This window comes from Actinomadura flavalba DSM 45200 (assembly GCF_000374305.1).
GTDB classification, from domain to species: Bacteria; Actinomycetota; Actinomycetes; order Streptosporangiales; family Streptosporangiaceae; genus Spirillospora; species Spirillospora flavalba.
Genome location: NZ_KB894094.1, coordinates 1 through 113,506, shown reverse-complemented (window position 1 = coordinate 113,506; position 113,506 = coordinate 1). Strand labels below are relative to the sequence as shown.

Below are 113,506 nucleotides of genomic sequence, written 5' to 3'. Positions count from 1 at the left end.
GCACGCCGTCCTGGCGCGCGACGCCCGCCCGGTCGTGATCGCGGGCGTCACCCGGCACCAGGCGCTCTTCGACGAGCTCGCCGGTCCCGGCGTGACGATCGCCGGGCGGATCGACGGCGGCTTCGAGGGCGCGTCCGCCGGGACGCTCGCCGAGCTGGCCCGGCCCGTGCTCCAGGCGTACGACGACCTGCGCGAGGTCGCCGTCCTCGCCGAGCTGGAGGCCGCGCGCGGCCTCCGCCGGTACGCGGCGGGGCTGCGGGACGTGCTGCCCGTCGTGGAGCGCGGCCAGGCCGAGCACCTCGTCGTGGAGCGCGGCTACTACGCGCCCGCCGTCCGGACGCCGCGCGAGGTCGTCCCGGTAGACGGCCCGGTCGGCGCGCTGCACGGCGCCGACGTCGTGGACGACGTGGTGGACGACCTCATCGAGACCACGCTGGAGTACGGCGGCGAGGTCACGTTCGTGTCCGACGGGTTCCTGGTCGACCACGACCGGATCGCGGTCGTCACCCGGTATTAGACCCGGTCAGGATCTCGACGCCGAGGTCCCCGAGCACCGACCGCATCGTCAGGATCACCACGCCGACCGTCAGCACCGGCGCGATGACCCACCGTTCGACCTTGCCGTCGGTCCTGGGGATCAGCGGCAGCCCGATCCGGGCGCGCAGCGGCCAGAACACGGGGCAGCCGCGCGGGGTGAGGCAGTCGCCCGCGATGTGCGCGAGGCAGCCGAGCGCGACGGCGTACCCGGCGAAGCTCATGTCGAGGTCGTGCATGAGGTAGACGGCGAGTCCGGCGAGGACGCAGTCGAGGATGGACGACTGCGGCTCCTTGCCCTCGAAGTCGAACCCGATGCCGCGCAGCCCGAACCCGATGATCACGAACAGCGCGGCCCACCAGCCGTAGATCGCGTAGGTGGCCAGCGCCCACATCGCGAAGCCCATCAGCACGGCGAAGAAGATCGAGTGCGTCGCCTGCCGGTGTCCGCCGGAGATCTTGCCGACGTACTTGCAGAACACCCGGGTGACCGGCCCGAACGTGTTGGCGATCCGCCCGTTGTGGTGGTCGATGTCGGGGAGCAGCGCGGCCCCGGCCGTCACGACGGCCCCGGCCAGCAACTGCTTGGGCGTCAGATTCACCGCCGCCTCGCCGAGCAGCCGCTCCTGCCCCAGCACCGGCGCCGCCGCGAGCCACACCAGCGCCCCGCTCAGCGCATGGTTCCCGCCCATCATCCCAAGATCACCCTTTCCACCCGAACCCGACCCGGCCGGACTCTAACCCCCCGAAGATCCCCATCTCCTCACGCCGCGCCGTGTTAGAACACACTGACGAATAAGGCGCATCCGGACCCCCGCCGGTTCCCGCGTCACGCCGCCGTCCGGGTGCCACTACATTCGACGCCCATGCAACGTCTCACCGGTGTGCTCGTCGGCGCCGTCTTCGGGTTCGTCTTCGTCCTTCTCAACACCGGCGCGCCGCTGGCCGCCCGGGCGGGCGTGGCGGCGCGCTGCGGGGCGGGGCTCGCCCTGGCCGTCGTCGCGGTCGCCTGGGTCCGGGCGGCCCGCTCCGCGCGGACGTCCGACGGCGGCTCGGCGCGGGGGCCGATGTTCGGGCGGGGTTACCTCGTGGTCGTCGGCGTCGAGGTGGTCGCGTTGTTCGGCGGGCTCGCCGTGCTCCGGACGGCGGGGGCGCCCGAGGAGTGCGGGGTCGCGTGGGTCGCGGTCGTCGTCGGGGCGCACTTCCTGGTGCTGGCGCGGGTGTGGCGCGAGGCGTCGGTGCTCGTGCCGGGTGCCGCGCTGACCGTTCTCGGCGTCCTCGGGCTGGTTCTGGCCGGTACGGCGGAACGCGCTTGGACGCCCGTCGTCTCGGGCGCGCTGTCCGGGGCGGTGCTGCTCGCCGGAGCGCTGTGGACGGTCGCGAGCGCCCGGACTCCCCGGTGACGGTGCGGCGGCGTCACCCCCGGCTCCCGCGCCGCCGCGCCATCGCCAGCAGGAGCGCCAGCGCGGCGTACGGCAGCGCGGCGAACGCGAACAGCGCGCCCGGACCCGCCCAGCGCGAGCCGAGCGCGTATCCGGCGAAGGCGAGGACGGCGACGACCTCCTCCCCGAACCCGGCCAGCGACGTGACGGTCGCCCGCGCGCCCGGCTCGATGCGGTCCTGCAACCGGGCGTCGGCCGCGGCGAGCGACCACTGGAACACGCCGAACGCGGCGCCGACCAGCACCATGCCCGCCGGATGCCCGCTCGCCGCCCCGGCCGCCAGGAACAGCGCGGCGGCGCCGAGCAGCGGCACGAACCACCGCGTCCCACGCCCGGCGCACCAGGCGCCCGCCGCGTCCCCGGCCGCCACGACGAACAGCAGCGCGGGCACGGCCGCGAGCGTCGGCACCATCGACGCGGCCAGCAGCGGCAAGTACTCGTCGAGCGCGGCGACGAACGTCAGCGCCGACAGCACCGCCAGCGCCGCGCCCACGCCGGGCACCGCCCGCACCTGCCGCAGCCCGTCCCGCAGCACGACGCGGAACCCGGGCTCGTCCTCGTCCGGATCGGCCCGCGCCGGACGGCCCTCGGGCAGCGCGCGGGCCACCAGGGCGCCGAGCACGCAGACACCGACGCTCGCGACGCCCACCGCCGTGTAGCCGCCCCAGGCGAGGACCGGGACGGCGAGCGCCGTCGCGACCAGGACGGCCGTCGTGTCGAGGGCGCGCACCCGGCCGATGACGCGGGCATAGGTATCGGCGGCCCCGGCGCGCTCCAGCTCCTCGTAGGCGAGCGCCTGCACGGTGCCCGAGCGCAGCGCCGAACCCGCGCCCCACAGGACGAACCCCGCCGCGAACGCCGGATACGACGGCGCGAACGTCCACAGCGCGTATCCGGCACCGGTCACCAGCGGCGCGCACGTCAGCAGCGTGCGGCGCGCCACCAGGTCGGCCAGCACGCCGGACGGCACCTCGAACACGAACGCCGTCGCGGACCAGAGCACGAACAGCGACGAGATCTGCGCCGGACCGAGCCCGGTGTCGGCGAACAGCAGCGCGTACACCGGGTACAGCAGGACGAGGTTCTCAAGGAACGCCGAAGCGTACAGCGCGGGTACGAGCCGCCCGCCCGGCGTCGTGAATCAATATCGTCGTCGCGTCATGCCCCGACTCTAGTTCCCGGCGGGCAGCAACCGCCAGTCCGGCGACGTCGCGCCCGGCCGGTACCGCGAGTCCAGCCGCTTGGCGACGATCGATGCCAGCCCCTGCCGCGCCGCCGCGTCCCGCACGGCCGCGCCGTCGCCGGGGAACCACGGCGTGACGGAGGCGAGCCCGAGGCCGTCGAGCCGGTCGCGGCGCTCCTCGTAGGGCGCGTCGAGCAGCGGATGCCCGTCCAGGTGCAGCACGTCGAAGACGAGATACGCGGCGCGGCCGTCGACCTCCGCGAACTCCCCGTCCAGCAGCGCGGGCCGCGCCCCCAGCGCCTCGCCCAGGACGGTCCCGAGCCGGGACGGCCCGGACGCGCCGAGGAACCGCGTCCGGCCGCCCTCGACGCGGGCCAGCGCCCGCCGCCCGCCGTAGGCGAACTCGAACGCCCACCGGGACGCGTCGCGCGGCAGCCGCTCGCGCCGCTCGGGCAGCATCGGCGCCCAGTCGTCCGGCGGGGGAGCGGCGGACGGGTCGGCGGGCGGGTCCATCCGGTGGATCATCCAGTTCTTCCCGCCGGTCTGGAACAGCACGTACCGTCCCGACACGCGTGTTCCGTGCAGGACGAACTTGACCTCCCGGTCCGTCCACTTCTCCGTCTCGTAGGTGCCGCGATCCCACAGGATCACCCGGCCGCCGCCGTACTCGCCCGCCGGGATGTCGCCCTCGAACGAGGCGTAGTCGAGGGGATGGTCCTCGGTGTGCACGGCGAGGTGGTTCGTCTTCGGCGACGGCGGAAGCCCTTTGGGCACCGCCCACGACACCAGCACGCCGTTCCGCTCCAGCCGCAGGTCCCAGTGGAGGCTCGTCGCGTGGTGCTCCTGGACGACGAACGTGTCGTCGCGGCCCGCCGGGAGCGGCCCGTCGCGCGGCACGGGCTCGGGCGTGCGCTCCGCGCTGCGCCGCCTCCGGTACTCCGCCAGCCGATCGCTCACCTACCGCCCGTACCCGCCCGGCTACCGGATGAAGACCGCGAAGTCCGCGACGTCCGGGGTGATCTCCGGCGGCAGCTCGGCCACGAGCGACATCTCCTCGGCCGACTGGAACCCGCCCGTCTCCGCGCGGACGGCGACGATCCGGTCCGCCAGCTCCCGCGTCACCCCCGGCAGGTGGACGAGCACGTCCACCGGGGCGTGGTTGACGTCGATGAGCCCGCCGTCCTGGTAGCGGCGCGGCAGGTCCGGCCGGCCGATGCGCAGCTCGCGCGCCAGGCCCGGGTCGGACGCGGCCAGCGTCCGCGCCCGCTCCCGCAGTAGCCGGTGCCGCCGCACCCGCTCCACCTCGGCGTCGTTGCCCAGCCCGGACAGGCCGTCGGGGTCGAACACGCGGCGGCGGATGAGGAACGCGTGCCCGCAGCCCACGACGGCCAGCACGAACATCAGCAGGCCCGCGACGGTGCGCCCGTCCTCGGACCCGGCCTGGGGCAGGTTCATCATCAGCAGCGTGAACACCGCGCCGTAGCCGAGCGTCGCCACCAGCAGGTGCGCCGACCGCCGCCACAGCAGCGCCGCCGCGAACGTGAACGGCGTCGCGTACCCCAGCGTGAGGAACGGCAGGGCCGCCCACGTCACCGACAGGGCCGCCCGGCCCGGGGGCATGTCGTCGGACGGCACGCGGGACTCGTACGGCGCCGGAACGTTCATGAGGGTCTCCCGGACGGTGGCGGGGGGCACTGGCGAGCGTTCCCGCCCGGGGTCAGGGCAGTGTCAGGATCTCGTGGCCGTCTTCGGTCACGAGGATCGTGTGCTCGAACTGCGCGGTGCGCCTGCGGTCCTTCGTGACGACCGTCCAGCCGTCGTCCCACATGTCGTAGTCGTGGGTGCCGAGCGTGAGCATCGGCTCGATCGTGAACGTCATCCCGGCCTGGATGACGGTGGTGGCGTTCGGGTCGTCGTAGTGCGGGACGACCAGGCCGGAGTGGAACGTCGTGCCGATGCCGTGCCCGGTGAAGTCGCGGACGACCCCGTACCCGAACCGCTTGGCGTACGACTCGATGACGCGCCCGACGACGTTCAGCGCCCGCCCCGGCCGGACGGCGCGGATGCCGCGCATCATGGCCTCGCGGGTGCGTTCCACCAGCAGCCGCGACTCCTCGTCGACGTCGCCGCACAGGAACGTGGCGTCGGTGTCGCCGTGCACCCCGTCGATGAACGCGGTGATGTCGACGTTGACGATGTCGCCGTCGCGCAGCGCGGTCGAGTCGGGGATGCCGTGGCAGATGACCTCGTTCACCGACGTGCACAGCGACTTGGGGTAGCCGCGGTAGCCGAGCGTCGACGGGTACGCGTCGTGCCGCAGCAGGAACTCGTGCCCGATGACGTCCAGCTCGTCGGTGGTGATACCGGGCCGGACGTGCCGGCCGACCTCCTCCAGCGCCTGCGCGGCGATCCGTCCCGCGACGCGCATCTTCGCGATCGTCTCGGGCGACTTGACGTCCGGCTCGCCGGTCTTGGGACGCTTCTTCCCGACGTACTCGGGACGCGGGATGTGCGCGGGGACCTTCCGCATGGGGGTGACCTGGCCGGGCCGGAGAAGGTGCGTCGTCATGGTCAGCGAGTGTAGTCAGCGATATCGGGGCACGAATGGGGTGCCCCGCGAGACGAAGGAGACGCCGATGGCGAACGCGAACGACGGTGACTGGTGGTTCTGCCTCAAGCACATGAAGGTGGAGCACGGGCCCGGCTGCCCCGACAAGGACCGCATGGGCCCGTATTCGTCCCAGGCCGACGCCGCGAGCGCCCTCACCACGGCGCGGCAGCGCAACGAGCGCTGGGACGAGGAGGACCGCGAGGCCCGCTAGTCGACGGTCGGGCCGCTGACGGCGTCCAGGAGCCGGGCCAGGCGGCGGCGCAGGCCCGGACGGGCGCCGGAGTCCTCCCCGGCGGCGGCGCTGACGAGGTGCTGCGCGCCGTCGAACGACAGCAGCGGATCGGCGGCCGGGACGGTCAGGGACGCGTGGGCGAGGCCCGTCAGCTCGCGGTCGCCGCCGTCCAGGGTGAGGATCGTGGCGCCGACGCGGCGCGCGTCGTCCACCCGCTCCAGCAGCGGCACCGGCGCCTCCTGCTCGGCGACGACGAACAGCGTCTCGCCGCGCCGCGCGTCCTCCAGCCGGTCCAGCCCGACGCGCAGGTGCGCGGGCGCGGACGGCGGCGGGCGCCACCGCACCAGCGTCGGCGCCAGGCCGGGCAGCGACGCCAGGCGGCTCTCGTCGTCCAGATGCGCGGCCAGGTGCCACGGATCGCCCGCCGGGGTGCCGACGAGCAGCAGGCCGCCCGGCGTGCGGGCATTGGTCCGCAGCGCCCGGCCCAGCTCCCGGGTGCGGTCGAGCCAGCCCGTCGCCGTGAGGACCTCACGCAGCATCATCACCTGGTCACCGTCCACGAGGTCATCGTGCCCCACCCCGCCCGTCCCGGCAGCCGTTTGACAGACTCGGCACCATGACTGAGCAGCAGCAGAAGACCCCCTCCGGAGCCGGAACCGATCTGCCGGACGTCTCCGGCCTCACGCTGGGCATCCTCGGCGGCACCGGCGACCAGGGCAAGGGACTGGCCCGCCGCTTCGGCCTGGCCGGGCACACCGTGGTCATCGGGTCGCGCAAGGCCGACCGGGCGCAGGAGGCCGCCGACGACCTCGGGATCGCGTCCGTGCGCGGCGCGGAGAACGCGGCGGCGGCGCGCGAGGCGGACGTCGTGATCGTCGCGGTGCCGTGGGACGGGCACCGGGCGACGCTGGAGTCCGTCCGGGACGAGCTGGCGGGCAAGATCGTCGTGGACTGCGTGAACCCGCTCGGCTTCGAGAAGGGCAAGGGCATGTACGCGCTGCCCGTCGAGGAGGGCAGCGCCGCGCAGCAGGCGGCGGCCGTCCTGCCGGACAGCACCGTCGTGGCCGCGTTCCACCACGTGTCGGCCAAGCTGCTGCTCGACCCGGCCGTCGACGGGATGGACCTGGACGTGCTCGTCCTCGGCGACGTGCGCGAGGCGACCGACACCGTCCAGGCGCTCGCGGGCCGCATCCCGGGCATGCGCGGCGTCTACGGCGGCAAGCTGCACAACGCCCACCAGGTCGAGGCGTTCACCGCGAACCTGATCTCGATCAACCGGCGGTACAAGGCGCACGCCGGGCTGCGCGTCACGGACGTCTAGACGGGCGGAGTGGCAGCGGCCCGAGCGCGCCGCGGGCACGGCACAATGGGCGGGTGGAAACGATGGCCGCCCGGCGCGCGCGTGTGCTGCTGCCCCACAGCCGGGTGGGGCCGCTGCGGGCGGTGCTGCAACGCGTACTGATCGCGTTCGGGCTGCTGCTGGCGGTCGTCGCGGCCGTCTACTTCGACCGGGACGGCTACCGCGACAACTCCGGCAGCCCGCTGTCCCTGCTCGACGCCTTCTACTACGCGACCGTCACCGTCTCCACGACCGGATACGGCGACATCACCCCCGTCAGCCCGGGGGCGCGGTTCGTCAACATCGTCTTCATCACGCCCGTCCGGGTGCTGTTCCTCATCGTGCTCGTGGGCACCACCCTCGAAGTGCTGGCCGAACGCACCCGCGACGACTGGCGCCGGACCCGCTGGAGGAACCGCGTGCGCGACCACATCGTGGTGGCCGGATACGGCACCAAGGGGCGCAGCGCCATCCGCACCCTCCTCAACAGCGGCGTCGACCACACGCAGATCGTCGTCGTCGACCCCGACCCGCGCGCCACCGCCGACGCGGCCGACGCCGGGTTCGTCGGCATCCTCGGCGACGCGACGCGCAGCTCCGTCCTCAAGCAGGCCGAGGTCGGCCGCGCCCGGGAGATCGTCATCGCCGCGCCGCGCGACGACTCGGCCGTCCTCATCACGCTCACCGCCCGGCAGCTCAACCCGCGCGCCGGCATCCAGGCGGCCGTCCGCGAGTCGGAGAACGCGCCGCTGCTGCGGCAGAGCGGCGCCGACCGGGTCATCACCTCCTCGGACGCGGCGGGGCGGCTGCTCGGCGTCTCCACCAGCCAGCCGCACGTCAGCCAGGTCATCGAGGACCTGCTCGAACAGGGCAGCGGCCTCGACCTGGTCGAGCGGCCGGTCGACCCGTCCGAGGTGGGGCTGAGCCTGCGCGACATCCACCAGCCGGGGCTGGCCGTCGTCCGCGACGGCACCGTCCTCGCCTACGACCACGACGCCTGCGGCGCGCTGCGCCCCACCGACCGGCTCATCGTCGCCCGCTCCACGCCCCGCAACCTCAACCCGGCGAGCCGCCCCGACGCCCGCATGGGCGAGGACCCGTCCCAGGAGGAGCCGTCGTCGGTCGCGTCGGCGGCGCGGCGGCGCGAGCAGGACGCCGTCGACGACGAATCCGAGCGGGACTGAGGTTCCGCTTCACCGCGCGGCGAGAATCTGGGAGCCTTTCGGCGTGTCCGTGCGTCTGAACCTGTGACGGCCGGTTCAGGACCGCGTGCCGCGAGGGAACAGGTGGACGATGAGCGACAGTCACTCGGCCGATCCGTGGAGCGCGTTCCTCGCGCCCCGACCCCACCGCGCGGCCGAGCGGCTGCGCGGCGGCACCGACCGGGAGCGGGCCAGGCCCGCCCGCCCGTCCGAGCCCGGGACGGCCGACGTCGCCTCGCGGGTGCTGGCGCGGCTGCGTGAGGCGCGCGCCCCGCAGACGTTCACGCAGCTCTGCCGCGGCACCGGCCTGGGCGTCCTGGAGGTCGCCGGGGCGGTCGAGACGCTGCGCGACGCCGGGCGCGTGACCGTCGAACGCGGCGGCGGCGCCCCCGGCGACGAGGGGGACGAGATCGTCCGGCTGCTCGACGCATGACCGGCTACGTCATCGCGGCGGCGCTGAGCTGCCTCGTCGGCGTCGCCGAGCTGGTCAGCCGCTACCGCGACCGGCCGATGACGCTGCTCCGCGTGCCGAGCACCTGGGCGTACGTGCTGATCAACGGGTCGGCGGGCGCGTCGTCGCTGTTCCTGCTGCGCACCTTCGACTGGAAGTTCGGCGTGCAGTCGCCGCAGATGGCCGCCGCCACGCAGGTGCTCGTGGCGAGCCTGGGGTCGATGATGGTGTTCCGCAGCGCCGTGTTCACGGTCCGCGTGGGCGACGAGGACGTCGCCGTCGGGCCGAGCACGCTGCTGACGTCGCTGCTGGCCGCCGCCGACCGCGGCGTCGACCGCAAGCAGGCCAGCAGCCGCGCCGCCGCGGCGGGCGACATCATGCACGGCGTCTCGTTCCGCCGCGCCCAGCTCGCCCTCCCCACCTACTGCCTCGGCCTGCTCCAGAACGTGTCCGCCGAAGATCAGGCCGCGCTCCGCACCGCCGTGGACGCGCTGGCGGGCAGCGACATGACCGACACCCAGAAGGCCCTCAACCTCGGCCTGCTGCTCATGAACGTCGCCGGGCCGGACGTCCTCAGCGCGGCCGTGAAGACCATGGAGGACGAGATCCGGCTTCCGGTGCCCGGACCGGCGCCCGAGCCCCAGAACGTGTGAGAGCGCCCTCCCGGTCCGGGAGGGCGCTCTCACGACGCGGGTCAGTGGTAGGTGTGCTCCGGCGCCGGGAAGGCGCCGCCGACGACCTCGGCGCCGAACTCCTCGGCCGCCGCGCGCAGCGCCGTGCCGACGTCGGCGTACTTCTTGACGAACTTGGCGGTCCGGGGCGTGAGGCCCGCCATGTCCTGCCAGACGAGCACCTGCGCGTCCGTCGCGGGACCGGCGCCGATGCCGATCGTCGGGATGCTCAGCGACCGGGTGACCTCGGCGGCCAGCTCGTCGGGGACGCACTCCAGGACGACCGCGAACGCCCCGGCGGCCTCCAGCGCCTTCGCGTCGGCCATGAGGTCGGAGCCGGCCTCGCCCCGGCCCTGGACGCGGTAGCCGCCGAGGACGTTCACCGACTGCGGCGTCAGGCCGAGGTGGCCCATGACGGGGATGCCGGCCGCGACCATCGTCTCGACCTGCGGCAGCACGCGGCGCCCGCCCTCCAGCTTGACGGCGTGCGCGTGGCCCTCCTTCATGAACCGGGCGGCGTTCGCCAGGCCCTCGGAGACGCCGCCCTGGTAGGAGCCGAACGGCAGGTCCGCGACGACGAGCGCCCGCCGCGAGCCCCGGACGACGGCCGCCGTCAGCGGCAGCAGGTCGTCCACGGTGACGGGGAGCGTGGAGTCGTAGCCGTAGACGACCATCGCGGCCGAGTCGCCGACGAGCAGCACCGGAATGCCGGCCTCGTCGAACACCCGCGCGGTGGAGGCGTCGTAGGCGGTGAGCATCGGCCACTTCTCGCCGCGCTCCTTGGCGGCGGCGAGGTCGCGGACGGTGACGCGCCGTCCCGAGGCGCCGCCGTACAGGGCGGTGGGCTGAGCGGTGGAAGAAGACATAGCTGATCCCTCCGGTCTTGAGGCGCCACGGTGGCGTACCCAGACCCCTCGATCGTGCCATTACAGGAACGTTTCGGATACCCCCGGGGATTCCCGGCGTCCCTGACCACCCGATTTTCACAAGGAGTCGTGATCTTCTCCCCTCGGGGGTCGTGATGCCTCATACTGGCGCGGGGGAGTGGTCCGACGACAGGCTGTGGGAGCGCGCCAGGTGAGATCCGTGATGGCCCCGCGGGGCGACGCGCCGACCAGCGACTCGGCTTCGCGCACACTCGTGCTCGGGGTCGGCGGCGACGGTCGCATCGTCCAGTGCGGGCCGAACGCCGCGTCGGTGCTGGGCCGTCCGTCGCAGGAGCTGATCGGCGAACCCGCCGCCGCGCTGCTGCACGGCCAGGCCAAGCCCGAGACGCGCGCCGACCTCGACACCCTGCTGGAGGCGCTGGCCGCCGGGCAGGAACGCACCAACGTGATCGCGGTGCGCCGGGACGACGGCTCCACCACCGACGCCGTCGTCACCGCGCAGCCGATGGTCGGCGCGAGCGCGGTCGGGCCCGCCGGGCTGCTGTTCGTCCGGGTCGCGCTGCCGCCGAGCGAGCGCTATCAAGACCCGGCCCTCATGCGCCGCGCCCTCATGGACGACCAGCTCACCCGCTTCGGCGCCTCGCTCGACCTCGACCAGAGCGCCAAGGGCCTCGTCGACGTGATCGTCCCGCACTACTGCAACGCGGCGTCGGTGCTGGTGCTGGAGAGCCTCGTCGCGGCCGACGAGGTGCACGCCGAGGCCGGGTCGGCGGTGCTGCGGCGCCTCGCCGTCACCTCCGACGACGGCGACCCCCGCTGGACGGCCACGTTCCCCGTCGGCGAGGTGCTGGTCTTCCCCGAGGGAACCCCGTACCGCGAGGTACTGGAGACGGCGCGGCCCGTCCACCTGCGGCACATCGAGAGCGAGCTGGCCGACGACATCGGCCGCCGCTGGCGGCGCGAACCCGCCAGCGAACTGCTCGACGGTGCGTCGATGGTGCTGCTGCCGCTCGTCGCCCGCGACACGCTGCTCGGCTTCATCGCCTGCACGCGCGTGTCCGGCTTCCGGCGGTTCGACGCCTACGACGTCGAGATCGGCATGGACTTCGCGGCGCGGGCCGCGATCGTCGTCGACAACGCGCGCCGGTTCAGCCGCGAGCGCGCCACCGCGCTCGCCCTCCAGCGCAGCCTGCTGCCGCACCGGCTCACCGCGCCGACCACCGTCGAGGTGCGGCACCGCTACCTGCCGGGCAGCAAGCTCGTCGAGGTCGGCGGCGACTGGTACGAGTCGATCGCGCTGCCGGGCGCCCGCGTCGCGCTGATCGTCGGGGACGTCGCGGGGCACGGCGTGAAGGCCGCCGTCACGATGGGACGGCTGCGCACGGCGCTGCACACGCTCGCCAACCTGGAGCTTCCGCCCGCCGACGCGCTGCACGTCATGCACGAGCTGATGATCGAGCTGGGCGAGCAGGAACCGCACTTCGCCACCTGCGTGTACGCGGTGTACGACGCGACGTCCGGCACGCTGGAGATCGCGTCGGCGGGGCACCTGCCGCCGCTGCTGGTGCGTCCCGGCGGGCCGGGGGAGTACCTGACGATCCCGCCCGCGCCGCCGCTCGGCGTGTCGGGCGGCGCGGCGATCGAGAGCCGCGAATTCTCCGTCGAGGACGGCAGCGTCTTCGTCATCTACACCGACGGCCTGGTGGAGAACCGGGGCCGCGACATCGACGACGGCCTCGCCGGGCTGAACGCGGTGTTCGGCCCCGACACCGCCACCCGGTCCATGGAGGACATGGCGAAGGCGACGCTGGCGGGCGTCTACGGCGACCACCACCGCGACGACATCGCCGTCCTCATCTCCCGCTTCCGCCGCCTCCCCGAGGGCCGCTGCGTCTCCTGGACGCTCCCGGCCGACCCGGCCGCCGTCCGCCGCGCACGCGGCCTGGTCCGCAGCCAGCTCCAGACGTGGGACCTGGACGACCTCACGTACACGACGGAGCTGCTCACCTCCGAGCTGATCACCAACGCGATGCGCTACGCCCAGTCCAAGGGCCCCATCGAACTCCGCCTCATCCTGGAGCGCTCGCTGATCTGCGAGGTCCGCGACGGCTCGGCCGCCCTGCCGCGCCTCCGCCACGCCACCGACGACGAGGAGGGCGGCCGCGGCCTCCTGGTCGTCAGCCAGCTCGCCGACCGCTGGGGCACCCGCCGCACCGCCACCGGCAAGGTCGTCTGGTGCGAACAGCTCGTCCCCGGCCTGGACCCCACCCCCACCGACCCCATCCCCGCCTGGCCCGGCGAACACCACCACCGAGTCGACTGATCGCGCGACCCGACCGGGAAGGGCCCGTCAGGTGTCGGAGGCGGGTTCGCGCCAGCGGTTGGTGATGGGGACCCGGCGGTCGCGGCCGAAGTTCTTCGGGGTGATCTTGGGGCCCGGGGGGTACTGGCGGCGTTTGTACTCGGCCAGGTCGACCATGCGGATGACGCGTTCGACCAGCGGGGCGTCGTGGCCGGCCTTGATGAGGGCGTCGTGGCCCAGGTCGTTCTCGACGTAGTCGATGAGCAGCGGGTCGAGGACGTCGTAGGACGGGAGGGTGTCGCGGTCCTTCTGGCCGGGGCGGAGTTCGGCCGACGGCTCCTTGACGATGATCGACTCGGGGATCGGCTCGCGGGCGAACGGGTGCAGGAAGGCGTGGTCGGCGCCGACGGCGGAGTTGCGCCAGCGCGCCAGCGCCCAGACCATCGTCTTGACCAGGTCCTTGATGGGGGCGAAGCCGCCCGCCGAGTCGCCGTAGAGGGTGGAGTAGCCGGTGGCCAGCTCGCTCTTGTTGCCGCCCGTCAGGACGAGGTGCCCGTCCTGGTTCGACAGGCCCATCCAGACGTTCGCGCGGATGCGCGCCTGAAGGTTCTCCTCGGCGAGGCCGTCGAGGTCCAGGACGGCCTCGAACGCGTCCACCATGCCGCCGATCGGCACGATCCGGGCGTGGATGCCCTGCCGGTCGACGAGATCCTCCGCGTCGCTCACCGAGTGCCCGGTCGAGTAGCGGGACGGCAGCAGCACCGCGTGCACGCGGTCGGGGCCGATCGCGTCGGACGCGATCGTCGCGACGAGCGCCGAGTCGATGCCGCCGGACAGGCCGAGGATCACCGACCGGAAGCCGTTCTTACGGACGTAGTCGCGGGTGCCGAGCACGAGCGCGCCGTACACCTCGGCCAGGCCGGGCAGCGGCTCGCTGACCTCCGGCGCCGCGGCGTCGTAGGCGGGCAGCGGCGCGTCCTGGAGGACGTACCGCTCCACGGTGATCGTCGTGCCGTCGAGCGCGTCGACGGGGGTGCGGGCGGGTTCGGCGGGGGCGACGGCGCCGGGCAGGTCGAGGTCGGTGACGAGCAGGTGCTCCTCGAACTGGGGTGCCCGCGCCAGCAGGGCGCCGTCCGCGCCGACGATCAGCGAGTCGCCGTCGAAGACCAGCTCGTCCTGCCCGCCGACCATGTTGACGTAGGCGAGCGCGCACCCGGCCTCGCGGGCGCGCTCGGCGCACAGGTCGAGGCGGGTGTCGTCCTTGTCGCGCTCGTACGGTGAGGCGTTGATCACCAGCAGCAGCCCGGCCCGCGCACTCCCGGTGACGCTGACGGGCCCGCCGTCCTGCCACAGGTCCTCGCAGACGGCGGTGGCGACGTCGACGCCGTGCACGCGGACGACGGGCAGCCGGTCGCCGCGCACGAAGATGCGGTACTCGTCGAACACGCCGTAGTTCGGCAGGTGGTGCTTGGCCGACCGCACCAGCACCTCGCCGCCGACGAGCCAGGCGGCGCCGTCCAGCGGCGATCCGGCGGGCTGCCCGGCGCGGACGAGCCCGACGGTGCGCCGGTCGAGGTGGCCGGTGACGACGGGCAGGTCGCCCAGGCCCTCGTCGGCGAGGCGCCGCGCGACGCGTTCGAGCGCGCGCCGGGAGGCGTCCACGAACGACGACCGCAGCGCGAGGTCCTCGACCGGGTAGCCGGTCAGCATCATCTCGGGGAACGCGACCAGGTGCGCGCCGGCGTCGGCGGCCCGGCGGGACCACTCCACGATGAGGTCGGCGTTGCCGTCGAGGTCACCGACGGTCGGGTCAACTTGCGCGAGCGCGATCCGGAGCTGTGCCACGCGATCAAGCCTAGACGACACCGCCCGAGTATCGTCAAACTGACGACAAGTGGCGCCGCCGGACGGCCGGACGCAGCGCGAGCTGCCCGGCCGCCGCGAGCAGCCCGAGCGCCAGGCACGTCAGCCACAGCACCGACGTGCCCCGCTCCAGCAGCCGGGTGCCGAGGATCGGCGCGAGCATGAAGCCGCCCGACCACGCCAGCCCGTAGACGGCGTTGTACCGGCCGCGCAGGTCCGGCGGCGCCAGGTCCGCGACGATCGCCTGGACGACGGTCGCGGCGACGATCTCACCCGCCGTCCACACCACCACCGCCACGGCGTATCCGGCGAACGAGTCGAACAGCGCGGTCAGCCCGTATCCGACGCCGACGAGCGCGCACCCGGCGGCCATCACGCGGGAGGAGTCCCGGCGGCTCAGCCACGCCGTCACCAGCGGCTGCACGAGCACGATGAGCACGCCGTTCGCGGCGACGACCAGGCCGTAGGCGCGCGCCGACAGCCCGTCCGCGCGCATCGCCAGCGGCATCGTCGTCATGCACTGCATGAGGACGAGCGTGAACACCAGCGTCAGCAGGCAGTAGACGACCATGACGCGGTCGCGCAGCACCGCGCGGAACCCGGGCCCGCCCGGCACGTACGGCGGCCGGGTCTCGGGCACGGCCCGCCAGACCAGCAGGCCGTAGGCGGCGCAGACGGCGGCGTTGATCCAGAACAGCCACAGGAAGCCGCGCTCGGCCAGCGTGCCGCCGGTGACCATCGCGACGGCGTAACCGAAGTTGATCGCCCAGAACAGCAGCCCGAACGCGCGCGGCCGGTCGGCGGCGGGGACGATGTCACCGACGACGGCCTGCGCGGCGGGCCGGTGCATGTCCATGAACAGGCCGAGGGCGAGCGCCGCCGCGAGCAGGAGCGGGAACGTCGCCGCGTAGCCGAGCGCGATCATGGCGGCGCCCGACGCGATGGTGGCGAGCGTCAGCGTGAACCGGCGTCCCACCCGGTCCGCGAGGACGCCGCCGAGCACCTGCCCGGCCAGCGTCCCGACGCCGAGGACGGCCATGACGACGCCGGACTGCCCGAGCGACAGGCCGCGCACGGTCACGAGGTAGAGCCCGAGGAACGGCGCGACCATGGCGCCGAGGCGGCTGAGGAACGTGCCGCCCCACAGCACCCAGAACACGCGCGGCAGGCCGCCGACGCGCGACCGCAGGAAGCCGGGGGGAGCGGGTTTCGTCAACGTCGTCACCCGCCCATCGTCGGGGCGCGCGGGCACCGCGTCGATTCCTTTAGCGTGGGCTTAAAGGACGTGGTCAGGGGAGAGTCGCCGGTGGTGGAGTTCGAGTTCGGAGCCGACGACGCGATGCGCGTGCGGTTCGCGTTCTCGCCGCTGTGGGAGGCGGTGCACAGCCTGCGGGTGCTGGCCGACCCGTCGGGCAGGGCGCTGCACCTGCCGTGGCTGCGCGCGGTCCGGCCGCGCCTGGCGGGCCTCGGGATCGGGGAGCTGCGGGCACTGGCCCCCGCGAACGGCTACATCCCGGACTTCCTGACGCCGCCGCCGGACGGCCCGCTGCCGGACGTCGCCGCCGAACTCGCCCTCGTCCGGGCGACGCCGCCGGAGACGGTCGCGGCCGAACTGGCGGTGCTGGACCGGCCGCTCGCCGTCCCCGATCCGGCCGCGTTCCGCGACACCGTCGCCGCCGCCCTGGAGCGCTACTGGCACGCGGCGCTGGCCCCGCACTGGACCCGCATGCGCGACCTGCTCGAAGGCGACGTGCTGCGCCGCGCCCGCGCCCTGACCACCCTCGGCGCCGAGGGCGTCTTCGCGGACCTGCACCCGGCGGTGACGTGGCGCGACGGCGTGCTGCGCGTCGAACGCCCCTGGTCGCGGCGGGCCGCGCTGCGCGGACGCGGGCTGCTGCTCGTGCCGAGCGTGTTCGTGTGGCCGCGCGTCTCGGTGATGGTGCCGCCGTACCAGCCGATGCTCAGCTACCCCCCGACCGGCGTCGCGACGCTGTGGGAGTCGTCGGCGCCCCCGGCGCCCGGCGCGCTCGCCGCCCTCGTCGGCCGCACCCGCGCGACGCTCCTGACGGCCCTCGCCCTGCCCGCCACGACGACCGACCTGGCCCGCCGCCTCTCCGTCACCCCCGCCGCCGTCAGCCAGCACCTCGCCGTCCTGCGCGCCAACGGCCTGGTCACCGCCCACCGCCTCGGCCGCCGCGTCCTCTACACCCGCACCCCCGCCGGCGACGCCCTCACCGCGCGGGTCAGCGCAGGGAGGCCAAGGCGTCCAGGCGGGACGGGGGGCGGGCGGCCGGGGCCGCGTAGCGGCCGGACTCGGTGAGCCATTCCAGGTGGGCGCGGGGGGCCGTGTGCAGCGCGTCGGCGACGGCCAGGACGCTCGCGCGCCCGGTCTCGTCCAGGCCCAGCCGGGTCGTCGCGGCGGGCAGCGTCCGGACGGACTCGGCCAGGTCCGCGCCGCGCAGCGCGACCCGGTCCGCGACCAGCTCCTCGGACTGCGCCGACGTGAAGCCGTACGCGACGTTCATCACCGTCACGTGGTCGTGGACGTCGCCGCGCGCCGTCTCCGCGACGTGCGAGGCCAGGTCGTTCGACCACGCCACCATGTCGGCCGACGCCTCCACCAGGTCCTTCCACAGCGGCGTCGCCAGCACCCGGAGCGGCAGTTCGACGCCCAGCACCGGCTCGACGAGATCCGCGAGGAACGGCCCGCACGCGCGCCGCCGCAGCGCCGGGAACTCCGCGAGCGTGGGCATCTCGCCCAGCCGGCGGTGCACGGCCTCCTGCGCGCAGCCCGTCCGGTGGTCCTCCATGTGGGCGAGGAACCGGCGCCGCCACTCCCGGCTCATCCCGGCGCCGGTCGCGTCCCACAGCTCCAGCAGGGCCGCCTCCAGCGGGCGCGCCCCGGGACGGGCCCGTCCCCGCCGCAGCGCCGCCAGCAGGTCGCCGTACAGGATGTGCACGGCGTTCGCGCTGCCGCCGAGCCCGTCGGCGTCCAGGACGTCGTCCAGCGCGAACGTCCAGGTGAGCCAGCGGCCGAACAGCTCGACGCGCCCGGGGTCGGCCGCCGGGAAGATGCGCGCGGCGAGCCGGCCGAACCGGGCCCGGCCGAGCGCGCAGGCGTCCGGGTCGCCGAGCAGCAGGCCCCGGCCGCGCGCCCAGCCGTCCACGCGCTCGCCGAGCGCCCGCACGTCGGCGTGCAGGCCGGACGCGGGGGCCTGCGCGGCCACCCGGTCGGTGAGGGAGTGCAGAAGTGTGACGTTCACGGCACCCACCACGCTAATGATCTTCCGGTGGAGGCTCGCGGGAACGCCACGTCAACTTTCGGGAAAGAGGGCAAGACGGGGGCGAGCCGGGCATGAAGACGGTCGACGTGGCACTCTTTGCTGATCTTCACTCTAAGGAGGACCCCCGTGTCCCGACGGACCACCCTTTCCGCGGTGCTCGGCACCCTGCTGGCGGCCACCCTCACCGCCTGCGGCGGTGGCGGCGACGAGAACGCCACCGTGCAGGGCGCCAAGCTGGTCAAGGCCGGCCAGATCACCACCTGCACCCACCTGCCGTACCCGCCGTTCCAGTCCGAGCAGGGTGGCAAGGTCGTCGGCTTCGACGTCGACCTCATCGACCTGGTCGCCAAGAAGCTCGGCGTCAAGCAGGAGATCATCGACACGCCGTTCGAGACGATCAAGACGGGGTCGGCGCTCAACGCGGGCAAGTGCGACGTCGCCGCCGCCGGCATGACGATCAAGCCGGACCGCGCCAAGTTCATCGACTTCTCCCAGCCGTACTTCGACGCCACCCAGGCCGTGATGGCGGCCAAGGGCAAGGAGTGGAAGACGATCGAGGACCTCAAGGCGTCCGGCGTCAAGGTCGGCACGCAGGCGTCCACGACGGGCGAGGAGTACGCGCGCGGCAAGGGCGTCGACTCGATCTCGTTCAAGGACTCGGCGGCGCTGCTCAACGGCCTGCGCACCAAGCGCGTCGAGGCCGTCATCCTGGACTACCCGGTCATCCAGGGCTGGCTGAAGTCGGCCGACAACGCCGCCTACGCGGTCGCCGGGCAGTTCGACACCGGCGAGCAGTACGGCTTCGCCGTCCGCAAGGCCCAGAACCCCGAGCTGCTGAAGACCATCAACGAGGTCGTCGGGCAGGCCCGCCAGGACGGCACCTACAAGACGATCTACGAGAAGTGGATCGGCCCGATGCCCGAGGACGGGTGACGTGACGGCGTCGTCCGAAACGGGCCAAGGCGCCCCCGCCGCCGGCGGGCTGACCCGCCGGCAGCGGCGCCGCCTCATCCTCGGCGGCGAGTACGCGCTGTTCCTCGGCGTCATCGTCGCCGTCGCGCTGCTCGCCGACTGGGAGTCGCTGCGGGTCAACTTCCTCAACCTCGACGTCGTCGGCGACCTGTTCCCCGAGATCATCACGGTCGGCCTGCGCAACACCGTGATCTACACGGTCACCGGGTTCGTGCTCGGCCTGGTGGCCGGGCTCGTGCTGGCGCTGATGCGGCTGTCGTCGGCGGGCCCCTACCGGTGGACCGCGATGATCTACATCGAGGTGTTCCGGGGGCTGCCCGCGCTGCTGATCTTCATCTTCGTGGGGGTCGGCGTCCCGCTGGCGTTCCCCGGCACGAACCTGCCGGGCGGCGTCTACGGGCAGGCGGCGCTGGCGCTCGCGCTCGTCTCGGCCGCGTACATGGCCGAGACGATCCGGGCGGGCATCGAGGCGGTGCCGCGCGGCCAGATGGAGGCGGCGCGGTCGCTCGGCATGTCCCGCGCCCGCGCCATGCGGACGATCATCATCCCGCAGGCGTTCCGGGTGGTGATCCCGCCGCTGACCAACGAACTGGTGCTGCTGTTCAAGGACTCGTCGCTGGCGCTGTTCATCGGCGTCTCGCTCAACGAGCGGGAGCTGGCGAAATTCGGGCAGGACCTGGCGAGCGAGAAGGGCAACACGACGCCGATCGTCGTCGCGGGCCTGTGCTACCTGCTGGTGACGATCCCGCTGGGCTACCTGGCCCGGCGGCTGGAGACGCGGCAGCGCAGGGGGCAGCGATGAGCGGGACGGCGATCGAGATCGAGGGGCTGCGCAAGGCGTTCGGCGCCGACGAGGTGCTGCGCGGCATCGACCTGACCGTCCGGTCCGGCGAGGTGGTGTGCGTCATCGGCCCGTCCGGGTCGGGCAAGTCGACGCTGCTGCGGTGCGTGAACCTGCTGGAGGAGCCCACCGGCGGGACGATCCGCGTCAACGGCGACGAGATCACCCATCCCGACGCGAACCTGGACGCGATCCGCATCGGGATCGGCATGGTGTTCCAGCAGTTCAACCTGTTCCCGCACCTCACCGCGCTCGGCAACGTCACCGTGGCCCAGCGCAAGGTGCTCAGACGGGACAAGGACGAGGCGGCGCGGATCGCCCGCGAGAACCTGGCCCGCGTCGGCCTGGCCGGACGCGAGGACGCCTACCCGGCCCGGCTGTCCGGCGGCCAGCAGCAGCGCGTCGCCATCGCGCGGGCGCTGGCGATGGACCCGTCGGTGATGCTGTTCGACGAGCCGACCTCCGCGCTGGACCCCGAGCTGGTCGGGGACGTCCTGGCCGTCATGCGGACGCTGGCCGAGGACGGCATGACGATGCTCGTCGTCACGCACGAGATGAGTTTCGCCCGCGAGGTCGCGGACCGCGTGATCTTCCTGGACGGCGGCGTCGTGGTCGAGGAGGGCCCCGCCGCGCAGGTGATCAGCGAGCCGCGGCAGGCCCGGACGCGCGAGTTCCTGGCCCGGGTCCTGGACCCGGCGTCGGCGGGCGCGCCCGCCGGGACCGTCGGGAAGGAGGCCCCGGAGTAAGGCATGAAGCGCGATCTCGCGGCTGTGAGCAGCGGCGATCGTATGGCAGAGTTTGTCCTGGTCGCTCCCAGGTGCTCCCGCGTTCACGGGGCGACTCCGGACCGTGGACCGGTCCGTAACGTCGCGGTAACAGCGACGGGGCATACTGCACACGAGGCGTACCTGCCGACCAGCGCGGACACGCCGGACGGACCCGGTTCCGTTACTCCCCGCCCACGGCGGGGAAGGGCCCGGAACGTCCGGTGTGCACGCGCCGGGCGGCGTCGCACCACCGAGGGAGAAGGCTTTGGACCGTCAGCAGGAGTTCGTGCTCCGCACGCTGGAGGAGCGCGACATCCGCTTCATCCGGCTGTGGTTCACCGACGTGCTCGGGTTCCTGAAGTCCGTCGCGGTCGCGCCCGCCGAACTGGAGGGCGCCTTCGGCGAGGGCATCGGCTTCGACGGCTCGGCCATCCAGGGCTTCGCGCGCGTCTACGAGGCCGACATGATCGCCAAGCCCGACCCCTCCACGTTCCAGGTGCTGCCGTGGCGGAGCGAGGCGCCCGGCGTCGGCCGCATGTTCTGCGACATCCTCATGCCGGACGGCACCCCCAGCTACGCCGACCCGCGCTTCGTGCTGAAGCGGGCGCTGTCGCGCGCCGCCGACCTCGGGTTCACGTTCTACACCCACCCCGAGATCGAGTTCTTCCTGCTGCGCGACCGCCCCGAGGACGGCCGGGAACCCACCCCCGTCGACTCCGGCGGCTACTTCGACCACACCCCGCACAGCGCGGCGCACGACTTCCGGCGCAACGCGATCATGATGCTGGAGGCCATGGGCATCTCGGTGGAGTTCAGCCACCACGAGGGCGCCCCCGGCCAGCAGGAGATCGACCTGCGCTACGCCGACGCGCTCACCACCGCCGACAACATCATGACGTTCCGTCTCGTCATGAAGGAGGTCGCGCTGGAGCAGGGCGTGTTCGCGTCGTTCATGCCCAAGCCGTTCACGCAGTACCCCGGCTCGGGCATGCACACCCACATGTCGCTGTTCGAGGGCGACCGCAACGCCTTCTACGAGCCCGGCTCGGAGTTCCAGCTCTCCAAGGTCGGCCGCGCGTTCATCGCGGGCCTGCTGCGGCACGCCGCCGAGATCTCCGCCGTCACCAACCAGTGGGTGAACTCCTACAAGCGGCTGTGGGGCGGCGTCGGGCACGCCGCCGGCGCGGGCGGCGAGGCGCCGTCCTACATCTGCTGGGGGCACAACAACCGGTCCGCGCTGGTGCGCGTTCCCATGTACAAGCCGCAGAAGGGCCACGCGACCCGCGTCGAGTACCGCGCGCTGGACACCGCCGCCAACCCGTACCTGGCGTTCGCCGCCATGCTCGGCGCCGGGCTGAAGGGCATCGAGGAGGGGTACGAACTGCCTCCCGGTGCGGAGGACGACGTCTGGGCGCTGACTCCGGCCGAACGTCGTGCGCTCGGGATCGAGCCGTTGCCGCAGTCGCTTGATGAGGCGATTCACGCCATGGAGCGCAGTGAGCTGATGGCCGACGTGCTCGGGGAGCATGTGTTCGACTTCTTCCTGCGCAACAAGCGGCAGGAGTGGGAGGACTACCGGGGGCAGGTCAGTGAGTACGAGCGGAAGCGGATGATCACTGTGCTGTGAGGCCGGGGCCGGGGTCTGCGGGGACGTGGCGCGGTTGTTCGGCGGGGCTGGTGGGTGCAGGGAGCTGTGTTTGCTTTGCCGCGACTTCGTCGCGGCGGGGTCAGGGCCCCTTTTGGCACCGCCGCAGAGGGCTTGATCATCCTCCCTTCGGTCCGGATGATCAAGCCCTCTGCGGCGGTGCGGGCCCTGACCCGTGACGGCTGGCGTTCGGGCGATGTTTTCTGGGCTTGGAGATTGAGACGCTTCCGTGCTCGCGTCCGGAGGGCGCGGGCGCGGGTGGCGGGTTACGGTAAAGGTCGTGAGCGAGTCGTGGACTTCTGAACGCAGACCCTCCCTGATCGGGCGCCTGGCGCGGCTCGGGTTCACCGATGCGGGGAACGCGGAGCGTTTGCTGACGGGGGCCGAGCAGGACGGCGGGCCCCTTCCCGACGACGAACTGCTCGCCGCGCTCGGCGGCACCGCCGATCCCGACCTCGCCCTCGCCGGGCTGCTGCGGCTCTTCGCCGCCGCCGCCGAGACGGACGTCGCGGACGAGCTGCGCGCCGCCCTCGGCAAGGAACCCGGGACGCGGGAACGGCTGCTGGCCGTCCTCGGCGTCAGCGGCGCCCTCGCCGACCACCTCGCCCGCCACCCCGGCCACTGGACGATGCTCCGCGACGACGCGATCGGGCGCCCGCTCGCCCCCGCGCCCGGACTGCCCGGTGACGACGACATCGAGCCGTCCCGGGAACTGCGCGCCGTCGAGCTGCGGACCGCGCTGCTGCGCGCCGTCGGCGCCGACCCGGAAGCGTCCGACCCGGTCGCGTCCGGGCACGGGCCCGGCACCCTCGTCGCGCTGCGCGCCGAGTACCGGCGGCAGCTCCTCGCGCTCGCCGGGCTCGACCTGACGGGCGCCGCCGACGTCGCCGAGGTCGCCGCCGAACTCGCGGACCTGGCCGCCGCCGCGCTGGAGGCGGGCCTGGCCGTCGCCCGCGCCGAGGTCGACGGCCACGACCGGTGCCGCCTCGCCGTCATCGGCATGGGCAAGGCGGGCGGCCGCGAACTCAACTACGTCAGCGACGTGGACGTCATCTTCGTGGCCGAGGCCCGCGACGGCACCGCCGAGGACGCCGCCCTGCGCACCGCGACCCGCCTCGCGTCCGCGATGATGCGGGCCTGCTCGGCCAGCACCGTCGAGGGGTCGCTGTGGGAGGTCGACGCCGCGCTGCGCCCCGAGGGCAAGGCCGGGCCGCTCGTCCGCACCCTCGCCAGCCACCGCGCCTACTACGAGCGGTGGGCCAAGACGTGGGAGTTCCAGGCGCTGCTGAAGGCGCGCCCGCTCGCGGGCGACCCCGGGCTCGGCGCCCGCTACCTGGAGACGATCACCCCGCTCGTCTGGGAGGCCGCCGACGGCGAGCAGTTCGTCGAGGACATCCAGGACATGCGGCGCCGTGTCGAGGCCGACCTGAACCAGCGCACCGCCGAGGCCGAACGGCAGCTCAAACTCGGCCCGGGCGGGCTGCGCGACGTCGAGTTCAGCGTCCAGCTCCTCCAGCTCGTGCACGGCCGCGGCGACACCGCGCTGCGCAGCCCCGCCACCCTCGACGCGCTGGAGACGCTGTCGCGCCGCGGCTACGTGGGCCGCGACGACGCCGCCGCGCTCGCGTCGGCGTACCGGTTCCTGCGCCGCGTCGAGCACCTGGTGCAGCTCCACCGGCTGCGCCGCACGCACCTGGTCCCCGACGAAGACGCCGGGCTGCGCCGTCTCGGCCGCGCCCTCGGCCTGCGCGCCGACCCCGTCAAGGAGTTCACCGCGCTGTGGCGGCGGCACGCCCGCGAGGTGCGGCGCATCCACGAGAAGCTGTTCTACCGGCCGCTGCTGCGCGCCGTCGCCGCCCTGCCCGGCGACGAGGCGCGGCTGACGCCCGACGCGGCGCGGACGCGGCTCGTCGCGCTCGGCTACCACGACCCGGCGGGCGCGCTACGGCACATCGAGGCGCTGACGACCGGGGTGTCGCGGCGCGCGTCGATCCAGCGGACGCTGCTGCCGGTCATGCTCGGCTGGTTCGCCGACACCCCCGACCCCGACGCCGGGCTGCTCGGCTTCCGCCGCGTCAGCGACGCGCTCGGCACCACCCCCTGGTACCTGCGGCTGCTGCGCGACGAGGTGACGGTCGCCGAGCGGATGGCGTGCGTCCTCGGCACCAGCCGCTACGCGACCGACCTGCTGCTGCGGGCGCCGGAGGCGGTGACGATGCTGACGAGCCGCGCCGAGCTGAGACCGCGTCCGCTGACGGCGCTGCGCGGCGAGGCGCTGGCGGCCGTCCGGCGGCACGCCGAGGGGAGCGGCGCCGTCCCCGCCGAGGACGCGGTCGCGGCCGTGCGGGGCGTCCGGCGCCGCGAGCTGCTGCGCATCGCCGTGTCCGACCTGCTCGACTACGCCGACGTCGAGACCGTCGGCACCGGCCTGACCGACATCGCGACGATGACGATCGAGGCCGCGCTGCGCGCCGCGAGCAACAAGATCGAGATGGAGGCGCGGACGCCGCTGCCGACCCGGCTGGCGATCGTCGCGATGGGCCGGTTCGGCGGCCACGAACTCGGCTACGGCAGCGACGCCGACGTCATGTTCGTGCACGACCCGCTGCCAGGCGCGTCCGAGGCCGACGCCGCCAAGGCCGCCAAGGCGGTCGCGGAGGAGATGCGGCGGCTGCTCGCGCTGCCCGCCGCCGACCCGCCGCTGGAGATCGACGCGAACCTGCGCCCGGAGGGCAGGCAGGGCCCGCTGGTGCGGACGCTGGCGTCCTACGCCGCCTACTACGCGCGCTGGTCCGAGCCGTGGGAGAGCCAGGCGCTGCTGCGCGCCGACCCGCTCATCGGCGACCCGGAGCTGTGCGAGAAGTTCCGGGCGCTGATCGACCCCGTCCGCTGGCCCGAGGACGGCATCGACGACGACGCCGTCCGCAAGATCCGGCAGCTCAAGGCGCGGATGGAGTCCGAGCGGCTGCCGCGCGGCGTCGAACGCCGCCTGCACACCAAGCTCGGTCCGGGCGGCCTGTCGGACGTGGAGTGGGTCGCGCAGCTCCTCCAGCTCCGGCACGCGGCGGAGGTCCCGGCGCTGCGCACCACGCGGACGCTCGCCGCGCTCGACGCGGCCGTCCAGGCCCGCCTGCTGGACGAGGGCGACGCCGCGGCGCTGACCGAGGCGTGGCGGCTCGCCACCCGCATCCGGGGCTCGATCATGCTGGTGCGGGGCCGCGCGTCCGACCTGCTGCCCACCGACCACCACCGCGAGCGCAGCGCGATCACCCAGCTCCTCGGCTACGGCTCGACCGGCGAACTCCTGGAGGACTACCGGCGCCGCGCCCGCCGCGCCCGCGCCGTCGTCGACCAGGTCTTCTACGGCGTGACCTGAACCAGCGGCGGCGGGGCCGCGGCGCGGCTGCGGCCGTAGAGCCACCAGGAGACGCCCAGCGCGGCGGCGACCAGCGCCCCGCCCGCGACGGCGTCGAGCACGTAGTGGTTGGCGGTCGCGAGGATGACGTAGATCGTCGTCAGCGGGTACAGCACGGCGAGCCAGCGGGCGCGGCGCCGCGTCGCGAGCCGGATCACGACGAAGCCGCACCACAGCGCCCAGCCGGCGTGCATCGACGGCATCGCCGCGTACTGGTTGGTGAGGGTGCCGGACGCCTCGCTCGCGTACAGGCCCATCGAGTGCAGCGCGACGACCGGGTCGACGAACCCCTCCTCGTGCAGGAAGCGCGGCGGCGCGAGGGGGTAGAGCCAGAAGCCGACCAGCGCCGCGCCCGTCGCGATCATCAGCGACGTGCGCAGCCACCGGTACTCGGCCGGGCGCCGCCGCCACACCCACACGACGAGGCCGAGCGTGACCGCGAAGTGCGCGACGGCGTAGAACATGTTGGCGGTGCGGGCCAGCCAGGGCACGGCGAGCAGGCCCTCGTTGAGACCGCGTTCGACGTCGAGGCCGAGGAACCGCTCCAGCGACAGGATCTGGTCGGCGTTGGCGAAGGCGGGGCCGGTGCCGTCCTGCACGAGGACGAGCCGGGTCAGCGTGTAGCCGGTGTAGAACAGCGCGATGAGCAGAAGCTCACGCCACACCGGCGGCGCCTTGACACCGCCGACGGGAGCGAGGGCGGCCCGGCCTCGGGGAGGAGCTGGGGCGATTGGGGCCATGCTCCTTATCTTTGCGCTTTGGTCAGCCCGCTGTGATCAGCGGGACGAACGGTCTTCATCTCAACCTGAAGTAGTAGAGCGGCGCTTGAACGTACGGACTTTCGGTGGAGTTAAACCCTTGACCCGGGGGTGAACGAGGGGAGTCCCGGTCAGGGGATGACCTGGGTCACCTCCATCGGCCGCTTGAGCGTGTTGCCGACCGTGCAGTACTGCTCGTAGACGCGCGCCGCGACCGCGCGCAGCACCTCGTCGGACTTCGCGGTGGACGCCGCGTCGCCCGGGGGCAGCTCCACGTCGTAGGTGATGGTGATCGGGCCCAGCTCGTTCGCCGCGATCTTGTCGGCGGTGACGGTCGTCGCGAGACGCACCATCCGGTGCCCCCGCTGGGACGTGAGCGGTTCGACGGAGAACAGCTCGCAGCCGCCGAGCGCCGCGAGCAGCAGTTCCACCGGGGAGAACACGCCTTCGGCGTCGGGGCCGCCGATCGCCACCCGGCCGCCGCGGTCGTTGGTGGCCTCGAAACCGTCGTCGGTGCGCTCGACGCGAACGTTGGGCATGGGAGCCTCCTGGGGCGGGTCGTCACTCTTCCGGGCGAACGTCCGGGAAGTTCTGAGTCTTCCCTATCCGAGGCGTTCCTGCTCCTCCGAAACGATCGTGGCGGCGAGCAACGCCTCGGAGATGTCGAGCGCGTCCGGCGTGGACTCGGCCAGGTCGCTGCGGCGCGCGTACTCGTCGAACAGGCCCTGCTTGAGCCGCAGGATCTCCAGCATCCGCTGGTCGACGCTGTCGGGCGTCAGCAGCCGGTGCACCTGCACCGACCGGGTCTGCCCCATCCGGTGCGCGCGGCCGACCGCCTGCGCCTCCAGCGTCGGTTTCACCTGCGGCTCGCACAGGATCACCACCGACGCCGCCTGGAGGTTCAGGCCCGTCCCGCCCGCCTGGATCTGCGCGAGCAGCACCGCGTGGCCGGGCTCGCGGGCGAACGCGTCCACGACGGCCTGGCGGTCGGCGGCGGGGACGCTGCCGGTGATCGGGCCGTGCGCGTCGCGGCCGACGGTGAGCCGGACGGCGTCCAGCACGTCCCGGAAGAACGAGAAGATCACCACCTTGCGCTCGTTCTCCGCAGCCTCCTCGACCAGCTCGGCCAGCCGCCGCAGCTTCGCCGACCGCTTGACGTCGGCGTAGGCGGCGCGGCGCATCGCCATGAACGCGCCGTCGCGGACGGCGTCCCGGTAGTGGCGGGCGTCGGCGGCGCTGAACTCCTCCCACTCGTCCACCCGGACGACGTCGGGCAGCTCGACCAGCACGTCCTGCTGGTTGCGGCGCAGGTAGGCGGGGCCGACGGCGGCGCGGAACGCGCGCGGGCCCATCGCGGCGTCGCTGTGCCGGATGTCGGGCAGCAGCTCGGGCCGCAGGTACTCCACCAGCGTGCGGAACTCCTCGACGCGGTTCTCCATCGGCGTGCCGGTGAGGAACAGGACGCGTCCGGCGTCGCCGCACCAGGCGCGGACGGCGCCCGCGCGGCGGGTCGCGGGGTTCTTGGCGTAGTGCGCCTCGTCCACGACGAGCAGGTCGAGCGGGTGCGGGGGCAGCGCGTGCAGGGTGTCGAGCGTGGTGACGGCGACGCCGCCCTTGGCCGCCCACGCCCGGAGCGCCCCGGCGCGGCCCGGGCCGTGCACCGGGTGCGGCGTCAGCGTGGTGTGCGTCTCGATCTCGCGCAGCCAGTTGATGAGAACGCTCGCCGGGCACGCCACGAGCACCCGTTCGCGGCCCCGCTCGGCCAGGTGCGCGGCGACGGCGAGGGCCTGCACGGTCTTGCCGAGGCCCATCTCGTCCCCGAGGATGACGCGTTCCTGGGCGAGTGCGAACTTGGCGCCGAACTCCTGGTAGCCGCGCAGCGCGACGCGCAGCCGCGCGGTGTCGAGCGGCTGCGCGCGGACGCGGCGGGCGAGGTCGTCGGTGAGGTGGCCTTCGGCGGCGTCGCCGTCGGGGACCAGCGCCGCGATCTCGGCCAGCGCCGTCTGGTACTCGGCGGCCCGCAGCTCGTAGTCGATGCGGGCCTCGTCGGGGCCCGCCTCGGGGCGGAGCAGGTCGACGGAGGTCTGCGCGAGCAGCAGGCGGGACTCGTCCTCGCGGCGCAGCAGCGCGGCGATCTCCGCGACGGCGGCGTCGGCGCGTTCGCGGCGGGCGCGTCCGGCGACCAGGCGCAGCCACCAGCGGGACGCGGGGCGCGCGTCCGCGAGGAGCGGCGACAGTTCCTCGTCCACCCGTTCTGCGACGCCGCGTGCCCGGGCCAGGTCGGGTCCGGCGGTGACGACGCGGTGCAGCGCGACGAGCAGCGCCCGGTCGGGTTCGTCCCCGATCGTGACGGGCGCGGCCCGCTCGGCGGCGTCCGCGATCTGCCGCGCGGCGGCGTGGAGCTGCGCCGCCGTCTGCGGCCCGACGCCCGGCAGCGCCTGCAACCGGTACGGGGTGCTGTCCAGGACGTCCCCGACGGTGGCGTACCCGGCGTTCTCCAGCGGCCCGAGCCGCAGCCGCCCGCCGGTGACGTCCTTCAGCCGCGCGAGCGGAATCCCCGCGAGCTGCGCCCGCGCCTTCTCCGCGCGCAACGGCGCGACGGCCTCCTGCACGGCCCCCCGCGCCCGCCGCTCGTCCGCGATCAGATCCCGCGCGGCGTCCCGCAGCCCATGCCCACCACGCAGGATGTCCTTGACGTCCACAATCCGCCGAGCATACGACCCCCCACCGACACCGGCGGCGCGGGCTGACTTTGCTCACCATCGAGCCCGGCTTGAGAGTAACGTTTCGCTACTGCTTGATTACAGATTCGCTCTAGGATGGTGCGGCGTGGGGTACATACACTCAGAATGACGGGCGGAGTCTGTGACGCGACCGAAGCACCGGGACAAGGAGTTGGACCACGTCCTTGAGCAGGCGTGGGAGAAGGGATGGCGGATCACGCGGGACAAGCGGTACTGGAAGCTCTGGTGTCCTTGCGAACAGAAGCATTTCAAGACCGTCAAGCTGACGCCGTCTGATCCTGGCTACAAGCGGAACCTTCTCAAGAAGCTCGGTAATAGTACGTGCTGGAACGAGGAGCGCCGATGATCTTCTATGCGGAGCTTGGCCTGAAGGTCGACGTCGTTCAGGTCGACGACATGGCGACACGTGTCGAGGAGTTCCTGGACGCGCTTGCGGACCTGGAGGAAGCCGACCCGTCAATTCATGACGTCGACGTGACCGCGGCGCTGGCCACGGGTGATGTGTCGGCCACGATGTACGTGCGGGCGGACGACCTGGCGGACGCCGGTCAGAAGATCGTTGCCACCGTCCGGGCGGCCCTCCACGAGATCGGTGACGGCACACCGGGCTGGGAACACGTCGCGCAGGCGATGCGGCAGGCCTGCATGAACGTCCGTGCTGAGGGCGCACGCGAACTCGCCGGCACCTGACCCGCAGCGGAGTCCGACACCGTGAGCACCGCTGCGGGCGGCCGGGGCCGCGAGCGTCGTGTCCGACCTGACGGACACGGCGGCCGTGGTGAGGGCCGTGCTGGGCGGCTGAAACGTCCGCGCCTAGGGGGAGGGCGATGAAACCGCGCGGGCGGGCTTGGCGTTTTCCGCCAACCCTCTCTGACAAGTCGTCCAATACGGTGGGGCACCCGCGGACGGCGACCGAGAGCGGTGGTTCCTGTGACCGGCACGGCTTCCCCCGACCGACGTACCCTGCTCGGCGCCGCCGGGCTCGCCGCCGCCGTCGCGGCCGTCCCGTCCCTCGGCCTGCCGCCGCCCGCGCGGGCCGCCGCGCCCGACGCGCTCACGCTGTGGACGCTCGACACGATGAGCGGCCTGGCCGCCTTCGTCATGCCCGGCCCCGACGCGTACTCCCGGGCGCAGGGCACGCCGCGCCGCGAACCCGGCGGCATCGAGGCGCGCACGCCCGAGTTCCTCGTGGACGCCCTCGACCGGTACCTGCCCGTCCCCGACCTGCCCGCCGCGTCCCTCGCCCGGGGGCTGCTCGCGGCGGTGCCCGGCGACGCCGGCGCGGGCGGGACGCCGCTGCTGCGGAGCGACGCGTCCGTCCCGCTGTCGCCGGTCGTGGCGCTGCTGCTCAACGTGCAGGCGCTGCGGGTCGCGCCGTGGACCGTCGCCGGGCCGTTCCGCACGCCGTTCGCGCGGCTGTCCTTCGACCGCAAGGCCCGCGTGTTCGAGCTGCTGGAGGGCGCCGACCCCGACCTCGTCGAGATCTTGGACGCGCGGCTGCCCGAGCCGCTGCGCCGCACCGCGTCCGGGCTGCTGCGGTTCCTCGGCGGCGCGCTGCTGGAGCTGACCGCGCTCGGCGGCTACTCCGAATGGGCCGTCTGGGACCGCGACGCCCGGGAACTGCGCGGCACCCCCGTCGGCTGGCGCGTCAGCGGCTACACGCCCGCCGCCGAGGGCCGCCCCGAGTTCCGCGGCTACTACCAGGGGCGCAGGGAGGCGACCGGATGAGCCGGGACGTGATCGTCGTCGGGGCGGGCGGCGGCGGGCCCGTCGTCGCGAAGGAGCTGGCGTCGCGGGGACTGGACGTCCTGCTGCTGGAGGGCGGCGCCCGGCACGGCGACCCGCGCCGCGAGTGGACCCACCTGGAGAACGACGCGAACAACCCGCTGACGGGGTTCCTGCGCGCCGGGCCGTCCGACCGGGACGCCCCCGCCTGGCTGCGCGAGACGCCGCAGAACTCCTACCTCCTCCAGGCCACCGGCGTCGGCGGGACGACCCTGCACTACTACGGCAACTCGCCGCGCGCGTTCCGGGGCGTGTTCGCCGGATACACCGGCGCGGACCGGGCGATGTACGACACCGCCCACGCCTTCCCGTTCCGGTACGAGGAGCTGGTGCCGTACTACGCGTGGGTCGAGGCGACGCTGCCGGTGCAGACGGCGGCGATGGGCGTCAAGGAGACCGTGTTCCTCGGCGGAGCCGAACGGCTCGGCCTGCCCGTCCAGACGACCAAGGACACGCTGACGGCGTCGTTCCGCCCGCAGGAGAACGCGATCCTGCAACCCGGCGGCACGGCCGGGCGCACCGGAGACCCGGCACGGCTGCGCCACCCGCAGGCCACCGGCTGCACGTTCTGCGGCTACTGCCTGCAAGGCTGCATGGAGCCCGCCGGAGCGCCGCGCAACCAGGCCGCCAAACGCTCTACCGACAACAGCTACGTGCCGATGGCGCTGACGGCCCCCGCCTGGTCACGCCACGGCCGCGCGGTGACGCTGCTCGCCGACGCGTACGTCACGCGCGTGCACACGGCACGACGCTCCGGACGGACGACGGCGACCGGCGTGACGTGGCGGTCGGTGACGACGGGGGAGACGCACCGGGAGGACGCGAAGGTCGTCGTCCTCGCCGGAGGCACGACGGAGACGCCCCGGCTCTGGCTGAACAGCGGCCTGCCGAACCCGAACGGCTGGGTCGGACGGGGCCTGACCGACCACCACCTCGACTTCGTCACCGGGGTGTTCGACGACGACACCGGCTCGTCGCGCGGCCCGTCGTCGGCCGCCCGCTGCGACTTCCCCGGCTACGGGTCGCTGGAGAACGTCGGCGTCCCGCCCGCGATGCAGGCGTTCTCGTTCGCGCTGTCCGACAGCGGCATCCGGGGCCGCTACCGCAACGGCCGCGGCCCGACCGGACCGTGGGACGGCCGCGCGGGACGCGTCGTCGGCCCCGAGCTGAAGGAGCTGCTGGCGCACGGCGTGGACCGGCTGCTCAACGTCCTGATCCTGACGGGCGACGACGTCGAACCCGACAACCGCGTCACCCTGTCGGCGCTGCCCACCGACGAGCACGGCCAGATCCCCAAGGCGGTCCTCCGCCACCGATCCCGCAGCCGCCGCACCGCCGACTCCCGCGAGTACCTGGCCCGCCGCGCCGCCGAACTGCTCCGCAAGGCCGGTGCCCGCCGCGTCCACCGCATGGACTGGGCGCCCCTCCTGCTGCACATCCACTCGTCGATGCGCATGGGCGCCTCGGCCGCGAACTCCGTCCTGGACGCCGACGCCCAGAGCCGCTGGGTCTCGGCCCTCTACGTCGCCGACAACTCCGCCCTCCCCAACGCCCTGGGCGGCCCCAACCCCACCCTCACCACCCAGGCCCTCGCCACCCGCACCGCCGAAAAGATCTTCACCACCCACTTCTCCGGCACCCCGTGGATCACCGACGAGCCCCCCGTCCCCTCCACCGACCCCCGCATCTCCGCGGTTCTGTGACATCAGATCCAGCCGACGACGGAACTGTTCCCTGCGGCTTCGGCCGAGCCGTCGTCACTCTTCACTAGTTCCGAGGGCTGCACCGGTGCCCGGACGTCCTAGGGAGCCGTCCGCTTCGAGTGTGGAAGGAGTAGATTCGACGATGCCTGCTTGATCCCTCGCATTTCGCTCGGCGCCACCTCTGAGTTCCTGACGCACTCGCCGCCAAGCACGGATGATGGGGGGCAGCCGGGACAATACATCGCTGATCTGCGTGAGTAGGAGAGTCACGCAGCCGAACGAGGCGAGGATGATCAAGGTGGTCTTGTCCCAGTTCACGCGCTGTCTCCACTCTCGTTGGACCATGACACCTACTGAGGCGGGCGAGTGTGCAGAATTTCGCTTTCAAAATTGCCGTTCGGGAAATGATTCTTACTTGCAATCATTCGGTCCGCTGGTCGAACAGTTCTCGAGCGCACATCCAGTCGAGAATTTTCACGCCTAGCTCGTCGGGTGCATCGAGCAAAAAGTTCGCCAACGTTGCGCGGTCTTGGAGCGGTTCCGGCACGTCCGACGGCTCCAGTACGGCAAGATGCCCCACTGCTGCCTTGACGACCGTATTCCAGCCGGGCATGCCAAAGTGCGCGGGAGCTCTGAGGGCGCCGATCGCGGCCCCGTGCAACAACGCTCCTCGCCAGCCTCTCTCGCGCATCAGTTTCGACATGTGCCATGTCTGCGTCTCGACGTGTTCTACGAACTCCTTCAAAGGCCCACCGCTCGCACTCAAGGTGAAGTTCGAGCCGCCGGCCCAGCGTAGGTGAACGTCCGAGGCGATGATCTGAAAAGTAGACAATGCTTCGGGCCCTTTCTCTTTCGCGGCGATGAGAGATGTTCTCGCCCGGCGGTAAAGGTCAACGCTCTGCGCGAGCATTTCGCCGTCACTCGGTCCATCGGCCGTCGCGAGGATGTCCTCCAGGGGGCCAGTGCGCCATGCGGCGGCGACGAGTCCGACTGCGGCACAGTTGATCAGTAGTTTGGTGTCGCCTGAGTCAATCTTGAGATATTCAAGAACGGAAGTCAGCTGCTCATCGTCCGGCGTCGACGGAGAAGGGGGCGTGCCAGTCGTCCGCTGTGCTGTCTGATGCGGCGCGTCGTCCGGGCGCTCGATTGCGATCCCTCTGGTGGTCAGGGAATCGAAGATCTCATCCGGGCCGCAGTCGATATGTGAAACGCCATGCTCGCCGTGACAGTCGGCCGTGCACTCCACTTCATCGGATGAATCGTCCAAGGGGGACGCTTCATTGATCAAATGATAAGCGAGCCTGCTTGCCACCGCCTCGCGCGCTGCGATCATCGCCAAGGAGATGCGCAGGTTCTGGTCTCTCCATTCCGTGTCCGTGGGCTCCATCGACGCGGGGCGAGTAGGAGCATCGCCCACGGTCCAGTCGTGGCTAGATTCGAGCGACACCAGGAGCCAGGCGATCTCAAGCGGTTCGACCTCATCCTCGGAGGCCAGTCCCGCGACCGCATCGGCGGCCCGGCGTACAGCACAGAGCCGGTCCAGGTAATGCGCACGCGACGCTGTCCACTGTTCCTCCTCTGCGCGCGCCCGCTCCGCGTCTTCTACCAGTGCGTGGTCGCGCGCTCGACGAGCTCGGGCGACGAAACGGGTCAGGCAGGGGCGGCAGGCGAAGAGTCCGGACGACTCGGTTGGTCCAAGCGGTATCGGCTCATGGCCGTCGAACGCGCTGGCGCACAGACAGCAGTCGAGAGCCTCGACTTGGCGGGATGTGGGTATGGCCGGGAGCGCGGCACGGATCGTGGCATACGCGTAGGCGGGGACATGCACAGGCGCGGTCCTTCTGTCGACGTCGGTGCGATGCCTCATCCTCTCGGCGTTCGGGGGCCGACTGTCACAGTCTGGCGGGCGCGGCGCGGAACTTGGCGGGAACTGACGCGCCGTCGACCTGCTGCTCGTACGATGTTGGCGATATCTGGCGCCTCACCCCAGGAAGCAGGTTCGAGAGAGTGGCCACCACATCCTCTGACCAGCGAGACGAGGCGCATCGCGAACTGGCTCAGGCACTCCAGGAACTGCATCGTGCAGCCGGTTCACCGGGCGCGCGCCGGGTAAGTGCTCTCACCAAGGAGCGGGACGACCTTCCCGACTCTGTCAGTCACGAGGGCGTACGGACCGCTCTCAAGGGATTGCGTGTGCCGCGCTGGGAGACCGTTCATTCGATCGTCGCGGTGCTCGCTGAGAAGTGTGCTCCGCCTCGGGATCATCAGGCGGAGGTGGCCAGATTCCTGCCTCTGTGGCGTGCAATACGTGACGGCGATGCCGGTGCGATGAAGTCGGCGCGAGAACTGGTCCTCGGCGGTTGGGGTGGTGAAGACGGCCAGTGGACTGCGGAACAGGTCGTTGGCGTTCTGAGCAACCCCTACAACGCCATCGAGATTCATCCATCCCTCGCGACACCCCATGAGACTCTGATCTCGGAGGACGATTGGGTTCGCGTGAGTCTCCGAACGATTGAGGAGTCCGGCGCGGAGTTCTTCCTGCGTGCGTTGCTTCGCTCGCTCAAGGGCGACTATGTCGGAGCGGACGAAGGTGTGCCCTATGGTTACCGTGATCCGGGCTCTGAGGTGGCAGAAGCGCACGCGGTGTTTCAGTTCGGTTGTCTGGAGATCCTTCGACGGCTCCGACACGAGCCCAATCTCCTGCAGGATTCCATTCGTGCGATGCGAAGCGACGAGACGATGGACCGGGAGGAGAGGCTGGAGATGTTGGAGGCGGAGTCAGATCTGGCCCTGATGAGAGAGATCATGACCGTGACTCCCGCCACCTGGGATGAGGTCTCGGAGGAAGCTCACCATCTCGTCTTCGGCTACCTCATCAAGGAAGTTCGGCCGGTCGGCCGGCCGGATCTGCCGCCGTGCGAACGCTTTCAGATTACTTGGCGTGTGCCCGAGCCTCCCGCAACGTGACTTCGGGCTGACACCTCCCCGCATGCGGCGGGCCGCCGCCCCCGGTGGGGGCGGCGGCCCGGGAGCGCGCCGTGGTGCGGGCTAGATGTCGTAGTACAGCTCGAATTCGTGGGGGTGGGGGCGGAGGCGGATCGGGTCGATCTCGAATTCGCGCTTCATGCTGATCCAGGTCTCGATGAGGTCCGGGGTGAAGACGCCGCCTTCCAGCAGGAAGTCGTGGTCGTTCTCCAGGGACGTGAGGACCGCGTCGAGGGAGCCCGGGACCTGGGGGATGGCGCGCATCTCCTCGGGGGGCAGCTCGTAGAGGTCCTTGTCGACCGGGTCGGCGGGCTCGATCTTGTTCTTGATGCCGTCGAGCCCGGCCATCAGCATCGCCGAGAACGCCAGGTACGGGTTGCAGGACGGGTCCGGGACGCGGAACTCGACGCGCTTGGCCTTCGGGTTCGAACCGGTGATCGGGATGCGGATGCAGGCCGAGCGGTTGCGCTGGGAGTAGACCAGGTTGACCGGGGCCTCGTAGCCGGGGACCAGGCGGTGGTAGGAGTTCACCGTCGGGTTCGTGAACGCCAGCAGCGACGGGGCGTGCCGGAGCAGGCCGCCGATGTAGAAGCGGGCGTTGTCGGACAGGCCCGCGTAGCCGACCTCGTCGTAGAAGAGCGGCGAGCCGTCCTTCCACAGCGACTGGTGGACGTGCATGCCCGACCCGTTGTCGCCGAAGATCGGCTTCGGCATGAACGTGACGGTCTTGCCCGCCGCGCGCGCCACGTTCTTCACGATGTACTTGTAGAGCATGAGCTGGTCGGCGCTGCGCAGCAGCGTGTCGAAACGGAAGTCGATCTCCGCCTGACCGGCCGTGCCGACCTCGTGGTGCTGCATCTCCACGGTGATGCCGGACTTGAGGAGCTGCGTCACCATCTCCGACCGCAGGTCGGTGTAATGGTCCATCGGCGGGACGGGGAAGTAGCCGCCCTTGTACGGCGGCTTGGCGCCGAGGTTGCCGCCGGGCTCCTCGCGGCCGGTGTTCCACGCGCCCTCGATCGAGTCGAGGTAGTAGTAGCCGGCGTTCTGCTTCGTCTCGAAGCGGACGTCGTCGAAGATGTAGAACTCGGCCTCGGGGCCGACGTAGGCGGTGTCGGCGATGCCGGTGCCGCGCAGGTAGTCCTGGGCCTTCTTGGCGACGTTGCGCGGGTCGCGGCTGTAGGGCTCGCCCGTCAGCGGGTCGTGCACGAAGAAGTTCAGGTTCAGTGTCTTGTGCTGGCGGAACGGGTCGACGACGGCGGTCGTCGGGTCCGGTAGCAGCAGCATGTCGGACTCGTGGATCTCCTGGAACCCGCGAACCGACGAGCCGTCGAACATCAGTCCGTCGGTGAAGACGCTCTCGCCGAAGCTCTCCACGGGGAACGTGAAGTGCTGCATCTTGCCGGGCAGGTCGACGAAGCGGCAGTCGACGAACCGGACGTCCTCGTCCCTGATGTAGCTCAGGACCTCATCGGCACTGCTGAACATTCAGCCTCCTTGGGGCGCTCATGGCTGCTCGGGCAGGCTAGGACGCGGCCGTTTCCCGGCCATGTCCCATGTGTTTCGCCTGTGTTACATCTCACTCGGTGACGTGGGCCACGTGGACCCCCGGAAGGGCACCGAGCAGACATCGCCCTACCCCTGAGCGGATAGCGTATGCCTATGAGCAGTGGTGACACGCGTCGCGGTGACGGGCCGCGCTGGACGCAGACGTGGCTGAGCGGCGCCCGCTCGGCCGGGGTCGACCTCGGCCGCCCGGGGGAGCGGTACGGCCTGCCCGAGCAGGGCAGCGGCTCGGTCGCCGGGTACGGACGCAGGCTCGGCGCCCTGTTCCTCGACTGGCTCGCGTCCCTGCTCGTCGCCGGTCTGCTCGTCCAGGCGCTCGGCTGGGAGCCGTCCCAGCGCAGCCTGCTCACCCTCGCGATCTTCGGCGTCCAGGCGTGGCTGCTCACCGCGCTGACGGGCGTCACGCTCGGCAAGGCCGTCCTCGGCCTGCGGACGGTCCGCCTCGACGGCCGCCGCGTCGGGTTCGGCTGGGCCGCCGCCCGCGCCGCGCTGCTCCTGCTCGTCGTCCCGGCCCTGGTGTGGGACCGCGACTACCGCGGTCTCCACGACCGCGCCGCCAACACGATCGTCGTCCACCGCTGACGAGAAAGGCGCCCCCGAGGGGGCGCCTTCTGCGATGCGGTCAGCGGCTGCGCGGCTTGGGGCTCTTCGGCATGCGGGCGCCCCGGGGAACGGGGCCCTTCGGCATCTGCACGGCGCGGGGGAGCGCCTGGAGCCGGCCGTTGAGGTCGGCGAGCTGCGGCTTGGTGAGGTTGCGGGGCAGCTTCATCAGGTGGCGCTGGAGCTTGTCCACCGGGATCTGGCCCTCCTCCTCACCGACCTGGACGTCGTAGATGGGCACCTGCTGCGCGGCGCGGGAGATGCGCTTCTTCTCGGCGCCCAGCAGCGGGCCGACGCGGCTGCGCGGCCCCTCGGAGACCAGGACGACGCCCGCGCGGCCGACGGCGCGGTGGACCATGTCGAGGTTGCGGTTGCCGGTGACGGCCTCGGTGACCGTCCAGCCGCCCCGCATGTTCTGGAGGATCGCGGCGGCGGCGCCGGGCTGCCCGGCCAGCACCTTGTACTGCGCCCGCTGCGCACGGCGGCTGAACACGATCATGCCGACCAGGACGGCGGCCAGGACCCCCAGCGGGATGAAGAACCAGAGCTGGCCGATCAGCCAGCCGATGACGATGAGGACGGCGAGCGTCCCGAGCGCGGCGGCGGCGACGATCGGCAGGGCCTTCGGGTCCTGCTGACGGAGAACCTTGGCGACCATCCGGATCTGGGCGAACCGACCCGGACTGTCCTGGGCCCCGTCCTTGGGCTTCTTCGACATGCGTCCAGGATAGTCCGGTGATCCCGCTCAGCGGTCGCGCGCCTCGATCGCCTGCTGGTACAGCCGCCCGGCGCGGTAGCTGGAACGCACCAGCGGGCCGGACATGACGCCCGCGAACCCGATGGCCTCGGCCTCGGCGGACAGCTCCACGAACTCCTCCGGCTTGACCCAGCGCTCCACCGGGTGGTGGCGCGGGGACGGCCGCAGGTACTGCGTGATCGTGACGAGTTCGCAACCGGCGGAGTGCAGGTCGCGCAGCGCCTCGGAGACCTCCTCGCGGGTCTCGCCCATGCCGAGGATGAGGTTGGACTTGGTGACCAGACCGTCTTCGCGGGCGCGGGTGATGACGTCGAGGGAGCGCTCGTAGCGGAACCCGGGCCGGATGCGCTTGAAGATGCGCGGCACCGTCTCGACGTTGTGCGCGAGCACCTCGGGCCGCGACCCGAACACCTCCGCGAGCTGGCCGGGGTCGGCGTTGAAGTCGGGGATGAGCAGCTCGACGCCGCAGCCCGGCACCGCCGCGTGGATGCGGCGGACCGTCTCGGCGTACAGCCAGGCGCCGCCGTCCTCCAGGTCGTCGCGGGCGACGCCGGTGATCGTGGCGTACTTCAGGCCCATGGACGCGACGGACTCCGCGACGCGGCGCGGCTCGTCGCGGTCGAGCGCGGCGGGCTTGCCGGTGTCGATCTGGCAGAAGTCGCAGCGGCGGGTGCACTGGTCGCCGCCGATGAGGAAGGTCGCCTCGCGGTCTTCCCAGCACTCGTAGATGTTGGGGCAGCCGGCCTCCTGGCAGACGGTGTGCAGCCCCTCGGACTTCACCAGGCCGGTGAGCTCGCGATATTGCGGGCCCATCTTCAGCTTCGTCTTGATCCAGTCGGGTTTGCGCTCGATGGGCGTCTGGCTGTTGCGCGCCTCGACGCGCAGCAGCTTGCGTCCCTCAGGTGTCGCCGTCGTCACCCCTTCAGCCTACGTCGGGATGATCGGTGCCGGTACCGTGCCCGATCAGGTCCCGAACAGGACAAGATTGGGGCAGTTTCGCCACCTGCGGTCGCTGATCTCTCTAGGGTGACTCCCTGTCACGCCGCCGCCCGTTTCGCAGGAGGACCACCGTGGGTCTGGCCATGTCGTTCTTTCGGCTTCCGCCCGTGCTGGAGGGCGAGGCCGACCCCGGCGCGGTCGCCCGGCTGCTGTTCGGGCCCGCCGGACGCCGCGCGGCGCGTCCGGCCGACACGGTGCTGGACCTCGGCGGCGCCTGGCAGGTGCTGCACTACCTGCTGACCGGCGACCCGTGGGACGGCCCGCAGCCCGCGAGCGACGTCGTGTGCGGCGGGCGCCTGCTCACCGAGGACGGCGCGGACGAACTCGGCGCCGACGTCGTCTACCTGTCGCCCGACCGCGTGAAGCTCGCCGCCGACCACCTCACCGCGACGCCGTTCCTGCTGCTGGCCGAGCGCTGGGACGTCCGCGCGATGGCGGCGGCCGACGTCCAGGACGCGCGCTTCCTCGACGACGCCGCGCGGGACCGCGTGCTGCGCCCGATGCACGACGCGGTGACCCGTTTCTTCCAGCACGCCGCCGCCGAGGGCCACGCCGTGCACAAGCTGATGACGCAGAACTAGCGCGCGCCGCTCACGTCCTCGCGCCGGGCGCCCGCGCGGTTCCCCCGCCGCGCCGCGCGGCGCTGACCCCAGCGCACGAGCACGACGACGACCGCGATCTGCACGACGAGCAGGGCGATCGACAGGATCAACATCAGCACTTCGCCTGCTCCGAGGGCCATCGAGGGTCCTTCCGCGTCCGTCCCAGTGGTCGATGGCGGGGATCTTCCCCGCTGCGGAGCCGAATATGCGGCGGACGTCAGCGCGCGAGCTGCGCCGTGGTGCGGTGGAAGATCGCGGGGGCGTCGAGGGCGGCGGCGAGATGCTGTTCGACGAGCGGGACGACCTCGGCGACGGTAACGGGACGCCCGAGTTCGCCGGTGAGGCTGGTGGACCCGGCGTCGCGGATGCCGCACGGGACGATGCGGTCGAACCAGGCCATGTCGGGGTCGCAGTTGAGCTGGAAGCCGTGCATCGCGACGCCCCGCGAGACGCGGATGCCGATCGAGCCGATCTTGCGGTCGGGGGTGCCCTCGACCCACAGCCCGCTGCGGCCCTCGACCGTCGTCGTAGCCAGGCCCAGTTCGGCGCAGACCGCCATCATCATCCGCTCCAGCCGCCGCACGTACGCGACGACGTCCACCGGATCGGGCAGCTTGACGATCGGATAGCCGGTGAGCTGCCCCGGGCCGTGCCAGGTGATCTTGCCGCCCCGGTCGACGTCGACGACGGGGGCGCCCGGGTCACCGAAGGGGCGGTCCTGCGGTTCGGTGCGCTTGCCCGCCGTGTAAACCGGGCGGTGCTCCATCAGCAGGACGGTGTCACCGATCGCGTCGTCGGCGCGCAGCGCGTGGGTGCGGCGCTGCAACTCCCAGCCGTCCTCGTAGGGGACGGCGGCGGCGCCGAAGCCCGCGTGGACGACGACCAGCCCGGCGGCGGCGGTCGCCGGGGGTCGCCCGGCCGCCTCGCGTACGTCTGCGGTGTTCACACCGTCCAGACTATGCCGCCGGACCGAGCAGGCGGGGGTCCACGCGGATCTCCTTCGCCGACCCCTCGCCGTCCGGTTCGAGGCGGTACGCCGCGCCCTGCTCGCGGTACGACACCGCCTGCACGAACTCGGTGCCGACGTAGTGCAGCGCGACGTCCTCGTCGGCCGCGTACCCGGCGGGCAGCGTGCCGTCACCGACGAGCCGCTGGAGCAGCGGGCGCCGCTGCGCGTCGCTGTCGTAGTGGACGCCGCACGAGTACGGCAGGAACCCCAGCCCGTCGGTGAGCGGGCGCAGCTCGGGGCCGTAGGAGTCGGTGTTGCCGCCGACGTGCCAGCACAGCGCCCCCGCGCTCTGCCCCGACAGCACGACGCCCGCCTCCCACGCCTCGCGCAGGACGTCCCCGAGGCCGTGCAGCCGCCACAGCGCGAGCAGGTTCGCGACGCTGCCGCCGCTGACGTAGATGAGGTCCTGGGAGAGCAGGTGCGCGCGGACGTCGGCGTGGTTCGGCATGGGGAACAGCGCGACGTGGCTGACCTCGGCGTCGAGCTTGCCGAACCCCTCGTAGAAGCGCGCGATCACGGCGGGGTCGTCGCCCATGGCGGTGGCGAGGAAGCAGACGCGCGGCCGGTCCTGCCCGGTGAGGTCGATCGCGTACCGCAGCAGCGGGCTCGGTGACAGGCCGTAGCGGTCGTCGGGGACGAACGACCCGCCGCCGATCGCGAGGATGTGCGGCTGCCCGTCAGTGCTCATCGGTCTGCTCCTTTTCTGTGTGCCAGCGTGGAAGGCCACGGTAGGGCGCTCTGTCCGCCAAGCGACGCGCTTGGGCGAAACTTGGGATTAATCGCGCCGAAGCACGGCCCGCAGCGCATCCGGCAGTTCGGGGTGCGCGAACGCGAACCCGGCCTCCTCCAGCCGCGCCGGAACCACCTTCTGACTGATCAGCGGGCCCTCGTCGGCGAAGTCGCGCAGCGCGGCGCGCAGCACGAACGCCGGGACGGCCAGCTTCGCCGGACGCCCGAGCGCCCGCCCGACCTCGCGCGTGTAGTCGGCGTTGCGGACGGGGTGCGGCGCCGTCAGGTTCACCGGGCCGGACACGTCGTTGTCGAGCAGGAAGCGCAGCGCCGCGACCTCGTCGGCGAGGGTGATCCAGCTCGTCCACTGGCGGCCGTCGCCGAGCCGCGCGCCGAGCCCGAGCCGGAACAGCGGCAGCACCTTGCCGAGCAGGCCGCCGGAGCGATCCAGGACGATGCCGGTGCGCGGCAGGACGACGCGGACGCCCGCTCCGGCGGCGGGCGCGGCGGCGTCCTCCCAGTCCGCGACGAGGTCGGCCAGGAAGCCGGTGCCGCGCGGGGCGCCCTCGTCGGCGGCCCGGTCGCCGGTGGCGCCGTAGTAGCCGATCGCGGACCCCGACACCAGGACGCGCGGCGGCGCGGCGGCACGCGCGACGGCCTCGGCGATCGTGCGGGTGCCGGACACGCGGCTGGCGTAGATCTCCCGTTTGCGCGCCGACGTCCAGGGCCGGTCACCGATTCCGGCTCCGGCGAGGTGGACGACCGCGTCCACGCCGTCCACGGCCGCCGGATCGACGTGCTCGCCGGGCGTCCAGCGCACCTCGTCCGGCGCGGACGGCTCCCGCCGCACCAGCCGCCGCACCTCGTGCCCGTCCGCCCGCAGCGACCGCGCGAGCGCGGCCCCGATCAACCCCGACGCCCCGCTCACGGTCACCTTCATGCCCCCACCCTAGGACGACGCGCGCGCAACCGCCGGTAAGACCTCCGCCACCGGAGGGTCCTCGGCCGCGCACCGACGCACGCCGGACCCGGCACCGACGAACGGGCGTTCGAGGGACTGCCGCGTCGCCGGAGCGCGGCCGTGCGGGCGGGGCCGGTCGGCGCGCTGCGGGGGAGGGGACATACGCTCGGGGGATGGCGAAGATTCCCACTGCGGCGGTGGCCGCGTCCGGTCTGGTCGGGGGGTACACGGCGGCGCGGGTCACGCGGCGCCGGGAGCTGGGCGGGGTGGTGCTGGCCGCCGCCGGTGCCTGGTGCGCGCGGGAGTGGGCGCGCGCGGCCGGTCCGGCGACGGCGGCGGGGCTGCTGACCGTCTACGTCGCGGGGTTCGGCGGGTCGCACCCGCTGGCCAAGAAGATCGGCTCCTGGCCCGCCGTCCTCACCGTCACGGCCGTCTCGGCCGCCGCGTCCTACGCCGTGGCCGACCGCCGCGCCTGACCCCTGCGACGAACGGCCCGTCACCTCGTGAGTGACGGGCCGTTCGCGTGTCGCGGGAGGCTAGAGACCCAGGTCGGCCTCGAAGTTGCCCTCCTCCAGGCGGTGCTTGATCGTGGCGAGGAAGCGGGCGGCGTCCGCGCCGTCGATCAGGCGGTGGTCGTAGGTCAGCGCGAGGTAGACCATCGAGCGCACCGCGATGACCTCGCCCAGCTCGGGGTCGTCGATGACGGCGGGGCGCTTGACGACGGCGCCGGTGCCGAGCATGCCGACCTGCGGCTGGTTGAGGATCGGGGTGTCGAACAGGGCGCCGCGGCTGCCGGTGTTGGTCAGCGTGAACGTCCCGCCCGCCAGCTCGTCCGGGCTGACCTTGTTGGTGCGGGTGCGCTCGGCGATGTCGGCGATCCGCTGCGCGAGGCCGCCCAGGTTGAGCTGGCCCGCGTTGTGGATCACCGGGACCATCAGGCCGCGCTCGGGCACGTCGACCGCGATGGCGAGGTTCTCCACGTCGTGGTAGGTGACCTCGTTGTCGTCGGTGTCGATGACGGCGTTGAGCTTCGGGTGCGCCTTGAGCGCCTCGATCGTCGCCTGCGCGAAGAACGGCATGAACGACAGCTTCACGCCCTCGCGGGCCTGGAAGTCGGCCTTGGCCCGCTCCCGCAGCCGCGCGATCTTGGTGACGTCGACCTCGACGACCGTGGTGAGCTGCGCCGACACCTGGAGCGACTCCACCATGCGGCGGGCGATCGTCTGCCGGATGCGCGTCATCTTCTCGGTCTTGCCGCGCAGCGCGAGCTGCTCGGCGGGCGCGCCCGCCGGAGCCTGCGCCGCCGGACGCGACGGGGCGGCGGCCGGGGCCGCCGACTGCGCCGCCGGAGCCTGCTGCGCGGGCGCCTGCTGCGCCTGCTGCTCGGCGGCGCGGGCCGCCTCCAGCACGTCCTGCTTGCGGATGCGCCCGCCGACGCCCGTCCCGGTGAGGGAGTTCAGGTCGACGTTGTGCTCGCCCGCCAGCTTGCGGACGAGCGGCGTCACGTACGGGCCGTCGCCGGAGGGGGCGTCCTGCTTGGGCTCCTGCTGCGTCTCCTCGCGGCGGGCCGGCTGCTGCGCGACGGGCGCGGGCTCGGGCGTGGCCGGCTTCTGCTGCTCGGCCGGAGCCTGCTGCTGCTGCGCGGGCGGCGGCCACGCCGACGGCGGGGGCGCCTGCTGCGACTGCTGCTGCTCGGGCTCGGGCTCGGACGGCTGCTCCGGCTCGTCCTGGGCCTGCGGCTCGGGCTCCGGCTCGGCCTGCTCCGCGTCCTGACCGGACGACTCGCCGCCACCGGACGGGGCGTCGCCCTCGTCACCGATGATCGCGAGTTCGGCGCCGACCTCGACGGTCTCGTCCTCGGCGACGGTGATGCTGGTCAGCACGCCGGACGCGGGTGAGGGGATCTCGGTGTCCACCTTGTCGGTGGACACTTCGAGAAGCGGCTCGTCGGTCTCGACGCGCTCACCCTCCTTCTTCAACCAGCGGGTGACGGTGCCCTCGGTGACGCTCTCGCCGAGCTGGGGCATGGTGACGGAGACCGGCATGGCTCTCAGCGACTCCTTCGACTACTGTGCGGGCGTTCAGCCGTGCACGTGCAATGGCTTGCCGGCGAGGGCGAGGTGTGCCTCGCCGATCGCCTCGGACTGGGTCGGATGGGGATGGATCAGCGAGGCGACCTCGCTCGGCAGGGCCTCCCAGTTGTAGATGAGCTGCCCTTCCGCGATCAGCTCGCCCACGCGGGCGCCGACCATGTGGATGCCGAGGACGGGACCGCCCGCCGCGGCGATGACCTTGACCTCGCCCTGGGTGCCGAGGATCTTGCTGCGGGGGTTGCCCGCGAGGTCGTAGGTCACCTCGGTGACCTGGTGCCCGCGCGCCCGCGCCGTCTCGGTCGTGATGCCGACCGAGGCGACCTCGGGGTCGGAGTAGGTGATGCGCGGGACACCGTCGTAGTCGATCGGGGCCGGGTTCAGCCCGGCCAGCCGTTCGGCGACGAGAATGCCCTCGGCGAACCCGACATGGGCGAGCTGCGGGGTGGCGACCAGGTCGCCGACCGCCGAGATCGTGGGGACGTTCGTGCGGCACAGCTCGTCGACGACGACGAACCCGCGCTCGGTGGCGACACCGGCCGCCTCCAGCCCGATCCCGTCGGAGACGGGACCGCGCCCGACGGCGACGAGCAGGAGTTCGGCGTCCAGGACGGTGTCGTCGGCCAGCACGACCGACACCCCGCCCTGCGTCGTCTTGGCCTCGACGAACTTGGTGCCGAGGTGGAACTTGATGCCGCGCTTGCGGAACGCGCGCTCCAGCCGCTTGCTGCTGGACGGCTCCTCCAGCGGGAGCAGGTGCGGCAGCGCCTCCACGATGGTGACCTCGGCGCCGAACGACCGCCACACGCTGGCGAACTCGACGCCGATGACGCCGCCGCCCAGCACCACGACCGAGCCGGGCACCCGCCCGAGCCGCAGCGCGTGGTCGGACGAGATGACGCGTTCGCCGTCGATGTCCAGGCCGGGCAGGCTGCGCGGCGCCGAGCCGGTGCCGAGCACGATGTGCTCGCCGGTCAGCTCGCGGACGCCGTCCGGCCCGTCGACGCGCACGGTGGTCGGGCCGGTGAGGGCGCCGGTGCCGCGCACGACGTCGATGCCGCGTGACTTGATCAGGCCGGTGAGGCCCTTGACGGTCGTGGAGACGACCTTGTCCTTATAGGCGTCCACGGCGGGCATGTCGATGCCGTCGTAGGTCGCCCGCACGCCGAACGCGGCGGCCTCGCGCGTCTGGTCGGCGACCTCGGCGGCGTGCAACAGCGCCTTGGTCGGGATGCAGCCGCGGTTCAGGCAGGTGCCGCCCAAGCTCTCGTCGCGTTCGACGAGCGCCACGCGGCGGCCGAGTTCGGCGGCGCGCAACGCGCACGCGTACCCTCCGCTGCCCGCGCCCAGGACGACGATGTCGTAGGCGTCGCTGTTGACCACTGGATCTCCTTCGTTCCCGGTCTCCGCGCCCAACCTATGCGTTCCGCGCGCGTCGCGGTGGCGTACCCGCGCGTCCGGCATCTCCGGTGGCCGGGACGGGACCGGTCACAGGCTGCCCGCGGCGAGATCCTCCGCGACCTGTACCAACGTACGGGCCGCGGCTCCGGTGCCGCCCTTCGGGGTGTACCCGTAGGGCTCGCCCTTGTGGAAGGCGGGCCCGGCGATGTCGAGGTGGGCCCACTTGACGCCGTCGGGGACGAACTCCTTGAGGAACACCCCGGCGGTGAGCATGCCGCCCCAGCGCTCGCCGCTGATGTTGGCGAGGTCGGCGACGGCGGAGTCCAGGCCCTTGCGCAGGTCGGCGGGGAGCGGCATCCCCCAGGCGGCCTCCCCGGCGCGGCCCGCGGCGGCGACGACGCCCTCGCGGACGGCGTCGTCGTTGGCCATGACGCCGGTGGTGCGGGTGCCGAGCGCGACGAGCGCGGCGCCGGTGAGGGTGGCGACGTCGACGATGAGGTCGGGGGAGTCCTCGGCGGCGCGGACGAGCGCGTCGGCGAGGACGAGGCGGCCCTCGGCGTCGGTGTTGAGGACCTCGACGGTCTTGCCGCCGTACAGGTGCAGCACGTCGGACGGGCGCTGGGCGGTGCCGCTCGGCATGTTCTCGGCCATCGCCATGTAGCCGACGACGTTGACGGCGGGCCCGAGCTTGGCGATGGCGGCGAGCGCGCCCAGCACGGCCGCCGCGCCGCCCATGTCGGACTTCATCCAGTCCATGGAGTCGGCGGGCTTGAGGGACAGGCCGCCGGAGTCGAACGTGATGCCCTTGCCGACGAGCGCGAGCGTGCGGGTGGCGTCGGGGTGGGCGTAGGCGAGGCGGATGAGGCACGGCGGGTTGGCCGAGCCCTGCCCGACGCCGATGAGGCCGCCGTAGCCGCCGTCCACCAGGGCCTTCTCGTCCAGCACCTCGATCGCCAGGCGGTTCTCGCCCGCGACGCGCTGCGCGACGGTGGCGAAGTCGTCGGGCGACAGGTCGGACGGCGGGGTGTTGACCAGGTCGCGCACGAGGGCGACGGACGCGGCGAGGACGCGGGCGCGCTCGACGGCGTCGGCGTGCCCGGCGTCGCCCGCGACGACGAGCTCGGCGACGGGCTCGGTGCGCTCGCCGGTGCGGTAGCCGTCGAAGGCGTAGGCGCCGAGCAGCGCGCCGAGCGCGGCGGCGCCGGTCTGCGCGGGGGTGCCGGCGGGGAGGGCGACCAGGACGCGGCGGGTGCCGGCGAGGCCGCGGACGGCGGCGCCCGCCGCGCGGCGCAGCGTCTCCTCGTCGGGCTCGTCACCGAGGCCCACGGCGACGACGACGCCCGCCGGGACGGCGCCGAGCGTCGGGAGCTTGGTCACCTCGCCGGCCTTGCCGGTGGCGCCGAGCGCGGTGAGGGCGGCGGTGAGACGTCCGCCGAGGGCGTCGTCGAGCGCGCCGGTGAGGGGGTGCCCGCCGGGGCTCGCGCCCTCGGTGCCGGGGGTGACGCCGATCACGATCGCGTCGACGTCGAGGTCTGCCGAGGCCGCACTGTCAAGGCTGATGCTGGTCACGTAGCACGATGTTAGTCCTCCGCGTGACCGGATTCGCACGGGCTTATGGTCGCGGCCTCCGCCGCGACGGGTTCGGGGCCCTTCGGCGTGCGGCTTCCCTCGTCGCTTGGTCGCAGGGCGACCTGCGCTCCTCAGTCCAGCCGCACGCGGCCCCGAACCGCTCACGGGGGTTCGGGTGGGTGGCGGAACGGCCGTTACGGCGCGGGATCGTGCAGGTGGGGGACGAGTTCTCCAAGGACGGGGTGGCGCATCTCCGGCGGTATTCCCTGATTCCGACCAAGTTTGTATGTTTGCGCTGTGACCAGGAAGAACACGGCGGCGGCGGAGACCCTGTCGCTGACCGACGCGACGCGGCTGCGGGCCGACCGGGCCCGGCAGGTCGCCGACGTGCTGCGGCGCCGGGTGCGCGGCGGCGACTTCACCGACGGCGTCCTGCCCGCCGAAGGCGACCTCGTCGCGGCGTTCGGCACGTCGCGCAACACCGTCCGCGACGCGCTCGACCTGCTGCGCGCCGAGGGCATCATCGAACGCTGCCCCGGCGTCGGCACCACCGTCGTCGCCCGCGCCTACCCGCACGGGCTGGAGCGGCTCCAGGGCCTCGCCGAGACGCTGCGCGAGCACGGCGAGGTCGTCAACGAGGTCCGCGCGGCGGGACGGATCGTCCCGCCCCGGGAGATCTCGGCGCGGCTGGAGCTGGCGGCGGGCGAGCCCGTCGTCTACGTCGAGCGGCTGCGGCGGCTCAACGGGCTGCCGCTCTCGCTCGACCTCACCTACCTCGCGCCCGACGTCGGTGAACCGCTGCTGGCCGAGGACCTGGCCGGTACCGACGTGTTCGTCCTGCTGGAGCGGATCACCGGGCAGCCGCTCGGCCGCGCCGAGGTCACCCTGGAGGCCGTCAACGCCGACCCGCACTCGGCGGCCGTCCTGGACGCGCCGCGCGGCGCGGCGCTGCTCATGCTCGAACGCCTCACCCACCTGGCCGACGGCCGCCCGGTGGACCTGGAGTACATCCGCTTCCGCGGCGACCGCATCGCGATGAGCGGCCTGCTGCACCGCTTCTGACCCTCCCCCTTCCGACCGCCCTGGAGGCGCCCCATGCCGCTCGTGAACGCGCGATCGGACGTCCCGGTGACGATCGACGAGTCCCTGTGCGTCGCCGGATGCACGCTCTGCGTGGACGTCTGCCCGCTCGACGCCCTGGCCATCGACCCCGCCACCGGCAAGGCGTACATGCACGTGGACGAGTGCTGGTACTGCGGCCCGTGCGCCGACCGCTGCCCGACCGGCGCGGTCACCATCGACATCCCCTACCTGCTGCGCTGAGGAACGATCCCGTGAAGAAGACTCTCGCGGCGGCGCTGCTGGCGCCGTCGCTGCTGGCGGGCTGCACCGTCGCCGGGAACGCGTCCGGCGGCGGGGACGCCGTCACCGTGACCGTCGGCTACCAGTCCAAGACGATCAACACCGTGACGGCCGGGACGCTGCTGCGCTCGCTCGGCGCGTTCGAGAAGCGGCTGGCCGCGCTGCCCGGGAAGTACCGGGTCGTCTGGCAGGACTACGACACCGGCGCGCCGATCACCGCGCAGATGCTCGCCGGGAAGATCGACATCGGCTCGATGGGCGACTACCCGCTGCTGATCAACGGCTCACGGGCGCAGGCGGCGGGCGGCGACGCCGGGACGCGCCTCGTCTCGGTCACCGGGCACAACCCGCGCGGCGCGCTGAACGGCGTCGTCGTCGCGCCCGGCTCCAAGGCCCGGACGCTGCGCGACCTGCGGGGCGCGACGATCTCGGCGAGCGTCGGGTCGGCCGGGCACGGCACGCTCGTGCAGGCGCTCGGCAGGCACGGGCTGGACCCGGCCGAGGACGTCAAGGTCGAGAACCAGCAGCCGCCGGTGGGCGCGTCCGCGCTCAAGTCGGGCGCCGCCGCCGCGTTCGCGCAGTTCGTCGCGTGGCCGGGGCTGCTCGTGCAGAAGGGCGAGGGGCGGCTGCTCTACGACGGCGGCGCGCTGGACGTCCCGACGTTCCACGGCGTCGTCGTGCGGAACGCGTTCACCCGCGAGCGGCCGGACGTGCTCGGGGCGTTCCTGTCCGCGCAGATCGACGCGACCCGGGCCCTGCACGCCGATCCCGTCGGCTCGGCGGAGAGGGTCGCCGCCGCGACGGGCCTCCCGGCCGAGACCGTCTACCTGTACAACGGCGCGGGCGGGATCGCGAGCTTCGACGTGACGGTGAAGAGGCCGCTGCGCGACGCGCTCGCCCACGACGTCCCGTTCCTGAAGTCGATCGGCGTCCTCACCGCGCCCCTCGACCTGGCCGCCTTCGTCGACGACGGCCCGATCCGGCGCGCGTACGGCGCCGGGTACGACGCGGCGGCGGCGTCCACCGCCAACCCGGCCCCGATCACCGGGAACGACGCGGTGTGCGGCCGCAGGGTGACCGACGCCCGCACGGCGGGCGAGGTCTGGGTGCGCGGAGAACGCACCCCCCGCCCGGTCGCGGATCCCGGCTGCCTGCTCCGCACCGTCCGCGCCGTGCAGTCCGAGGGCAAACAGGTCCGCGCCGCCTACGTCCCCGACCACACCACGGGCACCCGCTGGTTCGCGGACCACCAGCTCTGGGTCCGCGACGGCGCCAGGTTCCTCCCCTTCGCCACCGAGGAGACCGCCCGCCGCCACCTGAACGCCCACCCCGCCGCCCGCCTCGTCCCCTACACCGAAGCGGTGACCCGCGCATGACGGTGGTGGAGGAGCGGACGGTGACGGTGCCGGTGCGGCGGGAGCGGCCGGTGGTGCGGCGGGCCGTGCGGGGGCTGGCGTTGCTGGGGGCGCTCGGGGTGTGGCAGGTGCTCACGGCCGCCGACGCGCGGGTGTGGGTGCGGTTCGACCGGCTGCCCGGACCCGTCGAGGTGGCGCGGGAGTTCGGGCGGCAGCTCGGGCACGGGCCGTACTACGCCGACGTCGCGCAGAGCCTCGTCCGGATCTTGACCGGGTTCGGGCTGGCGGCGGTCGCCGGGATCGGGCTCGGGATCGCGCTGGCGCGGTCGCGGTGGGCGCAGGACCTGCTCCAGCCCCTGCTGGAGGTCGCCCGGCCGATCCCGGCGATCGCGCTGGTGCCGGTGGCGATCCTGCTGTTCCCCGCCAACGAGCAGGGCATCGTGTTCATCACGTTCACCGCCGCGTTCTTCCCGGTGCTGGTCAGCACCCGGCACGCCGTCGCGGCGCTGCCGGGCGTCTGGGAGGACGCCGTGCGGACGCTCGGCGGCGGACGGTGGCGGGTGCTGACCGGCGTCGTCCTGCCCGGCGCGCTGCCGGGCGTGTTCGGCGGGCTGTCGGTCGGGATGGGCGTCGCGTGGATCTGCGTGGTGTCCGCCGAGATGATCTCCGGCGACTTCGGCGTCGGGTACCGCACCTGGCAGGCGTACACGATCGTGGACTATCCGGGCGTCCTGGTCGGGATGATCACGATCGGCGTGCTCGGCCGCGCCACGTCCGGGCTCGTCGAACTCGCCGGGCGGCGCCTCCTCGCGGGGAGGCTCGGATGATCACCGAGACCGTCGCCACCGGGACGCGCGAAGGCGGGCTCGGGCTGCGCGCCGACGGCGTCGCGCTCGGCCACGGCGGGCGCACCGTCGTCGCGGGGCTCGACCTGGCCGTCCGCGCCGGGGAGATCCTGGTGATCGCCGGGCCGTCCGGCTGCGGGAAGTCCACGCTGCTGCGCGCGCTCGCCGGGCTGCTGCCCGTCACCGCCGGGCGCCTCACCGCCGGGGACGCCCCCGTCACCGGGCCGTCGCCCGACCGCGCGCTCGTCTTCCAGGACGACGCGCTGCTGCCCTGGCGCACCGCGCTGCGCAACGTCGAACTGCCGCTGGCCATCCGCGGTGTCCCGCGCCGGGAGCGCCGCGCCGCCGCCCGCGACTGGCTCGGCCGCGTCGGGCTCGCCGACGCCGCCGGGCGGTATCCGCGCGAGCTGTCGGGCGGGATGCGGCAGCGCGTCCAGCTCGCCCGCGCGCTCGCCGGAGCGCCCCGCGCCGTCCTCATGGACGAGCCGTTCGGCGCCCTGGACGCCCAGACCCGCGCCGGAATGCAGGCGCTGCTGCTCGACGTCCTGCGCGCCGCCCCCGCCACCGTCGTGTTCGTGACGCACGACGTGGACGAGGCGCTGGCGCTCGGAGACCGCGTCGTCGTGCTCGGCGCGGCGGGCGTCACCGCGCAGATCACCGTTCCGCACCCCCGGACGCCCGTCCGGGACCCCGCGCTCAGGGACGCGCTGCTGCGCGCCCTCGGCGCCCAGGAGAGGGAGGCCGTCTGATGGAGATCCCCGCCGTGACCGACCGGCGCGAGCTGCGCTGCGACGTCCTCGTCGTGGGCGGCGGCACCGCCGGGACGATGGCCGCGATCACCGCCGCCGAGCACGGCGCGGACGTGCTGCTGCTGGAGAAGGCGCACGTCCGGCACTCGGGGGCGCTGGCGATGGGCATGGACGGCGTCAACAACGCCGTCATCCCCGGCAAGGCCGAGCCCGCCGACTACGTCGCCGAGATCACCCGCGCCAACGACGGCATCGTGAACCAGGCGACGGTCACGCGGACCGCCGAGCGCGGGTTCGCGATGGTGCAGCGGCTGGAGCGCTACGGCGTGAAGTTCGAGAAGGACGAGCACGGCGAGTACGCGGTGCGGCGCGTGCACCGCTCCGGCTCGTACGTGCTGCCGATGCCCGAGGGCAAGGACGTCAAGAAGGTGCTGTACCGGGTGCTGCGGCGGCGGGAGATCCGCGAGCGCGTCCGGATCGAGAACCGGGTCATGCCGGTGCGGGTGCTGACCCGCGACGGCCGCGCGGTCGGCGCCGTCGGGTTCGACACGCGCTCGGGGGAGTTCGTCACGGTCGCGGCCGGGTCGGTGATCCTGGCGACGGGCGCGGCCGGGCGCCTCGGGTTGCCCGCCAGCGGGTATCTGTACGGAACGTATGAGAACCCCACCAACGCGGGCGACGGGCACGCGATGGCGTACCACGCGGGCGCGGAGCTGTCCGGCATCGAGTGCTTCCAGGTCAACCCGCTCATCAAGGACTACAACGGGCCCGCCTGCGCGTACGTCGCGAACCCGTTCGGCGGGTACCAGGTCAACGCGCGGGGCGAGCGGTTCGTCGACTCCGACTACTGGTCCGGGCAGATGATGGCCGAGGTCAAACGCGAGATCGACTCGGCGCGCGGTCCCATCTACCTCAAGACGACCCACCTGCCCGACGAGACGCTCGCCGCGCTGGAGTCGATCCTGCACACCACCGAGCGCCCCACGCGCGGCACCTTCCACACCGGGCGCGGCCGCGACTACCGCACCCACGACGTCGAGATGCACATCTCCGAGATCGGGCTGTGCGGCGGGCACTCGGCGTCCGGGGTGTGGGTGGACGAGCACGCCCGCACCACCGTCCCCGGCCTGTACGCGGCGGGCGACCTGGCGTGCGTGCCGCACAACTACATGATCGGCGCGTTCGTCTTCGGTGACCTGGCGGGCGAGCACGCGGCCGCGTCCGGCGCCCGGCCGGGCGCGCTGCCCGAAGACCAGATCCGCGCGGCGCACGAGCTGGTCTACCGGCCGCTGCGGCACCCGGACGGGCCGCCGCAGCCGCAGGTCGAGTACAAGCTGCGCCGGTTCGTCAACGACTACGTCGCGCCGCCCAAGACCGGGTCGCGGCTCACCCTGGCCGTCGAGACGTTCGCGCGGATGGGCGCGGAGGTCGCCGCGATGGGCGCGCGGACGCCGCACGAGCTGATGCGCTGCGCGGAGGTCACGTTCATCCGGGACTGCGCCGAGATGGCCGCGCGGGCGTCGCTGGCCCGCGCGGAGAGCCGCTGGGGCCTCTACCACGACCGCGCCGACCTGCCCGGCCGCGACGACGAGGACTGGTTCTGCCACCTCAACCTGCGCCGCCGCGCCGATGGCGCGATGGAGTTCGTGCGGCGGCCCGTCGCCCCCTACACGGTGCCGGTCGAGGAGTTCACCGTGCCGCCGCCGTTCGAGCCCGAGGTGATCGGGACGGCCGGGCCGCAGGTCGTCGCGGCGGCGCGGACGGCGGACGGCGCGCGGACCGGCGGCTCGGTCGGGCGGTCGCCCCGGCTGCTGGAGCTGCTCGCGCTGGTGGAGACGTCGCCGGGGCTCGCGGAACTGGAACCGTTCCTCGTCGACCCCGGCCCGAAGGTGCGGCGGGCGGCGGTGGCGGCGCTGACCGAGGTGGTGCCGCCCGGCGCGGGGGAGGCGCTGGCGCGGGCACTGGGCGACGAGCACGGCTCGGTGCGCCGGGCCGCCGCGACGGCGCTGCGCGAACTCGTCGAGGTGCTGCCCGCGACGCCCGCCCTGCGCGACGCGCTGCTGCCCGCCCTCGGTCACGCCGACGGCCTGGTGCGCGCGGCGGTGCTGGAGGTGCTGCGCAGCCTGCGCCTGGGATCGGCGGAGCGGTACGCCGCCGCGCTCGCGGACGGCGACCATCGGGTGCGGCTGCGCGCCGTCGCGGGGCTGGTCGCGCACGACGCCGCCGACGCGCTGGCGTCCGGTGCGTCCGACGCGTCGCGGGAGGTCCGCGTCGCGGTGGCGGCGGGCCTCGGCACGATCGGCGCCCCGTCCGGCGCGGCCGCCCTGGCCGCGCTGTCCGCCGACCCCGACCTGCTGGTGCGCGCGGCGGCGCTGGAGGCGGCGGCGGGCGTCGGGTGCCCCGAGCCGCTGCGCGGGACGGCGCTCGCCGCGCTCACCGACCCCGCCTGGCAGGTCCGCGTCGGCGCCGCGCGGGGCCTCGCCGCCGCTCCCGACACCGGCCCCTTGATCGGCGCCCTGTCCGATTCCCACCCTGATGTCCGTAAGGCGGCCGTCCTCGCCCTCGCCCCCCGCGCCGCCGACCCCGCCGTCGCCGAGGCACTGCGTCAGGTGGACAAGGACTCCGACGCCGACGTCCGCGCCTACGCCCGCCGCGCGGTCCCCGCCGCCTGACCGGTCAGGTCGCCAGGGCGACGAGTGCGGTCGTCGTGGCGATCTCGACCAGGGCGCCGAGGACGTCGCCGGTGACGCCGCCGAGGCGGCGGCGGGCGTGGCGCAGGGCGAGCAGGGCCGCCGCGAGCCCGGCGAGCACGGCCAGCGGCGTCCGGACCGGGTGACCGGTGACGGCGCCGGCGGCCGTGGCGGCGGCGAGGACGGCCGCCGTCACGGCCACGGCCGCGCCGGTCCCGACCGTCCCGGCCACGAGCGCGCCCAGACCGCCGGGCCGGGCCGCCGGGACGGACGTCCGGCACGCCCACGGCAGTGCGAGCCGCCCGGCCACGGCCGCGACGACGACCGCCACCGCCGCGTCGTCCGCCGACGCCACCGCCGCCACCTGGATCAGCAACGCGAACAGCAGCGCCACGACCCCGAACGGCCCGATGTCGGACCGCTTCATGATCTCCAGCGCGTCGGCGGCGGGCTTCCCGCTGCCGAGCCCGTCCGCGAGATCCGCCAGCCCGTCCAGATGCAACGCCCGCGTGATCACGGCCATGGCCCCGACCGCCAGCGCGGCCCCGAGCAGCGGCCCGAGCCCCGCGACGTCCGCCACGACCAGCACCACGGCCGCCGCCCCGCCCACGAGCAGCCCCACGAACGGCGCGACGACCATCGCCCACCGCCCCGCGCCGCGGTCCACCACGCCGACCCGCACGGGCACGACGGTCAGCAGGCTCACCGCCAGGCGCACCCCGTTCACGCACGCACCGCGCGGCCCGCCGCCGTCGCCCGCCGGGCACGCCAGCGGAGGGGACGGCGCCCGGTGGGCTCACCGCGCGGGGCTCCGTTCACGGCAGGTCCAGGATGCGGCCCGCGACGATCAGGGCCGCTTCCTCCGATTCGGCCGCGACGCGCTGGTTCAGGTGGCCGAGCAGGTCGGTGAAGGCGCGGCCCGACGCGGTCATCGGGACGAGGGACAGGCCGACCTCCTCGGTGACGGCGACGACGCGGGCCGCCGTGGCGCGCCAGGCGTCCACCAGCTCGTCCAGCCGGGGCGCGACGGAGGCGGGGGAGTCCCAGGCGTCCGCCGCGTCGATCACCGACGTGAGCCAGGAGCCCAGGCCGTCGAGCAGGACGGCGCCGCGCGCGGCCCGCAGCACCCCGGCGGCGTCGCGGGTCTCGACCGTCGTCCACCAGGCCGGGCGGCGCTCGCGGTGCGCGGTGACGCGCGCCGTCCATTCCGCGTCGCCGGAGCCGGTGCGGCCCGTCGCGATGTACGTCACGTCCGGCTCGGCCGCCAGGCGCAGTTCGGCCTCGGCCGACTTGCCCGAGCGGGTGCCGCCCAGCAGCAGGGTGCGGTGCGGGCCGGACGGCGGTTCGAGCCACAGGTCCAGCCGCCGCCCCAGCTCCCGCGACGAGCGCACCCGGTGGTCGACGTGGACGGCCGCGACGTGCGTCCCGGCGGTGACGGCGCCCACCCGCCGCAGCAGGCCCAGGTGCTCGGGACGTCCCACCAGGTCCAGCAGGACCGCCGCGTACTCGGTGCCGGGCCCGGGTTCGGGCGCGGCGTCCGGCCCGGCCGCGACGAGGATCGCGCCGCCGTCCGGCGCCGTCGCCTCGTAGCCGCCCGAGACCAGACGGCGCGGCAGATCCTCGACGGGCACGCCGTCCACCAGGACGCGCGTCGGCGCGAACCGCCCGCCCGCCGCCCGCAGCGCCGCGCACGACGCGCACCGGCAGCCGGGCTCGGGCCGCCCCCGGGCCCCGGCCGTGCCCAGGAGCTCCACGTTCATGGTGATCACCACTGTAGAGCCGCCGGGAGGCGATAGCGTCGGGGCCGTCCGCGCCGAGAGGAGAACACCGTGTGGAGTTGGCGGCTGGAGAAGGCCGGTGGGCAGGACGCCGGTACGTCCCCCGAGACGTTCCCGACCCAGTCCGACGCCGAGAGCTGGCTCGGCGAGCACTGGCGCACCCTCAAGGCCGACGGAGTCGACCGCGTCACGCTGCTCGAAGGCGACCGTGCCGTCTACCCCATGAGCCTTGAGGAGGCGTCCTAACCGGCGCGCGGGCGGGGCCGGACGTCCGGCCCCGCCCGCGGAACGCTACGGCCGGGTCTTCGGGCTCGTGGTGAGCGCCGGGTCGCGGACGACGGTGTCACCGAGCACGCCGTCGATCCGGGCGAGGACGTCCGCGTCGAGCGTCACCCCGGCGGCGCGGACGTTGTCGCGGACCTGCTCGGGCCGGGACGCCCCGATGATCGCGGACGACACGTTCGGGTTCTGCAACACCCACGCCACCGCGAGCTGCGCCATCGTCAGCCCCAGCTCCTCCGCGACCGGCCGCAGCTCCTGCACGCGGGTGAGGACGTCGTCGTCGAGGAAGCGGCGGATGAAGTCGGCGCCGCCCTTCTCGTCGGTGGCGCGCGACCCCTCCGGCAGCGGCTGCCCCGGCCGGTACTTGCCCGTCAGCACGCCCTGCGCGATCGGCGACCAGACGATCTGCCCCAGACCCTCGCGCTCGCTCAGCGGGACGACCTCGCCCTCGATGACCCGCCACAGCATCGAGTACTGCGGCTGGTTGGAGACGATCCGGTCGAAGCCCATCTCGCCGGCGATCTTCAGCGCCCGCTCGATCTCGTCCGCGCGCCACTCCGAGACGCCCACGTACAGGACCTTGCCCTGCCGGACCAGGTCGTCGAACGCGCGGAGCGTCTCCTCCAGCGGCGTCTCGTGGTCGAACCGGTGCGCCTGGTAGAGGTCGACGTAGTCGGTGCCGAGCCGCCGCAGCGACCCGTGCAGCGACTCGTTGATGTGCTTGCGCGATAGGCCCCGGTCGTTCGGGCCTTCGCCCGTCGGCCAGTAGACCTTGGTGAAGATCTCCAGCCCCTCGCGCCGCTGCCCGGCGAGCGCGCGGCCGAGGACGGCCTCGGCGCGCGTCCCGGCGTAGACGTCGGCGGTGTCGAACGTGGTGATGCCCTCGTCGAGCGCGGCGGACACGCACGCCAGCGCCGCCTCCTCCTCGACCTGCGACCCGTGCGTGAGCCAGTTGCCGTACGAGATCTCACTGACCTTGAGGCCGCTGCGCCCCAGATTCCGGAACTTCATGCGTCCGACCCTACGGCGGTCAGGACGGCTTCTGTCCCACCTGGACCTGGGGGCGGGGCTGACGCAGCCGGCGGATCTGCATGGCGCGCAGCGCGGCGTACAGGCCGACGCCCTTGAGGTTCTCGTCCGGGTACTTGGCGGCGGCGAGCCGCTTGACGCCCGAGCTGATCATGAAGCCCTCGACGAACACGACGGCGAGCAGCAGCGGCGGCGCGAACAGGCCGAAGATCTGCGCGGCCGGGATCGGCAGCAGGCTGACCGCGATGATCGCGAACAGGATGTACATCAGGTAGGACGCGATGGTGCGCCGCGAGTCGACGTAGTCGCGGGCGAGCCGCCGCACCGGGCCCTTGTCGCGCTTGAGCAGGTAGCGTTCCTCGCCGCGGGCCATCCCCTCCCGCATCTTGACGCGCTCGGCCGCCTGCTTCTCGCGCATCTTGCGATAAGCCTCCTTGCGGTTGGCCGGAGGCGCGGTGATGGGCTGGAGGCGCTTGCGCTGCGCCTCGCTGCGCTTGGGCGTGGGCCTGCCCTTGCCTCCCGGCTTTACTACCTCGGGAGGATTCTCGGGGGCTTCCTGGGTACGACGTCGGAACACAGGGATCAGCCTACCGGCTGGGATTCGCCGTCCGGCTGCGAACATCGTGACCTCCCCATGCGTTAACGCGTAGGGTGATAGAAGCCCAGCAGTGGCCATTGAGCCCAGTTGAGCCCAGTTTGCGACTGAGCGACAGCACACGAAGGGACCGGCGCCGGCGCGATGAGCGTGATGAAGCGAATGTCGATGATCTTCAAGTCCAAGGCCAACAGGACCCTGGACCGCATGGAGGACCCGCGCGAGACGCTGGACTACTCCTACCAGCGGCAACTGGAGATGCTCCAGAAGGTCCGCCGCGGCGTCGCCGACGTCGCCACCTCGCGCAAGCGGCTGGAACTCCAGATCAACCAGCTCGAGGGGCAGCAGAACAAGCTGACCGACCAGGGCAAGAAGGCCCTCCAGGTCGGCCGGGAGGACCTCGCCCGCGAGGCCCTGACCCGCCGCTCCGGCCTGGACTCCCAGCTCGGTGACCTGCGCGCCCAGTACCAGCAGCTCCAGGGCGAGGAGGAGAAGCTGACGCTGGCCTCGCAGCGGCTCCAGGCCAAGGTCGACTCCTTCCGCACCCGCAAGGAGACGATCAAGGCGACGTACACGGCCGCCGAGGCGCAGACCAAGATCAACGAGGCGTTCAGCGGCATCTCCGAGGAGATGGGCGACGTCGGCCTCGCGATCCAGCGCGCCGAGGAGAAGACCGAGAACATGAAGGCGCGCGCGGGCGCCATCGACGAGCTGCTCGCCTCCGGCGCCCTGGAGGACTTCTCCGGTCCCAAGGACGACATCCAGGCCGAGCTCGACCGCATGGGCAGCGGCCCCGGCGTCGACATGGAGCTGGAGCGCCTCAAGGCCGAGCTGGGCCAGGGCTCCGCGCCCAAGGAGCTGAACCAGGGCCAGGGCCAGCAGCAGGGGCAGCCGCAGGGCCAGCCGCAGCCGCAGCAGCAGGTCCAGTGGCCGCAGCAGCCCGGCGGGGGTGCCCAGTGATCGTCCGGATCATGGGGGAGGGGCAGCTCGACGTCGCCGACGACGACCTGTCGGCCCTCAACGCCCTGGACGACGAGCTGGAGTCGGCCATCGAGACGGGCGACGAGGCGAAGTTCCGCAGCGCGCTCAACGCCCTGCTGGACAACGTCCGCAAGGTCGGCAGCACGCTCCCCGCCGACAGCCTGGCCCCGTCCGAGCTGATCCTCCCGCCGGTCGACGCCGGCATCGAGGAGGTCCGCCAGATGCTCGGCGACGAGGGACTCATTCCGGACTGACGTCCCCGGCCCGGGACGTCGGCGCCGGGGGAGACCCCGGGCATGACGCGACGGCGCCCGCCGCGGAGCGGAAGTCCCCCCGCCCCGCCTGCGGCGCGGCACGCACGCCGTTGTTTGAAAGATCACGCACGTGGGACGACCGAGGGAGGTCGTGGAGGGGGAAACGATGGCACGCACACGGTACGCACCCGACCGGGGGCTCACGTCCCGGATGCTGCTGACGATGTTCCTGCTGGGGCTCGTCTACGTCGTGTTCGTCGGCGCGGTGTTCGTCGCCGCGCCGCGCTTCGGCCCGATCGCGCTGCTCGTCGCGGCGGTCTTCCTCTTCGCGCAGTACTTCTTCAGCGACCGCATGACGCTGTTCGCGATGCGGGCGCAGGTCGTCACGCCCGAGCAGGCGCCCGAGCTGCACGGCGTCGTCGACCGCATCATCGCGCTGTCGGACGCGCCCAAGCCGAAGGTCGCCATCGCCGACACCGACGTGCCGAACGCGTTCGCGACCGGCCGCAACCAGAAGAAGGCCGTCGTCTGCGTCACGACCGGGCTGCTGCGCCGGCTCGACCCGGTCGAGCTGGAGGGCGTCCTGGCGCACGAGATGGCGCACGTCGCGCACCGCGACGTCGCCGTGATGACGATCGCGTCGTTCCTCGGCATCTGCGCCGGGCTGCTGACCCGCGTCGGGCTCCAGGCGGGACTGTTCGGCGGGTTCAACCGCCGCAACGACCAGAACACCGGGCTGATCCTGCTGGCGGTGGTCGTGGTCAGCGCCGTCGCGTACGCGATCAGCTTCCTGCTGACGCGGGCGCTGTCGCGGTACCGGGAGCTGTCGGCCGACCGGGCCGCCGCGCTGCTGACGGGCCGTCCGTCCGCGCTGGCCAGCGCGCTCACGAAGATCTCCGGGGACATGGCCCGCATCCCGTCCCGCGATCTGCGCTCGGCCGAGCCGTTCAACGCGTTCTTCTTCGCGCCCGCGTTCACCAAGGGCGTCAGCCTCTCCACGCTGTTCTCGACGCACCCGTCGCTGGACAAGCGCCTCGACCAGTTGCAGAAGATCTCGGGCCAGCTCGGCCGGGGGGAGTGACATGGGGTTCCTGGACGCCCTGCTCGGCCGGTCCAAGCCGGCCAAGCCCGATCTGGACCGGCTGTTCGGCCTGTCGACGGCCGCGATCACGCTGGAGGCGGCGGCGGGCTTCACCCCGACCGGCCTCGGCTCGGTCTGCTTCCGCGCCGCCGAGGGCGCCGCGTTCGCCCGTCTCCAGGCCGACGTCCAGGCCCTGCTGGACGCCGACGACGGCCCCGCCGTCGAGATCACCCAGGACTCCTACGGCTACACCTGGATCATGGACCGGCACGACCCGTCCGACGTCCCCGGCCTGGTCACCGAGCTGCACGCGGTGAACGCGTCGCTGGAGCAGAACGGCTTCGGCCCGCAACTGCTGTGCTCGCTGGTGGGTTTCACCGGCCCGGACGGGCAGCGCCTCGCCCTGGTGTACCTGTACAAGCGCGGCACGTTCTACCCCTTCGCCCCGCTCCCCGGCGACAAGCGGGACAACTCCCTCGAACTCCAGGTTCGCGGCGCCGTCGGCGCCGACCTCCCGTTCGAACAGGACCTCACCCGCTGGTTCCCCGTCTGGGGCGCCCCCGGCGTCTGACCGCGAACAGGGCCGCCGCACTCCGCGTGCGACGGCCCTGATGTGCGTCCGGGCTACGGCAGCGCGAGCATCCGGTCCAGCGCGAGACGCGCGTAGTGGGCCGTGTCGGCGTCCACCTGGATCTGGTTGACGACCTCGCCCGCCGCCAGCGACTCCAGCGAGTGCACCAGGTGCGGCAGGTCGATGCGGTTCATCGTGGAGCAGAAGCAGACGGCCTTGTCGAGGAACATGATCTGCTTGTCGGGGTTCTGGGTGGCCAGGCGCTTCACCAGGTTGAGTTCGGTGCCGATGGCCCAGGCCGAACCGGCGGGCGCGGCCTCGATCGTCCGGATGATGTACTCCGTCGAGCCGACCTGGTCGGCGGCGCGGACGACCTCGTGGCGGCACTCGGGGTGGACGAGGACGTTGACGCCGGGGACGCGGGCGCGGACGTCGTTCACCGAGTCCAGGGAGAAGCGGCCGTGCACCGAGCAGTGGCCCTTCCACAGGATCATCCGGGCGTCCTGGAGCGTTCCCTCGGGCAGCCCGCCGTTCGGCCGGTGCGGGTTGTAGACGACGCAGTCGTCCAGCGACAGCCCCATCTCCAGCACGGCGGTGTTGCGGCCCAGGTGCTGGTCGGGCAGGAACAGCACCTTGGAGCCCCGCTCGTACGCCCAGTCCAGCGCGCGCTTGGCGTTCGACGAGGTGCACACCACGCCGCCCCGGCGGCCGACGAACGCCTTGATGTCGGCCGAGGAGTTCATGTAGGTGACGGGGACGACGTCGTCGGCGATGCCGAGGTCCTCCAGGGCCTCCCAGCACTCCTCGACCTGGTCGAACGTGGCCATGTCGGCCATCGAGCAGCCGGCCGCCAGGTCCGGCAGGACGACCTGCTGGTGCCCCGCCGTGAGGATGTCGGCCGACTCGGCCATGAAGTGCACGCCGCAGAACACGATGTAGGGCGCGTCGGGACGGGCCGCCGCCTGCTGCGCGAGCTTGAACGAGTCGCCGGTCACGTCGGCGAACCGGATGACCTCGTCGCGCTGGTAGTGGTGGCCGAGGACGAACACCCGGTCGCCGAGCGCCGCCTTGGCGGCCTCGGCGCGCGCGACGAGGCCGGGGTCGGAGGCGGGCGGCAGGTCGCCGGGGCAGTCGACGCCGCGTTCGCTGGCCGGATCGGAATCGGCGCCCAGCAGCAGCAGCGGAAGATCGCGCACGGGGGTGGTCACGGGAGTCTCCCTCCAGCGACGGGTACTTATCGTCGCATTGACGACTAATCATCGCACACGACCGGCGATGCGCCCGACCGAGACCCCCGCGCCCGGCCGTCGCGGACCTCGCGTGAAACACTGGCGGGGACACGGAATGGCTCGACGGCAAGGTACGTTGAGTCGAAGGAAGAGGCGTGCCGACGCGTCCTACACGAGACATCGCCGCCCCAGGCGGCACGCGAGACCCGGGAGCTGAACACATGACGGTTTCAGGCGAGACCACGCAGGAGACCACCCAGCAGGGTGTCGTCCTCACCGACAACGCCGCGGAGAAGGCCAAGGGCCTGCTGGAGCAGGAGGGCCGCGACGACCTCGCGCTGCGTGTCGCCGTGCAGCCCGGCGGCTGCTCGGGCCTGATCTACCAGCTCTTCTTCGACGAGCGCGAGATGGACGGCGACCAGGTCCAGCACTTCGACGGCCTCGACGTCCGCGTCGACCGGATGAGCGCCCCCTACCTCACCGGCGCCACGATCGACTTCGTCGACTCGATCGAGAAGCAGGGCTTCACGATCGACAACCCGAACGCCTCGGGCTCCTGCGCCTGCGGCGACTCGTTCAACTAGCAGCACCCGTGAGGGGCGGTCCGCTTCGGCGGGCCGCCCCTCACGCGCGTCCGGTGGCACGCGGCGAGAAGGGGCGGCCGGAGGGGACGCAGTACGCTGGGGTGTCCGCCAGTTCCCCGACGAGGAGAGCGACGCAGTGCGCATCGCCGTCACCGGCTCCATCGCCACCGACCACCTGATGACCTTCCCCGGTCGTTTCACCGACCAGCTCATGGCCGACCGGCTCGACCGGGTCTCGCTGTCCTTCCTCGCCGACGAGCTGGAGATCCGGCGCGGCGGCGTCGCCGCCAACATCTGCTTCAGCATGGGCGTGCTCGGGCTGCGCCCGATCCTGGTCGGCTCCGCCGGAGCCGACTTCGCCGACTACCGGTCCTGGCTGGACCGGCACGGCGTCGACACCGCGTCCGTGCACCTGTCCGAGCTGCGGCACACCGCCCGGTTCCTGTGCACGACCGACACCGAGCAGAACCAGATCGCCACGTTCTACGCGGGCGCGATGAGCGAGGCCCGCAACATCGAGCTGGGCCCGATCGCCGACCGCGTCGGCGGCCTCGACCTCGTCCTGGTCAGCCCGAACGACCCCGAGGCGATGCTGCGGCACAGCGACGAGTGCCGGTCGCGCGGCGTCCCGTTCGCCGCCGACCCGTCCCAGCAGCTCGCCCGCATGAACGGACCCGAGGTCCGCCGGCTGGTCGAGGGCGCCGCGTACCTGTTCACGAACGAGTACGAGAAGGCGCTCTGCGAGGAGAAGACGGGCTGGTCCGACGAGGAGATCCTGTCCCGCGTCGGCGTCCGCGTCACGACGCTCGGCGCCAAGGGCGTCCAGATCGACCGCGCGGGCGCCGAGGGCGTCCACGTCCCCGGCGTCGTGATCGACCACGTCGTCGACCCGACGGGCGGCGGCGACGCCTTCCGCGCGGGCCTGCTGTCGGGCGTGAGCTGGAACCTCCCGCTGGAGCGCGCCGCCCAGGTCGGCAACCTGATCGCCGCCTACGTCCTGGAGACCGCCGGACCGCAGGAGTACACCCTCACCCGCGACGGCTTCCTCACCCGCCTCAAGGCGGCCTACGGCGACGAGGCCGCCGCCGACATCGCCCCCCACCTCCCGCACTGACGGACACGTAGTGAAGGGCCGGGCCGCGTGGCCCGGCCCTTCAGTACGTCCGGCGGATGTGGAAGCCCCAGCCGCCCTGGGGCAGGGTCTCCTCGCGGACGAAGTCCTGGGACTTCATGCGGCACCAGGCGGGGATGTCGGTGCGGGCGGCGACGTCGTCGGCGAGGACGGCGATGATCGCGCCGACGGGCACCTCGCGCAGGCGGTCGGCCAGCATGATGATCGGGATCGGGCATTTGCGGCCCAGCGCGTCGATCACCAGCGCCGGGGCCGCGGCCGACTCGGGGACGGGTGCGGCGAGCGGGGCGGCGGGCTCGGGCGCCGGGCGGCCGGTCTCCCGTTCGGCGGGACGCCGGCCGCTGTGCCGCCCGGCGGCGCGCTTGCCGCGGCCTTTGAAGATCATGCGGACGTCCGCCTCCCGGTCGGGGCCGTGCATGCGGGCTGCACGGCCGGGTCAGCGCAGGTTCTCGCGCAGGCGCGCGACGACGCCGGGCAGGGCGCCGAGGAAACGGTCGACGGAGTCCCGCGTCGTGCCGCGCGGCAGCGAGACCCGCACGTTCCCATGGGTGATCACTCCCATCGCTTCCAGAACATGGCTCGGACGCAGCGTATCCGCCGTGCAGGAACTACCCGACGAAACGGCAAATCCCAGCCGGTCAAGTTCGGTCAACAACGCCTCACCCGCCACATACAGGCAGGAAAAGGTCACCAGGTGGGGCAGCCGGTCAACGGGATCGCCCACCACCTGCACGTCCTCGATCGTCCGCGCGACCGTCGTCCGGACCAGGTCCACCAGCGCCGCCAGGCGCGGCGCCTCGGCGGCCGACTCCGCGTGGACCGCCGCCAGCGCCGCCGCCGCCCCGGCCGCCGCCGGCACGTTCTCGAACCCCGGAACGCGGCGTCCCTCGCGCTCGTCCGCCGGAAGCGGCGAGCGGAACCGCGTCCCCTTCCGGACGACGAGCACCCCGACCCCCGGCGGCCCGCCCCATTTGTGGGCGCTCGCCGTCAGAAACGACCATCCGTCCGGGACGGCGACACGCCCGGCCGACTGCGCCGCGTCCACCAGCAGCGGGACGCCCGCCGCCCGGCACGCCGCCGCCGCCTCCGCGACCGGCTGCACCGTCCCGACCTCGTGGTTGGCCGACTGGAGGCACGCCAGCGCCGTGTCCGGCCGCAGCGCCGCCGCGAACTCCGCCGGATCGACGCGGCCCTCCCGGTTCACGCCGACGATGCTCACCTCACCGCCGTCGGCCTCGTGCCGCTCGGCCGCGTGCAGCACGCTGGAGTGCTCGACCGCGCTCACCACCAGGTGCCGCCCGGCCCGGCGCCGTGCGGCGAGGCCGCCGAGAACGCCCAGGTGCACGGCCTGCGTGCCCGACGACGTGAACGCCACCTCGTCCGGGCGGGCGCCGAGCACCCCGGCCACCTGCGCCCGCGCGCGGTCCAGCAGCAGCCGCGCCGACCGCGCGGGACCGTAGAGCCGCGCCGGGTCGGCCCACGCCGCGTCCAGCGCCGCGACGAGCGCCGCGCGGCCCGCCGGATGCGGGGGTTCGGTGGACGCCGCGTCCAGGTAGGCGCCGATCGCGCCGTGATCAGCCACGCCAGAACACTAACCGGCACCCAACCGGGGGTCCGCGCGACCCTCGCGCTAATGTGTCCATCGCACGTGTACCAACTGATCTCACCGCCCGGATCACCCCGGGCCTCTCAAATCCGTGGGGAAGGCATTTCCGTGAGTCCGACCCGCTCTAGGGAGCGGCGTACGCCTGTGCGCAGTCGCCGCGCAGTCCGAAGCGCCGGCGCGCTGGGCCTGCTCGCGCTGACCGCCACCGCGTGTAGCGGTGAGGCGTCCCGCCTGGGCATGCCCGAGCCGATCAGTGACCAGGCCGAGCGCATGCTGACGCTCTGGCAGGGCTCCTGGATCGCCGCGTTCGCCGTCGGCGTCCTGGTCTGGGGACTGATCATCTGGGCGGTGCTGTTCCACCGCAAGCGCACCGAGGACCTGCCGCCGCAGGTGCGCTACAACCTGCCGATCGAGATCCTGTACACGGCCGTGCCGTTCGTGATCATCGGGGTGCTCTTCTTCTTCACCGCGCGCGATCAGGACTACGTCGAGACCCTCTCCGACGACCCGGCCGTCACCGTCGAGGTGACCGGGTACCAGTGGAGCTGGCAGTTCGACTACAAGGACAGCCCGGCGAAGAACGCGCGCACCATCGCGACCGTCACCGGCATCCCCGTCGACCCGAACCACCCGGTCCCCGGCGGCAAGCCCGTGCTGACGGTCCCCGCAGGCGAGAAGGTCCGGATCAAGCTGGTCGCCAACGACGTCATCCATTCCTTCTGGGTGCCGGCGCTGCTGTACAAGAAGGACCTCATGCCCGGCCTGGACAACGAGTTCGAGTTCACGGCCAACAAGACGGGCACCTATGAGGGCCGCTGCGCGGAACTGTGCGGCGTCGACCACAGCCGGATGCTGTTCCAGCTCCGCGTCGTGACGCCCGAGCAGTACCGCACCTACATCACCAACGCCCAGAACGCGGGAGGTGCCCAATGACCGCCGTGGCCGACGCGCCGAGCGCGGTGACCGCGTCGCGGACGAGCAAGGGGCGCCTGGTCGCCTCCTGGATGTCGTCCACCGACCACAAGGTGATCGGTTACCTCTACCTGATCACCTCGTTCGTCATGTTCCTCATCGGCGGCGTCATGGCGCTGCTGATGCGGGCCGAGCTGTACGAGCCCGGCCTCCAGGTCGTGAGCAACGAGCAGTTCAACCAGCTCTTCACGATGCACGGCACGATCATGCTGCTGATGTTCGCGACGCCGCTGTTCATCGGCTTCGGCAACGTCATCGTCCCGTTGCAGATCGGCGCGCCGGACGTCGCGTTCCCGCGCATGAACATGCTCGCGTACTGGCTGTTCCTGTTCGGCAGCCTGATCGTCCTCGCGGGCTTCCTCACCCCGAACGGCGCCGCGTCGTTCGGCTGGTTCGCCTACGCGCCGCTGTCGGACTCGGTCCGCTCGCCCGGCGTCGGCGGCGACATGTGGGTGATGGGCCTGGCCATGTCGGGCTTCGGCACGATCATGGGCGGCGTCAACTTCATCACCACGATCCTGTGCATGCGCGCGCCCGGCATGACGATGTTCCGCATGCCGATCTTCACCTGGAACATCCTGCTCACCTCGATCCTGGTGCTGCTGGCGTTCCCGGTGCTGGCCGCCGCGCTGCTCGCCCTGGAGGCCGACCGCAAGCTCGGCGCCAACGTCTTCGACGCCGCGCACGGCGGCGCGCTGCTGTGGCAGCACCTGTTCTGGTTCTTCGGGCATCCCGAGGTGTACATCATCGCGTTGCCCTTCTTCGGCATCGTGACCGAGATCCTGCCGGTGTTCAGCCGCAAGCCGCTGTTCGGCTACGTCAGCCTGGTGTTCGCGACCATCGCGATCGCCGGCCTGTCCATCACCGTGTGGGCCCACCACATGTACGTGACCGGCCAGGTGCTGCTGCCGTTCTTCTCGTTCATGACGTTCCTGATCGCGGTGCCGACAGGTGTGAAGTTCTTCAACTGGATCGGCACGATCTGGCGAGGGCAGTTGACGTTCGAGTCACCGATGCTCTGGTCGATCGGCTTCCTGGTCACGTTCCTGTTCGGCGGCCTGACCGGCGTCATCCTGGCGTCCCCGCCGCTGGACTTCCAGCTCTCGGACTCCTACTTCGTCGTCGCGCACTTCCACTACGTCGTGTTCGGCACCGTGGTGTTCGCGATGTTCGCCGGGTTCTACTTCTGGTGGCCGAAGTTCACCGGCAAGATGCTGAACGACCGGCTCGGCAAGGTGCACTTCTGGCTGCTGTTCATCGGCTTCCACGGCACGTTCCTCGTCCAGCACTGGCTGGGCGCGGCGGGCATGCCGCGCCGGTACGCCGACTACGCCGACGAGTTCACCGCGCTGAACCAGGTCTCGACGATCTTCTCGTTCATTCTCGGCATCTCGATGATCCCGTTCTTCTACAACGTCTACATCACGGCGAAGAAGGGCAAGAAGGTCCTCGTCGACGACCCGTGGGGCTACGGGAACTCGCTGGAGTGGGCGACGTCGTGCCCGCCCCCGCGCCACAACTTCAACTCGATCCCGAAGATCCGCTCCGAGCGGCCCGCGTTCGACCTGCACCACCCGCACGTGGGTGTCAAGGGCGACCTGGCCAGGGTGGAAGGAGAGTAGCCGATGCGCGTCCAGGCGTTCCTGTTCTACGGGTGTGCGCTGTTCTTCCTCGTCACCACGGTCGTGTACTGGCTGTGGTCGGGTGAGTGGACCGGCACCACCGCGCTCGCGATGTCGGTCGGCCTCGCCGCCCTGGTCGGGTTCTACGTCCACGTCCAGGTCCGCCGCATGGAGCGGGCGAACGGCGGTCCCCTCTACGAGGACGACCCCGAGGGCGACATCTCCGACGCGGCCGGTGAGCTGGGCTTCTTCAGCCCGCATAGCTGGTGGCCGCTGTACGTCGCCCTGTCCGCCACGATGATCACGCTCGGCGTCGTCTTCGGCTGGTGGCTCGCCATCATCGGCGCGGCCGCCGCGCTGATGACGACGATCGGCCTGGTCTTCGAGTACTACCGGGGCCACTTCGCCCACTGATCACGTCGCACGCCCGCGAGGCCCCGTCTCCGTTCCGGAGGCGGGGCCTCGCGGCGTTTCACCGGCGGACGGGACGGCGTGTCCCGCCGGTGCGTGTCCGGTCATGTCCGGACGGGGAAGCCCTGTGCGTGGCAAATGCAGCACCCGTAAACAACGGCCAAAATCCGGCACATTAAAGACACGCCTATCGCTTCGGCGTTTCGTGGTGGGGGCGGGGTCGTCCGGCTTCATACTGGGCACGCTTGACTGCACACAGTGATGACCGGGGGAGTTGACGGTGCGGGGCGGCGTTTCAGCAGCAGGGAATCGCGGCCGGCTGGTCCGCGTGGTGGCGATCGGGGCGGCCATCGCGGCGGCGGCGGCCGGATGTTCGGGGCAGGACGCGCCGATGGGGCAGAACGCCCTGGAACTGGCGATGTCCCCGGCCGAGGGGGCGGGCGGCGCATACCGGCCCGACCGGCCGATCACGGTGCAGGCCAGGAACGGCACGGTGGAGAACGTCACGGTCACCACGAAGGGCGAGGCGGTCGAGGGGGCGCTCAGCGCCGACCGGTCGCAGTGGAAGTCGCGCTGGTCGCTCACGCCCGGCGCCGAGTACACGGTGACGGCGACGGGCCTCGGCAAGGACGGCAAGACCCGTACCGCGACGAACCGGTTCACGACGGCGAAGGTCGCCCGGACGGTCGCGACCACGCTGGAGGCGCCCTTCGACAAGGAGACCGTCGGCGTCGGCATCCCGATCATCCTCCAGTTCGATCGCCCGGTCACCGCGCGCGCGGCCGTCGAGCAGGCGCTGGAGGTCCGCTCGGAGAAGCCGGTGGAGGGCGCCTGGCACTGGTTCGGCGACCAGCAGGTCGTCTTCCGCACCAAGCAGCACTGGCCCGCCCGCACCGACGTCGAGTTCCGCGCCCACCTGGCCGGCGTGCGGATGACGAAGAACCACTGGGGCGGCAAGAACCAGACGGTGCGGTTCCGCGTCGGCGACGCGCACGTGTCCAAGGCCGACGAGGACAACCACACGATGGTCGTCAAGAAGAACGGCAAGACCGTGCGCACGATCCCGGTGAGCATGGGCCGCGGCGACGTCCGCAAGTACACGACGACGAACGGGAACCATCTCACGATGGAGAAGGCCAGCCCCGTCATCATGGACTCCTCGACGGTGGGCTGCGGCCCGGGCTGCGCGGGCTACTACCGCCAGACGGTGTACTCGGCGGTGCGCATCTCCGACAGCGGCGAGTACGTGCACAGCGCGCCGTGGTCGGTCGGCTCGCAGGGCAACAGCAACGTGAGCCACGGCTGCCTCAACATGAGCCCGTCCAACGCGTCGTGGTTCTACAAGTTCTCCCACCGGGGCGACCCGGTCAAGATCACCGGCACGAGCCGCGAGCTGGAGCCGGAGAACGGCTGGGGCTACTGGCAGCTCTCCTGGAAGGACTGGGTCGGCGGCAGCGCGCTCAAGCGCTCGCAGCACATCGGCCCGACCGGGGACATCGCCGCGCCCGCGTCCTGACGCCGCACGCTCTCCGCCCCCGCCCGTGTCCCGGGCGGGGGCGGAGCCGTTCCCGGCGTCAGGGGGCGCCGGGCGGGGGCTCCGGCGCGCCGTGGTGCCGCGCCCAGGCGCGGGCGAGGGCGATGCGCTCGGGGGACGAGGGGTGGGTGCTCCACAGGAGGCGTTCGAGCGGGTCGGGGTCGAGGTCGGAGATGTTGCGGCGGGCCAGCTCGCGCTGCATCGCGGCGAACGTGGCCGGGTCGCGGGTGAGGTCGAGCGCGTGCACGTCGGCGCGGGCCTCGATGCGGCGGCTGACGAGGTTCTGCACCGGCGCGGACACCTGCGTGCCGACCGTCACGAGCGCGAGGACGAGGGCCGCCGCGCGGGGCGTCGCGGCGCCCTCGCCGCCGGGGTCCAGGCCCGCGCGGCGCAGGAGGCGCGGTGACGTCAGGAGCGCGCCCAGCAGGCACATGGCCCCGGCGACGCCGAGCGCGCCGAGCAGGGTGCCGTACAGGACGTCGCCGCGCGCGGCGTGGCCGAGTTCGTGCGCGACGATCGAGCGCACCCGCTCGGGCGGCGAGGCCAGCAGCGTGTCGTAGACGACGATGCGCCGGGTCGAGCCGAACCCGGAGACGTAGGCGTTGAGCGTCGTGGTGCGGCGGGACGCGTCGGCGACCAGGACCTCCCGGACGGGGACGCCGTCGCGGTCGGCCATCGCGAGCAGGTCGGAGCGCAGCGCCCCGGCGGGCAGCGGCTTGAAGTCGTTGAACACCGGCTCGACGACGACCGGGTAGGCGAACGACCCCGCGACGACGAGCAGGAACCCGCCGAGCGCGGCGCCCGTCCACCAGTAGCGCGGGAACCGCCGCAGCAGCAGGACGAGCAGCAGCAGCACGATCGTCCACAGCACCCAGGTGACGGCCAGCGAGCGGGCCTGGTCACCGAACCAGGACGTCCACGACTGCGTCGTCAGCCCGTACCGGCGCAGCACGGACGAACTCCACACCCGGAACGGCAGCGCCGCGACGCGCAGCACGACGGCCAGCGCGAGCGCGGCGACCGCCACCCGCAGCGGCCACCGCGGCACCCGCGCTGTGACCCATCCGACGAACCGCGCCCCGAGCGGCGTCAATCCGAGCACCAGCACGAGCGCGAGCCCCACGACCAGCCCGCCGTACGCGGCGGGCGCGAGCGCCGCGTCGAACTCCCGCGCCCGCTCGATCTGCGCGGCGGTGAAGTCCCGCCCCGGATCAACGGACACCCCGGCCACTCCCGGCAGCGGATCCCAAGGCGTCGTGATCACCAGCACGACTCCCACGGCCACGAACAACACCACGGCACACACGACGGCGACCCACCGCGCCCGCCCCTCACCCGACACGCTCACCGCTGGCTTCCTCCCGTCCCTGCGAAGATCCAGTGTGGCGCCTTCTGGCCCCCCGCCCTAGCGGCATGGTGATCAGAGGGCAGTCAACCCAGTTCGCGCCGGAGTTCGGTGCGCCATTGGGCCGTGAAGCGGGAGAGCGAGAGGCCGAGGGTGGAGCGGAGGGCGGCTGACTCGGAGGTGCGGCCTGCCGTGCGGTAGAGGTGGAGCAGGATCTTTTCGCCGTGGTCTCGGGCGATCATCCGGCAGGCGAGCCAGGACTCCTGGTACGCCTGCGTCAGGCGGTCGGACGAGGCGGAGAAGGCCGCCGCGTCCGGCAGGGCCGACGGGACGCGGCCCGCGCGGACGTCCGCGCGGAGTTCGGCGGCGGCCTCGCGGACGCCGAGGTTCGCGCGTTTGTAGCCCACGTGGTCGGCCAGGCCCTCGATGAGCCACATCGGGGTGCGGGTGTCGCGGGCGGCGTCCAGGGCGACGTGGGTGAGCTCGTGGGTGAGGACGACGTCGCGGCCGGTGGCGGTGAGGCGGGTGAAGGTGCCGGGGGAGACCACGACGCGGTCGGCGCCCCGGCCGCCGTCGACGCCGGGGGCGACGGTCGCCAGGGCGGCGATGCGGGTCAGGTCCGGGGACGACGACCCCGCGAGCGCGCGGGCCACGGCCGGGCGCGCGGGTGCCAGCGCGACCGACGTCCGCGCCCACCCGCGTCCGGTGACGGACGTCACGACGGGCTCGGCGGCGTCCAGCCGCCGGGAGATCTCGGCCACTTCGGGGGCGTCGCCGATCACCAGGCTCGCCGCGCCGGTCACGACCCGCAGCGGGCCGCCGTCCCAGATCTCCGGATCGTCCCCGGCGCCGCTGCCGGAGACGCGCCAGCCGCCGTCGTGCCAGGTGAGCCGCAGCGTCCGCTCCCGGCCGGTCTCGGCCCGGTCGAAGCCGCGCAGCCGGTGCCGGACGGTCACGCGCACGCTCGCCTCGCCGGACGGCGCGACGTCCCCGAACCCGGCGAACCGCTCGCGCCAGGCGTCCAGCGGCATCCGCCGCAGGTTGTCGAACACCCGCCCCTCCGGCGCGCGCAGCGCGGGCGTCACCGTGTCGAGGAACGCCGCCCGGTCGCCGCGCGCGACGGCCGCCGCCCGCCGCTCCAGCAGCGCGCCGACGGCGTCCTCCCCGGGCGCCCCGGACGGCGCGGCCCCGGGCCGCAGCACGGCGAACGCCGCCGCGCCGAGCAGGGCCAGCACGACGCAGAGCCCCGCGGCCAGGGCGCCGGTCCGCCGGGAGGCGGGTGGCGCCGGCCGCGGGGCTCCGCGTCCGGGATCGCTCATGCGGGCGATCCTACGAGCCGGTGGGACGGCCCGGGTCATCGGTCACTTGGCGTACTCGGGGTAGCCGTAGCCGACGATCTGCGACGTCTTGCGGGTGCGCTCCTTGACGGCGTTGTCGGTGTTGCCCTCGATGGTCTTCACCGTGCCGTTGCCGTTGTCCTTGACGACCATGCCGACGTGGACGATCGAGCTGACGGACTTGGAGCCCTTCCAGTTGAAGAACACGACCGCGCCGGGCTTGGGCTTGGTGCCCCAGCGGTCCTGCTTCTGGAAGTACTTGGCGTGCTGGACGGTCCAGGCGTCGGAGCCGAAGTCCTTCTGCATGCCGAGCTCTTCGCCGACCCAGGAGACGAACATGGAGCACCACGCGGCCTTCTTGTAGGCGTTGATGTGGCCGCCGTCACGGTCGACGGTCTCCTTGGCGCGGTCGGTGCCCGCGTACCAGCTCGAGAACTTGGTGTTGCCCGAGCCGTTCTCGCGGATGCCGACCTGCGAGCGGGCCTTGGCGATGGCGTCCTGCGCGGTGCCCTTCTTCGCCTCGCGCGGGGCGTCGACCTTGCCGTCGGCGGCGTCGCCGCGCTGCGGCTCGGCGGGCGCCGACTCGGGCTCGTCGGCCGGGGCCTCGGGCGCCTGGACCTGCTCGGGAACGGTCAGGCCCTTGGGGGCGACGGCCGCACCGGCGGCGGACAGGGCGCCGCCGGCCGGGGCGTCCTGGCCCGGGATCGGCAGGGCGGCGTGCGCGGCGGTGCCGGCGGTGCCGAGGAAGACGGCGCTCGCGGCGAGGGTGCCGGTGACGCGGAGAGCGACGGCGAGCGGGGTGTGCTTACGGGTGGTACCGGACATGCTGAGTCTCCTCGCTTCCATGCCGCCTACCGGGTTAGCTGTCGGGTTCGGGCGTGGAAGCTGCCCTACGGCCTGCGGACAGGCCGATTCACCCCGTGGAACGCGTGGGTCCCCGGCTCCGCACGGCGCCTGAACGGCGCGGACGTGCGTGATTAGGCGGCGAGCGCGCGCTGCGCGCTCGTGGTCAGGGTCTGTCGGAGCCTCCGGGCCGCTGGGGGCCGCTGGGAGGCGGGGAGGTCCGCGTCAGAGGGGGCGGACGGCTCCGGAGGGGAGGGGGTGCGGCTCGGGCCGCACGGCCCTCACCGTGCTGTCGGTGGCGCCTGTGGCGCGGAGCCCTTCAGCGTGTCGGCGTGTGCCGCTCGTGGGGTCGTGGCGCCGGCGCCGTGCGCCGGGCGGGGGAGTGGGCTGGATACCGCTCTGCTGGACAGAATCGCTCCTTCTTCCAGACGCCTGCCGGGTTAGCTGACGGATTCGGGCCTGGAAGTCGGCCCTACGGTGCGGTTCCGGACGCGGACGTCGGTCCCGGTCACCGATTCACCCCGTGCCGGGCGTCCGGACGGTGTCCGGACCCGGCGGTTGGGTCCCCGGTCCCACGGATGTGGGTTCGGCGTTCGCCGTGCCGCTGGGATGTGATGAGACCCCGTGCCGCGAGGCTTCGCGGATGCGTACGGCGTTCGACATTGGCAGGTGCGGGTCCTGGGCGGACACCGCGCGACGGGTACCTGGAAAGTACCGCGAGTACCCACACACTACCCGAGAGCCACCAAGAGGCAAACCACCTGCAAAGACACCGGGCTCGTGTGTCGTACCCGGGTCAACGACAAGACCCCCGGGCTAATTCCCGGGGGTCGTGACGCCCTTGCGGGCAAAGGTTCCGTCAGGGACGGGTGGAGCCGTAGTACGTGCTCAGGTAGTAGCCCGAGGTGATGCTGACGATCTCGACGTTCTTGCCCGTCCGGGGGGCGTGGATCATCTTGCCGCCGCCCACGTACATGCCGACGTGGCCCAGGCTGCGGAAGAAGACCAGGTCGCCGGGCTGGAGGGCGGACTTGTCGATCTTCTTGGTCGCGGCCCACTGCGTGTTCGTCGTCCGGGTGATGTTGACCCCGGCCGCGCCCCAGGCGCGCATCGTCAGGCCCGAGCAGTCGTAGGAGCTCGGTCCCGCGGCGCCGTAGACGTAGGGCTTGCCGAGCTGGGCGTAGGCGAAGTTCAGCGCCGCGCGGGCCGAGCCGCTGGCGGGGCCGCTGTAGCTGCCGCCGGTGCCGCCGCCGGAACCGGGGGTGGCGGGGCGCTCGCCGAGGCGGGCCAGGAGCTTCTTCTGCTTGGCGATCGACGCGTCGACCGTCTTCTTCTTGCCGCGCAGGTCGTCGGCCTTCTTGCGCACGTCGTCGTAGGCCGCCTTGGCCTGCGCCTCGTCGCGCTTGAGGCGCTGGGCGGCGACGACGTACTGGTTGAGCTGCGCGTCGCGGTTGCGCGACAGGTGGCCGATGATCGCCCGCTGGTCGAGCACGACCTGCGGGTCGTCGGCGCTGACGAGCCCGGCGACCTCGCCCGCGTCGCCCTGCTTGTAGGCGGCGGCGGCCATCTCGGCGAGGTTCTTGCGCTGCTGCTCGAACGTCTTCTTCTCGGCGGCGTTGGCCTTCTTGGCCGCCTCGTACTTCTTCTTCGCCGCCTTCAGGCGCTCGGTCGCCTGGTTGTACTGCTCGACGAGCTGCTCGACCTGCTCGTTCAGCTTCGTGAGCTTCTTGCGCGTCTGCGCGGCGGTCGGCCTCGGCTCGGCGTGCGCGGGCACCGCCACGAGCGGCAGCGGCAGCGACACGGCGACCGTGAGGCAGGCGGCGGCGGTCAGGCGGCGGGACGTCCCGCGCCCCGGGAGAACGCCCCGCATGCTCCGCTGCGCGGAGGTCCCGGTGAGATCGTCGGCCACGGTCCGTTACGCCCCTCTCGTCCAGGTCATCAGCCGCTGACCCTAGCGAGACCCCACACCTCTCACAACCGATTCATCACTAAAGCGGAGTTTTGGCGAGCAATGTCCTACGAGGGTGAGCGTTTCGTCACGTGAGGTGATCAAGAACGGCCGAGGCGGCGCAGCAGCAGCGCCGACGGCACCGGCCGCGCGCCCGCCCGCCGCGCCGCCGCCGCGACCTCGCCGTCGGTCGACACCACGACGACGGGACGGCCCGGCGGCTCCGCCCGCACCAGCTCCCCGATCAGCTCGTCCGCCGTCGTGCCCGCCGCGCTGAACCGCACCCGCACCCCGCGCGGCGCGAACGCCGGGACGGGCGCGTCCAGCTCGGCACCGTCGAACACGCACGTCACCTCCGCGCGCGTCTGCGCGGCCAGCCCGCCCAGGCCCGACAGCAGCCGCGACCGCTGGTCGGCCAGCGGCAGCTCGCCGTAACCCGACTTGGTGACGTTGTAGCCGTCGATCACCAGGTGCACCTGCGGCAGCGCCACCAGCCGGTCCAGCAGGTGCGGGTCGCCGTCGGGGACGGCCCGGCCCACCGCCGGCTCCTGCGCCGCGACCGCGTCCGCCGGACGCCCGATCGTGGACGGCAGCGCCAGCTCCCGCCGCACGCCCTGCGCCGCGTCGACCAGGGTGTCCACCAGCATCCGCAGCCGCATGTCGTCCACGTTGCGGCCCTCCCGGGCCGCCCGGCGCGTCGCCTCGGCCGCCGCCTCCGCGCGCTCGGCGCGCGCCCGCGTGCGGCGCAGCTCCTTCTCCAGCGCCGCGGCCGCCTCGCGCGCCGCGTCCAGCTCGGCGCCCGGCACCTGCCGCCCGGCGTGCTCGGCGTCCGCGCGCGCCGCCTTCATCCGGGTGCGGGCGTCGTGCACCTTGCGGCGCAGCTCGGCGTTCTCGTCCTTGACGGCGCGCAGCTCGGCCCGCAGCCGGGCGACCTCGCCCGTCCGCACGGCCTTCTCCGCCGCCAGCTCCGCGCGCAGCGCCGCGACCGCCCGCTCGGCCTCCTGCTCCACCGTCAGCGCGGCCCGGCGCTCCAGCTCCGTCCGCGCCGTGTGCACCGCCCGCGTCCAGCCCGGAGGACGCAGCAGGTACGCCAGCCCCGCGACCTCCACCGGATCGGCGGCCGGCGGGGCGTGCCCCTCCTGGACGGCGGCGACCAGCTCCGGCTGGACGCCGCGCAGCGCCTCGGCGACCCGCTCGCGGAACCCGCCGTCGCGCTCCAGCACCGCCGCGATCTTCGGCCCGGCGAGCTTGGCGCGCTTGCGCCGGTCGAACCGGGCGAACGGCCGCAGCGCCCCGGGCACCTCGTCCGGCGGGAGCACGCCGAGCACTTCGGCGGCATGCTCCACCACCCGCTGCCGGACCGCCTCGGGCAGCGGCAGCTCCAGCCGTTCCGCCGGTTCCGGGCCGTCGATGACTGACTCCCTGTTCGGGCACCGCCGTGCGCCGGTGCCGGTCCGCTCGTTTCGATCATCTCAGTTTATGGCCGCGAGGCTGTTTATGGCCGCGACTTCGTCGCGGCGGGGTCAGGGCCCCTTTTGGCACCGCCACAGAGGGCATGATCATCCTCCCTTCGGTCCGGAGGATCATGCCCTCTGTGGCGGTGCGGGCCCTGACCGGCGGGGTTCGCGTGTATACGCCTGGCCCGGCAGGGTCGCGTGTCGGCGCGGGCCCTGACCGGCCGGGTTCGTGTGTCGGTGCGGCCGTGACCGGGTGGGGTTCGCGTGTTGGTGTGGCCGTGACCGGGTGGGGTTCGCGTGTTGGTGCGGCGCTTACCCGGCGGGGTTCGCGTGTTGGTGCGGGGAGGGGAGCCGTTTCCGCTTGTTCTGTCGGAGGGCTGCTCTAGCGTCTGCCGCATGGTGTCAGGGAGTGTCGGGGGCGGTTTCGCGGGTCCGGGTGCCGTCCAGGGGACCTTGGAGGAGATCGGCACGCCGCTGGCCGAGGTCACGTTCGTCGTGGTCGACCTGGAGACCACCGGCGGATCGCCCGCCGACTCGGCCATCACCGAGATCGGCGCGGTGAAGGTGCGCGGCGGCGTCGAGCTGGGCGAACTCGGGACGCTCGTCGACCCGGGCGGGCCGATCCCGCCGTTCATCACCGCGCTGACCGGCATCACGACGCAGATGGTCTACGCCGCGCCCCGGATCGAGCGGGTGCTGCCCGCGTTCCTGGAGTTCGCGCGCGGAACGGTCCTGGTCGCGCACAACGCCCGGTTCGACGTCGGGTTCCTCAAGGCCGCCTGCGCCGAGCACGGGCACGCCTGGCCGCCGTTCGCCGTGCTCGACACCGTCGATCTCGCCCGCCGCGTGCTCGGCCGGGACGAGGTCCCCAACTGCAAGCTGGAGACGCTCGCCCGGTACTTCCGCGCCGCGACGCAGCCCAACCACCGCGCGCTGTCCGACGCCCGCGCCACCGTCGAGGTGCTGCACGCCCTGCTGGAACGCGCCGGGTCGTTCGGCGTCACCTCGCTGGAGGAGCTGCGCGGCTTCGCCAAGGCGCCCACGCCCGAGCAGCGCCGCAAACGGCACCTGGCCGACGCCGTGCCCGGCGGCCCCGGCGTCTACCTGTTCGAGGACGAGCGCGGCGAGGTGCTGTACGTCGGCAAGAGCGGCGACCTGCGCACCCGCGTCCGCAGCTACTTCACCGGCTCGGAGACCCGCCCGCGCGTCCGCGAGATGGTGGGCATCGCGGAGAACGTCCGCACGATCCCGTGCGCGACCGCGCTGGAGGCCGAGGTGCGCGAGCTGCGGCTCATCGCCGCGCACAAGCCCCGGTACAACCGCAGGTCGAAGTTCCCCGAGCGGGCCGTCTGGCTCAAGCTCACCGACGAGACGTTCCCGCGCCTGTCGGTCGTCCGCGAGCTGCGCGCGGGCGACACCGCCTACCTCGGCCCGATCGGGTCGCGGCGCCAGGCGGAGGAGGCCATGGCGGCGCTGCACGAGGCGGTGCCGCTCCGGCAGTGCACGCAGCGGCTCACGCTGCCGCTCATCGAGCGCGGCGCGGCCCGCACCTGCGCCCTCGCCGACCTGGGACGCTGCGGAGCCCCGTGCGAGGGCCACGAGACCGCCGAGAGCTACACCGCGCACACCGCCGCCGCCGCGAAGGTCATGGCGGGCGACGTGCGGCCCGTCGTCGCCGCCGCCGAGGCCCGCATCGACCGGCTCGCCGCCGAACTGCGCTACGAGGAGGCCGCCGCCCAGCGCGACCGGCTCGCCGCGTTCGTCCGCTCCGCCGCCCGCGCGCAGCGGCTCGGCGCGCTGGCGGGCTGCGCCGAGCTGGTCGCGGCCCGGCCCGCGCCCGGCGGCGGCTGGGAGATCGCCGTCGTCCGGTACGGACGGCTGGCCGCCGCCGGCACCGCCCCGCACGGCGCGCACCCCCGGCCCTACGTCGACGCGCTCATCGCCACCGCCGAGACGGTCCTGCCCGAGCTGGCCGACGGCGCGGGCGGCATCCCCGCCGGGGCCGCGTCCGGCGGGGCGGGCGCCGAGGAGATGGAGTGCGTCCTGCGCTGGATCGACGTCCCCGGCGCCCGGCTCGTCGAACTCGACGGCACCTGGACGTGCCCCACGCACGGCGCCGAGGCGCTGCGCGAACGGCTCGACCGCGCCTACGCCCCGCACGAGCCCGCGCCGCCCCGCCCCCGCCGCCCGCTAAGGTGACGGCACGTACCCCCCGGTACCACCGCATTCGAGCAGAAGGCCCCCCGACATGGCGATGCCGCTGTACGACAGCCAGCCCACGCGGCGGGCGCCGTGGGTGACGTACCTGATCGTCGCCGCCAACGTCGTCGTGTTCCTGTTCACGCCGCTGGCCAACTTCGCCGTCTGGTACGGCGACCCCCGCAGCGAGGCGCGGGCGTGCAGCGCCGAGCGGTTCGTCCGCGAGCACGGCGCGATTCCCAAGGAGCTGACGACCGGGCGGCAGCAGCCGGTCCCGGCCGAGACGGTCCGCGACTGCGGCCCCGCCACGTACCAGAAGACGCCGTGGATCTCGGCGTTCACGTCGATGTTCCTGCACGGCGGCGCGCTGCACCTGATCGGCAACATCATCGTGCTGTTCGTCGTCGGCGCCGGGCTGGAGGACCGGCTCGGCCGGCTGCGCTACCTGCTCGCCTACCTGCTGTTCGGGATCGTCGCCGTGTACGGGTACGCCTACGTGTCACCCGAGTCGCAGACGCCGCTGGTGGGCGCGTCCGGCGCCATCGCGGGCGTGCTCGGCGCCTACCTCGTGCTGAACCCGCGCGGGCGCATCGTGAGCCTCGTGCCGCCGATCCTGGTGGCGCGCCTGCCGGTGTGGGTCGTCCTCGGCACGTGGTTCGGGCTCCAGTGGGTCTCGCTCGACGACAAGGAGAGCAACGTCGCCTACGTGGCCCACATCGCGGGTTTCATCGCCGGGGCCGTCTTCGCCCTCGCCGCCCGCCGCGCGGGCCCCACGCGCCGTCCTGTGGCCCTCTACCGGGGCTGAGCGCGCCTCAGTCGGACGCGGGGAGGCCGAGGGAGAACGTCGCCTCCAGGTCGTGCCGGGAGTACGTGCGGAACGCGATGTGCGTCTCGGTGTCGCGGATGCCGGGGACCTTGTTGAGACGTCCCGGGATGACGTCGTTGAGGTCGTCGTGGCGGCGCACGCGGACCATGGCGACCAGGTCGTACTCGCCGGTGATCGAGTAGACCTCGCTGACACCGTCCAGCGCCGCGATCGTCTCGGCGACCTCGTGGATGCGCGCGACCTCGGCCTTGACGAACACGATCGCAGTGACCACTGCACTCCCTCCGTTCTGCGGACCCGCGCCAGCCTATCTAGGCGTGCAGCGCCCGCGCCGTGGCGATCCAGCGATCCAGCAGCGCGGACGTGGCGCCCGAGTCGACGGCCTCGGCGGCGCGGGTGAACGCGGCGCCCAGCGCGTCGGTGAGCCCGCCCGGATCGGGGGTGCCGTCGTAGGCGACGACGAGCGCCGCGGCGTTCAGCAGCACCATGTCGCGGACGGGACCGCGCGCGCCCGCGAAGACCTCGCGGGCCACCCGGGCGTTGTAGGGAGCGTCGGCGCCGCGCAGGTCGTCGGGCAGGGCCGGGGGGATGTCCAGGGCGGCCGGGTCGAAGACGGTCTCGACGGCGGCGCCGTCGCGCACGACCCACACCGCCGACGGGCCCGTCGTGGTCAGCTCGTCCAGGCCGTCCGAGCCCCGGAACACCAGCGCGCTGTTGCCGCGCTCGGCGAACACGCCCGCCACGATGCCCGCCATGCGCGGGTGGAACACCCCGACCGCCTGCGCGGACGGCCGCGCCGGGTTCGTCAGCGGGCCGAGGAAGTTGAACACCGTCGGCGTGCCCAGCTCGCGGCGCGTGGGCCCCGCGTACCGGAACGCCGGGTGGTAGAGCGCCGCGAAGCAGAACGTGATGCCGACCTCGTCGGCGACCCGCGCCGTCGCCTCCGGCGCCAGGTCGAGGGGGAGGCCCAGCTCCTCCAGCAGGTCGGCCGCGCCGCACGACGACGACGCCGCGCGGTTGCCGTGCTTGACGACCCGCACCCCGGCCGCCGCCGCCACGACCGCCGCCATGGTGGAGATGTTCACGGTGTGGGCGCGGTCGCCGCCGGTGCCGACCAGGTCCGCGATGCGGCCCGGCACCGAGATCGGCGTCGCGTGCGCGAGCATGCCGTCGGCCAGGCCCGCGACCTCCGCGACCGTCTCGCCCTTGGCCCGCATCGCCACGGCGAACCCGGCGATCTGCGCGTTCGTCGCCTCGCCGGACATGATCTGCCGCATCGCCCAGGAGGTCTCCTCCGCCGACAGCGCGTCGCCGTCGAGCAGGGCGCCGATCAGGGCGGGCCAGCTCGTGCGGGCCTCCATCACAGGACCGGCAGCTTGTTCGCGGCCCGGTGCCGCAGCAGGTCGGCGACGGACCGCGCCACGGCCATCGGGTCGAGGGGGAGCGCGGTGACGGCGTCGGCGCGCGACCAGGTGGCGAGCCAGCCGTCGTCGCGCCGCGCGATGATCGCCAGCATCGGCGGGCAGTCGTAGACCTCGTCCTTGGCCTGGCGGCACACGCCGAGCCCGCCCGCGGGCTGCGCCTCGCCGTCGACGACGGCCACGTCGATGTCGCCCTCGTCGAGCCGGGCGACGACCGCCGGCTGCGTGGCGATCTCGACGTACTCCACCGGCGGCAGGTCGGCGGCGGGTCGGCGGCCGATCGCCAGCCGGATCTGCGCGCGCGTGTTCGCGTCGTCGCTGTAGACGAGGACCTTCATCGGAGTCTCCGCGGCGGTGCTGCTCATGGCCGGAAGGCTACCGGAGCGCGAGCCCTCCGCACGAGGGACCGGCCGCACGGACGAATCGGCGGTTACGGTGACATGGCGGAGATCGACTCGGCGCCGCCCGGCGGCCGTGTCCGAATCGTGCTCCAAGGCGTGTCGGGGCGCGCCGCGCCGGGCGGCGCGGCCCTCCGAACGGCGGGAACGCCTGGTGCCAAAGGGCTCCGGCGTGATCCGGGCGCACGCGCGGGACACGCTCGGAACGCGCTGGAGGGGGGTCCTGCACGGGTCGCCCCACCGGTGACGTAATAATGCTGCCCGTGGCAACAGCATCCGCGATAGAGACAAGACCTCACGCACGGGCGAACCGTCCCAACCTGGTCAGCGTGGGGACGATCGTTTGGCTGTCGTCCGAGCTGATGTTCTTCGCGGCACTGTTCGCGATTTATTTCACGATCCGCTCCGTGACGATCGGCCAGCAAGGCGAAGACGCGTGGCCGGGGGCTCATCTGGACCTCCGCCTGGCGGCCATCAACACCACCGTGCTGGTGCTGTCCTCGGTGACGGCGCAGATGGGCGTGTTCAAGGCCGAGGCGGGCAAGGTCGGCCGCGACGGCGGGCTGCTGAGCTTCCGTAGCTGGGGCCTGCGCGAGTGGTACGTCCTCAGCTTCCTGATGGGCGCCTACTTCGTCGGCGGTCAGGCGTACGAGTACGTGCAGCTCGTCAAGGAGGGGCTGACGATCTCCTCGTCGGCCTACGGCACGGTCTTCTACCTGACGACCGGCTTCCACGGCCTGCACGTGACGCTCGGCCTCGTCGCCTTCCTCTTCGTCCTCGGACGCACCTACGCCGCCCGGCGATGGACACATGAGCAGGCCACCAGTGCGATCGTCGTGTCGTACTACTGGCACTTCGTGGACGTGGTCTGGATCGGCCTCTTCTTCGTCATCTACCTGCTCGACCTCGTCTGACCACCGACGACATGACCCGAACGGGGATTTCCGTGAAAAGGTTCACCGCATGGCGACGGCGCCCGTGGGCGGGCTACGCCGTCGTGCTGGCGGCCCTGGCGGCGATCGGCGTCATCTACGCCGGCTTCTCGCCGCAGACCGACCGCGCCGAGGCGGCGAACGCGAACCAGGCCGCCGCGCAGGCGAGCCTGGAGAACGGCAAGGAGCTGTTCAACAAGAACTGCGCGAGCTGCCATGGCATGAACGGTGAGGGCGTCAAGGACAAGGACGGCCGCGCCATCGCACCGAGCCTGCTCGGCGTCGGCGCCGCCTCCGTGGACTTCCAGGTCTCGACGGGCCGCATGCCCGCGATGAACCCGGGCGCCCAGATGCCCCGTAAGCCTCCGATCGCCGCGTTCGACACGCGGATCGAAAAGAACTACGAGACGCCGGAGGAGCGCGAGGAGGCGCACGAGCGCCAGGCCGAGGCCCAGCAGAACCTGGACGACCTCATCACCTACATCACCTCGCTCGACCCGGGCGGCCCGCCCATCCCGCCCGCGTCGGCCGTCGACCCCAGCAAGGGCAAGGTCGCGCTCGGCGGCAAGCTGTTCCGCACCAACTGCGCGCAGTGCCACAACTTCACCGGCCAGGGCGGCGCCCTCACCGGTGGCAAGTACGCGCCGCCGCTCAGCCGCGACGACGTGACCCCGACCCAGATCTACGAGGCCATGCTCACCGGCCCGCAGGCGATGCCCGTCTTCAACGACAGCACGCTCACGCCCGAGGAGAAGCAGGCGATCATCGCCTACGTCGTCCAGACGCGTGAGGAGCCCAACGCCTCCGCCGCCGGACTCGGCCGGATCGGCCCGGTGTCCGAGGGCCTGGTCGCCTGGCTCGTCGGTCTCGGCATGCTGGTCCTGGCCGCGATGTGGATCACCGCGAAGAAGCCGAAGAAGCTGAAGAAGTCATGAGCGACGAGAACGAGACGACGGGCTCGCCGGAGCCCCGCGAACACGGCGACCGGATCATCGGCACGCCGTCCCCGGCCACGCAGCGGAACCTCATCGTCGAGGACGACGAGGCCCCGGCCCCGGCGGGCGCCGGCGCCGAGCTGGACGAGGGCGAGGCCAAGCGCGCCGAGCGCGTCGTCGCGGCCCTGTTCGTCCTGGCGTTCTTCGCCAGCCTCGGCTTCATGGTCTACTTCGTCGGCTGGAGCGGCCGCCACGGCGGCATGCACGGCCTGGAGCGCACCCGCGAGTCGAACATGTGGCTCGGCGGGCTGATGGCCCTCGCCTTCCTGGCGATGGGCGTCGGCGTGACGATCTGGGTCCGGCGGCTGATGACCAGCAAGCCGATCATCCAGGAGCGGCACGAGTTCTCCGCGACGCCGGACGACCGCAGCGCGTTCGCGACGGACGTGCTGGAGGGCGCGCAGGACAGCGGGCTCAAGCGCCCGCTGCTGCGCCGCACCCTGCTGCTGGCCGCCGCCCCGCTGGGCCTGGCGCCGCTGTTCCTGCTGCGCGACCTCGGTCCGCTGCCGGAGAAGAAGCTGCGCTCGACGTACTGGGGCGAGGCGGTCCGCAAGGCGCAGGCGCAGGGGCGCCGGGGCGTCCGCCTGGTGGTGGACGGCACCGACCGCGCGCTGCGCGTCAGCGACTTCGCCGCCCCCGGCAGCATGATCACGGTGCTGCCGGAGGGCATGGAGAAGGACGTCCCGCACGAGGACGTCCTCACCCAGATGGCGAAGTCCGTCACCATCCTGATCAACGTTCCGGCGGACCAGTTCAAGCCCGCTCCGGGGCGCGAGAACTGGCACATCGGCGGGATCGTCGCCTACTCGAAGATCTGCACGCACGTCGGCTGCCCGGCGGCGCTGTACGAGCAGACGACGCACCACATCCTGTGCCCGTGCCACCAGTCGACGTTCGACGCCACCGACGCGGCCAAGGTCGTGTTCGGCCCGGCGGCGCGTCCGCTGCCGCAGTTGCCGCTCGCCGAGGAAGACGGCTACATCATCGCGACCGCCGACTTCCCCGAACCGATCGGCCCGAGCTTCTGGGAGCGCGGATGACCGAGACCACGGCGGGCGCGACCGCCGTCAAGACCCCCAAGGCCGTCGACGGCTCGCTGAACTGGCTCGACGACCGGTTCGGCTCGACCGGCTTCTTCAAGCGCAACGTGAAGAAGGTCTTTCCGGACCACTGGTCGTTCATGCTGGGCGAGATCGCCCTGTACTCGTTCATCATCCTGCTGCTGACCGGGACGTACCTGACGCTCTGGTTCAAGCCCAGCATGATCGAGGTCGTGTACGACGGCTCGTACCAGCCGCTCAAGGGCGTGCAGATGTCGGAGGCGTACGCCTCCACGCTCGACATCTCGTTCGACGTGCGCGGCGGCCTGCTCATGCGGCAGATCCACCACTGGGCGGCGCTGCTGTTCGTGGCGTCGATCATGGCGCACATGCTGCGGGTGTTCTTCACCGGCGCGTACCGCAAGCCGCGTGAGATCAACTGGCTCATCGGCATCGGCATGTTCACGCTGGCGATGGTCGAGGGCCTGTTCGGCTACTCGCTGCCGGACGACCTGCTGTCGGGCACGGGCCTGCGCATCACGCAGGGCGTGGCCGAGTCGATCCCGGTCGTCGGCACGTACATCTACATGTTCCTGTTCGGCGGGGAGTTCCCCGGCACGGACATCGTGTCCCGGATGTACATGCTGCACATCCTGCTGATCCCCGGGCTGATCCTCGGCCTGGTGACCGCGCACATGATGATCATGTGGCATCAGAAGCACACGGCGATGCCGGTCAAGCACCAGACCGAGACGCAGGTGTACGGCTACCCCTTCTACCCGGTCTTCATGGCCAAGACGGGCGCCTACTTCCTGTTCACGTTCGGCGTGCTGGCGCTGCTCGGCGCGTTCGCGCAGATCAACCCGGTGTGGCTGTTCGGCCCGTACGACCCGGGCGCGATCTCGTCGGGATCGCAGCCCGACTTCTACATGGGCATCCTCGAAGGCTCGCTGCGCATCATGCCGCCGTGGGAGATCTCGGCGTGGGGCCACACCGTGACCCTGAGCGTGCTGATCCCGGCGCTGCTGCCGCTCGGCCTGGTGTTCGGCGGCGCGGCCGCGTGGCCGTTCCTGGAGCAGTGGATCACCGGTGACAAGCGGCTGCACCACGTCAACGACCGTCCGCGCAACGCCCCGGTCCGCACCGGCGCCGGCATGGCGATGGTGGCGTTCTACGGCATCCTGTGGCTGGCGGGCGCGAACGACGTGATCGCCGAGCGGTTCCACGTGTCGCTGTTCGCGACGACCTGGTTCTTCCGGTTCGCGGTCTTCCTCGGCCCCCTCCTCGCCTACATCATCACCAAGCGGGTCTGCCTGTCGTTGCAGCGCAGGGACGCGGATACGGTGGCGCACGGCGTGGAGAGCGGCATCATCCTGATGTCGCCCGAGGGCGGCTTCAGCGAGAAGCACGAGCCGGCCACGCCGGAGGAGAAGGTCGTCCTGCTGTCCAAGGAGACGGCGCGGGGCGAGGCCCCGGCGGTCGACGCCAACGGCATCCCGGCGCCGAGCAGCAAGGGCCCGATCGGGCACCTGCGCTCGCGGCTCCAGCGCGCCTGGACCTTCGACGACATCCCCGTCGAGGAGGGCCACGGGCACGGCGACGGCCATGGCAACGGTCACGGCGACGGCAACGGCCACGGCGACGTGAGCGAGCGCAAGAACCCGCAGCAGATCGGGCACTGATCCAGCGATCTGCGCACAGTGCGACGGGGCCCGTCACCGAGTGAGGTGGCGGGCCCCGTCGCGTCGGCGCCGTCGTGAGGCCGGAGAGAGATGAGCACGAGGACCCTGGTCGTCACCAACGACTTCCCGCCCCGGCCGGGCGGCATCCAGGCGTTCGTCCACAACCTCGCGGCGCGGCGGCCGGAGGGGTCGGTGGTGGTGTACGCGCCGGAGTGGAAGGGGGCGGCGGCGTTCGACGCCGAACAGCCGTTCCCGGTGGTGCGGCATCCGACGTCGCTGATGCTGCCGGAGCCGGGGGTGCTGCGGCGGGCGGGGGAGATCCTGCGCGCGGAGCGGTGCGACTCGGTGCTGTTCGGGGCGGCGGCGCCGCTGGGGCTGCTCGGCCCCGCGCTGCGGCGGCGGGGGGCCGCCCGGCTGGTGGGGCTGACGCACGGGCACGAGGCGGGCTGGGCGGCGCTGCCGGGGGCGCGGCGGCTGCTGCGCCGCATCGGCGACGGCACGGACGTGCTCACCTACCTGGGCGAGTACACGCGGTCGCGGATGGCGCGGGCGCTGACGCCCGCGGCGGCGGCCCGGATGGCGCGGCTCGCGCCGGGCGTGGACGAGACGGTGTTCCGCGCGGGCGCGGGCGGCGCGGCGATCCGGGACCGGCACGGCCTGACCGGCCGTCCGGTGGTGGTGTGCGTGTCGCGGCTCGTCCCGCGCAAGGGGCAGGACGCGCTGATCCACGCGTGGCCGTCGGTGCGGGCGCGGGTGCCGGACGCGGCGCTGCTGCTGGTCGGCGGCGGCCCGTACCGGGCCGACCTGGAGCGCCTGGCCGTCGAACGGGGCGTCACGGACTCGGTGGTGTTCACCGGCAGCGTCCCGTGGGAGGAACTGCCCGCCCACTACGACGCGGGCGACGTGTTCGCGATGCCGTGCCGCACCCGCCGCCGGGGCCTGGACGTGGAGGGCCTCGGGATCGTCTACCTGGAGGCGTCGGCGACGGGGCTGCCCGTCGTGGCGGGCGACTCGGGCGGCGCGCCGGACGCCGTCCTGGACGGGGAGACGGGCGTCGTCGTCCCGGGCCGGTCGGTGCGCGGCGTCGCGACGGCGCTCGCGGACCTGCTGACCGATCCCGTCCGCGCGAAGGAGATGGGGGAGCGGGGACGCGCCTGGGTGGAGCGCGAGTGGCGCTGGGAGATCCAGGCGGCGCGCCTCGGCGCCCTGCTCGACGGGTGATTTGGCGCCCCGTGCGCCCTTCGTCGTGATCTTTGCGTGACGCCCGGACGATCGTCCGTGGTGGTGCGTATCGCGGCCCGGGCAACGGTGGCAGGATGCGTGCCATGGCGGACGTCGAAGACGCGTGGACCCCGGTCGCGGGGGATGCGGTCGGGTGGCTGGCGGAGTTGGACCCGGACCACTGCTACTCGGGCTTCGAGCCGCCCGGCCGGCCCGACGCGGCCTGGGTGCTGCACGCGATGTACGTATGGCGCGACGGGCTCGTCACCACGACCCACGACGACGTGCACCGCTCGGTGCGGGCGGCGGGCCTGTCCGAGCCCGAGCCCGACGGGCTGGAGAGCGCCGTCGGGGAGCTGCTGGAGGACGCCGTCGTCACCGGCAGCCAGCTCGGCCGCAGCGGCCACCCCGGCGCGGGGTGGCGGCGGCTGCGGTGGGCGGAGCTGGCGCGCGGGTTCGGCGGCCCGGTCGTGCCGGACGGCGAGTACCCCGGGCACCGCTGCCTGCGTCAGGCGCATCCGACCGGGAGCTGGTCGGCGGCGGTGGAGCCGCCCGCCGAGGGCTGCCTGGACCGCGAGGGCTGGCACCGGCTGATGACGATCCTCGCCCGGCACAGCCCGGACGGCGCCGACACCGAGTGCCTGGCGTACTACTGCCCGCTCGTCACCGCCGAGTGGGACCGCGAGACCGTGCTGACCGGCAGGCTGCTGGACGCGCCCGAGCTGTACGACCACCCGGAGATGGAGAGCTGCCCGTCGAACCTGTGGGCCCGGGACCGGTCGTGGGTCGTGTACTGCGACTGGGACCTGTGGGGGACCAAGGTCGTGGGGCCGTCCGCGCTCATCCAGGACCTGCTCGCCGACCCGGAGCTGGAGGCGCTGCGCCTGCCCTGGGCGGGCTGAGCACCGGCGGACGCGCCGCCCCGCGCCCGTCGTCGCGGTGGCGGTCGCGGAAACGCGAAGCCGCGCCCGGCGTCCGGTGAGGGACGCCGGGCGCGGCTTCCGCGTGCCGGCCGCGCCAGGGCGGGGACTGGTCCGGTGCGGGCTGGGCGGTCCCCGGTCGGCATCGGACGGGAGCGCCGAGAGGGGTCGCACGCACCGGCGCGCGGCCGGTCGGTTCCGACGTTAGGCCGACGCCCGCTCTAGAACGAGGTTCTTAAGGCGCGTTTAAGGTTCACCTCATTCCGGCCTAAGCCTGGAACGTGCCGGTATATCCCGCACGGTTTCCCGCCCCGCGCGTGAACCCTCCGCCGCGTCCGCCCGTACCCCTGCCGGACACGGCAGGACCGGGCAGGCGCGGAAGGTGGGTGCGGTGGATCGGCGTGAACACGAGCCGGTACGCGTGACGCGGCAGAGCTTCGGCGGCCGGGTGGGCCTGCCCCCGGCCGCCCGGCCCCGGCGTCCCCCACCGCCTCCGCAGGCCCCTCCGCCGGTGGCGCCCGCAGGGGACTTCGAGGAGTTCTGGCGGCGACCCGGTGCGCGCCCGGCGGCACGCCGCCCGTCCCGTGGACGCCGCCGGGCTCCGAAGCGCCCGGACGTGACGGCCAGCACGGGCGGGGTCGGCGGCGCGGTGCCGCTGATGGGGCGCCGCCGTGCGTCGAGGCGTGCGGTTGTGACGGCCAGTACGGGGTGGGTCGCTGGCGTGGCGCTGCTGATGGGGCGCCGCCGTGCGTTGAAGCGGACGGTCGTGGCGGCCAGCACGGGCCGGGTCGGCGGCGCGGTGCCGCTGATGGGGCGCCGCCGTGCGTCGAGGCGGGCGGTCGTGGCGGCCAGCACGGGGTGGGTCGGTGGCGTGGCGGGGCGCCGTCGGGCGTCCAAGCGGGCGGTCGTGGTGGCGGGCACGGGGCGGGTCGGCGGTGTGGCGCCGCTGGCGGGGCGTCGTCGGGGGTCGAGGCGGGCGGTTGTGACGGGGCGTCGTCCCGCCCGGCGGACGCGGCGTGGTCCGGTGGGGGTGCGGGTGGGCGAGCGGGTGGGTGTCGGGGCGGTGCTGCTGTCGCTCGTTGTCGGGTTCGCGTTGCTGGCCGTCGTTGAGCAGGCGGTGCTGAGCGGCGGCGGAGTGGTTCCGGATGTGGACCGGGCGGGCGCCGAGCGCGGGGTGCCGCGTGAGCGTGCCGAGCCGCGTGCGCGTCCGGCCGTCCCGGCGCCCGCGCGTTCGGTGGCGCCCGCGCCGACGCGTGCGGCCCCGCCGCCGCCCTCCCGCGCCGCTCTGCTGGCCCGGGTGCGGGCGGTGACGGCGGAGCGGCGTGGCCCGGGCGCCCGCGAGGAGTTCGGCGTCGCGCCGCCCGCGCCGCTGGCCGAGGTGGCGCGCGTCAGCGCGGACGGGCGCTGGGCGTTCGGCACCGCCGCGATCCCGGTGCCGCGCGCCCGGCCCGGCACCCCGCAGATCGCGTTCTTCGCGGCCCGCTGGACCGGCCGCGACTGGCAGGTGGCGCTGTCGGGCGGCACGGCGTTCGCGCCGCTGGCCGCGCGGCTGCCCGCCGCCGTCCTGCCCCCGGCCGAGGCGCGGACGCTGACGCGGCACAGCGCGCTGACCGGCGCCCGCGCGGTCGCGTCGATCGACGGCACCCGCGCCGGGGACGGCCTGGAACTGCCCTGGCGGACCGGCGCCGTCTGGACGATGACCCCCGCCGGGAACCGCGCGGCGGGCCGTCCGCTGGCCGCCCTCGCCTTCGCGGGCGGCGACGGCGCCGTCCGCGCCCCCGCCGGAGGCCGCCTGTACCGGTTCTGCGCCCGGGGCGGGACCGGCGGCCTGCTCGTCCTCGTCCACGGAACCGGCCTGGCCACCATCTACGACGGCCTGCGCGCGCCCACCCGCGCGCGGCCGGGCACGGTCGTCGCGCGCGGCGCCGTGCTCGGCCGCACCGGCACGGCCCGCGCCTGCGGCGGCGCGCCCGCCGCCCGTCCGCAGGTGCGGTTCGCGCTGCGGCGCGGCGCCGAGGACGTCCCGCTGGAGAACGCCTGCCTGGGCGGCTGGCGGTTCCGGCAGCGCGCCGACCCGCTCGTCGGGTTCGCCGAGCGCGGCGGCCTGGAGGTGCTGCCGGGCGGGCGGCTGGCCAACTTCGGCCCGGTGCCCGTGGAGGACGCCCCCGCCACCGACGACCCTCCCACCAAGGAGCCCGATGAAGGACGATGACCTCCCCGCCCCGCCCTCCTGGGCGTTGCGCGCGGTGCTCGCGGGCTGCGCGGTGGTGCTCGCGGGCGCCGCGACGCCGCTCGGCGCCCAGCTGACCGGCGGCGTCCAGCGCTTCCTGCTGTACTACGCGGGCGTGTTCGCGCTGCTGGCGCTGACGGCGGCGGTCGTGACGGGCCTGCTCGCGACCGAACGGCTCATCCTGGCCATCCGGCACCGCGTGCTGGCGCAGGCGGCGCACCGCGCGGCGTCCACGCTGGCGCTGACGTTCGTCGTCGCCCACCTGCTCGTCAAGATCCTCGGCGGGCTGGCGCTCCCCGCACAGGCCGTGGTGCCCGGCCCCGGCCCCGTCGGGCTCGGCACGCTGGCGTTCGAGCTGATGGTGCTCGTCGCGGTGACGGGCGTCCTGCGGTCCCGCTTCGCCCGCCGGGAGCGCCCGTGGCTCTGGCGGACCCTGCACGCCGCCGCCTACGTCGCCTGGCCGCTGGGCATCTCGCACGGGCTCACCGCCGGACGAGCCGCCGCGCCCTGGGTCGTGCTGAGCTACGTGCTGTGCGTCGCCGCCGTCGCGCTGGCGCTGCTCACCCGCATGATCGTCGTCGTCCGCCCCCGCGACGTCCGCCGCGCCGGTGAACGGCTTCCCGCCCCGCGGACGCCCCGCCGCCCGGCGCCGCGCGCCGACGACGCCCGCGAGGCGGGCGGGGTGCCGTGGTGAGCGCGGTCGCGGTCGGGCATCTGGGCGGTCCCCGGCTGACGCTGGGGTTCGACCGGTGGGAACGGCTGGACCTGGAACGGCACCTGGCCGTGCACGGCAGGCTGCCCACGCCCGACCTGGACGAGGTCGTCGCCATGGCCGAGCGGGCCGGGCTGCGCGGCCGGGGCGGCGCGGGCTTTCCGTTCGCGCGCAAGCTCGCCGCCGTCGCCGCGCGCGTGGCGCACCCGGCGGCCGACGCGGACGCGCTGCTGCCCGGGGAGACGCGCGGGTCGCGGCGGCCCGGCGCGGACGCCGTCGTCGTCGTCAACGGCGCCGAGGGCGAGCCGGGGAGCGCCAAGGACAAGGTGCTGCTGTGCCGGGCGCCGCACCTGGTGCTGGACGGCGCGCAGATCGCGGCGTCGGCGCTCGGCACCCGCCGGATCGTCGTCGCCGTCGAGGACGACGCGGCCGCCCGGTCGGTCCGGGCGGCGATCGGGGAGCGGCGGATGCCCGCGCGCGTCGTCCGGCTCACGGAGCGGTTCATCTCCGGCGAGAGCGGCGCGGTCGTCCGGGCGGTCAACGGTGAGGTGCCGGTGCCGCCGGGCGTCAAGGTGCGGGCCGCCGAGGCCGGGGTGGACGGCGCGCCGACGCTGCTGTCCAACACCGAGACGTTCGCGCAGCTCGCCGTCCTGGCCTCGCTCGGCCCCGACCTGTACGCGTCCGCCGGGACCGCCGACGAACCGGGCACGACGCTGCTCACCGTCGGCGGCGCCCGCGTCGTCGAGGTCCCCTACGGCACGCCGCTGCGGACCGTCCTGGACGCGTGCGAGGTGCCGCCCGGCGACCCGGTGCTCGTCGGCGGCTACCACGGCGAGTGGCTGGACGCCGGGGGAGCGGCCCGGGCGGTGCTGTCCCGCGCGGGGATGCGGGCGGTGGGCGCGTCCGTCGGCGCGGGCATCGTCCTGCCGCTGCCCGCCGGGACGTGCCCGCTCGGCGAGGCCGCCCGCGTCGCCGCCTACCTGGCCGCGCAGTCGGCGGGGCAGTGCGGGCCGTGCCGGCTCGGGCTGCCCGACGTCGTCCGCGTCATGAACGGCCTCTGCGAGGGCACGGCGGGCGTGGACGAGCTGCGCCGCGCCGCCGGGATCGGGCGCGGCCGGGGCGCCTGCTCGCATCCGGACGGCACCGCCCGGTTCGTGCTGTCGGCCGCCGAGGTGTTCGCCGACGACGTCGAACTGCACCGCGCCGGAGGCTGCGGGCGGCCGACGTTCGGCGTGCTGCCGCTGCCCGTCCCGGACGGCTCGGAGGGCCGCGTCGCGATCGACTGGAGCCGCTGCGACGGCCACGGGCTGTGCGCCTACCTGCTGCCCGAGCTGATCCAGCTCGACCGCTACGGCTTCCCCGTCGTGCTCGGCACCGACATCCCGCGCTGGATGGAGCGGGACGCGCGCCGCGCGGTGGCGATGTGCCCGGCGCTGGCGCTGCGCGTCACCACCGGTCCCCGGTGAACCGCGCGTCCCGCCCGGCGCGTATCCCCCGTCGAGAGGAAGGAGACGCCGCGATGCGCAGGCGAACGCTGCCGGGGATTCCGCCCCGGCTGATGCTGGCCGTGACGGCCGCGCTGTCGGTCGCCGTGACGGTGCTGGTCGTGCTGAGCCCGCCCGGCGTCCCCGCCGACGGCGAGACCCGCGACGGCCGGGCCGTCACCCGCTGGGGGCCGCTCACCGACGCCGACCGGCAGCTCCTGACGGCGGTCCGCCGGGCCGGGCTGTGGGAGATCCCGGCCGGGCAGCAGGCGCAGCAGCGGGCGTCCAGCACCCGCGTCAAGGAGGTCGGAGACGCGATCATGCGGCAGCACATGGAGCTGGACGAGGACGCCCGCCGCACCGCCGACCGGCTCGGCGTCATCCTGCCGAGCGAGCCGAACGCCGACCAGAAGGCGTGGCTGGCGGAGATGTCGCGCACGTTCGGCGCCGACTACGACCGCGTCTTCGTGCTGCGGCTGCGCGCCGCCCACGGCAAGGTCTACGCCGTCATCGCCCGGACCCGCGCGCAGACGGAGAACACCGAGGTCCGCGCGTTCGCGGACCGGTCGATGCGGTTCGTCAACAACCACATGAGGCTGCTGGAGAGCACCGGCCTCGTCACCCCGTCCGCGCTGCACTGACCCCCGAGGAGATCCCGATGACCAGGACCCGAGCCGTGACGGCCGCGCTGTCGGCGCTGCTGCTCACGACGGCGCTGGCCGCGCCCGCCACGGCCGACCCGCGCGACCGGCGGGGCGGCCGGGCCGCGCCGACCACGGCGCCCGCCGAGGAACCGCCGCCGAACCAGGTGATGGAGGGACCGCCGCCCACCGACTTCGCGCCGATCCGGCAGGCGCCGCGCCGTCCTGAGCCGCGCGTGCGGCGGGGCGGGTCGCGGGGGTCGTTCACCTCGCGGTGCGGACGCAACGAGAACGGCCACCACAATCCGGACAACTTCATCGTCGCGCCCGGCGTCGCCAACGGCGCCCACCACATCCACGACTACGTCGGCAACCTGTCCACCGACGGGTTCTCCACCGACGAGAGCCTGGACGCCGCCGGGACGACCTGCGCCAGGGGCGACAAGTCGACCTACTTCTGGCCCGTCATGCGCGTCCGCGACCAGCGGGACGACTCGGACGCGGCGCGGCAGAGCGAGGCGGACGGCAACGTCGGCCGGATCGTCACGCCGACGCTGGCCCGGATGCGGTTCACCGGCAACCCGCGCTCCCGCGTCACCGCGATGCCGCGTTTCCTGCGGCTGATCACCGGCGACGCCAAGTCCGGCACGAACGGCGCCGCCAACGCCCGCGCCCGGTGGACGTGCTCCGGCGCCGGGGACCGCGCCTTCACCGACCGGTACCCGCTGTGCCCGCGCGGCGCACAGGTCCGGCGCGTGCTGGAGTTCCCGTCCTGCTGGGACGGCCGCAACACCGACAGCGCCGACCACCGCTCGCACGTGGTGTTCCCGGCCCGCGACGGCGCCTGCCCGGGCGGGACGCGGGCCGTCCCGCGCCTGGTCATGACGCTCGGCTACCGGCTGCCCGCCCGCCCGGCGGCGTTCGCCGTGGACAGCTTCCCCGAGCAGGGCCACGCCCCGGTCACCGACCACGCCGACTTCGCCAACCTCATGCCGGACGCGCTGATGCGGCAGGTCGTGACGTGCATCAACCAGGGCCGGTCCTGCTGAGGTCACGGACCGTTATCTACGATCGGGACCATGAACATTGTGATCGCGGGAGGACACGGCCAGATCGCGCTGCGGCTGGCCCGGCTGCTGAGCGGACGGGGCGACACCGTGCGGAGCCTGATCCGCAAACCGGAGCAGGCCGACGCCATCCGGGCGACGGGCGCCCAGCCCGTCGTCCTGGACCTGGAGAACGCGAGCCCCGAGGAGGTCGCCGAACGGCTCGGCGGCGCGGACGCCGCCGTCTTCGCGGCGGGCGCCGGGCCCAGGAGCGGCGTCGAGCGCAAGGACACCGTCGACCGGGGCGCGTCGGTGCTGCTGGCCGACGCGGCGGGCCGCGCGGGCGTCCGGACGTTCGTGCAGATCTCGGCGATGGGCGTGGACCAGCCGCCCGCGCCGGACGCCGGTGAGCAGTGGGCCGCCTACGTCCGCGCCAAGCACGCCGCCGAGGAGGACCTGAAGGCCCGCGACCTCGACTGGATCATCGTCCGCCCCGGCCGCCTCACCGACGAGCGCGGCACCGGCAAGATCACGCTCGGTGAACCGGACGTCGGCTACGGCGAGGTCACCCGCGACGACGTCGCCGCCACCGTCGCGGCCCTGCTCTCCGCCTCCGGCGCCGAGCACCGCACCCTCGACCTGATCAACGGCGAAACCCGCATCACCGACGCCGTCGCCGCACTGTGACGACCCGCCGTCCGCCCCCTCGCGGGGCGGACGGCGCGTCAGCGCAGGCGGTCGAGGGCGAGGTCGCGGGCGCGGGGCGACCGGCGCAGGTAGCGGGCCCACCGCTCGTCGGCGGCGGCGTAGCCGCGCATGACCTCGTCCAGCACGGCGGGCGCGTCGGCACGGTCGCGGCCCCGCAGGGCCAGCACGATGACCGTGGCCTCGGGGAACCAGACGCGGTCGGGGCCCGCCATCCGGCGGACCACGCCGTCCATGCCCTCGCGCGCCAGGACCCCGGCGTAGTGGGCGATGCGCGGGCGCAGCAGCTCCACGGCCCGGTCGTGCGGGTCCTCGGGCAGCCCGGTGGCGCCGGTGAGCAGCGGCGTCAGGAACGCGCGGAGCCGCGCCGCGTCCGCGACGCCGCCGGGCAGGCCCGGGTACTCCTTGGCGAACTCGTCCCAGTCCACGTCCGGGCCGAGGTCGGACGCGCGGGGCAGCCGGTGCAGGTCGGAGGCGTCGGCCGCGACGTACACCCGGGCGAGCAGCCGGTACGTCAGCGTCGTGTCGCGGGCGAGCAGCAGCGCGTCGTAGGCGTCCTTGCCCTGCGGGTACATATCGTTGAGCACCCACATCACCTTCCACGCCAGCGACAGCTCGCGGGTGGCGCCGAGCAGTTCGACACCGCCCGGGAGCACCGTCGGCTCGGGCGGCACCGGCAGCAGCTCACCGAACACGAAGTCGAGCTGGACGGAGCCCTCCAGCCCGCCCGCGTGCCAGCCGAGCACCAGGCGGCGGCCCGGAACGCGGTCGTAGGTCCAGATCTCGTCGCTCAGCACCTCGGTGGCGTCGACGCGGACGTCGTCGCCGCCCGACAGCGCCTCGGCGCCCGCCGCGACGTCCTTGAACAGCGCGGCGGTGCGCGGGTCGTCCAGTTCCCAGTCGCCCGGCACGACGACGAAGTCCAGATCGCCGGGCTCGCGGGCGTCGTCGCCGTACCAGGCGCGCAGCAGCACGCTGCCACGCAGCACCAGGTGCTCGCGCCACGGTGACGCGGCGATCGCGGCCAGGACGTGATCCCGGGCGCGGCGCCGGGCCGCGAGCCAGCGCGCCTGCACGGCCGGGTCGGTGAAGCGGGGCTCGCCCGCGCGGACGGCGCGGGCGTGCTGCTTGAGCGCCGGGTCGAACACCATCGGCTGCCGGGCGCCGGGGACCGGGCCGACCGTCGCGGGCAGCCCGGCCCGCGCGCGGGTCGCGGCGTCGGGCCGCGCCTGCGGGATGATCCGGTCGGCGGGCCAGGGACCGAATCCGATCTCGTCCCAGGACGTCATCGCGGGTTCCCCTCGGTGATCCAGCCGTCGTCCAGTGACTCGGCGTCGTCGTCCACGACGTACTCGCGTTCGACGGCCGCGATCTCGTGCCCGGCGGCGCGCAGCGCGGCGACGAGCGCGGCCAGCCGGGCGCGCGCGGTGGCGTCCCCGACGCCGTGGCAGCGCTGCGTGACGAACCGTTCGGCGCGGCCGTCGGACCGGACGCGGCGGGCGTTGCGGGACACGTGGGCGTGGTGCGGTCCGGCGACCGCCGCCGGGTCGCCGCCGGGCGGCAGGACGAGCTTGACATGGTGCTCGAAGTACCGGCCGGGTTCGGCGGCCTCGTCGGCGGCGGGGACGCCGTCGTTCCACGGCGCCGCCTCGATCTTGACGCGCAGCACCGCGAAGCCGTCCGCCGCCAGTTCGGCGCTCGCCCGCCGGGCCTTCGCCCGGGCCGCGTCCAGGCTCCCGGACGCGCGGAGCGTCAGCATCGGCTGCGACGCCGCGCGCCCGCGTGCCAGCACGATGTGCGCGCACCGGACGCCGCGCGCGGCGGACCAGCGTTCCAGCGCCTCCGCCTCGCCCGGTGCGACCGTGACGTGCACCTCGAAATCTCCGAACACCCGTCGATGATCCCAGCGCGCCCGACCGGAATCATTCGGATTGCCGGGAACGCGGAAGGGGCGGCGCCCCGGTCGGGTGCCGCCCCTCGTGTTGCGGACGTCAGGTGTAGAGGGCCTCGATCTCGTCGGCGAAGTCCTTGATGACCGCGTGGCGCTTGACCTTGAGGCTCGGGGTCATGTGGCCGGCCTCCTCGGAGAAGTCGACGCCGAGGATCTGGTACTTCTTGATCGCCTCGGCCTTAGAGACCGACCTGTTCGCGTCCTCGACGGCCTTCTCGATCGCGGCGACGAGGTCGGGGTCCTCGCGCAGCTCGTCCACCGTCATCGCGGCGGGCTTGCCGTGCTGCTCCTTCCAGGGGCCGAGGCCCTCCTCGTCCAGGGTGATCAGCGCGCTGATGAACTTGCGGCCGTCGCCGACCACCAGGCACTGGCTGATCAGCGGGCTGGCGCGCAGCCGGTCCTCCAGGGGGGCCGGGGCGACGTTCTTGCCCGCCGCCGTGACGAGGATCTCCTTCTTCCGGCCGGTGATCTTCAGGAAGCCGTCGTCGTCGAGGGAGCCGAGGTCGCCGGTGTGGAACCAGCCGTCCGCCAGCGCCTCCTTGGACGCGGCGTCGTTGTTCCAGTAGCCCCCGAAGACGTTGATGCCCTGGACGAGCACCTCGCCGTCCTCGGCGATCCTGACGGTGACGCCCGGAATCGGCTGCCCGACCGTGCCGACCTTGATCGCGGACGGCCGGTTGACGGTCGCGGGCGCCGTCGTCTCGGTGAGGCCGTAGCCCTCCAGGATCGTGATGCCGACGCCGCGGAAGAAGTGGCCGAGCCGCTCGCCCAGGGCCGCGCCGCCCGACACCGCGAACTGCACCTTGCCGCCGACGGCCTGGCGCAGCTTGCCGTACACCAGCACGTCGAACACCTTGTGCTTGGCCTTGAGCCCGACGCCCGGCCTGCCGGTCGCCAGGGCCTCGCTGTAGGCGATGGCGGTCGCGGCGGCGGCGGCGAAGATCTTGCCCTTGCCGCCCGCGATGGCCTTCTGCTCGGCGCCGTTGTAGACCTTCTCGAACACGCGCGGCACGGCCAGCAGGAACGTCGGCTGGTAGCTGCCGAGGTCGGGCAGCAGGTTCGGGATGTCGCTGTGGCCGAGGACGATGCCCGCCTCCACGACGCCGACCTGGATGAGCCGGGCGAACACGTGCGCGAGCGGCAGGAACAGCAGCGTGGACGAGCCGTCCACCGTGACCTCCGACAGCGCGCCCTGGATCGCGTTGCGCGCGGTGGAGACGAGGTTCGCGTGCGAGATCTCGCAGCCCTTGGGGCGGCCGGTGGTGCCCGAGGTGTAGACGAGCGTGGCCAGGTCGGCGCCCTGCCGGACGGTCCGGCGCTCGGTCAGCGTCTCGTCGGAGACCTGCGCGCCCGACGCGGCCAGGGCGGCGACGTCACCGGCGTCGATGCCCCACACGTGGGCGAGCGACGTCAGCTCGGCGCGGACCTCGGCGACGGCCGCCAGGTGCTTGTCGGACTCGGCGAAGATGCCCTTGGCGCCGGAGTCGCCGACGATCCAGGCGACCTGCTCGGACGAGGACGTCTCGTAGATCGGGACGACGACCGCCCCGGCCGCCCAGATGGCGTAGTCGAGGACGGTCCACTCGTAGCGGGTGCGCGACATCAGGGCGACGCGGTCGCCGGGCTCGATGCCCGCCGCGATCAGCCCCTTGGCGACCTCTCCGACCTCCTGCGCGAACTCGCGCGCGGTGACCGCGCTCCACGACTCGCCGCTCTTGCGCCGGACGACGATCGTGCCGGGCGCCTCCTGCGCGCGGGCGAACGGCGTTTCGGTCAGGTTGGTGGCGCCGGGCACCTCCACCAGGGCGGGGACGCTGAACTCGCGCACGGCCACTCCTCCAAGATTGAGCACTGCGGGGCGAGAAGACGGTACCGGTTTCTCAACGGTTGATGATACCCGCGAGTAGGTAAAGCGGCCGGAAACGGTACGGGCGGTTAAGGGAGCGGCAAAAACCCGTGGTCCGGCGTCGATCCGGAAGATCGTCGCGCCTACGCTCGGGGGCCACGGGAAGGAGCCGCCCATGGCGCTGCTGGAAGTGATCGCCGTGTCGGCCGCCGACGCGCGCGCCGCGCAGGACGGCGGCGCCGGCCGCGTCGAGGTCGCCGCCGACATGATCGCGGGCGGGCTGACGCCCGATCCCGGCGTCGTCGCGGCCATTCGCGCCGCCACGACGCTGCCGCTGCGCGTCATGCTGCGCGCCAACGCCGGGTTCCGCACGTCGGCGGGCGAGCTGGACCGGCTGCGCCGCGCCGCCGAGGCGCTGGCCGCCGCCGGGGCGGACGGCTTCGTGTTCGGCTTCCTCGACCCCTCCGGCGCGCCCGACGCCGCCGCCGTCGGCAAGCTCGCCACCGAGATCGCCCCGCTGCCGTGGACGTTCCACCGCGCCTGCGACACCGCCGCCGACTGCGGCCACGACGCGTGGGCCGCGCTGCACGAGCTGGCCGCCCGTCCCGGCTCGACCCTGGACGCCGTGCTCACCGCCGGGTCGCCGCGCGGCCTGGACGCGGGCGGCGCCGCGCTCGTCCGCCGCGCCGCCGAGGACCCCGCCGCCGCGCGGCTCGTCCTGGCCGGGGGCGGCCTGCGCCGCCGCCACGTCGCCGCGCTCGCGGCGGCGGGCGTCACCGCGTTCCACGTCGGCCGCGCCGTGCGCCGCGACGGCACCTTCGACGGCCCGGTCGACGCCGGGCTCGTCCGCGAGTGGCGCGCCCTCGTGGACGCCGCCGCGTCCTGAGCGCGGACGCGCGCCCCATTAGAGTCGGATTCATGCGGATCCACGTGGTGAGCGACGTGCACGGCAACGCCGAGGCGCTGAAACGCTCCGCCGACGGCGCCGACGCCCTGATCTGCCTGGGCGACCTCATCCTGTTCCTCGACTACTCCGACCACGGCCAGGGGATCTTCGCCGACCTGTTCGGCCAGGAGAACACCGACCACTTCATCGCGCTGCGCACCGCCAAGCGGTTCGACGAGGCCCGCGCCTTCTCCCGCGAGATGTGGGCGTCGCTCGACGACGCCTGGGCGCACGTCGAACGCGCCGTCCAGCGCCAGTACGCCGAGCTGTTCGCGGCGCTGCCCACCCCCGCCTACCTCACCTACGGCAACGTCGACATCCCCCGCATGTGGGCCGAGCACCTGCGGCCCGGCCACCACGTCCTGGACGGCGAGACCACCGAGATCGGCGGGCTGCGCTTCGGGTTCGCGGGCGGCGGGCTGCGCACCGAGTACCGCACCCCCCACGAACTCGACGACGACGTCTACGCCGCCAAGATCGACGCGCTCGGCGAGGTGGACGTGCTGTGCACCCACATCCCGCCCGAGGTGCCCGAACTCCTCTACGACACGGTCGCGCGGCGGTTCGAGCGCGGCAGCGTCGCCGTCCGCGAGCTGATCGAGCGCACCCAGCCGCGCTACGCGCTGTTCGGGCACGTGCACCAGCCGCTCGCGGCGCGGACGCGCATCGGGCGCACCGAGTGCGTCAACGTCGGTCATTTCCGCGCGCGGGGGGTGCCCTTCGCCCTGACCGTGTGACAGATGCCCGACGATGTGAGAGACAGAACGCCGACACGAGCGAGCCGGAGGGACGGCGACGATGGCGGACCGGACGAGTTCCACGATCACGATCGACGCGGAACGGGACGAGATCATGACGGTGATCGCGGACCTGCCCGCCTACCCCGACTGGGCCAGCGGCATCCGCGAGGTCACGGTCGAGCGGACCGGCGCGGACGGCCGCGCCGAACGGGCCCGCCTCACCTTCGACGGCGGTCCGTTCAGCGACACCGTCGGCCTGGCCTACACCTGGGAGGGCGACGACGCGGTGCACTGGACGCTGGACAAGGCGGGATCGGTGGTGACGGGCCTGCACGGCTCGTACGCGCTCGTCCCGGCGGGCGCGGCCACCGAGGTCACCTACGAGCTGGCGGTGGACGTCCGCGTCCCCATGATCGGCATGGTGAAGCGCAAGGCCGAGAAGCGGATCATCGACGCCGCGCTGAAGGGCCTCAAGCGGCACGTCGAGAGCTGACCCGCGCCGCGCCCGCGCGGCGCGGGTGAGAGCTTGCTTCCCCGCCCGGGGCGATACCGTTTCACGCCGACGACGGATGGACAATGAACAGATGACCGAGCAGCAGCCGGGCGGTGTCCTCGACGAGGCGGTGAAACTCCTCGACGTCCTGCGGCGGCGTGCCGCGTGCGGCGGGAGCGCCGCGCGGGACGGCGCGGACGTCTGGGGCGACGCCGTGCGCGCCGACCCGCCGCACGTGACGGGAGCGGGCCCATGCCGCGACTGCCCCGTGTGCCGGGGCCGCGCGGCCGCCCCGGACGTGCGGCGGCACGTCGCCGCCGCCGGGCGGTCGCTGCTGGCGGCCGTCCGCGACGTCGCGGCGGCGGCGCAGCGCCCGGCTCCCGGCTCGGCCGCCGGTCCGCGCCGTCCGTCCTCCACCCCGGAGGCGGGCCACCCCGGCGCGGACCGCGGGAACCCGTGGGCCGCCGCCACCGGCGACCCGGCGGACATCGGTTAGCGCACCCCGCCCCGCCCGGGGCGATCGGCAAGGAGGAGGAGCACCCATGGCCCTGACCATCGGTGTCGATGTCGGCGGTACGAAGGTCGCGGCGGGCGTCGTGGACGACGACGGCGCGATCCTGGAGAAGGTGCTCCGGCCCACCCCCTCCACCGATCCGGAGGAGACGGCGCTGGTGATCGGCGAGGTCGTCGACCTGCTGCGCGGCAAGCACCCGGAGGTCGCCGCCGTCGGTCTCGGCACCGCCGGGTTCGTCGACGAGGACCGTTCCACCGTGCTGTTCGCGCCGAACCTGGCCTGGCGCGACGAGCCCATCAAGAAGAAGGTCGAAGACCACGTCGGCCTGCCCGTCGTCGTGGAGAACGACGGCAACGCGACCGCGTGGGGCGAGGCGCGGTTCGGCGCCGGGCGCGGCCAGGACTTCATGGTCTGCGTGACGCTCGGCACCGGCATCGGCGCGGGCATCATCATCCACGGCGAGCTGAGCCGGGGCGCGTTCGGCATCGGCGCCGAGGCCGGGCACTTCCGCGTCGTCCCGGACGGGCGGCGCTGCGGCTGCGGCAACCGGGGCTGCTGGGAGCAGTACGCCAGCGGCAACGCGCTGGTGCACGAGGCCCGCGACCTGGCCCGGGTGGCGCCCGCGATGGCGGGGCGCCTGCTGGAGCTGGGCGGCGGCCGTCCCGACGGCATCAACGGGCACCAGGTGACGCAGGCGGCCCGCGAGGGCGACCCGGCCGCGCTGGAGTGCTTCCGCACCGTCGCGCAGTGGGCGGGTCAGGGCCTGGCCGACCTCGGCGCCATCCTCGACCCGGGCGCGTTCGTCATCGGCGGCGGCCTGTCGGACGCGGGCGACCTGCTGCTCGACCCGATCCGCACCGCGTTCGAGAACGCGCTGACCGGGCGCGGGCACCGCCCCAAGCCGCAGATCCGCATCGCCGAGCTGGGCCCGGCGGCGGGCATCGTCGGCGCCGCCGACCTCGCCCGGATCTGACCCCCGTGTCGCCGCTGCGGCTGGTCAGCTACAACGTCCGGTCGCTGCGCGACGACGCGGCGGCCGTGGCGGCCGTCGTCCGGGCGCTCGCGCCGGACGTCCTGTGCCTTCAGGAGGTGCCGCGGTTCGGGCGGTGGCGGTGGCGGCGCCGGGCACTGGCGCGCGCGTGCGGGATGCGGATCGTCGCGGGCCGCCGCGCGTGCGGCCTGGCGGTGTTCGCGGCGCCGGGCGTGCGGCCGGTGGGGCGCGAGTTCCACCTGCTCGCCAAGGTGCCGGGGCTGCACCGGCGGGGCCTGGCGGTCGCGGCGCTGGAGCTGCCGGACGGCGCCCGGTTCACGGCGGCCTCGACCCATCTGGACCTGCGCCCCGAACCGCGCCTCGCGCACGTGCGGGAGGTCCTGCCGCTGCTGGCGCGCTTCGGCGCGCGGCACGGTCCGGTCGTGCTCGCCGGGGACATCAACGAGGAACCGGGCGGGCCGTCCTGGACGCTGCTGTCCACCGACCTCCGCGACGCCCACGCAGTCGCCCCGTGCGGTGAGGCCGCCACCTTCCCTGCCGCGAACCCGCACCGCCGCATCGACGGCGTCTTCACCGACCCGTCGATCACCGTAGAGGGCTGCGGCGTCCCCCCGGCTCCCTCGCTCGTCGCGCTCTATCCGGCTGCCACCGACCATCGGCCGCTGGTAGCAGACCTTCGGCTGCCCGGGTGAAATCGCGCCTCAGCCACCACGCGGGCACGTTGACCGGCCGGCGCGGAGACGCCGAAGGCGAGCCGCGCCGGCCGGATCGCGAAGCGATGCCGTGCCCGCAAATCCCCGGTTAGGCTGCGAGCCCCAGGCGAGCGGCCGTAGGCCGGGGATTCTTTCTACACCGCCGCGCCGCCGTCGGGGTCGCGGGGTTCGTCGCCCATGCGCAGGACGAGCGTGACGAAGCCGCCGATGAAGGCCGCGACCGCCAGGAACGCCGCCCAGCCGGGGACGTACCAGTCGAGCAGGACCGTGCACAGCAGGTAGAGGGGGCCGCCGACCAGGGCCGCCCAGGCGCCCTTGGTGACCGGGTCGGTGCTGGGCATCGGCGGCGGGGGCGGCGGGACGAAGTGGGCGTCGTCGTCCTCTTCGAGCGGGCCGTCCGCGTCGTCCTCGGCGGGCTTGATGACGCGGGCGCGGGGGAGCGCGCCGGTACGGTCGTCGCCCTCGGCGGGCGGCTCCTTGGGCTCGGGAAGGCTCTCGGAGTCGGGCCAGGGCACGCGCTCGCCCGCCGCCGGGGCCGCGTCGAACCCGGCGACGATCTCCGCCCAGATGGCGTCCTCGTCGCGCGCGGCGGCGGGCGGCTCGGCCGGGGCGGTCTCGGGCGTCCGGCCGGGGTGCGGCGGCAGCGGCTCGGCGTCGCCCGCGCCGCTCTCGCGCAGTCGCAGCAGGTGGACGCGGAGCACCCCCTCGGCCTGCGGCTTCATGGCGTCGTCGACGAACAGCCGGTCGAGGGTGTCGTCGGCGGCGGCCGGGCCCTCGTCCAGCACGGTCGCCGGATCACCGGGCTCGCCGGGGACGGCGTAGGCGGCGACGCCCGCGTCCCGCAGGGCCGCCAGCACGGCGTCCGCCAGATGGGGCGCCAGGTCGACGAGCGGGGCGTAGCTGTCCGCTGAGAGTCCGTTGCCTCGGCGATTCACGGGGCCGGCTCCTCCGTCGACTCCGGGACGGCCGTCCGCGCGCAGACGACCGTCGGTTCCGCATTGCACCGGACACCCGCAGGGGGGCGCACCGGGTGGGTACCACGGTAGGCGCCCGGCCGCCCGGGGGCATCCCCGCGCGGTCGCCGCCCGCCGTGTTCCTCCGAGCCTACGTTCCCGCGCGGCGTCGCGGGGCCGCCGGGGCGGGATGGGCGGATTCGCGCGCCGGGTGCGTACGGGATCGTGACGGGATGCGCACGGCGGGGGAGCACGGTGGGCAACCACGGCGCGAGGTGGGAAGATGTCCCATCATCTCCCCGCCCGTCCTCGGGTCGCACGGAAGGCGCCGGCCATGCTGTGGTTCTGGATCCTGCTCAGGATCGTCCTGTCACCGATCCTCTACCTGGGCTGGCGGCCGCGGAACTCGGGCATGCGGCACGTGCCCAAGCGCGGTGCCGCGCTGCTGGTGTCCAACCACCTGTCGTTCGCGGACCACTTCTTCGGCCCGCTGCCGCTGATGCGCCCGATCTTCTTCATCGGCAAGGGCGAGTACTTCACCGGCCGGGGCATCAAGGGCCTGATCAGCAAGGGGTTCTTCACCGGCGTCGGCGTCGTCCCGGTGGACCGCACCGGCGGCAGCGCCGCCGAGGCCGCGCTGGACACCGGCCTGCGCATCCTCGGTGAGGGCAAGCTGCTCGGCATCTATCCCGAGGGCACCCGCGCGCCCGACAACCGCCTCTACCGGGGCAAGACGGGCGTGGCGCGGCTGGCGCTCAAGGCGAAGGTCCCGGTCGTCCCGATGGCGATGATCAACACGTTCGAGCTGATGCCCTCCGGCCGTCCGCTGCCCCGGCTGGGCATCCGGCCCGGCGTCCGGTTCGGCGCCCCGCTGGACTTCTCCCGCTACTACGGGCAGGAGGACGACCGCGAGGTCCTCCGCAAGATCACCGACGAGATCATGCAGGCGATCCAGGGGCTGTCCGGCCAGGAGTACGTCGACCGCTACGCCGCCGAGGTCAAGGCCGAGATGGAGGGCAAGACCCCGCGTCCCGTCTCCGACGACGACTAGTGGGCCTGGAGGCCGCCCTGTGGCGGGCGGTGGCGGTGTACCGGTGGCTGTCCCTCGGGTACGCGGCGCTGCTCGTCACGATGAACTACCCCGGCTACGCGCATCCGCTCGCGGGCTGGGCCGTGCTGGGCGTGATGGCGGTGTGGTCGGTCGTCGCCACGGTCGGGTACGCCGATCCGCACCGCCGGGAGGGGACGTCCGGGCGGGTGCTGATCGGCGGTGACCTTCTCGTCGCGGCGGGCGCGCTGCTGGCGACGTCGTGGGTCGAGACGCCCGAGGGGCTGGCCGCCGGACGGCCGACGCTGCCGGTGTCGTGGGTCGCCGCGTCGGTGCTGGCGTGGGCCGTGCAGGGCGGGCGGCGGGCCGGGCTCGTCGCGGCGGCCGTCCTCGGCGCCGGGAACCTGCTCGTGCACGTGCTCGGCGGCACCGGCGGCCCGCGCGGGCCGGGCACCTTCAACGGGATCGTGCTGCTGTTCCTGGCCGGGCTCGTCGTCGGGCACGTCGTGCGGCTCGCCCGCGACGCCGAGGCGCGGCTGGCGCGGGCCGTCGAGCTGGAGGCCGGGACGCGCGAACGCGAACGGCTGGCCCGCAGCATCCACGACTCGGTCCTCCAGGTGCTCGCGATGGTGCGGCGGCGCGGGGACGCCCTCGGCGGCGAGGCCGCCGAGCTGGGACGTCTCGCCGGAGAGCAGGAGGCGGCGCTGCGTGCGCTGGTCGGCACGTCGGCGCCGACGCCCGGCGGCGACGCCGACCTGCGCACGCTGCTCGCCGCGCACGGCTCGACGTCGGTGACGGTGTCCACGCCCGCGACGCCGATGCGGATGCCCGCCGCCGTCGCCGGGGAGATCGACGCGGCCGTCGCCGCCGCCTTGGACAACGTGCGGCGGCACTGCGGCCCGGAGACGCGCGCCTGGGTGCTGGCGGAGGACGACGGCGCGGGCGGCGTCCTGGTCAGCGTCCGCGACGACGGGCCCGGCATCGAGCCGGGACGGCTGGACCGGGCGCGGGCGTCGGGGCGGCTCGGCGTCGCGCAGTCGATCCGGGGCCGGGTCCGCGACCTGGGCGGCACGGCCGAGATCGTGTCGGCGCCGGGGGAGGGCACCGAGATCGAGCTGTCGGTCCCCGGCGTGCTGTCGGATACGTCCGCGTTCTCCTAGGCTGGGGCCGTGACCGAGACTCCGGCGGCCCCGCTCCGCGTGATGATCGTGGACGACCATCCGATGTGGCGCGACGCCGTCGCCCGCGACCTGGCCGAGGCGGGCCACGAGGTCGTCGCGACGGCGGGCGACGGCCGCACGGCCGTGCGCATCGCCGCCGCCGCGCGCCCGCAGGTCGCGATCGTCGACCTCCAGTTGCCCGACATCTCCGGCGTGGAGGTGACGCGGCGGCTCGTCGCCGCCGAGCCGCCGGTGCGCGTCCTCGTCCTGTCGGCGAGCGGCGAGCAGCAGGACGTCCTGGACGCCGTCAAGGCGGGCGCGACCGGCTACCTGCTCAAGTCGGCGGGGCGGGAGGAGTTCCTGACCGCCGTCGCCCGCACCGCGACCGGCGACGCCGTCTTCACCCCCGGCCTGGCCGGGCTCGTCCTCGGCGAGTACCGCCGTCTGGCCGCCGCCCCCCGCGACGACGGCGCGCCCCGCCTCACCGACCGCGAGACCGAGGTCCTGCGCCTGGTCGCCAAGGGCCTGACGTACAAGCAGATCGCCGCGCGGCTGGTGATCTCGCACCGCACCGTGCAGAACCACGTGCAGAACACGTTGGGCAAACTCCAGCTCCACAACCGCGTCGAACTGGTCCGCTACGCGATCGAGAAGGGCCTGGACGGCCCGGAGTAGGCGGTGAGCCGGGACGAGGCGGTCTTCGTCGGCGTCGACCTCGGGACGCAGGGCGTCCGCGCGCTGGCCGTCACGGCCGTCGGGGACGTGCGCGGGGCGGGCGGCCACCCGCTGACGGGCCGTCGTGACGGACCCCGGCACGAGCAGGACCCGGAGCAGTGGTGGACGGCGGTGGGCGCGGCGTGCCGCCGGGCGCTCCGGGACGTCCCGGCCGGGGCGGTGCGGGGCGTCGCGGTGGACGCGACGTCCGGGACGTTCCTGCTGACCGGCGCGGACGGCCGTCCGCTGACACCGGGCCTGATGTACGACGACCTGCGCGCCGCCGCCCAGGTGGAACGGGCCGACCGCGCCGGTGCCGAGGTGTGGCGGCGGCTCGGCTACCGGCGGATGCAGCCCGCCTGGGCGCTGCCCAAGCTGCTGTGGCTGCTGGAGCACCGCCGCGACCTGCGCGGCGCCCGGCTCGCGCACCAGACCGACTTCGTCAACGCCCGGCTCTGCGGCCGTCCCGTCGCGACCGACCTCGGCAGCGCGCTCAAGACCGGCGCCGACCTCATCGCGGAGGACTGGCCGCACGACGTCCTGGCCGACCTCGGCGTCCCGGCCGGGCTGCTCCCGCCGCTGACGCGGTCCGGGACGCCGCTCGGCGCCGTGAGCCCGGCCGCCGCCGAGCACACGGGCCTGCCGCCCGGCACGCCGGTGCTCGCCGGATGCACGGACGGGTGCGCCGCGCAGCTCGGCACCGGCCGCCTCACCCCCGGGTCCTGGAACTCCGTCCTCGGCACCACGCTCGTGCTCAAAGGCGTCACCGACGACCTCCTGCACGACCCGCACGGCGTCGTCTACTCCCACCGCGCGCCGGACGGGCGGTGGCTGCCCGGCGGCGCGTCCGGCGCGGGCGGCGGGGTGCTGGCGCGCGACTTCCCCGGCCGCGACCTGGCCGCGCTCGACCGCGCCGCGCGGCGGTACGAGCCGTCCGGCGCGGTCACGTATCCGCTGGTCTCGGCGGGGGAGCGGTTCCCGTTCGTGGCGCCCGGCGCGTCGGGGTTCGTCCTGGGTCGTCCCCGGGACGAGGCCGACCGCTTCGCCTCGATCCTGCAAGGCGCCGGATATGTCGAGCGGCTGTGCCTCGACTACCTCGACCTGCTCGGCGCGCCCGTCGGCGGCGACCTCACGCTGACCGGCGGCGCCGCGCGCAGCGCCTACTGGTGCCGGTTGCGCGCCGACATCCTCGGCCGCCCGGTGATCCTGCCCGCGAACGCCGAACCCGCCCTGGGCGCGGCGGTGCTGGCCGCGTCCGCGGACCGTCCCCCGGCCGAGACCGCCGCCGCGATGGTCCGCGTCCGCGCCACCCTCGACCCCCGCCCGGCGCACCACGCCCGCTTCACGGCCGGTTATCTCACCCTCGTCGCCGAGCTGGAACGACGCGGCTGGCTACCCCCGCCGGTCGCGGCCCACGCGCGGCGAAGCGCCTCCGGCTGACGCCGGGCGCCGCACCATGGGCGAACCCGTGCCGTACATCCGCGCCGAGTGAACCTGTGGGTGGTGCGGCGGGGTCGGCTTCCGCCTGGTGGCGGCGAACCCGGGCCGGGCGTGGCGCGTCTCAGTCGGTGACGGGCGGGGGGTCCTACGGCATGGGGAGAGGTCATGGCCGGGGTCGTGTTCGCCGCCGCGCACGCGCCGGTGTTCCTCGCGGTGGTGGGGTACGCGCGGGGCGTCGCCGTCCGGGGGCGCGTTCCGCAGGAGGAACCGGACGCCTACGCGGTCGGTCGCCTGGTCGGCGGTACGCCCCGGGCGACGCTCGCGGCCGCGGCGGCGCTGCGGGCGCGGACCGAGCACCTGTGGCGTGAGCCGGGAATCCGCGCGGCGGACGACGACGTGCGCGACGGGCTGGTCCGCGACGGGCTGGTCGTGGGGCCGGGGGTTCGGCGGCGTTTGCGGTGGGCGGTGGCGGCGTTCGTCCCGCCGACCGTCGCGGACGGTCCGGGGCGTGTTCGGGTGGGTTCGTCGGTCTTCCTTCCCGGTGCCCGGCGACGCACTATGGTCTAGACCAGTGGCGGCGCGCCGTGCGGGGAATGCCCGGAGGCGGCGCGGCCGCGCGGCTAGGGTCGGTCCGGTAGGAAGTCGAGGGAGGAGACCGGTGGCTGGAGAGGGAGAGGGCATGCGCGTCGGAGTGCTGACCGGAGGCGGGGACTGCCCCGGCCTGAACGCGGTGATCCGCGCCGTCGTGCGCAAGGGCGTGCAGGTCTTCGGATACGAGTTCGTCGGGTTCCGCGACGGGTGGCGCGGCCCGCTGGAGGGCGACACGGTCGCGCTCGACGTGCCGGCCGTGCGGGGCATCCTGCCGCGCGGCGGCACGATCCTCGGCTCGTCCCGCACGAACCCGGTCAAGGTCGAGGGCGGCATCGAGCGCATCAAGGACAACCTGGCCGGGCTCGGCGTGGACGCGCTCATCGCCATCGGCGGCGAGGACACGCTGGGCGTCGCGAGCCGCCTGCACGAGTCCGGGGTGAACGTCGTCGGTGTCCCCAAGACGATCGACAACGACCTCAACGCCACCGACTACACGTTCGGCTTCGACACCGCCGTCAACATCGCCACCGAGGCCATCGACCGGCTGCACACCACCGCCGAGAGCCACCACCGCGCGCTGATCTGCGAGGTCATGGGCCGCCACGCGGGCTGGATCGCGCTGCACGCGGGCATGGCGGCGGGCGCCAACGTCATCCTCATCCCCGAGCGGCCGTTCGACATCGAGAAGGTCGTCGAGTACGTCGAGAGCCGCTTCAAGACGCGGTACGCGCCGATCCTCGTCGTGTCCGAGGGCGCCCACCCGCTCGACGGGCAGATGGAGCTCCAGACCGGCGAGAAGGACGCGTTCGGGCACGTCCGCCTCGGCGGCATCGGGCAGCGCCTCGCCGACGAGATCGAGGCCCGCACCGGCAAGGAGGCCCGCGCCACCGTGCTCGGGCACATCCAGCGCGGCGGCACGCCGAGCGCGTTCGACCGCGTCCTCGCGACCCGCTTCGGCCTCCAGGCCATCGACGCCGTCCGCGACGGCGACTTCGGCACGATGGTCGCGCTCCAGGGCACCGACATCGTCCGCGTCGGCCTGGACGAGGCCACCAAGGAACTGAAGACCGTCCCGGCCTCGCGCTACGAGGAGGCCGAGGTCTTCTTCGGCTGACCGTCCCCGCACCACGGCCCGGCCCCTCGGCCGGGCCGTTCCGCGTTTCGGGAACACCGAATGCGGGTCGCGGCATTGACCTGGGTGGGTCACACTGAGGAACCCGCCCCGGCTCTGTTGGAGGAACACCGATCATGACCACGCTCGACGCCGCGCCCGTCGCGGTATCCCAGCAGCACGCGCCGGTGGACGGCGAGCCGTGCGTGCTGATCAAGCTCGGGGAGGTCGTGCTCAAGGGCAAGAACCGCGAGCTGTTCGAGCGGCGCCTCGCCGACAACGTCCGCACCGCCGTGCGGCCGATCGCCCGGGTGGACGTCATCCGGCGGCACGGGGTGTTCATCGTCCGCACCAAGGACGCGAACGTCGAGCTGATCGACCGGCTCGCGGCCCGCATCAGCGACGTCATGGGCATCGTGTGGGCGCACCGCGCCTGGCGCGTCGGCAAGGACGTCGCCAGCGTCGAGCGCGCCGCGCTGGAGCTGATGGACGGCGTCACCGGCAGCTTCGCCGTCCGCTCCAAGCGCCGCGACAAGCGCTTCCCCCTCACCTCCACCGAGCTGGACCGTCTCGTCGGCGGCCGCATCGCCGACGCCTACGGCCAGCCGGTCCGGCTGAAGAACCCCGACCACACGGTGTCGATCGAGGTCGACCGCGACGAGGTGTTCGTCTTCTCCGGCGGCGTCCCCGGCCAGGGCGGGCTGCCGGTCGGGATGAGCGGCCGCGCGCTGGTGCTGATGTCGGGCGGCATCGACTCGCCGGTCGCCGCGTACCGGATGATGCGGCGCGGCCTGCGCGTCGACTACCTGCACTTCTCCGGCATGCCGTTCACCGGCCCGGAGTCGATCTATAAGGCGTACGCGCTGGTCCGCGAGCTGGACAAGTTCCAGGGCGGGTCGCGGCTGTTCGTCGTGCCGTTCGGCAAGGCGCAGCAGCAGATCAAGTCGTCGGGCGCCGACAAGCTCGCGGTGATCGCGCAGCGGCGGCTGATGCTGCGCACCGGCGAGGTGCTGGCCCGCCGGCTCGGCGGCGGCGCGCTGATCACCGGCGACGCGCTCGGTCAGGTGTCCAGCCAGACGCTGGCCAACCTCACCGCGCTCGACGACGCCGTGGAGCTGCCGATCCTGCGTCCGCTCGTCGGCATGGACAAGATCGAGATCATGGACCAGGCCCGCCGGGTCCGCACCCTGTCGATCTCCGAGCTGCCCGACGAGGACTGCTGCTCGATGCTGGCCCCGCGCCGCGCCGAGACCCGCGCCAAGATCGACGACCTGCGCCAGATCGACCGCCGGCTCGACGCCGACGAGCTGGCCGAGCAGCTCGCCGGTTCGGTGCAGGAGCACCGCCCCGTCTACGGCGACGCCGCCGCGTCCTAGGACGCCGCCCACGGGTTGATCGTGACCCGCCCGGTCGTGCCGATGTCGACGCCGCCGGGGGGACGCACCACGACGGGCGTCTCCCCGGGCGCGGGCGTCACCTCCAGGTAGGGGGCGCGGACGGCAGGTCGGTCCACGGCCTCGACGGTGTTCCGCCAGATCAGCACGGCGGACGCGGACTCTCCGGGCGCGAGCGTGATCGTCCGCACCGGCTTCTCGGTGCCCGCGACGACCTTCACCGGGATCGGCGCGCGGTTCTCGTCGAGCAGCCGCACGGCCGGGCGTCCCCGCAGCCGGTAGGTGCCCTTGCCCTTGTGCGTGAGGTCGATGCCCAGCCCGCGCAGCCCGGTCGCCGCGCTGGGCTCGCCCACGCAGACGCGCACCGGTGAGCCCGCGCAGTCCGGCCCCGGCCGGGCGGGCGTCGCAAGCGGCGTCCGGTGATCCCCGGGGGACGGCGCCGCAGACGGCGACACGGCGCCCGTCCCGGACACGACCCGGTCACCGCACGCACCCGTGAACACCAACGCCACGAGAACAAGAGAAAGGCTCCGCACCGGCGCAGCCTAGAACGCGGCTCAGCCACACCTCAACCCACACGCGAGTGCGTGACGCCGCTGGAGAAGCGCAGCGGCGCCGAGCAGGACCTCAACCCGCGCGCGGGTGCGTGACGTACTCGTGCTCCAGCGGGATGAGCACGCCCTCCCTCAACCCGCGTGCGGGTGCGTGACCTGTCGGTGAAGCGATGCCGAAGGCGCGCCTCACCTGTGAGGTTGTGAGTCGATGCGGAATTTGCAGAGTCGCTGGATGCCGGGGCTTCAGTGGTCGCGCGCGGGGTCGCGGGTCGAAGGGGCGCTTGCGTGGTCGCCGTGGGGTGGGACTTCGGTGATCAGGCGTCGGGGTCGTCCGGGCGTGGGGGTTCGGGGCCGTCGGGGCCGAACAGGGTGATTCGTTCGATTCGCACGACGCGGAAGCGGCG

Annotated in this window: 110 protein-coding genes and 2 riboswitches (1 of these 112 cut by a window edge); of the genes, 65 read left to right on the top strand and 45 right to left on the bottom strand. The window is 73.4% G+C overall.

Annotation, left to right across the window (positions count from 1 at the left end):
- A protein-coding gene (locus C229_RS0110005; RefSeq protein WP_018654931.1) for a baeRF3 domain-containing protein crosses the window boundary here: on the top strand, positions 1–517 show its 3' portion. It extends 578 nt beyond the left edge of the window; the window shows 517 of its 1,095 coding nt (coding positions 579–1,095); its start codon lies beyond the left edge, outside the window; its stop codon occupies positions 515–517.
- Here C229_RS0110005 and C229_RS0110000 read toward each other — a convergent pair.
- Complete coding sequence (locus C229_RS0110000; protein ID WP_033424262.1) at positions 504–1,226, bottom strand: metal-dependent hydrolase; 723 nt, start codon at positions 1,224–1,226, stop codon at positions 504–506. The genes C229_RS0110005 and C229_RS0110000 overlap by 14 nt on opposite strands.
- A gap of 174 nt (positions 1,227–1,400) precedes the next feature.
- Here C229_RS0110000 and C229_RS0109995 point away from each other — a divergent pair, with 174 nt between their 5' ends.
- Complete coding sequence (locus C229_RS0109995) at positions 1,401–1,937, top strand: hypothetical protein (RefSeq protein ID WP_026313633.1); 537 nt, start codon at positions 1,401–1,403, stop codon at positions 1,935–1,937.
- 13 nt (positions 1,938–1,950) lie between these two features.
- Here the strand turns inward: C229_RS0109995 and C229_RS0109990 are convergent, their stop codons facing one another.
- The 4 genes from C229_RS0109990 to map form a co-directional block, all read right to left on the bottom strand.
- The gene (locus C229_RS0109990; RefSeq protein ID WP_018654928.1) at positions 1,951–3,039 is read right to left on the bottom strand and encodes an MFS transporter; all 1,089 of its coding nucleotides are present in this window, start codon (positions 3,037–3,039) and stop codon (positions 1,951–1,953) included.
- Positions 3,040–3,147: 108 nt separating this feature from the next.
- Positions 3,148–4,116 (bottom strand): DNA polymerase ligase N-terminal domain-containing protein, encoded by a 969-nt coding sequence (locus C229_RS0109985; protein ID WP_026313631.1) that lies wholly within the window; start codon positions 4,114–4,116, stop codon positions 3,148–3,150.
- A gap of 21 nt (positions 4,117–4,137) precedes the next feature.
- Positions 4,138–4,824, bottom strand: a complete 687-nt coding sequence (locus tag C229_RS0109980) for a ComEA family DNA-binding protein (RefSeq protein WP_033424261.1) — start codon at positions 4,822–4,824, stop codon at positions 4,138–4,140.
- A 52-nt stretch (positions 4,825–4,876) separates the two neighbouring features.
- Positions 4,877–5,728, bottom strand: coding sequence for a type I methionyl aminopeptidase (gene map, locus C229_RS0109975; RefSeq protein ID WP_026313630.1), 852 nt, complete (start codon positions 5,726–5,728; stop codon positions 4,877–4,879).
- 67 nt (positions 5,729–5,795) lie between these two features.
- Between map and C229_RS0109970 the strand changes: the two genes are divergently transcribed.
- Positions 5,796–5,981, top strand: a complete 186-nt coding sequence (locus tag C229_RS0109970; RefSeq protein ID WP_033424218.1) for a hypothetical protein — start codon at positions 5,796–5,798, stop codon at positions 5,979–5,981.
- Here the strand turns inward: C229_RS0109970 and C229_RS0109965 are convergent.
- A complete protein-coding gene (locus C229_RS0109965; protein ID WP_018654923.1) occupies positions 5,978–6,562 on the bottom strand; it encodes a hypothetical protein in 585 nt (194 codons plus the stop codon). The genes C229_RS0109970 and C229_RS0109965 overlap by 4 nt on opposite strands.
- A gap of 56 nt (positions 6,563–6,618) precedes the next feature.
- Between C229_RS0109965 and npdG the strand changes: the two genes are divergently transcribed.
- The 4 genes from npdG to C229_RS0109945 all read left to right on the top strand — a co-directional run bounded on the left by npdG (position 6,619) and on the right by C229_RS0109945 (position 9,647).
- Complete coding sequence (gene npdG / locus C229_RS0109960) at positions 6,619–7,323, top strand: NADPH-dependent F420 reductase (protein WP_018654922.1); 705 nt, start codon at positions 6,619–6,621, stop codon at positions 7,321–7,323.
- 62 nt (positions 7,324–7,385) lie between these two features.
- Positions 7,386–8,525 (top strand): potassium channel family protein, encoded by a 1,140-nt coding sequence (locus tag C229_RS0109955; RefSeq protein ID WP_018654921.1) that lies wholly within the window; start codon positions 7,386–7,388, stop codon positions 8,523–8,525.
- A 109-nt stretch (positions 8,526–8,634) separates the two neighbouring features.
- Positions 8,635–8,976: a hypothetical protein gene (locus tag C229_RS34890; protein WP_018654920.1), complete on the top strand. Its 342-nt coding sequence runs from the start codon at positions 8,635–8,637 to the stop codon at positions 8,974–8,976.
- Positions 8,973–9,647: a hypothetical protein gene (locus C229_RS0109945; protein WP_018654919.1), complete on the top strand. Its 675-nt coding sequence runs from the start codon at positions 8,973–8,975 to the stop codon at positions 9,645–9,647. Before C229_RS34890 ends, C229_RS0109945 begins: the two co-directional genes overlap by 4 nt.
- Before the next feature lie 41 nt (positions 9,648–9,688).
- Here the strand turns inward: C229_RS0109945 and panB are convergent, their stop codons facing one another.
- Entirely contained in the window at positions 9,689–10,531 is an 843-nt protein-coding gene (gene panB / locus C229_RS0109940; protein ID WP_018654918.1) for a 3-methyl-2-oxobutanoate hydroxymethyltransferase, read from the bottom strand.
- A gap of 223 nt (positions 10,532–10,754) precedes the next feature.
- Here panB and C229_RS0109935 point away from each other — a divergent pair, with 223 nt between their 5' ends.
- A complete protein-coding gene (locus C229_RS0109935; protein ID WP_018654917.1) occupies positions 10,755–12,875 on the top strand; it encodes a SpoIIE family protein phosphatase in 2,121 nt (706 codons plus the stop codon).
- A gap of 27 nt (positions 12,876–12,902) precedes the next feature.
- Here C229_RS0109935 and C229_RS0109930 read toward each other — a convergent pair whose 3' ends face one another.
- Both C229_RS0109930 and C229_RS0109925 read right to left on the bottom strand, forming a co-directional pair.
- Positions 12,903–14,699 (bottom strand): NAD+ synthase, encoded by a 1,797-nt coding sequence (locus C229_RS0109930; RefSeq protein ID WP_018654916.1) that lies wholly within the window; start codon positions 14,697–14,699, stop codon positions 12,903–12,905.
- Between the two features lie 34 nt (positions 14,700–14,733).
- Positions 14,734–15,942 (bottom strand): MDR family MFS transporter, encoded by a 1,209-nt coding sequence (locus tag C229_RS0109925; protein WP_018654915.1) that lies wholly within the window; start codon positions 15,940–15,942, stop codon positions 14,734–14,736.
- Between the two features lie 81 nt (positions 15,943–16,023).
- Here C229_RS0109925 and C229_RS0109920 point away from each other — a divergent pair, with 81 nt between their 5' ends.
- Positions 16,024–17,037 (top strand): ArsR/SmtB family transcription factor, encoded by a 1,014-nt coding sequence (locus C229_RS0109920; RefSeq protein ID WP_018654914.1) that lies wholly within the window; start codon positions 16,024–16,026, stop codon positions 17,035–17,037.
- Here the strand turns inward: C229_RS0109920 and C229_RS0109915 are convergent.
- A complete protein-coding gene (locus C229_RS0109915; protein ID WP_018654913.1) occupies positions 16,961–17,980 on the bottom strand; it encodes a terpene synthase family protein in 1,020 nt (339 codons plus the stop codon). The two genes, C229_RS0109920 and C229_RS0109915, sit on opposite strands and share 77 nt — an antisense overlap.
- A 147-nt stretch (positions 17,981–18,127) precedes the next feature.
- Here C229_RS0109915 and C229_RS0109910 point away from each other — a divergent pair, with 147 nt between their 5' ends.
- The 5 genes from C229_RS0109910 (at position 18,128) to C229_RS0109890 (ending at position 25,602) form a co-directional block, all read left to right on the top strand.
- Positions 18,128–18,934 (top strand): ABC transporter substrate-binding protein, encoded by an 807-nt coding sequence (locus C229_RS0109910; RefSeq protein ID WP_026313629.1) that lies wholly within the window; start codon positions 18,128–18,130, stop codon positions 18,932–18,934.
- A gap of 1 nt (position 18,935) precedes the next feature.
- Positions 18,936–19,775 carry an amino acid ABC transporter permease gene (locus C229_RS0109905; protein WP_018654911.1) on the top strand — a complete coding sequence of 280 codons (840 nt, stop codon included), beginning with the start codon at positions 18,936–18,938 and terminating at the stop codon, positions 19,773–19,775.
- The gene (locus tag C229_RS0109900) at positions 19,772–20,560 is read left to right on the top strand and encodes an amino acid ABC transporter ATP-binding protein (RefSeq protein ID WP_018654910.1); all 789 of its coding nucleotides are present in this window, start codon (positions 19,772–19,774) and stop codon (positions 20,558–20,560) included. The genes C229_RS0109905 and C229_RS0109900 overlap by 4 nt, the downstream gene beginning before the upstream one ends.
- Positions 20,561–20,846: 286 nt before the next feature.
- Positions 20,847–22,208 (top strand): type I glutamate--ammonia ligase, encoded by a 1,362-nt coding sequence (gene glnA, locus C229_RS0109895; RefSeq protein WP_018654909.1) that lies wholly within the window; start codon positions 20,847–20,849, stop codon positions 22,206–22,208.
- Positions 22,209–22,506: 298 nt separating this feature from the next.
- The gene (locus tag C229_RS0109890) at positions 22,507–25,602 is read left to right on the top strand and encodes a bifunctional [glutamine synthetase] adenylyltransferase/[glutamine synthetase]-adenylyl-L-tyrosine phosphorylase (protein ID WP_081639820.1); all 3,096 of its coding nucleotides are present in this window, start codon (positions 22,507–22,509) and stop codon (positions 25,600–25,602) included.
- Here the strand turns inward: C229_RS0109890 and C229_RS30105 are convergent.
- The 3 genes from C229_RS30105 to C229_RS35750 all read right to left on the bottom strand — a co-directional run bounded on the left by C229_RS30105 (position 25,587) and on the right by C229_RS35750 (position 29,101).
- Entirely contained in the window at positions 25,587–26,306 is a 720-nt protein-coding gene (locus C229_RS30105) for a phosphatase PAP2 family protein (protein WP_018654907.1), read from the bottom strand. The two genes, C229_RS0109890 and C229_RS30105, sit on opposite strands and share 16 nt — an antisense overlap.
- A 224-nt stretch (positions 26,307–26,530) precedes the next feature.
- On the bottom strand, positions 26,531–26,938 hold the full coding sequence (locus C229_RS0109880; RefSeq protein WP_018654906.1) for an OsmC family protein: 408 nt from the start codon (positions 26,936–26,938) through the stop codon (positions 26,531–26,533).
- A gap of 63 nt (positions 26,939–27,001) precedes the next feature.
- Positions 27,002–29,101, bottom strand: coding sequence for a DEAD/DEAH box helicase (locus C229_RS35750; protein WP_018654905.1), 2,100 nt, complete (start codon positions 29,099–29,101; stop codon positions 27,002–27,004).
- 384 nt (positions 29,102–29,485) lie between these two features.
- Between C229_RS35750 and C229_RS32740 the strand changes: the two genes are divergently transcribed.
- The 3 genes from C229_RS32740 to C229_RS0109860 all read left to right on the top strand — a co-directional run bounded on the left by C229_RS32740 (position 29,486) and on the right by C229_RS0109860 (position 32,631).
- On the top strand, positions 29,486–29,833 hold the full coding sequence (locus tag C229_RS32740; RefSeq protein WP_018654904.1) for a hypothetical protein: 348 nt from the start codon (positions 29,486–29,488) through the stop codon (positions 29,831–29,833).
- A 240-nt stretch (positions 29,834–30,073) separates the two neighbouring features.
- Entirely contained in the window at positions 30,074–30,871 is a 798-nt protein-coding gene (locus C229_RS0109865) for a hypothetical protein (RefSeq protein ID WP_018654903.1), read from the top strand.
- Positions 30,868–32,631, top strand: coding sequence for a GMC family oxidoreductase N-terminal domain-containing protein (locus tag C229_RS0109860; RefSeq protein ID WP_018654902.1), 1,764 nt, complete (start codon positions 30,868–30,870; stop codon positions 32,629–32,631). The genes C229_RS0109865 and C229_RS0109860 overlap by 4 nt, the downstream gene beginning before the upstream one ends.
- A gap of 421 nt (positions 32,632–33,052) precedes the next feature.
- Here C229_RS0109860 and C229_RS0109855 read toward each other — a convergent pair whose 3' ends face one another.
- Complete coding sequence (locus C229_RS0109855; RefSeq protein WP_018654901.1) at positions 33,053–34,459, bottom strand: hypothetical protein; 1,407 nt, start codon at positions 34,457–34,459, stop codon at positions 33,053–33,055.
- A 179-nt stretch (positions 34,460–34,638) separates the two neighbouring features.
- Here C229_RS0109855 and C229_RS0109850 point away from each other — a divergent pair, with 179 nt between their 5' ends.
- Complete coding sequence (locus C229_RS0109850) at positions 34,639–35,598, top strand: hypothetical protein (protein ID WP_026313626.1); 960 nt, start codon at positions 34,639–34,641, stop codon at positions 35,596–35,598.
- A gap of 81 nt (positions 35,599–35,679) precedes the next feature.
- Here C229_RS0109850 and glnA (C229_RS0109845) read toward each other — a convergent pair whose 3' ends face one another.
- Entirely contained in the window at positions 35,680–37,104 is a 1,425-nt protein-coding gene (gene glnA, locus C229_RS0109845) for a type I glutamate--ammonia ligase (RefSeq protein ID WP_018654899.1), read from the bottom strand.
- Between the two features lie 174 nt (positions 37,105–37,278).
- On the opposite strand from glnA (C229_RS0109845), the gene C229_RS0109840 reads away from it, so the two are divergent.
- Entirely contained in the window at positions 37,279–37,764 is a 486-nt protein-coding gene (locus C229_RS0109840) for an RDD family protein (protein ID WP_018654898.1), read from the top strand.
- 40 nt (positions 37,765–37,804) lie between these two features.
- On the opposite strand, the gene C229_RS0109835 is transcribed toward C229_RS0109840, so the two are convergent.
- A complete protein-coding gene (locus C229_RS0109835; protein ID WP_018654897.1) occupies positions 37,805–38,500 on the bottom strand; it encodes a DUF4191 domain-containing protein in 696 nt (231 codons plus the stop codon).
- A gap of 27 nt (positions 38,501–38,527) precedes the next feature.
- Positions 38,528–39,457 carry a lipoyl synthase gene (gene lipA, locus C229_RS0109830; protein WP_018654896.1) on the bottom strand — a complete coding sequence of 310 codons (930 nt, stop codon included), beginning with the start codon at positions 39,455–39,457 and terminating at the stop codon, positions 38,528–38,530.
- 152 nt (positions 39,458–39,609) lie between these two features.
- On the opposite strand from lipA, the gene C229_RS0109825 reads away from it, so the two are divergent.
- Entirely contained in the window at positions 39,610–40,119 is a 510-nt protein-coding gene (locus C229_RS0109825; RefSeq protein ID WP_018654895.1) for a YfbM family protein, read from the top strand.
- On the opposite strand, the gene C229_RS34160 is transcribed toward C229_RS0109825, so the two are convergent.
- The 4 genes from C229_RS34160 to C229_RS0109805 form a co-directional block, all read right to left on the bottom strand.
- Entirely contained in the window at positions 40,116–40,280 is a 165-nt protein-coding gene (locus C229_RS34160) for a hypothetical protein (RefSeq protein ID WP_155884747.1), read from the bottom strand. The genes C229_RS0109825 and C229_RS34160 overlap by 4 nt on opposite strands.
- A gap of 77 nt (positions 40,281–40,357) precedes the next feature.
- Entirely contained in the window at positions 40,358–41,026 is a 669-nt protein-coding gene (gene lipB, locus C229_RS0109815; RefSeq protein WP_051108950.1) for a lipoyl(octanoyl) transferase LipB, read from the bottom strand.
- Positions 41,027–41,096: 70 nt separating this feature from the next.
- Positions 41,097–41,837, bottom strand: a complete 741-nt coding sequence (locus C229_RS0109810; RefSeq protein ID WP_018654892.1) for a Type 1 glutamine amidotransferase-like domain-containing protein — start codon at positions 41,835–41,837, stop codon at positions 41,097–41,099.
- A gap of 87 nt (positions 41,838–41,924) precedes the next feature.
- Positions 41,925–42,818, bottom strand: coding sequence for a TIGR01777 family oxidoreductase (locus C229_RS0109805; RefSeq protein WP_018654891.1), 894 nt, complete (start codon positions 42,816–42,818; stop codon positions 41,925–41,927).
- Positions 42,819–43,012: 194 nt separating this feature from the next.
- On the opposite strand from C229_RS0109805, the gene C229_RS0109800 reads away from it, so the two are divergent.
- Positions 43,013–43,315 (top strand): hypothetical protein, encoded by a 303-nt coding sequence (locus tag C229_RS0109800; RefSeq protein WP_026313625.1) that lies wholly within the window; start codon positions 43,013–43,015, stop codon positions 43,313–43,315.
- Between the two features lie 60 nt (positions 43,316–43,375).
- On the opposite strand, the gene sucB is transcribed toward C229_RS0109800, so the two are convergent.
- From sucB to C229_RS0109785, 3 genes are all read right to left on the bottom strand, one after another.
- A complete protein-coding gene (sucB, locus tag C229_RS0109795) occupies positions 43,376–44,884 on the bottom strand; it encodes a 2-oxoglutarate dehydrogenase, E2 component, dihydrolipoamide succinyltransferase (protein ID WP_018654889.1) in 1,509 nt (502 codons plus the stop codon).
- Between the two features lie 36 nt (positions 44,885–44,920).
- Entirely contained in the window at positions 44,921–46,312 is a 1,392-nt protein-coding gene (gene lpdA / locus C229_RS0109790; RefSeq protein WP_018654888.1) for a dihydrolipoyl dehydrogenase, read from the bottom strand.
- Positions 46,313–46,417: 105 nt separating this feature from the next.
- Positions 46,418–47,899, bottom strand: coding sequence for a leucyl aminopeptidase (locus C229_RS0109785; protein WP_018654887.1), 1,482 nt, complete (start codon positions 47,897–47,899; stop codon positions 46,418–46,420).
- A gap of 297 nt (positions 47,900–48,196) precedes the next feature.
- Here C229_RS0109785 and C229_RS0109780 point away from each other — a divergent pair, with 297 nt between their 5' ends.
- From C229_RS0109780 to C229_RS0109755, 6 genes are read left to right on the top strand one after another with little or no spacing between them, the layout of a single operon-like run.
- Positions 48,197–48,961 (top strand): GntR family transcriptional regulator, encoded by a 765-nt coding sequence (locus tag C229_RS0109780; protein ID WP_018654886.1) that lies wholly within the window; start codon positions 48,197–48,199, stop codon positions 48,959–48,961.
- A 33-nt stretch (positions 48,962–48,994) separates the two neighbouring features.
- The gene (locus C229_RS0109775) at positions 48,995–49,222 is read left to right on the top strand and encodes a 4Fe-4S dicluster domain-containing protein (protein ID WP_018654885.1); all 228 of its coding nucleotides are present in this window, start codon (positions 48,995–48,997) and stop codon (positions 49,220–49,222) included.
- Between the two features lie 11 nt (positions 49,223–49,233).
- Complete coding sequence (locus C229_RS0109770) at positions 49,234–50,637, top strand: ABC transporter substrate-binding protein (RefSeq protein WP_018654884.1); 1,404 nt, start codon at positions 49,234–49,236, stop codon at positions 50,635–50,637.
- Positions 50,634–51,443: an ABC transporter permease gene (locus tag C229_RS0109765; RefSeq protein WP_018654883.1), complete on the top strand. Its 810-nt coding sequence runs from the start codon at positions 50,634–50,636 to the stop codon at positions 51,441–51,443. Before C229_RS0109770 ends, C229_RS0109765 begins: the two co-directional genes overlap by 4 nt.
- Entirely contained in the window at positions 51,440–52,210 is a 771-nt protein-coding gene (locus C229_RS0109760; protein WP_018654882.1) for an ABC transporter ATP-binding protein, read from the top strand. The genes C229_RS0109765 and C229_RS0109760 overlap by 4 nt, the downstream gene beginning before the upstream one ends.
- Positions 52,210–54,882 carry a fumarate reductase/succinate dehydrogenase flavoprotein subunit gene (locus C229_RS0109755; RefSeq protein ID WP_018654881.1) on the top strand — a complete coding sequence of 891 codons (2,673 nt, stop codon included), beginning with the start codon at positions 52,210–52,212 and terminating at the stop codon, positions 54,880–54,882. Before C229_RS0109760 ends, C229_RS0109755 begins: the two co-directional genes overlap by 1 nt.
- A gap of 4 nt (positions 54,883–54,886) precedes the next feature.
- Here C229_RS0109755 and C229_RS0109750 read toward each other — a convergent pair whose 3' ends face one another.
- Complete coding sequence (locus C229_RS0109750) at positions 54,887–55,618, bottom strand: adenosylcobinamide-GDP ribazoletransferase (protein ID WP_018654880.1); 732 nt, start codon at positions 55,616–55,618, stop codon at positions 54,887–54,889.
- 97 nt (positions 55,619–55,715) lie between these two features.
- Entirely contained in the window at positions 55,716–56,660 is a 945-nt protein-coding gene (locus tag C229_RS0109745; protein WP_026313624.1) for a bifunctional adenosylcobinamide kinase/adenosylcobinamide-phosphate guanylyltransferase, read from the bottom strand.
- A gap of 69 nt (positions 56,661–56,729) precedes the next feature.
- Between C229_RS0109745 and C229_RS0109740 the strand changes: the two genes are divergently transcribed.
- Complete coding sequence (locus C229_RS0109740) at positions 56,730–56,924, top strand: hypothetical protein (RefSeq protein ID WP_018654878.1); 195 nt, start codon at positions 56,730–56,732, stop codon at positions 56,922–56,924.
- Between the two features lie 45 nt (positions 56,925–56,969).
- On the opposite strand, the gene C229_RS0109735 is transcribed toward C229_RS0109740, so the two are convergent.
- Positions 56,970–57,971 carry an aldo/keto reductase family protein gene (locus C229_RS0109735; RefSeq protein WP_018654877.1) on the bottom strand — a complete coding sequence of 334 codons (1,002 nt, stop codon included), beginning with the start codon at positions 57,969–57,971 and terminating at the stop codon, positions 56,970–56,972.
- A gap of 19 nt (positions 57,972–57,990) precedes the next feature.
- Positions 57,991–58,566, bottom strand: a complete 576-nt coding sequence (locus C229_RS0109730; RefSeq protein ID WP_240487198.1) for a DUF3043 domain-containing protein — start codon at positions 58,564–58,566, stop codon at positions 57,991–57,993.
- 162 nt (positions 58,567–58,728) lie between these two features.
- Between C229_RS0109730 and C229_RS0109725 the strand changes: the two genes are divergently transcribed.
- The 4 genes from C229_RS0109725 to pspAB all read left to right on the top strand — a co-directional run bounded on the left by C229_RS0109725 (position 58,729) and on the right by pspAB (position 61,471).
- The gene (locus C229_RS0109725) at positions 58,729–59,544 is read left to right on the top strand and encodes a PspA/IM30 family protein (protein WP_081639815.1); all 816 of its coding nucleotides are present in this window, start codon (positions 58,729–58,731) and stop codon (positions 59,542–59,544) included.
- Positions 59,541–59,819 (top strand): PspA-associated protein PspAA, encoded by a 279-nt coding sequence (gene pspAA / locus C229_RS0109720; RefSeq protein WP_018654874.1) that lies wholly within the window; start codon positions 59,541–59,543, stop codon positions 59,817–59,819. Before C229_RS0109725 ends, pspAA begins: the two co-directional genes overlap by 4 nt.
- Positions 59,820–59,985: 166 nt before the next feature.
- Entirely contained in the window at positions 59,986–60,900 is a 915-nt protein-coding gene (htpX, locus tag C229_RS0109715; RefSeq protein ID WP_018654873.1) for a zinc metalloprotease HtpX, read from the top strand.
- Position 60,901: 1 nt separating this feature from the next.
- The gene (gene pspAB / locus C229_RS0109710) at positions 60,902–61,471 is read left to right on the top strand and encodes a PspA-associated protein PspAB (RefSeq protein ID WP_018654872.1); all 570 of its coding nucleotides are present in this window, start codon (positions 60,902–60,904) and stop codon (positions 61,469–61,471) included.
- 53 nt (positions 61,472–61,524) lie between these two features.
- On the opposite strand, the gene nadA is transcribed toward pspAB, so the two are convergent.
- Positions 61,525–62,679, bottom strand: a complete 1,155-nt coding sequence (gene nadA, locus C229_RS0109705) for a quinolinate synthase NadA (RefSeq protein WP_018654871.1) — start codon at positions 62,677–62,679, stop codon at positions 61,525–61,527.
- A 242-nt stretch (positions 62,680–62,921) separates the two neighbouring features.
- On the opposite strand from nadA, the gene C229_RS0109700 reads away from it, so the two are divergent.
- Both C229_RS0109700 and C229_RS0109695 read left to right on the top strand, forming a co-directional pair.
- Positions 62,922–63,284 (top strand): HesB/IscA family protein, encoded by a 363-nt coding sequence (locus tag C229_RS0109700; RefSeq protein WP_018654870.1) that lies wholly within the window; start codon positions 62,922–62,924, stop codon positions 63,282–63,284.
- A 136-nt stretch (positions 63,285–63,420) separates the two neighbouring features.
- A complete protein-coding gene (locus C229_RS0109695; RefSeq protein ID WP_018654869.1) occupies positions 63,421–64,398 on the top strand; it encodes a carbohydrate kinase family protein in 978 nt (325 codons plus the stop codon).
- Between the two features lie 40 nt (positions 64,399–64,438).
- Here C229_RS0109695 and C229_RS36065 read toward each other — a convergent pair whose 3' ends face one another.
- Complete coding sequence (locus C229_RS36065; protein WP_155884745.1) at positions 64,439–64,801, bottom strand: sulfurtransferase TusA family protein; 363 nt, start codon at positions 64,799–64,801, stop codon at positions 64,439–64,441.
- Positions 64,802–64,852: 51 nt separating this feature from the next.
- Positions 64,853–65,998 (bottom strand): cysteine desulfurase family protein, encoded by a 1,146-nt coding sequence (locus C229_RS0109685; RefSeq protein WP_018654867.1) that lies wholly within the window; start codon positions 65,996–65,998, stop codon positions 64,853–64,855.
- A 132-nt stretch (positions 65,999–66,130) separates the two neighbouring features.
- On the opposite strand from C229_RS0109685, the gene ctaC reads away from it, so the two are divergent.
- From ctaC to C229_RS0109665, 4 genes are all read left to right on the top strand, one after another.
- A complete protein-coding gene (gene ctaC / locus C229_RS0109680; protein WP_476692004.1) occupies positions 66,131–66,955 on the top strand; it encodes an aa3-type cytochrome oxidase subunit II in 825 nt (274 codons plus the stop codon).
- Complete coding sequence (gene ctaD / locus C229_RS0109675) at positions 66,952–68,616, top strand: aa3-type cytochrome oxidase subunit I (RefSeq protein WP_018654865.1); 1,665 nt, start codon at positions 66,952–66,954, stop codon at positions 68,614–68,616. Before ctaC ends, ctaD begins: the two co-directional genes overlap by 4 nt.
- Before the next feature lie 3 nt (positions 68,617–68,619).
- Positions 68,620–69,030 carry a cytochrome c oxidase subunit 4 gene (locus tag C229_RS0109670; protein WP_018654864.1) on the top strand — a complete coding sequence of 137 codons (411 nt, stop codon included), beginning with the start codon at positions 68,620–68,622 and terminating at the stop codon, positions 69,028–69,030.
- A gap of 325 nt (positions 69,031–69,355) precedes the next feature.
- Complete coding sequence (locus C229_RS0109665; protein WP_018654863.1) at positions 69,356–70,543, top strand: L,D-transpeptidase; 1,188 nt, start codon at positions 69,356–69,358, stop codon at positions 70,541–70,543.
- A gap of 58 nt (positions 70,544–70,601) precedes the next feature.
- Here C229_RS0109665 and C229_RS0109660 read toward each other — a convergent pair whose 3' ends face one another.
- From C229_RS0109660 to C229_RS0109640, 5 genes are all read right to left on the bottom strand, one after another.
- Entirely contained in the window at positions 70,602–71,783 is a 1,182-nt protein-coding gene (locus C229_RS0109660) for a M48 family metallopeptidase (RefSeq protein WP_240487194.1), read from the bottom strand.
- A 209-nt stretch (positions 71,784–71,992) separates the two neighbouring features.
- Positions 71,993–73,225, bottom strand: a complete 1,233-nt coding sequence (locus C229_RS0109655) for a hypothetical protein (RefSeq protein ID WP_018654861.1) — start codon at positions 73,223–73,225, stop codon at positions 71,993–71,995.
- A 42-nt stretch (positions 73,226–73,267) separates the two neighbouring features.
- Complete coding sequence (locus tag C229_RS0109650; protein WP_018654860.1) at positions 73,268–74,068, bottom strand: CHAP domain-containing protein; 801 nt, start codon at positions 74,066–74,068, stop codon at positions 73,268–73,270.
- An 8-nt stretch (positions 74,069–74,076) separates the two neighbouring features.
- A riboswitch (cyclic di-AMP (ydaO/yuaA leader) is annotated at positions 74,077–74,206 on the bottom strand.
- Positions 74,207–74,500: 294 nt separating this feature from the next.
- Positions 74,501–74,688: riboswitch (cyclic di-AMP (ydaO/yuaA leader) on the bottom strand.
- Positions 74,689–74,945: 257 nt separating this feature from the next.
- Positions 74,946–75,956, bottom strand: a complete 1,011-nt coding sequence (locus tag C229_RS0109645; protein ID WP_240487193.1) for a C40 family peptidase — start codon at positions 75,954–75,956, stop codon at positions 74,946–74,948.
- A gap of 179 nt (positions 75,957–76,135) precedes the next feature.
- A complete protein-coding gene (locus C229_RS0109640; RefSeq protein ID WP_240487191.1) occupies positions 76,136–77,383 on the bottom strand; it encodes an NYN domain-containing protein in 1,248 nt (415 codons plus the stop codon).
- A gap of 504 nt (positions 77,384–77,887) precedes the next feature.
- Between C229_RS0109640 and C229_RS0109630 the strand changes: the two genes are divergently transcribed.
- Both C229_RS0109630 and C229_RS0109625 read left to right on the top strand, forming a co-directional pair.
- Complete coding sequence (locus C229_RS0109630) at positions 77,888–79,690, top strand: DEDD exonuclease domain-containing protein (protein WP_051108928.1); 1,803 nt, start codon at positions 77,888–77,890, stop codon at positions 79,688–79,690.
- A gap of 49 nt (positions 79,691–79,739) precedes the next feature.
- Positions 79,740–80,495 (top strand): rhomboid family intramembrane serine protease, encoded by a 756-nt coding sequence (locus C229_RS0109625; RefSeq protein WP_018654856.1) that lies wholly within the window; start codon positions 79,740–79,742, stop codon positions 80,493–80,495.
- A gap of 7 nt (positions 80,496–80,502) precedes the next feature.
- Here C229_RS0109625 and C229_RS0109620 read toward each other — a convergent pair whose 3' ends face one another.
- The 3 genes from C229_RS0109620 to C229_RS0109610 are packed head-to-tail and all read right to left on the bottom strand — an operon-like array spanning position 80,503 to position 82,302.
- Positions 80,503–80,790 (bottom strand): Lrp/AsnC family transcriptional regulator, encoded by a 288-nt coding sequence (locus C229_RS0109620; RefSeq protein ID WP_018654855.1) that lies wholly within the window; start codon positions 80,788–80,790, stop codon positions 80,503–80,505.
- 37 nt (positions 80,791–80,827) lie between these two features.
- Complete coding sequence (gene trpD / locus C229_RS0109615; RefSeq protein WP_018654854.1) at positions 80,828–81,877, bottom strand: anthranilate phosphoribosyltransferase; 1,050 nt, start codon at positions 81,875–81,877, stop codon at positions 80,828–80,830.
- On the bottom strand, positions 81,877–82,302 hold the full coding sequence (locus tag C229_RS0109610; RefSeq protein ID WP_018654853.1) for a hypothetical protein: 426 nt from the start codon (positions 82,300–82,302) through the stop codon (positions 81,877–81,879). Before C229_RS0109610 ends, trpD begins: the two co-directional genes overlap by 1 nt.
- 287 nt (positions 82,303–82,589) lie before the next feature.
- Here C229_RS0109610 and ctaE point away from each other — a divergent pair, with 287 nt between their 5' ends.
- The 12 genes from ctaE to C229_RS0109550 all read left to right on the top strand — a co-directional run bounded on the left by ctaE (position 82,590) and on the right by C229_RS0109550 (position 95,925).
- The gene (ctaE, locus tag C229_RS0109605) at positions 82,590–83,249 is read left to right on the top strand and encodes an aa3-type cytochrome oxidase subunit III (RefSeq protein ID WP_026313617.1); all 660 of its coding nucleotides are present in this window, start codon (positions 82,590–82,592) and stop codon (positions 83,247–83,249) included.
- A gap of 32 nt (positions 83,250–83,281) precedes the next feature.
- Positions 83,282–84,202, top strand: coding sequence for a cytochrome bc1 complex diheme cytochrome c subunit (gene qcrC, locus C229_RS0109600; RefSeq protein ID WP_018654851.1), 921 nt, complete (start codon positions 83,282–83,284; stop codon positions 84,200–84,202).
- Entirely contained in the window at positions 84,199–85,302 is a 1,104-nt protein-coding gene (qcrA, locus tag C229_RS0109595) for a cytochrome bc1 complex Rieske iron-sulfur subunit (RefSeq protein WP_018654850.1), read from the top strand. The genes qcrC and qcrA overlap by 4 nt, the downstream gene beginning before the upstream one ends.
- Positions 85,299–86,984 carry a cytochrome bc1 complex cytochrome b subunit gene (qcrB, locus tag C229_RS0109590; RefSeq protein WP_018654849.1) on the top strand — a complete coding sequence of 562 codons (1,686 nt, stop codon included), beginning with the start codon at positions 85,299–85,301 and terminating at the stop codon, positions 86,982–86,984. Before qcrA ends, qcrB begins: the two co-directional genes overlap by 4 nt.
- Positions 86,985–87,074: 90 nt before the next feature.
- Positions 87,075–88,205 carry a glycosyltransferase family 4 protein gene (locus C229_RS0109585; RefSeq protein ID WP_018654848.1) on the top strand — a complete coding sequence of 377 codons (1,131 nt, stop codon included), beginning with the start codon at positions 87,075–87,077 and terminating at the stop codon, positions 88,203–88,205.
- A gap of 104 nt (positions 88,206–88,309) precedes the next feature.
- Entirely contained in the window at positions 88,310–89,107 is a 798-nt protein-coding gene (locus C229_RS0109580) for a hypothetical protein (protein WP_018654847.1), read from the top strand.
- 1,054 nt (positions 89,108–90,161) lie between these two features.
- Complete coding sequence (locus tag C229_RS0109575) at positions 90,162–91,337, top strand: M23 family metallopeptidase (RefSeq protein ID WP_018654846.1); 1,176 nt, start codon at positions 90,162–90,164, stop codon at positions 91,335–91,337.
- A complete protein-coding gene (locus C229_RS30095) occupies positions 91,324–92,049 on the top strand; it encodes a hypothetical protein (RefSeq protein ID WP_051108927.1) in 726 nt (241 codons plus the stop codon). Before C229_RS0109575 ends, C229_RS30095 begins: the two co-directional genes overlap by 14 nt.
- Entirely contained in the window at positions 92,046–93,533 is a 1,488-nt protein-coding gene (locus tag C229_RS0109565) for a ferredoxin (protein ID WP_155884742.1), read from the top strand. Before C229_RS30095 ends, C229_RS0109565 begins: the two co-directional genes overlap by 4 nt.
- A gap of 53 nt (positions 93,534–93,586) precedes the next feature.
- Positions 93,587–94,192 (top strand): DUF4142 domain-containing protein, encoded by a 606-nt coding sequence (locus C229_RS30090; protein ID WP_018654844.1) that lies wholly within the window; start codon positions 93,587–93,589, stop codon positions 94,190–94,192.
- A 17-nt stretch (positions 94,193–94,209) separates the two neighbouring features.
- Positions 94,210–95,241 (top strand): DUF1996 domain-containing protein, encoded by a 1,032-nt coding sequence (locus C229_RS30085; RefSeq protein ID WP_081639814.1) that lies wholly within the window; start codon positions 94,210–94,212, stop codon positions 95,239–95,241.
- Positions 95,242–95,271: 30 nt separating this feature from the next.
- Positions 95,272–95,925: an SDR family oxidoreductase gene (locus tag C229_RS0109550; protein WP_026313616.1), complete on the top strand. Its 654-nt coding sequence runs from the start codon at positions 95,272–95,274 to the stop codon at positions 95,923–95,925.
- A gap of 38 nt (positions 95,926–95,963) precedes the next feature.
- Here the strand turns inward: C229_RS0109550 and C229_RS34885 are convergent, their stop codons facing one another.
- From C229_RS34885 to C229_RS0109535, 3 genes are all read right to left on the bottom strand, one after another.
- Positions 95,964–97,232: a nucleotidyl transferase AbiEii/AbiGii toxin family protein gene (locus C229_RS34885; RefSeq protein WP_018654842.1), complete on the bottom strand. Its 1,269-nt coding sequence runs from the start codon at positions 97,230–97,232 to the stop codon at positions 95,964–95,966.
- Positions 97,229–97,834 (bottom strand): hypothetical protein, encoded by a 606-nt coding sequence (locus tag C229_RS0109540; protein ID WP_018654841.1) that lies wholly within the window; start codon positions 97,832–97,834, stop codon positions 97,229–97,231. The genes C229_RS34885 and C229_RS0109540 overlap by 4 nt, the downstream gene beginning before the upstream one ends.
- Before the next feature lie 100 nt (positions 97,835–97,934).
- Positions 97,935–99,722: an AMP-dependent synthetase/ligase gene (locus tag C229_RS0109535; protein ID WP_018654840.1), complete on the bottom strand. Its 1,788-nt coding sequence runs from the start codon at positions 99,720–99,722 to the stop codon at positions 97,935–97,937.
- Positions 99,723–99,915: 193 nt separating this feature from the next.
- On the opposite strand from C229_RS0109535, the gene C229_RS0109530 reads away from it, so the two are divergent.
- From C229_RS0109530 to C229_RS0109505, 6 genes are all read left to right on the top strand, one after another.
- Positions 99,916–100,626, top strand: a complete 711-nt coding sequence (locus C229_RS0109530) for a copper homeostasis protein CutC (RefSeq protein ID WP_018654839.1) — start codon at positions 99,916–99,918, stop codon at positions 100,624–100,626.
- A gap of 32 nt (positions 100,627–100,658) precedes the next feature.
- A complete protein-coding gene (locus tag C229_RS0109525) occupies positions 100,659–101,423 on the top strand; it encodes a metallophosphoesterase family protein (protein ID WP_018654838.1) in 765 nt (254 codons plus the stop codon).
- Between the two features lie 61 nt (positions 101,424–101,484).
- Positions 101,485–101,919: an SRPBCC family protein gene (locus tag C229_RS0109520; protein ID WP_018654837.1), complete on the top strand. Its 435-nt coding sequence runs from the start codon at positions 101,485–101,487 to the stop codon at positions 101,917–101,919.
- A 91-nt stretch (positions 101,920–102,010) separates the two neighbouring features.
- Positions 102,011–102,415 (top strand): hypothetical protein, encoded by a 405-nt coding sequence (locus tag C229_RS0109515; protein ID WP_018654836.1) that lies wholly within the window; start codon positions 102,011–102,013, stop codon positions 102,413–102,415.
- A 46-nt stretch (positions 102,416–102,461) separates the two neighbouring features.
- Positions 102,462–103,406, top strand: coding sequence for an ROK family glucokinase (locus C229_RS0109510; protein WP_018654835.1), 945 nt, complete (start codon positions 102,462–102,464; stop codon positions 103,404–103,406).
- 5 nt (positions 103,407–103,411) lie between these two features.
- On the top strand, positions 103,412–104,116 hold the full coding sequence (locus tag C229_RS0109505; protein ID WP_018654834.1) for an endonuclease/exonuclease/phosphatase family protein: 705 nt from the start codon (positions 103,412–103,414) through the stop codon (positions 104,114–104,116).
- A 155-nt stretch (positions 104,117–104,271) separates the two neighbouring features.
- Here the strand turns inward: C229_RS0109505 and C229_RS0109500 are convergent, their stop codons facing one another.
- Complete coding sequence (locus C229_RS0109500; RefSeq protein WP_018654833.1) at positions 104,272–105,072, bottom strand: hypothetical protein; 801 nt, start codon at positions 105,070–105,072, stop codon at positions 104,272–104,274.
- 352 nt (positions 105,073–105,424) lie between these two features.
- Here C229_RS0109500 and C229_RS0109495 point away from each other — a divergent pair, with 352 nt between their 5' ends.
- From C229_RS0109495 to thiI, 7 genes are all read left to right on the top strand, one after another.
- Positions 105,425–106,141 carry a lysophospholipid acyltransferase family protein gene (locus tag C229_RS0109495; protein WP_018654832.1) on the top strand — a complete coding sequence of 239 codons (717 nt, stop codon included), beginning with the start codon at positions 105,425–105,427 and terminating at the stop codon, positions 106,139–106,141.
- Complete coding sequence (gene macS, locus C229_RS0109490) at positions 106,141–107,298, top strand: MacS family sensor histidine kinase (RefSeq protein ID WP_018654831.1); 1,158 nt, start codon at positions 106,141–106,143, stop codon at positions 107,296–107,298. Before C229_RS0109495 ends, macS begins: the two co-directional genes overlap by 1 nt.
- Positions 107,299–107,340: 42 nt before the next feature.
- Positions 107,341–107,973 (top strand): response regulator, encoded by a 633-nt coding sequence (locus C229_RS0109485; RefSeq protein WP_033424245.1) that lies wholly within the window; start codon positions 107,341–107,343, stop codon positions 107,971–107,973.
- A 3-nt stretch (positions 107,974–107,976) separates the two neighbouring features.
- Complete coding sequence (locus C229_RS0109480; RefSeq protein ID WP_018654829.1) at positions 107,977–109,452, top strand: FGGY-family carbohydrate kinase; 1,476 nt, start codon at positions 107,977–107,979, stop codon at positions 109,450–109,452.
- 165 nt (positions 109,453–109,617) lie between these two features.
- Positions 109,618–110,019: a hypothetical protein gene (locus C229_RS0109475; protein ID WP_018654828.1), complete on the top strand. Its 402-nt coding sequence runs from the start codon at positions 109,618–109,620 to the stop codon at positions 110,017–110,019.
- Between the two features lie 112 nt (positions 110,020–110,131).
- Complete coding sequence (locus C229_RS0109470) at positions 110,132–111,157, top strand: 6-phosphofructokinase (protein WP_018654827.1); 1,026 nt, start codon at positions 110,132–110,134, stop codon at positions 111,155–111,157.
- Between the two features lie 134 nt (positions 111,158–111,291).
- Positions 111,292–112,530: a tRNA uracil 4-sulfurtransferase ThiI gene (gene thiI / locus C229_RS0109465; RefSeq protein ID WP_018654826.1), complete on the top strand. Its 1,239-nt coding sequence runs from the start codon at positions 111,292–111,294 to the stop codon at positions 112,528–112,530.
- On the opposite strand, the gene C229_RS30075 is transcribed toward thiI, so the two are convergent.
- Both C229_RS30075 and C229_RS36060 read right to left on the bottom strand, forming a co-directional pair.
- Entirely contained in the window at positions 112,527–113,003 is a 477-nt protein-coding gene (locus C229_RS30075; RefSeq protein ID WP_276203305.1) for a DUF4232 domain-containing protein, read from the bottom strand. The genes thiI and C229_RS30075 overlap by 4 nt on opposite strands.
- A 413-nt stretch (positions 113,004–113,416) precedes the next feature.
- Positions 113,417–113,506: DUF5954 family protein (locus tag C229_RS36060; protein WP_420804664.1), on the bottom strand; the 90-nt coding region annotated here is incomplete at its 5' end.

Bases quoted from the DNA above. Each gene is read 5' to 3' on its own strand.
- C229_RS0110000 (WP_033424262.1), bottom strand. From the start codon at position 1,226: ATGGGCGGGAACCATGCGCTGAGCGGGGCGCTGGTGTGGCTCGCGGCG.
- C229_RS0109995 (WP_026313633.1), top strand. From the start codon at position 1,401: ATGCAACGTCTCACCGGTGTGCTCGTCGGCGCCGTCTTCGGGTTCGTC.
- C229_RS0109980 (WP_033424261.1), bottom strand. From the start codon at position 4,824: ATGAACGTTCCGGCGCCGTACGAGTCCCGCGTGCCGTCCGACGACATG.
- map (WP_026313630.1), bottom strand. From the start codon at position 5,728: ATGACGACGCACCTTCTCCGGCCCGGCCAGGTCACCCCCATGCGGAAG.
- C229_RS0109970 (WP_033424218.1), top strand. From the start codon at position 5,796: ATGGCGAACGCGAACGACGGTGACTGGTGGTTCTGCCTCAAGCACATG.
- npdG (WP_018654922.1), top strand. From the start codon at position 6,619: ATGACTGAGCAGCAGCAGAAGACCCCCTCCGGAGCCGGAACCGATCTG.
- C229_RS0109955 (WP_018654921.1), top strand. From the start codon at position 7,386: ATGGCCGCCCGGCGCGCGCGTGTGCTGCTGCCCCACAGCCGGGTGGGG.
- C229_RS34890 (WP_018654920.1), top strand. From the start codon at position 8,635: ATGAGCGACAGTCACTCGGCCGATCCGTGGAGCGCGTTCCTCGCGCCC.
- C229_RS0109945 (WP_018654919.1), top strand. From the start codon at position 8,973: ATGACCGGCTACGTCATCGCGGCGGCGCTGAGCTGCCTCGTCGGCGTC.
- panB (WP_018654918.1), bottom strand. From the start codon at position 10,531: ATGTCTTCTTCCACCGCTCAGCCCACCGCCCTGTACGGCGGCGCCTCG.
- C229_RS0109935 (WP_018654917.1), top strand. From the start codon at position 10,755: ATGGCCCCGCGGGGCGACGCGCCGACCAGCGACTCGGCTTCGCGCACA.
- C229_RS0109900 (WP_018654910.1), top strand. From the start codon at position 19,772: ATGAGCGGGACGGCGATCGAGATCGAGGGGCTGCGCAAGGCGTTCGGC.
- C229_RS0109880 (WP_018654906.1), bottom strand. From the start codon at position 26,938: ATGCCCAACGTTCGCGTCGAGCGCACCGACGACGGTTTCGAGGCCACC.
- C229_RS32740 (WP_018654904.1), top strand. From the start codon at position 29,486: ATGATCTTCTATGCGGAGCTTGGCCTGAAGGTCGACGTCGTTCAGGTC.
- C229_RS0109860 (WP_018654902.1), top strand. From the start codon at position 30,868: ATGAGCCGGGACGTGATCGTCGTCGGGGCGGGCGGCGGCGGGCCCGTC.
- glnA (WP_018654899.1), bottom strand. From the start codon at position 37,104: ATGTTCAGCAGTGCCGATGAGGTCCTGAGCTACATCAGGGACGAGGAC.
- C229_RS0109840 (WP_018654898.1), top strand. From the start codon at position 37,279: ATGAGCAGTGGTGACACGCGTCGCGGTGACGGGCCGCGCTGGACGCAG.
- C229_RS0109835 (WP_018654897.1), bottom strand. From the start codon at position 38,500: ATGTCGAAGAAGCCCAAGGACGGGGCCCAGGACAGTCCGGGTCGGTTC.
- C229_RS34160 (WP_155884747.1), bottom strand. From the start codon at position 40,280: ATGGCCCTCGGAGCAGGCGAAGTGCTGATGTTGATCCTGTCGATCGCC.
- C229_RS0109810 (WP_018654892.1), bottom strand. From the start codon at position 41,837: ATGAGCACTGACGGGCAGCCGCACATCCTCGCGATCGGCGGCGGGTCG.
- C229_RS0109805 (WP_018654891.1), bottom strand. From the start codon at position 42,818: ATGAAGGTGACCGTGAGCGGGGCGTCGGGGTTGATCGGGGCCGCGCTC.
- C229_RS0109800 (WP_026313625.1), top strand. From the start codon at position 43,013: ATGGCGAAGATTCCCACTGCGGCGGTGGCCGCGTCCGGTCTGGTCGGG.
- sucB (WP_018654889.1), bottom strand. From the start codon at position 44,884: ATGCCGGTCTCCGTCACCATGCCCCAGCTCGGCGAGAGCGTCACCGAG.
- C229_RS0109775 (WP_018654885.1), top strand. From the start codon at position 48,995: ATGCCGCTCGTGAACGCGCGATCGGACGTCCCGGTGACGATCGACGAG.
- C229_RS0109765 (WP_018654883.1), top strand. From the start codon at position 50,634: ATGACGGTGGTGGAGGAGCGGACGGTGACGGTGCCGGTGCGGCGGGAG.
- C229_RS0109760 (WP_018654882.1), top strand. From the start codon at position 51,440: ATGATCACCGAGACCGTCGCCACCGGGACGCGCGAAGGCGGGCTCGGG.
- C229_RS0109755 (WP_018654881.1), top strand. From the start codon at position 52,210: ATGGAGATCCCCGCCGTGACCGACCGGCGCGAGCTGCGCTGCGACGTC.
- C229_RS0109745 (WP_026313624.1), bottom strand. From the start codon at position 56,660: ATGAACGTGGAGCTCCTGGGCACGGCCGGGGCCCGGGGGCGGCCCGAG.
- C229_RS0109735 (WP_018654877.1), bottom strand. From the start codon at position 57,971: ATGAAGTTCCGGAATCTGGGGCGCAGCGGCCTCAAGGTCAGTGAGATC.
- C229_RS0109725 (WP_081639815.1), top strand. From the start codon at position 58,729: ATGAGCGTGATGAAGCGAATGTCGATGATCTTCAAGTCCAAGGCCAAC.
- htpX (WP_018654873.1), top strand. From the start codon at position 59,986: ATGGCACGCACACGGTACGCACCCGACCGGGGGCTCACGTCCCGGATG.
- pspAB (WP_018654872.1), top strand. From the start codon at position 60,902: ATGGGGTTCCTGGACGCCCTGCTCGGCCGGTCCAAGCCGGCCAAGCCC.
- C229_RS0109700 (WP_018654870.1), top strand. From the start codon at position 62,922: ATGACGGTTTCAGGCGAGACCACGCAGGAGACCACCCAGCAGGGTGTC.
- C229_RS36065 (WP_155884745.1), bottom strand. From the start codon at position 64,801: ATGATCTTCAAAGGCCGCGGCAAGCGCGCCGCCGGGCGGCACAGCGGC.
- ctaD (WP_018654865.1), top strand. From the start codon at position 66,952: ATGACCGCCGTGGCCGACGCGCCGAGCGCGGTGACCGCGTCGCGGACG.
- C229_RS0109670 (WP_018654864.1), top strand. From the start codon at position 68,620: ATGCGCGTCCAGGCGTTCCTGTTCTACGGGTGTGCGCTGTTCTTCCTC.
- C229_RS0109655 (WP_018654861.1), bottom strand. From the start codon at position 73,225: ATGAGCGATCCCGGACGCGGAGCCCCGCGGCCGGCGCCACCCGCCTCC.
- C229_RS0109650 (WP_018654860.1), bottom strand. From the start codon at position 74,068: ATGTCCGGTACCACCCGTAAGCACACCCCGCTCGCCGTCGCTCTCCGC.
- C229_RS0109645 (WP_240487193.1), bottom strand. From the start codon at position 75,956: ATGCGGGGCGTTCTCCCGGGGCGCGGGACGTCCCGCCGCCTGACCGCC.
- C229_RS0109630 (WP_051108928.1), top strand. From the start codon at position 77,888: ATGGTGTCAGGGAGTGTCGGGGGCGGTTTCGCGGGTCCGGGTGCCGTC.
- C229_RS0109625 (WP_018654856.1), top strand. From the start codon at position 79,740: ATGGCGATGCCGCTGTACGACAGCCAGCCCACGCGGCGGGCGCCGTGG.
- trpD (WP_018654854.1), bottom strand. From the start codon at position 81,877: ATGGAGGCCCGCACGAGCTGGCCCGCCCTGATCGGCGCCCTGCTCGAC.
- C229_RS0109610 (WP_018654853.1), bottom strand. From the start codon at position 82,302: ATGAGCAGCACCGCCGCGGAGACTCCGATGAAGGTCCTCGTCTACAGC.
- ctaE (WP_026313617.1), top strand. From the start codon at position 82,590: ATGCTGCCCGTGGCAACAGCATCCGCGATAGAGACAAGACCTCACGCA.
- qcrA (WP_018654850.1), top strand. From the start codon at position 84,199: ATGAGCGACGAGAACGAGACGACGGGCTCGCCGGAGCCCCGCGAACAC.
- qcrB (WP_018654849.1), top strand. From the start codon at position 85,299: ATGACCGAGACCACGGCGGGCGCGACCGCCGTCAAGACCCCCAAGGCC.
- C229_RS0109585 (WP_018654848.1), top strand. From the start codon at position 87,075: ATGAGCACGAGGACCCTGGTCGTCACCAACGACTTCCCGCCCCGGCCG.
- C229_RS0109580 (WP_018654847.1), top strand. From the start codon at position 88,310: ATGGCGGACGTCGAAGACGCGTGGACCCCGGTCGCGGGGGATGCGGTC.
- C229_RS30095 (WP_051108927.1), top strand. From the start codon at position 91,324: ATGAAGGACGATGACCTCCCCGCCCCGCCCTCCTGGGCGTTGCGCGCG.
- C229_RS30090 (WP_018654844.1), top strand. From the start codon at position 93,587: ATGCGCAGGCGAACGCTGCCGGGGATTCCGCCCCGGCTGATGCTGGCC.
- C229_RS30085 (WP_081639814.1), top strand. From the start codon at position 94,210: ATGACCAGGACCCGAGCCGTGACGGCCGCGCTGTCGGCGCTGCTGCTC.
- C229_RS0109550 (WP_026313616.1), top strand. From the start codon at position 95,272: ATGAACATTGTGATCGCGGGAGGACACGGCCAGATCGCGCTGCGGCTG.
- C229_RS34885 (WP_018654842.1), bottom strand. From the start codon at position 97,232: ATGACGTCCTGGGACGAGATCGGATTCGGTCCCTGGCCCGCCGACCGG.
- C229_RS0109530 (WP_018654839.1), top strand. From the start codon at position 99,916: ATGGCGCTGCTGGAAGTGATCGCCGTGTCGGCCGCCGACGCGCGCGCC.
- C229_RS0109525 (WP_018654838.1), top strand. From the start codon at position 100,659: ATGCGGATCCACGTGGTGAGCGACGTGCACGGCAACGCCGAGGCGCTG.
- C229_RS0109520 (WP_018654837.1), top strand. From the start codon at position 101,485: ATGGCGGACCGGACGAGTTCCACGATCACGATCGACGCGGAACGGGAC.
- C229_RS0109515 (WP_018654836.1), top strand. From the start codon at position 102,011: ATGACCGAGCAGCAGCCGGGCGGTGTCCTCGACGAGGCGGTGAAACTC.
- C229_RS0109510 (WP_018654835.1), top strand. From the start codon at position 102,462: ATGGCCCTGACCATCGGTGTCGATGTCGGCGGTACGAAGGTCGCGGCG.
- C229_RS0109495 (WP_018654832.1), top strand. From the start codon at position 105,425: ATGCTGTGGTTCTGGATCCTGCTCAGGATCGTCCTGTCACCGATCCTC.
- C229_RS0109485 (WP_033424245.1), top strand. From the start codon at position 107,341: ATGATCGTGGACGACCATCCGATGTGGCGCGACGCCGTCGCCCGCGAC.
- C229_RS0109475 (WP_018654828.1), top strand. From the start codon at position 109,618: ATGGCCGGGGTCGTGTTCGCCGCCGCGCACGCGCCGGTGTTCCTCGCG.
- C229_RS0109470 (WP_018654827.1), top strand. From the start codon at position 110,132: ATGCGCGTCGGAGTGCTGACCGGAGGCGGGGACTGCCCCGGCCTGAAC.
- thiI (WP_018654826.1), top strand. From the start codon at position 111,292: ATGACCACGCTCGACGCCGCGCCCGTCGCGGTATCCCAGCAGCACGCG.